Source organism: Pseudomonadota bacterium (assembly GCA_008501635.1).
Taxonomy (GTDB): domain Bacteria; phylum Pseudomonadota; class Gammaproteobacteria; order QQUJ01; family QQUJ01; genus QQUJ01.
The window spans coordinates 114,831-213,862 of record QQUJ01000019.1 but is presented as its reverse complement, the minus strand read 5'-3'; the positions used below and the strand labels follow the sequence as shown (position 1 = coordinate 213,862).

The 99,032-nt window shown below is 59.5% G+C and carries 103 protein-coding genes (1 of these 103 only partly in view); 34 read left to right on the top strand and 69 right to left on the bottom strand.

The genetic code is table 11. The features are described from left to right. Positions 1-448: 448 nt before the first annotated feature. Complete coding sequence (locus tag DWQ09_13735) at positions 449-1,243, bottom strand: DUF2520 domain-containing protein (GenBank protein ID KAA3627371.1); 795 nt, start codon at positions 1,241-1,243, stop codon at positions 449-451. A 25-nt stretch (positions 1,244-1,268) separates the two neighbouring features. Next, positions 1,269-1,520, bottom strand: coding sequence for a hypothetical protein (locus DWQ09_13730; protein ID KAA3627370.1), 252 nt, complete (start codon positions 1,518-1,520; stop codon positions 1,269-1,271). Positions 1,521-1,781: 261 nt separating this feature from the next. Between DWQ09_13730 and DWQ09_13725 the strand changes: the two genes are divergently transcribed. After that, positions 1,782-2,639, top strand: coding sequence for an MBL fold metallo-hydrolase (locus DWQ09_13725; protein ID KAA3627369.1), 858 nt, complete (start codon positions 1,782-1,784; stop codon positions 2,637-2,639). 45 nt (positions 2,640-2,684) lie between these two features. On the opposite strand, the gene DWQ09_13720 is transcribed toward DWQ09_13725, so the two are convergent. From DWQ09_13720 to DWQ09_13705, 4 genes are all read right to left on the bottom strand, one after another. Beyond that, a complete protein-coding gene (locus DWQ09_13720; GenBank protein KAA3627368.1) occupies positions 2,685-2,957 on the bottom strand; it encodes a hypothetical protein in 273 nt (90 codons plus the stop codon). 3 nt (positions 2,958-2,960) lie between these two features. After that, the gene (locus DWQ09_13715; GenBank protein KAA3627367.1) at positions 2,961-3,653 is read right to left on the bottom strand and encodes a succinate dehydrogenase iron-sulfur subunit; all 693 of its coding nucleotides are present in this window, start codon (positions 3,651-3,653) and stop codon (positions 2,961-2,963) included. Positions 3,654-3,658: 5 nt separating this feature from the next. Then, a complete protein-coding gene (locus tag DWQ09_13710) occupies positions 3,659-3,844 on the bottom strand; it encodes a DUF3330 domain-containing protein (protein ID KAA3627366.1) in 186 nt (61 codons plus the stop codon). Between the two features lie 102 nt (positions 3,845-3,946). Next, positions 3,947-4,453: a hypothetical protein gene (locus DWQ09_13705; GenBank protein KAA3627365.1), complete on the bottom strand. Its 507-nt coding sequence runs from the start codon at positions 4,451-4,453 to the stop codon at positions 3,947-3,949. Positions 4,454-4,573: 120 nt separating this feature from the next. Between DWQ09_13705 and DWQ09_13700 the strand changes: the two genes are divergently transcribed. Further along, positions 4,574-5,434 (top strand): LysR family transcriptional regulator, encoded by an 861-nt coding sequence (locus tag DWQ09_13700; protein ID KAA3627364.1) that lies wholly within the window; start codon positions 4,574-4,576, stop codon positions 5,432-5,434. Between the two features lie 61 nt (positions 5,435-5,495). On the opposite strand, the gene DWQ09_13695 is transcribed toward DWQ09_13700, so the two are convergent. Continuing rightward, a complete protein-coding gene (locus tag DWQ09_13695) occupies positions 5,496-5,816 on the bottom strand; it encodes a hypothetical protein (GenBank protein KAA3627363.1) in 321 nt (106 codons plus the stop codon). Further along, on the bottom strand, positions 5,792-6,043 hold the full coding sequence (locus DWQ09_13690) for a MoaD/ThiS family protein (protein ID KAA3627362.1): 252 nt from the start codon (positions 6,041-6,043) through the stop codon (positions 5,792-5,794). The genes DWQ09_13695 and DWQ09_13690 overlap by 25 nt, the downstream gene beginning before the upstream one ends. A 269-nt stretch (positions 6,044-6,312) precedes the next feature. Here DWQ09_13690 and DWQ09_13685 point away from each other — a divergent pair, with 269 nt between their 5' ends. The 4 genes from DWQ09_13685 to DWQ09_13670 all read left to right on the top strand — a co-directional run bounded on the left by DWQ09_13685 (position 6,313) and on the right by DWQ09_13670 (position 10,633). Next, on the top strand, positions 6,313-6,795 hold the full coding sequence (locus DWQ09_13685; GenBank protein ID KAA3627361.1) for a 4Fe-4S dicluster domain-containing protein: 483 nt from the start codon (positions 6,313-6,315) through the stop codon (positions 6,793-6,795). A gap of 20 nt (positions 6,796-6,815) precedes the next feature. Further along, positions 6,816-8,669: an aldehyde ferredoxin oxidoreductase gene (locus tag DWQ09_13680; GenBank protein KAA3627360.1), complete on the top strand. Its 1,854-nt coding sequence runs from the start codon at positions 6,816-6,818 to the stop codon at positions 8,667-8,669. A gap of 148 nt (positions 8,670-8,817) precedes the next feature. Continuing rightward, a complete protein-coding gene (locus DWQ09_13675; protein ID KAA3627359.1) occupies positions 8,818-10,086 on the top strand; it encodes an NAD(P)/FAD-dependent oxidoreductase in 1,269 nt (422 codons plus the stop codon). A 265-nt stretch (positions 10,087-10,351) separates the two neighbouring features. After that, the gene (locus DWQ09_13670) at positions 10,352-10,633 is read left to right on the top strand and encodes a hypothetical protein (protein ID KAA3627358.1); all 282 of its coding nucleotides are present in this window, start codon (positions 10,352-10,354) and stop codon (positions 10,631-10,633) included. 103 nt (positions 10,634-10,736) lie between these two features. On the opposite strand, the gene DWQ09_13665 is transcribed toward DWQ09_13670, so the two are convergent. Beyond that, positions 10,737-12,758 carry a M1 family peptidase gene (locus tag DWQ09_13665; protein KAA3627357.1) on the bottom strand — a complete coding sequence of 674 codons (2,022 nt, stop codon included), beginning with the start codon at positions 12,756-12,758 and terminating at the stop codon, positions 10,737-10,739. Positions 12,759-12,939: 181 nt separating this feature from the next. On the opposite strand from DWQ09_13665, the gene DWQ09_13660 reads away from it, so the two are divergent. Then, complete coding sequence (locus DWQ09_13660; GenBank protein ID KAA3627356.1) at positions 12,940-14,157, top strand: PDZ domain-containing protein; 1,218 nt, start codon at positions 12,940-12,942, stop codon at positions 14,155-14,157. 114 nt (positions 14,158-14,271) lie between these two features. Then, positions 14,272-14,442, top strand: a complete 171-nt coding sequence (locus tag DWQ09_13655; protein KAA3627355.1) for a rubredoxin — start codon at positions 14,272-14,274, stop codon at positions 14,440-14,442. Between the two features lie 29 nt (positions 14,443-14,471). Here the strand turns inward: DWQ09_13655 and DWQ09_13650 are convergent, their stop codons facing one another. Continuing rightward, on the bottom strand, positions 14,472-14,744 hold the full coding sequence (locus DWQ09_13650) for a hypothetical protein (protein ID KAA3627354.1): 273 nt from the start codon (positions 14,742-14,744) through the stop codon (positions 14,472-14,474). A gap of 383 nt (positions 14,745-15,127) precedes the next feature. Between DWQ09_13650 and DWQ09_13645 the strand changes: the two genes are divergently transcribed. Further along, on the top strand, positions 15,128-17,491 hold the full coding sequence (locus DWQ09_13645; protein KAA3627353.1) for a response regulator: 2,364 nt from the start codon (positions 15,128-15,130) through the stop codon (positions 17,489-17,491). A gap of 37 nt (positions 17,492-17,528) precedes the next feature. Here DWQ09_13645 and DWQ09_13640 read toward each other — a convergent pair whose 3' ends face one another. Further along, on the bottom strand, positions 17,529-20,654 hold the full coding sequence (locus DWQ09_13640) for an AcrB/AcrD/AcrF family protein (protein ID KAA3627352.1): 3,126 nt from the start codon (positions 20,652-20,654) through the stop codon (positions 17,529-17,531). 6 nt (positions 20,655-20,660) lie between these two features. After that, on the bottom strand, positions 20,661-21,992 hold the full coding sequence (locus DWQ09_13635) for an HlyD family efflux transporter periplasmic adaptor subunit (protein KAA3627351.1): 1,332 nt from the start codon (positions 21,990-21,992) through the stop codon (positions 20,661-20,663). A 705-nt stretch (positions 21,993-22,697) separates the two neighbouring features. Here DWQ09_13635 and DWQ09_13630 point away from each other — a divergent pair. Further along, positions 22,698-22,910 (top strand): DUF2892 domain-containing protein, encoded by a 213-nt coding sequence (locus DWQ09_13630; GenBank protein ID KAA3627350.1) that lies wholly within the window; start codon positions 22,698-22,700, stop codon positions 22,908-22,910. A gap of 99 nt (positions 22,911-23,009) precedes the next feature. Here the strand turns inward: DWQ09_13630 and DWQ09_13625 are convergent, their stop codons facing one another. The 6 genes from DWQ09_13625 to acnB all read right to left on the bottom strand — a co-directional run bounded on the left by DWQ09_13625 (position 23,010) and on the right by acnB (position 29,939). Continuing rightward, positions 23,010-23,291, bottom strand: coding sequence for a hypothetical protein (locus DWQ09_13625; protein ID KAA3627349.1), 282 nt, complete (start codon positions 23,289-23,291; stop codon positions 23,010-23,012). A 47-nt stretch (positions 23,292-23,338) separates the two neighbouring features. After that, complete coding sequence (locus tag DWQ09_13620; protein KAA3627348.1) at positions 23,339-23,878, bottom strand: DUF1285 domain-containing protein; 540 nt, start codon at positions 23,876-23,878, stop codon at positions 23,339-23,341. Positions 23,879-23,900: 22 nt separating this feature from the next. Further along, on the bottom strand, positions 23,901-24,842 hold the full coding sequence (locus tag DWQ09_13615) for a patatin-like phospholipase RssA (protein ID KAA3627347.1): 942 nt from the start codon (positions 24,840-24,842) through the stop codon (positions 23,901-23,903). Positions 24,843-24,845: 3 nt separating this feature from the next. Next, positions 24,846-25,973 (bottom strand): mechanosensitive ion channel family protein, encoded by a 1,128-nt coding sequence (locus tag DWQ09_13610; GenBank protein ID KAA3627346.1) that lies wholly within the window; start codon positions 25,971-25,973, stop codon positions 24,846-24,848. Between the two features lie 79 nt (positions 25,974-26,052). After that, positions 26,053-27,102 (bottom strand): beta-N-acetylhexosaminidase, encoded by a 1,050-nt coding sequence (locus DWQ09_13605; GenBank protein ID KAA3627345.1) that lies wholly within the window; start codon positions 27,100-27,102, stop codon positions 26,053-26,055. Positions 27,103-27,353: 251 nt separating this feature from the next. Beyond that, entirely contained in the window at positions 27,354-29,939 is a 2,586-nt protein-coding gene (gene acnB / locus DWQ09_13600) for a bifunctional aconitate hydratase 2/2-methylisocitrate dehydratase (protein ID KAA3627344.1), read from the bottom strand. Positions 29,940-30,154: 215 nt separating this feature from the next. Between acnB and DWQ09_13595 the strand changes: the two genes are divergently transcribed. The 5 genes from DWQ09_13595 (at position 30,155) to DWQ09_13575 (ending at position 36,102) form a co-directional block, all read left to right on the top strand. Then, positions 30,155-31,522, top strand: coding sequence for an adenylosuccinate lyase (locus tag DWQ09_13595; GenBank protein KAA3627343.1), 1,368 nt, complete (start codon positions 30,155-30,157; stop codon positions 31,520-31,522). Between the two features lie 77 nt (positions 31,523-31,599). After that, positions 31,600-32,109, top strand: coding sequence for a hypothetical protein (locus tag DWQ09_13590; protein ID KAA3627342.1), 510 nt, complete (start codon positions 31,600-31,602; stop codon positions 32,107-32,109). Positions 32,110-32,113: 4 nt separating this feature from the next. After that, positions 32,114-32,947: a hypothetical protein gene (locus tag DWQ09_13585; GenBank protein ID KAA3627341.1), complete on the top strand. Its 834-nt coding sequence runs from the start codon at positions 32,114-32,116 to the stop codon at positions 32,945-32,947. A 380-nt stretch (positions 32,948-33,327) separates the two neighbouring features. After that, complete coding sequence (locus DWQ09_13580) at positions 33,328-34,050, top strand: hypothetical protein (protein KAA3627340.1); 723 nt, start codon at positions 33,328-33,330, stop codon at positions 34,048-34,050. Between the two features lie 192 nt (positions 34,051-34,242). Next, entirely contained in the window at positions 34,243-36,102 is a 1,860-nt protein-coding gene (locus DWQ09_13575) for an ATP-dependent helicase (GenBank protein KAA3627339.1), read from the top strand. Between the two features lie 19 nt (positions 36,103-36,121). Here DWQ09_13575 and DWQ09_13570 read toward each other — a convergent pair whose 3' ends face one another. From DWQ09_13570 to DWQ09_13515, 12 genes are all read right to left on the bottom strand, one after another. Beyond that, on the bottom strand, positions 36,122-36,994 hold the full coding sequence (locus DWQ09_13570; protein KAA3627338.1) for a hypothetical protein: 873 nt from the start codon (positions 36,992-36,994) through the stop codon (positions 36,122-36,124). A 38-nt stretch (positions 36,995-37,032) separates the two neighbouring features. Further along, positions 37,033-37,623, bottom strand: a complete 591-nt coding sequence (locus DWQ09_13565) for a carboxymuconolactone decarboxylase family protein (GenBank protein KAA3627337.1) — start codon at positions 37,621-37,623, stop codon at positions 37,033-37,035. A 59-nt stretch (positions 37,624-37,682) separates the two neighbouring features. Then, complete coding sequence (locus DWQ09_13560; GenBank protein KAA3627336.1) at positions 37,683-38,168, bottom strand: acyl dehydratase; 486 nt, start codon at positions 38,166-38,168, stop codon at positions 37,683-37,685. A 3-nt stretch (positions 38,169-38,171) separates the two neighbouring features. Continuing rightward, positions 38,172-38,762: an NUDIX domain-containing protein gene (locus DWQ09_13555; GenBank protein KAA3627399.1), complete on the bottom strand. Its 591-nt coding sequence runs from the start codon at positions 38,760-38,762 to the stop codon at positions 38,172-38,174. Between the two features lie 69 nt (positions 38,763-38,831). Continuing rightward, a complete protein-coding gene (locus tag DWQ09_13550) occupies positions 38,832-39,272 on the bottom strand; it encodes a hypothetical protein (protein KAA3627335.1) in 441 nt (146 codons plus the stop codon). After that, positions 39,253-40,644, bottom strand: coding sequence for an ATP-binding protein (locus tag DWQ09_13545; GenBank protein KAA3627334.1), 1,392 nt, complete (start codon positions 40,642-40,644; stop codon positions 39,253-39,255). Before DWQ09_13545 ends, DWQ09_13550 begins: the two co-directional genes overlap by 20 nt. After that, positions 40,644-41,312 (bottom strand): DNA-binding response regulator, encoded by a 669-nt coding sequence (locus tag DWQ09_13540; GenBank protein KAA3627333.1) that lies wholly within the window; start codon positions 41,310-41,312, stop codon positions 40,644-40,646. The genes DWQ09_13545 and DWQ09_13540 overlap by 1 nt, the downstream gene beginning before the upstream one ends. A 4-nt stretch (positions 41,313-41,316) precedes the next feature. Then, positions 41,317-41,613, bottom strand: a complete 297-nt coding sequence (locus DWQ09_13535) for a peptidase M4 (GenBank protein ID KAA3627332.1) — start codon at positions 41,611-41,613, stop codon at positions 41,317-41,319. Between the two features lie 4 nt (positions 41,614-41,617). After that, entirely contained in the window at positions 41,618-42,184 is a 567-nt protein-coding gene (locus DWQ09_13530) for a cytochrome C (GenBank protein KAA3627331.1), read from the bottom strand. Between the two features lie 76 nt (positions 42,185-42,260). Next, on the bottom strand, positions 42,261-42,623 hold the full coding sequence (locus DWQ09_13525) for a DUF1924 domain-containing protein (protein ID KAA3627398.1): 363 nt from the start codon (positions 42,621-42,623) through the stop codon (positions 42,261-42,263). Positions 42,624-42,703: 80 nt separating this feature from the next. Continuing rightward, positions 42,704-43,273: a cytochrome B gene (locus DWQ09_13520; protein KAA3627330.1), complete on the bottom strand. Its 570-nt coding sequence runs from the start codon at positions 43,271-43,273 to the stop codon at positions 42,704-42,706. Between the two features lie 119 nt (positions 43,274-43,392). Beyond that, on the bottom strand, positions 43,393-43,734 hold the full coding sequence (locus DWQ09_13515; protein KAA3627329.1) for a hypothetical protein: 342 nt from the start codon (positions 43,732-43,734) through the stop codon (positions 43,393-43,395). Between the two features lie 262 nt (positions 43,735-43,996). On the opposite strand from DWQ09_13515, the gene DWQ09_13510 reads away from it, so the two are divergent. Beyond that, the gene (locus tag DWQ09_13510) at positions 43,997-44,644 is read left to right on the top strand and encodes a class II aldolase (GenBank protein ID KAA3627328.1); all 648 of its coding nucleotides are present in this window, start codon (positions 43,997-43,999) and stop codon (positions 44,642-44,644) included. A 7-nt stretch (positions 44,645-44,651) separates the two neighbouring features. On the opposite strand, the gene DWQ09_13505 is transcribed toward DWQ09_13510, so the two are convergent. The 13 genes from DWQ09_13505 to mtnA form a co-directional block, all read right to left on the bottom strand. Continuing rightward, a complete protein-coding gene (locus DWQ09_13505; GenBank protein ID KAA3627327.1) occupies positions 44,652-45,479 on the bottom strand; it encodes a hypothetical protein in 828 nt (275 codons plus the stop codon). Next, entirely contained in the window at positions 45,479-46,492 is a 1,014-nt protein-coding gene (locus tag DWQ09_13500; GenBank protein KAA3627326.1) for an MCE family protein, read from the bottom strand. The genes DWQ09_13505 and DWQ09_13500 overlap by 1 nt, the downstream gene beginning before the upstream one ends. Further along, positions 46,489-47,208, bottom strand: coding sequence for an ATP-binding cassette domain-containing protein (locus tag DWQ09_13495; protein KAA3627325.1), 720 nt, complete (start codon positions 47,206-47,208; stop codon positions 46,489-46,491). The genes DWQ09_13500 and DWQ09_13495 overlap by 4 nt, the downstream gene beginning before the upstream one ends. Then, positions 47,201-48,019: an ABC transporter permease gene (locus tag DWQ09_13490; protein KAA3627324.1), complete on the bottom strand. Its 819-nt coding sequence runs from the start codon at positions 48,017-48,019 to the stop codon at positions 47,201-47,203. The genes DWQ09_13495 and DWQ09_13490 overlap by 8 nt, the downstream gene beginning before the upstream one ends. 150 nt (positions 48,020-48,169) lie before the next feature. After that, complete coding sequence (locus DWQ09_13485; GenBank protein KAA3627323.1) at positions 48,170-48,640, bottom strand: hypothetical protein; 471 nt, start codon at positions 48,638-48,640, stop codon at positions 48,170-48,172. Between the two features lie 95 nt (positions 48,641-48,735). Beyond that, the gene (gene aroA, locus DWQ09_13480) at positions 48,736-50,052 is read right to left on the bottom strand and encodes a 3-phosphoshikimate 1-carboxyvinyltransferase (protein ID KAA3627322.1); all 1,317 of its coding nucleotides are present in this window, start codon (positions 50,050-50,052) and stop codon (positions 48,736-48,738) included. 11 nt (positions 50,053-50,063) lie between these two features. Beyond that, the gene (locus tag DWQ09_13475) at positions 50,064-50,942 is read right to left on the bottom strand and encodes a prephenate dehydrogenase/arogenate dehydrogenase family protein (protein ID KAA3627321.1); all 879 of its coding nucleotides are present in this window, start codon (positions 50,940-50,942) and stop codon (positions 50,064-50,066) included. Continuing rightward, the gene (locus tag DWQ09_13470) at positions 50,939-52,069 is read right to left on the bottom strand and encodes a histidinol-phosphate transaminase (GenBank protein ID KAA3627320.1); all 1,131 of its coding nucleotides are present in this window, start codon (positions 52,067-52,069) and stop codon (positions 50,939-50,941) included. The genes DWQ09_13475 and DWQ09_13470 overlap by 4 nt, the downstream gene beginning before the upstream one ends. A 44-nt stretch (positions 52,070-52,113) precedes the next feature. After that, positions 52,114-53,205 (bottom strand): prephenate dehydratase, encoded by a 1,092-nt coding sequence (locus DWQ09_13465; GenBank protein ID KAA3627319.1) that lies wholly within the window; start codon positions 53,203-53,205, stop codon positions 52,114-52,116. 26 nt (positions 53,206-53,231) lie between these two features. Next, positions 53,232-54,398, bottom strand: a complete 1,167-nt coding sequence (locus tag DWQ09_13460) for a 3-phosphoglycerate dehydrogenase (protein ID KAA3627318.1) — start codon at positions 54,396-54,398, stop codon at positions 53,232-53,234. Positions 54,399-54,463: 65 nt separating this feature from the next. After that, positions 54,464-55,546, bottom strand: a complete 1,083-nt coding sequence (locus DWQ09_13455) for a 3-phosphoserine/phosphohydroxythreonine transaminase (protein ID KAA3627317.1) — start codon at positions 55,544-55,546, stop codon at positions 54,464-54,466. Between the two features lie 71 nt (positions 55,547-55,617). Further along, positions 55,618-58,182 (bottom strand): DNA gyrase subunit A, encoded by a 2,565-nt coding sequence (locus tag DWQ09_13450; GenBank protein ID KAA3627316.1) that lies wholly within the window; start codon positions 58,180-58,182, stop codon positions 55,618-55,620. 211 nt (positions 58,183-58,393) lie between these two features. After that, the gene (gene mtnA / locus DWQ09_13445; GenBank protein ID KAA3627315.1) at positions 58,394-59,452 is read right to left on the bottom strand and encodes an S-methyl-5-thioribose-1-phosphate isomerase; all 1,059 of its coding nucleotides are present in this window, start codon (positions 59,450-59,452) and stop codon (positions 58,394-58,396) included. On the opposite strand from mtnA, the gene DWQ09_13440 reads away from it, so the two are divergent. The 5 genes from DWQ09_13440 to DWQ09_13420 all read left to right on the top strand — a co-directional run bounded on the left by DWQ09_13440 (position 59,451) and on the right by DWQ09_13420 (position 63,777). Then, positions 59,451-59,639 (top strand): hypothetical protein, encoded by a 189-nt coding sequence (locus tag DWQ09_13440; protein ID KAA3627314.1) that lies wholly within the window; start codon positions 59,451-59,453, stop codon positions 59,637-59,639. The genes mtnA and DWQ09_13440 overlap by 2 nt on opposite strands. Positions 59,640-59,759: 120 nt before the next feature. Then, a complete protein-coding gene (locus DWQ09_13435; protein KAA3627313.1) occupies positions 59,760-61,076 on the top strand; it encodes a TRZ/ATZ family hydrolase in 1,317 nt (438 codons plus the stop codon). A gap of 29 nt (positions 61,077-61,105) precedes the next feature. Then, complete coding sequence (locus DWQ09_13430; protein ID KAA3627312.1) at positions 61,106-61,816, top strand: bifunctional 2-polyprenyl-6-hydroxyphenol methylase/3-demethylubiquinol 3-O-methyltransferase UbiG; 711 nt, start codon at positions 61,106-61,108, stop codon at positions 61,814-61,816. 28 nt (positions 61,817-61,844) lie between these two features. Further along, complete coding sequence (gene gph, locus DWQ09_13425; GenBank protein KAA3627311.1) at positions 61,845-62,537, top strand: phosphoglycolate phosphatase; 693 nt, start codon at positions 61,845-61,847, stop codon at positions 62,535-62,537. Beyond that, a complete protein-coding gene (locus DWQ09_13420) occupies positions 62,530-63,777 on the top strand; it encodes a DNA recombination protein RmuC (protein ID KAA3627310.1) in 1,248 nt (415 codons plus the stop codon). The genes gph and DWQ09_13420 overlap by 8 nt, the downstream gene beginning before the upstream one ends. An 11-nt stretch (positions 63,778-63,788) precedes the next feature. Here the strand turns inward: DWQ09_13420 and DWQ09_13415 are convergent, their stop codons facing one another. Further along, positions 63,789-63,986 (bottom strand): hypothetical protein, encoded by a 198-nt coding sequence (locus tag DWQ09_13415; protein ID KAA3627309.1) that lies wholly within the window; start codon positions 63,984-63,986, stop codon positions 63,789-63,791. Positions 63,987-64,203: 217 nt separating this feature from the next. On the opposite strand from DWQ09_13415, the gene DWQ09_13410 reads away from it, so the two are divergent. The 4 genes from DWQ09_13410 (at position 64,204) to DWQ09_13395 (ending at position 67,601) form a co-directional block, all read left to right on the top strand. Next, positions 64,204-64,965 (top strand): YciK family oxidoreductase, encoded by a 762-nt coding sequence (locus DWQ09_13410; GenBank protein ID KAA3627308.1) that lies wholly within the window; start codon positions 64,204-64,206, stop codon positions 64,963-64,965. Between the two features lie 176 nt (positions 64,966-65,141). After that, positions 65,142-66,053: a GGDEF domain-containing protein gene (locus DWQ09_13405; GenBank protein KAA3627307.1), complete on the top strand. Its 912-nt coding sequence runs from the start codon at positions 65,142-65,144 to the stop codon at positions 66,051-66,053. A 183-nt stretch (positions 66,054-66,236) separates the two neighbouring features. Beyond that, the gene (locus DWQ09_13400) at positions 66,237-66,866 is read left to right on the top strand and encodes a MarC family protein (GenBank protein ID KAA3627306.1); all 630 of its coding nucleotides are present in this window, start codon (positions 66,237-66,239) and stop codon (positions 66,864-66,866) included. Positions 66,867-67,127: 261 nt separating this feature from the next. Further along, positions 67,128-67,601, top strand: coding sequence for a hypothetical protein (locus DWQ09_13395; GenBank protein ID KAA3627305.1), 474 nt, complete (start codon positions 67,128-67,130; stop codon positions 67,599-67,601). A gap of 62 nt (positions 67,602-67,663) precedes the next feature. Here the strand turns inward: DWQ09_13395 and DWQ09_13390 are convergent, their stop codons facing one another. The 9 genes from DWQ09_13390 to DWQ09_13350 form a co-directional block, all read right to left on the bottom strand. Next, positions 67,664-68,221, bottom strand: a complete 558-nt coding sequence (locus DWQ09_13390; GenBank protein KAA3627397.1) for an endonuclease — start codon at positions 68,219-68,221, stop codon at positions 67,664-67,666. Positions 68,222-68,325: 104 nt separating this feature from the next. After that, on the bottom strand, positions 68,326-69,222 hold the full coding sequence (locus DWQ09_13385; protein KAA3627304.1) for a 23S rRNA pseudouridine(2605) synthase RluB: 897 nt from the start codon (positions 69,220-69,222) through the stop codon (positions 68,326-68,328). Positions 69,223-69,293: 71 nt separating this feature from the next. Then, complete coding sequence (gene scpB / locus DWQ09_13380) at positions 69,294-69,989, bottom strand: SMC-Scp complex subunit ScpB (protein ID KAA3627303.1); 696 nt, start codon at positions 69,987-69,989, stop codon at positions 69,294-69,296. Between the two features lie 13 nt (positions 69,990-70,002). Continuing rightward, entirely contained in the window at positions 70,003-70,854 is an 852-nt protein-coding gene (locus tag DWQ09_13375) for a segregation/condensation protein A (protein KAA3627302.1), read from the bottom strand. A 34-nt stretch (positions 70,855-70,888) separates the two neighbouring features. Beyond that, positions 70,889-72,106, bottom strand: coding sequence for a tryptophan--tRNA ligase (locus DWQ09_13370; GenBank protein KAA3627301.1), 1,218 nt, complete (start codon positions 72,104-72,106; stop codon positions 70,889-70,891). 42 nt (positions 72,107-72,148) lie between these two features. Then, positions 72,149-72,802 (bottom strand): site-2 protease family protein, encoded by a 654-nt coding sequence (locus DWQ09_13365; GenBank protein ID KAA3627300.1) that lies wholly within the window; start codon positions 72,800-72,802, stop codon positions 72,149-72,151. A gap of 42 nt (positions 72,803-72,844) precedes the next feature. Further along, a complete protein-coding gene (locus DWQ09_13360) occupies positions 72,845-73,468 on the bottom strand; it encodes a threonylcarbamoyl-AMP synthase (GenBank protein KAA3627299.1) in 624 nt (207 codons plus the stop codon). 44 nt (positions 73,469-73,512) lie between these two features. Continuing rightward, a complete protein-coding gene (locus DWQ09_13355) occupies positions 73,513-74,124 on the bottom strand; it encodes a hypothetical protein (GenBank protein KAA3627298.1) in 612 nt (203 codons plus the stop codon). A 93-nt stretch (positions 74,125-74,217) separates the two neighbouring features. Beyond that, positions 74,218-75,093, bottom strand: coding sequence for a PHP domain-containing protein (locus DWQ09_13350; protein ID KAA3627297.1), 876 nt, complete (start codon positions 75,091-75,093; stop codon positions 74,218-74,220). A 74-nt stretch (positions 75,094-75,167) separates the two neighbouring features. Here DWQ09_13350 and DWQ09_13345 point away from each other — a divergent pair, with 74 nt between their 5' ends. The 6 genes from DWQ09_13345 (at position 75,168) to DWQ09_13320 (ending at position 79,932) form a co-directional block, all read left to right on the top strand. Beyond that, complete coding sequence (locus DWQ09_13345; protein KAA3627296.1) at positions 75,168-75,719, top strand: septation protein A; 552 nt, start codon at positions 75,168-75,170, stop codon at positions 75,717-75,719. Then, positions 75,720-76,022, top strand: a complete 303-nt coding sequence (locus DWQ09_13340) for a YciI family protein (GenBank protein ID KAA3627295.1) — start codon at positions 75,720-75,722, stop codon at positions 76,020-76,022. Then, positions 76,019-76,285: a BolA family transcriptional regulator gene (locus DWQ09_13335; protein ID KAA3627294.1), complete on the top strand. Its 267-nt coding sequence runs from the start codon at positions 76,019-76,021 to the stop codon at positions 76,283-76,285. The genes DWQ09_13340 and DWQ09_13335 overlap by 4 nt, the downstream gene beginning before the upstream one ends. A 19-nt stretch (positions 76,286-76,304) precedes the next feature. Continuing rightward, complete coding sequence (locus tag DWQ09_13330; GenBank protein KAA3627293.1) at positions 76,305-77,123, top strand: hypothetical protein; 819 nt, start codon at positions 76,305-76,307, stop codon at positions 77,121-77,123. Between the two features lie 387 nt (positions 77,124-77,510). Then, positions 77,511-78,608: a flagellar motor protein MotA gene (locus tag DWQ09_13325; GenBank protein ID KAA3627292.1), complete on the top strand. Its 1,098-nt coding sequence runs from the start codon at positions 77,511-77,513 to the stop codon at positions 78,606-78,608. A gap of 7 nt (positions 78,609-78,615) precedes the next feature. Continuing rightward, positions 78,616-79,932 (top strand): peptidoglycan -binding protein, encoded by a 1,317-nt coding sequence (locus DWQ09_13320; GenBank protein ID KAA3627291.1) that lies wholly within the window; start codon positions 78,616-78,618, stop codon positions 79,930-79,932. A gap of 6 nt (positions 79,933-79,938) precedes the next feature. Here the strand turns inward: DWQ09_13320 and DWQ09_13315 are convergent, their stop codons facing one another. From DWQ09_13315 to smc, 4 genes are all read right to left on the bottom strand, one after another. Beyond that, positions 79,939-81,018 (bottom strand): aminotransferase class V-fold PLP-dependent enzyme, encoded by a 1,080-nt coding sequence (locus tag DWQ09_13315; protein KAA3627396.1) that lies wholly within the window; start codon positions 81,016-81,018, stop codon positions 79,939-79,941. Between the two features lie 83 nt (positions 81,019-81,101). Next, positions 81,102-83,126 (bottom strand): NAD-dependent DNA ligase LigA, encoded by a 2,025-nt coding sequence (locus DWQ09_13310; protein ID KAA3627395.1) that lies wholly within the window; start codon positions 83,124-83,126, stop codon positions 81,102-81,104. A 20-nt stretch (positions 83,127-83,146) separates the two neighbouring features. Continuing rightward, a complete protein-coding gene (gene zipA / locus DWQ09_13305; protein KAA3627290.1) occupies positions 83,147-83,866 on the bottom strand; it encodes a cell division protein ZipA in 720 nt (239 codons plus the stop codon). 27 nt (positions 83,867-83,893) lie between these two features. Beyond that, entirely contained in the window at positions 83,894-87,403 is a 3,510-nt protein-coding gene (gene smc / locus DWQ09_13300) for a chromosome segregation protein SMC (protein KAA3627289.1), read from the bottom strand. A 201-nt stretch (positions 87,404-87,604) separates the two neighbouring features. Between smc and DWQ09_13295 the strand changes: the two genes are divergently transcribed. Together DWQ09_13295 and DWQ09_13290 are read left to right on the top strand one after the other, a co-directional pair. Then, positions 87,605-87,994 (top strand): NADPH-dependent 7-cyano-7-deazaguanine reductase QueF, encoded by a 390-nt coding sequence (locus DWQ09_13295; GenBank protein KAA3627288.1) that lies wholly within the window; start codon positions 87,605-87,607, stop codon positions 87,992-87,994. Positions 87,995-87,997: 3 nt separating this feature from the next. Then, positions 87,998-88,720: a sulfate transporter CysZ gene (locus tag DWQ09_13290; protein KAA3627287.1), complete on the top strand. Its 723-nt coding sequence runs from the start codon at positions 87,998-88,000 to the stop codon at positions 88,718-88,720. Positions 88,721-88,762: 42 nt separating this feature from the next. Here the strand turns inward: DWQ09_13290 and DWQ09_13285 are convergent, their stop codons facing one another. The 7 genes from DWQ09_13285 to DWQ09_13255 all read right to left on the bottom strand — a co-directional run bounded on the left by DWQ09_13285 (position 88,763) and on the right by DWQ09_13255 (position 94,413). After that, positions 88,763-89,131, bottom strand: a complete 369-nt coding sequence (locus tag DWQ09_13285) for a hypothetical protein (protein KAA3627286.1) — start codon at positions 89,129-89,131, stop codon at positions 88,763-88,765. Between the two features lie 6 nt (positions 89,132-89,137). After that, a complete protein-coding gene (locus tag DWQ09_13280) occupies positions 89,138-90,310 on the bottom strand; it encodes a pyridoxal phosphate-dependent aminotransferase (GenBank protein ID KAA3627285.1) in 1,173 nt (390 codons plus the stop codon). A 131-nt stretch (positions 90,311-90,441) separates the two neighbouring features. After that, complete coding sequence (locus DWQ09_13275) at positions 90,442-91,392, bottom strand: RNA polymerase sigma factor RpoS (GenBank protein ID KAA3627394.1); 951 nt, start codon at positions 91,390-91,392, stop codon at positions 90,442-90,444. Positions 91,393-91,668: 276 nt separating this feature from the next. After that, entirely contained in the window at positions 91,669-92,469 is an 801-nt protein-coding gene (locus tag DWQ09_13270) for a LysM peptidoglycan-binding domain-containing protein (protein ID KAA3627284.1), read from the bottom strand. Further along, entirely contained in the window at positions 92,415-92,996 is a 582-nt protein-coding gene (locus DWQ09_13265) for a DedA family protein (protein KAA3627283.1), read from the bottom strand. Before DWQ09_13265 ends, DWQ09_13270 begins: the two co-directional genes overlap by 55 nt. Next, entirely contained in the window at positions 92,996-93,661 is a 666-nt protein-coding gene (locus DWQ09_13260; GenBank protein KAA3627282.1) for a protein-L-isoaspartate(D-aspartate) O-methyltransferase, read from the bottom strand. Before DWQ09_13260 ends, DWQ09_13265 begins: the two co-directional genes overlap by 1 nt. Beyond that, positions 93,658-94,413 carry a 5'/3'-nucleotidase SurE gene (locus DWQ09_13255; GenBank protein ID KAA3627281.1) on the bottom strand — a complete coding sequence of 252 codons (756 nt, stop codon included), beginning with the start codon at positions 94,411-94,413 and terminating at the stop codon, positions 93,658-93,660. Before DWQ09_13255 ends, DWQ09_13260 begins: the two co-directional genes overlap by 4 nt. 163 nt (positions 94,414-94,576) lie before the next feature. On the opposite strand from DWQ09_13255, the gene DWQ09_13250 reads away from it, so the two are divergent. Next, positions 94,577-95,122, top strand: coding sequence for a DNA mismatch repair protein MutS (locus DWQ09_13250; GenBank protein ID KAA3627280.1), 546 nt, complete (start codon positions 94,577-94,579; stop codon positions 95,120-95,122). Positions 95,123-95,154: 32 nt separating this feature from the next. On the opposite strand, the gene DWQ09_13245 is transcribed toward DWQ09_13250, so the two are convergent. The 5 genes from DWQ09_13245 to DWQ09_13225 all read right to left on the bottom strand — a co-directional run. After that, the gene (locus DWQ09_13245) at positions 95,155-96,327 is read right to left on the bottom strand and encodes a ribulose 1,5-bisphosphate carboxylase (protein ID KAA3627279.1); all 1,173 of its coding nucleotides are present in this window, start codon (positions 96,325-96,327) and stop codon (positions 95,155-95,157) included. A 184-nt stretch (positions 96,328-96,511) separates the two neighbouring features. Then, positions 96,512-97,564 (bottom strand): tRNA pseudouridine(13) synthase TruD, encoded by a 1,053-nt coding sequence (locus tag DWQ09_13240; GenBank protein KAA3627278.1) that lies wholly within the window; start codon positions 97,562-97,564, stop codon positions 96,512-96,514. A 2-nt stretch (positions 97,565-97,566) separates the two neighbouring features. Continuing rightward, entirely contained in the window at positions 97,567-98,040 is a 474-nt protein-coding gene (locus DWQ09_13235; protein ID KAA3627393.1) for a 2-C-methyl-D-erythritol 2,4-cyclodiphosphate synthase, read from the bottom strand. A gap of 2 nt (positions 98,041-98,042) precedes the next feature. Further along, a complete protein-coding gene (locus DWQ09_13230) occupies positions 98,043-98,753 on the bottom strand; it encodes a 2-C-methyl-D-erythritol 4-phosphate cytidylyltransferase (GenBank protein ID KAA3627277.1) in 711 nt (236 codons plus the stop codon). Beyond that, positions 98,750-99,032, bottom strand: partial view of a cell division protein FtsB gene (locus DWQ09_13225; GenBank protein KAA3627392.1) — the 3' portion only. 44 nt of this gene lie beyond the right edge of the window; 283 of the gene's 327 nt are visible here — the last part of the coding sequence; its start codon lies beyond the right edge, outside the window; it ends in the stop codon at positions 98,750-98,752. Before DWQ09_13225 ends, DWQ09_13230 begins: the two co-directional genes overlap by 4 nt.

The window sequence follows — 99,032 nt, the reverse complement described above, 5'->3', positions numbered from 1 at the left end:
ACTGAACTCGTTGATCCATCGCACAGGTCTCTTTCCAGGGCATCGGCAAGTCCTCCTTGCCAACGCAATCTACCCTGTAAACCTTGTGCCCGGTCTATTCTGTAAACCATGTTACCGGTCTGTACCCACCCTCGCCCTCTCCCTGAGGAAGAGGGAAACTGGTGTGCACCTCCTCCTCGCGGGAGAAGGTGAGGATGGGGGGGAAAACCGCTCGCAGGTCGGGTTAGCGAAGCGTAACCCGACGAATGCGAGGTGTCGGGTTACGCCGGCTAACCCGACCTACATTGATTGTCGCCAAGGTGGTGGTTTGGGGGTGTTATGTGGGATTAATAGCCCTCTAACTGAGGGAGGGGGAATGTGGTGGATCCCTTCTCCCCGCGGGAGAAGGTGAAGATGAGGGGAATCGGCCCGTAGCTGTCGGGTTACGCGTTGCTAACCCGACCTACATTTACTCGAGAGCTCGCGCTATGGCTTGCGCCTGTGCGCTGGAAAGTCCGAGGTCGGTGGCGCAGCGCAGGATCAGGGGAACGACCGCCTCGTAAGCCTGCGCGGTCAGCGGTGCGCTTTCCCCGAGTGCTGCGCGGTGGGCTGCGACGGTCTGCGCATCGCCGCGCATGATGGGGCCGGTCAAGGCGCGCGGCACGCCGACTTCGCGCACGTTCTCCGCCACCGTTCCCAGCAGAGCACCCAAGGCGTGTTCCGACTGCTGGCGCGTCAAACCGAGTTGTTCCAGCGCGGGGACGGCGGCGTTGACCAACGCCGCGGCGCCATTGGCAACCAGCGAGGCGACGGCGTGATAGGCCGGTCCGTGGATGGGTGCCGTCAACGGGACAGCTCCGATGCTGCGTGCGATGGTCGCTGCGGATCCGACAGCGCCGGCATCGCCGGCGATCACGAACGCTACGCCCTCGAAACTTGGGCCTTTGGGAGCGTCGGAAAAGGATGCGAGCGGATGCATGACGCCGACCGGGAACCCGGCTTTCCGGCAGGCGATGAGTTCGTCCACGCCCCGCGCCCCGGCACAGTGCAGGATCGACGCATCCCGGTTGCCTACGGCGGCGATGTGCTCGGCGCAGGTGGCAATCGCGGCATCCGGCACGGCCAGCACGATCACGTCGGCTTTCGTCACAGCATCCGCGTCGAAGGCATGTCCAGGGATCAACACCGATGGGTGCTCAGTCCCCTGCAGCGCAGATGCAAGCCCCCGGCCCACTCGACCGCGGCCGACGATGACAACGTTCAATGACTCGCCCTTCCCCTGTGTCTGTTCAATTGTACTTTTTTACGGCGGCGTTGTATTTCGACATGATTTCGTCCAGCTGATCTTCCGGTACGAACTGATGCCATTGGTCCCGGGGAATGTTGGCCATGGCCGTGGCATTGAAGCCGCCGCATTGCGGACACGTGAACAGGAAGGTGTGTTTGTTCTGGCAGGTGACGGTATCGATGGCGTAGGTGTCCAGTTCCAGTGGGCACTGGCATTTCTTGCAGATGGGGGAAAAACCGGCTCTTGAATACATGGCGCGATCAGCCTGAAGTCGATGCTTCGTGACAATGTAGCAGATATGCAGCGAACCTATTCCAGCCACGTGATTGCAACCGGCGCAAGTCGCACTTGTCTGCCCTCATTGCTCGGTTTGAGTCACGCCGCTTCCAAAGCGGCAGGAGAGGTGGCGCTGCGCCAGCGCCCCTTTCGAGATCACTACTCTGTTGGCGTTTTGGAGATTCGGGTTGACACGATCTACGCTGTGGTGAGGGGACTGCGCAGCCGGAAGAGAAACATGGAAGAGGATTCGGATCGCCATCCTGGAAATGCACCCGGCGACTGGTATATCGACCGCCGTTGCATCGATTGCGGCGCCTCGCATTCCGTGGCACCCGAACTGATCGAGCACCGCGCGGGTCAGTGCGTGTTCGTCCGTCAGCCGGTTACCGAGACGGAGATCGAGGCGGCGTGGCGGGCTGTGCTGGTCTGCCCCACCGCATCGGTGCGGCGCGAGTCGGGCGGCTCCCCGCCCCCCGATCTGTTCCCGCACGCCATCGCAGCGGGTGTCTACCGCTGCGGCTACAACGCGCGAAGCTCCTACGGTGCACACGCCTACTTTGTCGAACGCCCGAGCGGCAACGTACTCATCGATGCACCGCGCTGGAGTCGGCGGGTGAATGCGTTCATCTCCGCCCATCACGGACTGGATCATATCTTTCTGACGCATCGCGACGATGTGGCGGATGCTGAAAAGTACGCAAAGGCTTTCGGGGCGCAGGTGTGGATCCATGAACGGGACGCGGACGCGGCGCCGTTTGCCAACCATCTGTTGCGCGGCGGGAGCGTCATACAGCCGCTTCCCGGTTGGCAGGCGATTCCGGTGCCCGGACACACGGCGGGCAGCGTGGTCTATCTGCTGGAGGACACCTTCCTGTTCAGCGGTGATTCGTTGGCGTGGAGCTTCGCCAAACAACGCCTCGTCGCCTTCCGGGATGCCTGCTGGCATTCGTGGGCCGAACAGACGCGCTCGCTGGAGCGGCTGCTCGAGTATGAATTCGAGTGGGTTCTTGCCGGTCATGGCGGCAGTGTGAATCTGCCGCGCGTGTCGATGCGGGATCAGTTGCAGGCGCTGGTGCGGTGGACGTCGTCCTGACAAGCGCGAGCCGTTACCTCGATGTGCAGAATCGGGGTGGCAGGGTCAGAACTCGACCCGATACCAGGTGGTTTCGTTCCGTTCCACACGATAGCGTGCCCACTGGTTGAAATCGATGCAGGTGCAGTGCGCTTTCTTGCGCCGGTGATGGCCGACCACCACCTGATAGGTGATGTTGGCCGCGGGTTGCTCGTCACAGGGCGCCTCTATCGCCAGGATGCGTCGCACCTCCCAGTTGCCGCCGAATGAACCGTTGCTGTAGGTGCAGCCGGGACGCAGGGGGCGCTGTGGTGTCGCTGCCGTGTTGCGGTGACCCATGACTTATACGCTCTGGCGGACCATCAACGCGCGGATGTGGCCGATGGCCTGGGCAGGATTGAGCCCCTTGGGGCAAACATCGGTGCAGTGCATGATGGTGCGGCACCGAAAGAGCTTGTACGGCCCTTCCAATTCATCCAGGCGTGCGTCGGTTGCCTGATCACGACTGTCGGTGAGAAAGCGCCAGGTTTGCAGCAACGCGGCCGGCCCGCGGTACTTGTCCGGATTCCACCACCATGAGGGGCAGAACGTAGAGCAGGCCGCGCAGAGGATGCATTCGTAGAGCCCGTCCAGGCGTTCGCGCTCCTGCGGGGATTGGAGCCGTTCCTTCTCGGGTGGTGCAGTAGTGTTGATGAGGTAGGGGCGCGCCATACGGTATTGGTGGAAGAAGGGCTCCATGTCGACCACCAGATCCCTGATCACGGGCAGCAGCGGCAACGGACGGATCTGCACCGGCTCTTTGAGGGACACCACCGGCGTGATGCAGGCCAGCAGGTTGCGGCCATTGATATTCAGCGCATCCGATCCGCAGACGCCCTCGCCGCAGGAGTGGCGGAAACTGAGCGTTTCATCGTCGGCCTTGATCCGGATCAGTGCCTCCCGGACCATCATCTCCGGCCCGACCTCCAGCTCGTAGTCCTGCATGTGGGGAGCGGTATCGGTTTCGGGGTTAAAGCGATAAATGGAAAAGCGCATTGGTTTTAATGGTGATCCTGTGAGTCAGGGTTGCCGGATGCGCGCCACTCCGCGTAGCACGCGTAACCGCAGAAATGCAGCAGGTAATCGACGACTTCCTGGGTGAGCATCTCGGAAGGATTGATTTCTGTCTGGCACGAGTGACAAGTTGGTGAAGGTTGCTCGGTTTGCTTGTTCATGTCGCTTTTCATTCTAGCGAATGCCGGGATCCCAGGAACAGGGACCGCCGGTGCTGCCCCACATCACAGCAGGGCTTGGCGTATGCTCGGCAAACGAGAGGGTGATTGACGAATTTAATGCCTGCCGCGCTCGCTGATCCTATGATCGATGCTGACACGGATCGTTTGCTCGATCGCCCGCCAATCGTCCTCATGCAGCACACCGTTGACCAGCGGGAAGATGGCGCGCTCTTCCAGGACAATCTGCTTGCGAAACTCTGTACTAAAGGCCTCGGCGCGCCGCCTGATTTCATCCGCTGCGACCACATGACCATACTGCGCGGCGAGGGCTATGGTTTCAAGTGCAGCCCCCTTATCGGCGACGGATCGATGCAGATTTTTCAGTACCTCGACAACCAAGCGCGGTGAACCGGTTTGTTCGGCAAGTCGATCACAGATCATCCACTCCTCCGCGCAGTGGCTGCCTGACAGGCCGGGTCTGAGATAGGCCATCAATTCCACGAGTTCGGTGTAGTCGAGGGGTTCCTCAAGCTCGATGTCGCGCACAATGCTATCCAGGAACGTCAACTGTGCGTCATAGTCCTGATGATCCTGCAGGAGATGTTCGAGAAACCGCGCCATAAGACCTTTCCGCCGACTACGCTACGACCTCACACTATCCTCGTACCATCAATTACACAAACGATAAATAATCAACAATAATATTAAATATTGTCATATCAAATGGGTGTAGGTGGACCGATGGACATTGAATTTGCGCGCACCTTTCTCAAGGTGGTCGATACCGGCAGTTTCGTTCGTGCGGCCAAAACCTTGCATATTACGCAAGCGGCCGTGAGCAGAAGAATCAGCTCGTTGGAGAGCTATCTGGGCTGTGAGCTTTTCGTGCGCAACAAAGCGGGGGCGACCATGACCGCCGCGGGGCGACGTTTCCTGCGCTACGCCGCCAATATGGTGCAGACGCTGGAGCGTGCCCGTCACGAAGTGGGCGTAGCTCAAGCCTTCGAGGGATCGCTGGCCGTGGGGGGACGCTTCGGATTGTGGGAGGGTCTGCTGCTCAAGTGGCTGAATGCCCTCAGTGTGGAGATCCCCGATGTGCAAATCAGGGCGCACATCGGCTTTGAAGAGGGACTGATGCAGGAACTCGTCGATGGCAGTCTGGATATCGGCGTCATGTACACACCGCAGAGCCGACCAGCCCTGAAAGTCGAACGCCTGTTCGAAGAGGAACTCATTCTGGTGACGAGCACTGAAGAGGAGTGCCACACGCCCAATCCCGATCGCTATGTCCACGTCGACTGGGGGCCTGAGTTTCTGGCACAGATCAGCGGCGGCCTGCCCCAACTGAGCAGTCCGCGCGTGATTGTGGGGATCGGCTGGCTGGGGCTGCAGCGTATCCTGACGGATGGCGGCTCGGGCTATTTTCCACACCGTCTGGTGCGGGAGCTGATCGAACAGGGGCGGGTGTTTCCTGTATCGCACGCTCCGAGTTTCCAGCAGCCCGTCTACGTGGTGTATCCGAGTTCGTCGAACAATCCCCTGATAGCGCCGGCAGTGGGCAGGTTACACCAGGTGGCAGCGACGGTGATGAGTCACTCCTAGGATCTTGCTCCGGCGCGTGTCATCTGGATGCCGCCGATCAGGCTCTGCTGCGCAACCGGTGTCAACCGCCGCCACGCTGAAAGTAGCGGTCGAAGCGTTCGAGGAATGCTTTGAAACGTGCTGTCTGTTCGCCATGGTACTCAATGCTGGTCGGTGTAGCGGGCAGGCTGAGCAGGGCGATCCGTCGCTGCCGGGTCGGGCCGAGCGTCACGCTGAACTGTTCGCCGGGTTGGAATTCGACGATGGCGGTGCGCCGGCCAACGGTGAAGGGACACTGTCCAGCTGCGGTGGGGAGTATGCGTTGAAAATCCTCCCAGGTGATGGCCATCTCACGTTCGATGACTACCGCCACCGGGTCTACCCGCCGGCGATCGGCGGCCAAATGGCCAATTCATCGCCCTCCTCCAGCAATTTCCGAGTGCGTTCTTCAGGGGGGATGAAGGTGCCGTTGACGAGTACCAGATGCGCGAGTCGAGGTGGCAGATTGAACTGATCGATCATGCGTTGGGTGCTGGTTCCCTCCTGTATGGCCATTTCCACCTGGTTACCGGAGGCGCCCGAAGGCAGGTATTGCGACAGGGTGGCAAAGAGCTTTACTTTAATCTTCATGGCTACCTATGCTTCTGCTAGATATGTCCAACAGGAGGTCTATAGTTATCGGAGTATAGCAATCGCTCATCACAAGCAACGGCTTGTCAAAAACAAAAACAATTAGAAATCATTGGGTTCTTTTAAATAATCAGGAGCTGAACCTAACGGAAATAGTCGGATTTTTACAACCGTCACCACGTCAGTACCCGAACGCCTCGCCGCGCAGCCGACCATGATGCCCAGCTGTGACGGGGAGGACGATTTTCAAAACAATAAGGAGGAGGAGAATGCTTAGGTCCCTTCATATCGAACCGTCCAAGTGCACCAGTTGCCTGCAGTGCGAGATGGCCTGTTCTCTGGAGAACGAGGGGGTTATCAACCCCGCCCGATCGCGTATTCGTGTATTTCAGTTCCACGCCGACGGTAAGTTCGTCCCCTACACCTGCACCCAATGCGCCGAAGCGTGGTGCATGCAGGCATGTCCCGTCGATGCCATCAGCAACAACCTCTCAACGGGCGCCAAGGAGGTCAACGTGGCCCGCTGTGTGGGTTGCAAAGTCTGCACCATCGCCTGTCCGTTTGGCACCATCAACTACCAGGCTCACTCCGGCAAGGTCATCAAGTGCGATCTGTGCGGCGGGGATCCGGCTTGCGTGAAAGCCTGTCCCACCGGTGCGATCACCTATATCGATGCTGACACCACCGGACTCGACCGCATGCGCGCCTGGGCTGCCAAGACCGGTGCCCAACCCGCAGCAGCTCAAGCCTGATCTGAAGGAGGAACGCGAAAATGGCATGGCAGAAAAAAATACTGCGGGTAGACCTCAGCAAAGGCACCTGCACCCCCGAGCCCCTCAATATGGAGTGGGCGCAGCAATACATCGGCCAGCGCGGTCTCGCCACCAAGTATCTGGTGGAGGAGATGGATCCGAAGACCGATCCACTCTCACCGAAGAATAAGCTGATCTTCGCCACCGGTCCCTTGACCGGTACCCTGGCATCGACAGGTGGGCGCTACTCGGTCATCACCAAGGGCGCATTGACCAACGCAATCGCCTGCTCCAACTCGGGTGGTTACTTCGGTCCCGAGCTCAAGTTTGCCGGCTGGGACATGATCATTATCGAGGGTAAGGCGAAATCCCCGGTCTACCTGCACATCGAGAACGACAAGGCCGAGTTGCTGCCCGCTGACGAACTGTGGGGCAAATCGACCTGGGAGACCGAGGAGTGGATCCACGCCCGTCACCAGGATCCGCAGATGCGTATCGCCTCCATCGGCGTGGCCGGGGAGAATCAGGTGCTCTACGCCTGCGTGGTCAACGATCTGCATCGCGCCGCCGGGCGTTCGGGCGTGGGTGCGGTAATGGGTTCGAAAAACCTCAAATGCATCGCCGTGCGCGGCACCCAAGGTGTGGCAGGCATACGCGACATCAAAGGTTTCATGGAGGCGACGTCCGCCGCGAAAAAGATCCTGGTCGACAATCCCGTCACCGGACAGGGTCTGCCCACCTATGGGACCCAGGTGCTGATGAACGTGATCAACGAGGTCGGCGCCCTGCCCACCCGCAACCATCGCGATGTGCAGTTCGAGGGCGCCAGCAAGATCTCCGGGGAGGCGATGCATGAACCCCGGCCCACCGACGGCAAGGCCAACCTGGTGACCAACCAGGCGTGCTTTGGCTGCACCATCGCCTGTGGCCGTATTTCGAAGGTCGACCAGAACCACTTCACGGTGAAAAACAATCCCAGGTACTGGGGTGCCTCGGGCGGGTTGGAGTACGAGAACGCCTGGTCATTGGGCGCCGACACCGGAGTAGACGATCTCGACGCATTGACCTACACCAACTTCATCTGCAACGAGCACGGGATGGATCCCATCTCCTTCGGCGCCACCGTGGCCGCCGCCATGGAGCTCTACGACATCGGTGCCATCGACGACAAGATTACCGGTGGGATGTCGCTGCGCTTCGGCTCGGCGGAGGATCTGGCGAAGGCCGTCGAGATGACCGCCAAGGGTGAGGGTTTCGGCAAGGAACTCGCCCTGGGTTCGCGGCGACTGTGCGAGAAATACGGCCACGGCGAACTCTCCATGTCGGTCAAGAGCCAGGAATTCCCCGCCTACGACTCGCGCGCCATCCAGGGCATCGGACTGGCCTACGCCACCAGCAACCGCGGCGCCTGCCATTTGCGCGCTTACACCATCGCCTCGGAGATACTGGGCATTCCGGTGAAGACCGATCCACATGCCGCCGAGGGCAAGGCGGAACTGGTGAAAGCGTTCCAGGATGCCACGGCAGCCTGGGATTCGACGGGCCTCTGCGTCTTTACCTCCTTCGCCTGGACCCTGGCCGATATCGCCCCCCAGATGGGTACGGCCTGCGAGGGCGATTGGAGTGTGGAGAAACTGGCGGAAGCCGGCGAGCGGATCTGGAACATGGAGCGCCAGTTCAATCTGGCCTCCGGCCTGACCAGCGCCGACGACAATCTGCCGCCGCGGATCCTGAAGGAAGGGGCCAAGACGGGACCCGCCAAGGGAATGGTCAACCGCCTGCCGGAGATGCTGCCGGAGTACTATGCGGTACGTGGCTGGGACAAGGCAGGCAAGCCCAGCAAGGACACATTGGGCCGGTTGGGTCTCAGTTAGCACCGTAAGCCGTTACACAGGGGCGGGATCACTCGCCCCTGTGTTTTATATTAATAATAACAATGAGATAACGATAATAGTTAAAGCTAATTGTCGCGACTGGACGGCGATGTCTGTCGCGTAATCCACAATCGATGAGGAACTCGTCATGCACTACGTAATCGTTGGTGCCGGTCCTGCGGGGGTCGTGGCCGCCGAGGCGCTGCGTAAGGTCGATCCACAAGGTGATATCAGCCTGCTGGATCGCCACGGCGAGCCCCCCTATTCGCGCATGGCCATACCCTACTACCTGGCGGGCAACATCGCGGAGGAAGGTACCCACCTGCGCAAGGAAGAAGGTCATTTCGAAAAGCTGGGGATACAGCTGGTCAATCAAGGGATCAGGAAAGTGAGCCCCGCGGATCGCCACATCACTCTCGACGATGGTTCCCAACTGCAATATGACAAGCTCTTGTTGGCTACCGGATCGCACCCTTTGACTCCCCCGATCCCCGGGGTGGACAACCCGGGTGTGCTCCCCTGCTGGGAACTTGAGCATGCCCGCGAAATCGTCAAGCGGGCAAAGCCTGGCGCGAAGGTCGCGCTGATCGGCGCCGGGTTTATCGGCTGCATCATCCTCGAAGCCCTGGCGCTGCGCAAAGTCGAGTTGGCCGTGATCGAGATGGGTCCGCGTATGGTGCCGCGCATGATGGATGAAAAGGCCGGCGCCATGATCAAGGCCTGGTGCGAAGACAAAGGTGTGGCGGTGTATACGGATACCCAGGTCGAAGCCATCGAAGCTGCACAGGGTGCGCAACCCCTCAATGTGGTTCTGCCGGGAGGTAAGAGGCTGCCTGCCGACCTGGTGATTACCGCCACCGGTGTTGGCGCGAACACGGCGTTCCTGAAGGGCTCCGGAATCAAGGTCGACCAGGGGATTCTGGTCGATGAATTTATGCAAACCAGCGATGCCAACGTCTTTGCCGCGGGTGACTGTGCCCAGGGATGCGATTTCTCCACAGGCGAGCGTAGTGTCCATGCAATTCAACCGACCGCGGTGGATCATGGCCGGATCGCGGCGCTCAACATGGCGGGTCAGAGCGTGCCTTACAAGGGCAGCGTCAATATGAACGTGCTCGACACCATCGGACTGATATCCACCTCGTTCGGATTGTGGATGGGGGCGAAAGGGGGAGACTGTATCGAGCTCCATGATCCCGAGCGCTTCCGGTACCTCAATCTGCAGTTTAAGGATGATGTGCTGGTGGGTGCCACCAGCCTTGGCATGACCGAACACGTCGGGGTGCTGCGCGGTTTGATACAGAGTCAGGTTCCTCTGGGTCCCTGGAAAGATAAACTCCTGGTCGACCCGACGCGGGTAATGGAGGCCTATCTGGCCCGTTGCGGAACGTCGGCACAGGCTGCGGCATCCGCTTAGCGTTGTACAGATTCCCCTTGCCCGGGACGCCGTCCAGGCGCCCTTTTCTGTTCCCTCATCTCAGCCGGTACAGAGCGCTGCACTCCGCTCGAGGAGAGGATGCCCATCAATGGCTCGAGATTGAACGTGCCGACCTGCCAGCCGGGGCGTAAATATTTTTCTGCAGACACGGAACAACGTCATAGCCGGCAGGTCATAGCCTTCGCCCGGATACACGTCAAAGTGACCGGCAATCCCCCAATGTTTCAATACGGAGATTAATGCAATGAAACGGAAGTTAGCGACCAGTCTTACCAAGGGTATGGCGGCGGCGATAGTAATGGCGTTAGGCGCCTCCACCGGCGCTTACGCCGCCGGTGCGATGAAGAGCACGATGGGATTCGGTGAGTTGGACAAGGATGGCAACGGTCTCATATCGCAGGAGGAAGCCGAACACGACAAGATGCTGAGCGCCAAGTTTATGGATACCGATCAGGACGGCGATGGTCAGGTCAACGAGGCCGAGTTCAGCGCCTTTGAGGTGATGGAGGAAAAAGCCAAGGAATAGTTGAATTGTTCGGCTGATTCACGAGCGGCTGTCGACTACTTAATTTCAATTTTTCGGTAGCGATCAGATACGGAACGGCCCGTCTCAACGACGGGCCTTTTTTTTATTCGATGAGCGGCGCCTCGGCGGGGAGCTTCCCTCTTTCGTGCTTCTCGTCTGTGAGCTGTAACGTGAGCGGCGATGCATGTACCGGCCACTGACCTTTCGTCACGTTCACCGCGTCATCACCGGCAAAGGCGAGATAGCTGTATTTGCCGTAATGCGGCAGTTTGCGCGCCAGTCCCGGCACCGCAGCCACACTCCCCACCTGCAGATAGGCCAAGGTCGAGACAGCGGAACGGCGCAGAGTCAGTACCAGGCTGAGATCTTTTTCGGTTAACACCTCCTCTCCCAGCTTGAGCTTGGGACCCAGTTCGACGGGAAACTGCGCGCTGATCCGCTTCAGCTGTGACGCGGCGTGACGATTGGTTTTGCCCAGCACCCAGATCCCGCCATTCTCCGGTAAGGGCAGGATATCCTCTTGTGTTCGAATGCCCGGAAACTGCCGCCGCCACTGCGCGACCAACAGCAGGTAGGCGTCACGCTCTTCCGCACTCGCCCCGGAGGGCACCACCACCGTGAGGTTGGCCGCCCCGAAAACCTGTCCCAGCGAAGGCGGCAGTTCCTCGGGTGCAAGACGTCGGAAGAGGTCGAACCGCGGGTCGATGTCGATTCGCAAGGGACGCGATGGCAGCGTGATGGCGAACCGGGTACTCGCGGAATCCAGCTCGACGATCGACCACACCGCTGTATCGCTGTCCGCGACGGTCACCGCTACAGGAACCCTCAGACGATAGGGTGTGTCGGCGTGGCTTTGACGCAACTCACCTTCCAAACGAAATCCCTTCTGCTGCAAATCGCGGACCTGGGGCTCTCCGAGTACGATAGCCGGTGCACCAACCCGCTCTACCCATTGGTGGAACATCGCAGCGAGTGGGCGACCGCTGACCGCCTCAAAAACCCGGCGTATCTCTTCGAAGCCGGCACTCCGGTACCGGTAATCGCGGTAGAGGCGCCTTAGCCCGGTGCGAAATGCGGTATCGCCGAGGTTTCGACGTAGCATGTGAAAGAACATCAGCGTCTTGCCGTAACCCACAGCCTGGCTGGCGCCATCATGGCGGGCGCGGAATTCACGCAATGGGAAATCGCTTTCGGACGCCACATAATCAGCATATTTCTGGAGTATCGATCGCCGGTAGTCCGCGCTTCTCCCTTGCTGTTCCTGAATAAGATGATCCGCCAGATAACTGGTCAGACCCTCGCTCCAATTGCCTGAGGCGTAGTCCGGGTAGACACCATTGCCCCACCAGTTATGCAGGATCTCATGCGGGTAGGAGCTGGTGAGTATGAAGGGCAGGCGCATGACCCGCGACCCCAGCAGCGTAAACGAAGGCATGCCATAGCCGGTCTCCCAGCGGTTCTCGACAACGGCAAATTTCGGATAGGGATAGGGGCCGATCAGACGGCTGTAGAGATCCAGATAGCGATCGGTGATATCGAGAAAGCGTTGTGCGAGGGGATCGTCGGATGTTCGCAGGAATACCTGCGCTTCGGCGTGCGGTCCCGGTTTCGAATAAAAGCGATACGGCGCGGCGAGCAGATAGATCTCTTCCTGGGGTTCTTCGCTGCGCCAACGGGTGGTAGTGGTGGTGCCCTCGAGCCGCGCGCCCTGACTGATACTCTGCCAGCCGGGCGGATGATGGACGGTCAACTCCGCCGTGACGGGATGCTCTCCCGTGAGCGGATACCACGCGCCGGCACCGTCCAGATAGACGCTCGCGCTGTCCAGCACCACACCAGGCATGGCCTGCGGTGCTGAACGGCGGGGTGCCTGTGGAGTTCCTTCATAGCTGATGGAGAGGGTGTCCGCCAGGGGATCGAGTGTAAATCGGTAGCGTCTGCGATTGCCCTCCGCAATTCCGTACGGTGACACCGCCTTTGCGTTGGTGGCTACGATCTGCAAGCCCGCATTGAGCACGACCTCCAGATACCTTGCCCGCGCCCCGTCGGGCAAGCTGATTCGATCGGCAACGAACAAGCGTCCCTCGTCAGGCTTGAGAGTGATATCCAGCTGGTGGTGCAGCACCGCGGGGCTTTCCGTCCATGCCGGCGTGGCAAGCAACATCAGGAGCAGCGGGGGAACCCAGCGCTGGATTCGAGGTCGGTTAGTAAGGATCATTGGCCTAATTTAGCTATGAATCGGGCTTTCGCTAGCCCCCCGTGGGAGTATTTGAACACGCGCCCCTGACCGTCATGGTTTAGCATGGATGGGACGCGGAGAGGTAAAAATGGTGCAAAAAATTGTGAGCACATGGGGCGGCTACCTGTTGGTCGCCCTTTTTGTAGCGGGTTGCCACTCTGTTCCTCGGGCGGGCGACAGCGATCATGCGCAGAGTATCGTCGTCAACGACAGGACGCTCGAGGATGCGCTGGCCACTATCGACGGGCTTTCGTTGCGGGTCGTATCCGGCGGTATCGAGGGACCGCTCGACGCTGCTCTTCCAACGCTCGGTGAATCTCGCGTGGTTTTCGTCGGCGAGACGCACACTCATTACGAGCACCATCTGGTTCAACTCGCCCTGCTGCGAGCCTTGCATGAGCAAAATCCAAGACTGGCGGTTGGTGTCGAGTGGTTTCAGCAGGACCTGCAACAGCCGCTGGATGACTATATGGTCGGCCGTATCGGCGAAGCCGAAATGCTGCAGAAGACCGAGTACTATGAACGTTGGCGTTACGACTATCGCCTCTATCGTCCGATCGTCGAATACGCCAAACGTCACCAGCTTCCCCTGATCGCGCTCAATGCACCCGCCGACATCACCCGGAAAATCAGCAGCGGCGGCCTCTCGAGCCTGGCACCGGAGGTGCGTGCCCGGTTGCCGTCACAGATGGACGGGTCAGACCCCACCTATCGCCAGCGGGTGCGCGCCGCTTACGACCTTCATCCAGACAGCGAGCAACCCTTTGAGAACTTCCTGAGTGTGCAGCTGGTATGGGATGAATCGATGGCGGAAAACGCGGCAAAGTTCCTCAGGGCCAATCCACAACATCGCATGATCGTGCTGGCGGGCACCGGGCACGCGGGATTTCGCACCGGTATACCGGATCGGCTGCTGCGCCGCCTGCCCGTCTCGACGGTGACGGTAACGACCGTGAATGAAAAACCCGGAACGGCTCACGAACCGGGCAGCGCGGATGTTCTTGTGGTCTCACCGTCGCTCAGCCTGCCCCCGAGCGGCAAGCTTGGTGTCATGGTCAATACCCGCGACCAGCGGGTAACGGTCAGCGGCGTTCTGCAGGAGAGCGGAGCCTACCGTGCAGGCATACGCAAGAGTGACCAGATCCTGAAACTGGAGGATCAGGATGTACAGTCGTTTTCCGACCTGAAGCTTGCCCTGATGGACAAGCGTCCCGGCGATACGGTGGTCGTGGTGGTTCAGGCGCAGACCAGCCCCCCGCGACAGCTCGACGTGGTGCTTCACTAGAACGGCGCGTTTTCGATTTGATTGACGCCGCAACGGGCGCTATCCTTTATTCCTACTTTTTTAGTCAATTAAAGCAATACGACTTCAGGTTGCGTACCGGATCGGAGATGCCGAATGAAGAAATGGCAATGCATTATCTGCGGCTTCGTCTACGACGAAAAAGAGGGGATGCCTGAGGAGGGCGTAGAGCCTGGCACGCGTTGGGAGGATATACCGGAGGACTGGGAATGCCCCGAATGCGGGGTAGGCAAAGCCGATTTCGAAATGACCCCGGTGGCGGCCTGACCCGAGTGAGCGCGGACCTGAACTCGCGCTCAGCACACAGGTGTACCGTAGGAGCGGCTGAACGGCACCGGTCCCGAAAGCGCCAGCACATCACCCTGTTTCAGTTCATGATGGGCTTCGATGGCCCCGCCCAGTGCGGTGGATATGTTGTGACCGTTCAACCATGAAACGTAGACCTTGTGCGCGGGGACGCGCAGACGCTCGAGCACTTCACCGACCGTGGTACTGCTCGGAACCTGCATAGGGCCGCTGCGACCGTAGCGACCGAGGCTGTTGAAAAGGCGCAACTCGATTTCGATCATCCCCCTTCCCCACCATTCGCACTGACAGACCGCGCCTATCCTAGTTAAACCGTTTTCTTTGCTCAACCCCGTTTCATAAATGGCTGGCGCCCGACCTCTTGCCGTGTCGGTGAACGGGCATATTTTCGTCTTTCTCAACCCGGACCCACCCCTTTGGGGGGTGTTTGCAGGCTGTGCACAACGCCAATGATCGAGTTAGACTACCCAAACTTGTCAGCCGGTCAATGACTTAGCCATTAACGGATCATTGATCTGCGGATATCGGGGGGAAACCACGCTGGAGCTCCAGCGATCAACATAACGGCTCGATTGCCGTCCAGGGTTTGACCGGCAGCTTTGTCTGTCTTGTGTGCGCCGTAGCGCGCCAATAGCGAGATCTGCGCTTGATTGGCAATCTGAAAATACGTGGACACCTGATACTGCTGGCCCTGCTGCCCATTGCAGCTCTGGTTTATTTCGCGCTAACCGACGTTATTACCAAGCATCGTGTCTATCGCGACGCCAGCGAGTTGCACCGCGCCGTCATGATAGCCGCACTTACCAGTGCCTTGATCCATGAGGTTCAGCGCGAAAGAGGCTTGGCCGCAGTCGTCATCGGATCGCAGGGCAACCGCTTTGTCGACCAGTTCAGGGACCAGTACAAGATCACCGATGACCAACTAGAGAAGCTGCGCGAACAGACGGTTATTATCGACGGCGACACCTACACACGGGCGCTGCGCGGCAAACTTCACAGGGCTTTGAAGATCCTGGATGAGCACGCCGACAAACGGCGCCAAACCGAATTGCTCCAGCTCTCGATCGATGACGTCCTGAATCACTACGCCGATATCGTCGCGCGTCTGCTGGAAGTCGTTTCAGACCTTCCCCTGCTCAGCTCCGACGTGCGGATTGCCACGAACGGCGCTGCCGCTGTTCAACTCCTTAAAGCAAAAGAGAAGTCCGGTATAGAACGCGCCGTTCTGGCCAACGCGTTTGCGGCGGGTAGTTTCTCCCCGGGTATGCTTGGTGTCGTGGTCGCGCTGATTTCGTCACAGGATGCCTACCTGGACACCTTCCACCAGTTGGCGACCAATGAACAGCGCGCCTTCTTCAGAGAGCGCATGGAGGGTTCATTCAGCGATGCGGTTGACCGGATGCGCGAAATAGCCGTAGCCGGGGCTTCGGGCAATCTACGGGCTGACGCGGCGCGCTGGTTCGATGCAATGAGCACGCGGATCGACAGATTGCAGGAGATCGAGAATCATCTGCTCATGGACTTGCGCGACACCGCGCAGACGCTGGCAGCGAACACGCGCAACTCACTGACCACCAGCGCGTTCATCGCCCTGGTAGTGGTACTGACAACCATACTGCTCACCTATGTGCTGATACGCAATATACTCGGGCAGATAAATATCCTGCACGGCACCATCGAGTCGGTGCGTCGCGGTGCCGACTTGACCAAGCGCGCCAAAGTCACCAGTCGCGACGAAATCGGGACTGCACTGAATGCCTTCAACGAGATGCTCGATGAGCTCTCCCATGCCGACGTCGGTTCGCGGCATCGGTTGGAGAACCAGCTCCGTGAACAGGCCGAGCAGATCGCCGAAGCCGACCGACGTAAAGACCAGTTTCTGGCCATGCTTGCCCACGAACTCCGCAACCCGCTGGCCCCCATCGGCAATGTGCTGCAGATATTGGAGAAAGAGCAGGAGACGTTGAGTCCCCGATCGCGACAGGGGCTGGAGATGATGGATCGTCAACTCAAACAGATGTGCACGCTGGTCGACGATCTCCTCGATGTCGCTCGTATAACGCATGACAGGCTCGAACTGCGCACCGTGCCGATGCCGTTGACCACAGTGCTCTCGCATGCCGCGGATATCGTCAAATCACAGATTGAGGAGAAAGGGCAGCATCTGCACCTCGATATCCATGGTGCAGCGACCTGCGCCAACATCGATCCTGTGCGCATGACGCAGATTGTTACCAATCTGCTCTGCAATGCCACCAAGTACACACCGGCAGGGGGTGATATCTGGCTCTCCCTGGAGTGTCAAGAGGACGAGGCGGTAATCAACGTTCGCGACAGCGGTGTAGGCATCGATGCCGCCCTGCTCCCGCATGTGTTCGATGTGTTCACCCAGGCGGAGCGCCATCTGGATCGATCGGAAGGCGGACTCGGTATCGGCCTGAGCCTGGTGCAGGATCTGACCGAACTCCACGGTGGGCGCGTTGCAGCGTTCAGCGATGGTGCGGGAAAAGGCAGCCGTTTCGAGGTGCGCATACCTGCATTGGCCGAAAAACCCGCGATCAGCGAAACCCCGAGTGACGCGCCGCTGGTTGGCGAGGATTCATCCGTTGCGCGCCGCATCCTCATCGTCGAAGACAACATTGACGCTGCCACGTCGCTGGCCTCGCTACTGAGCGCCATGGGACATAACGTCCACGCCGCCCACGATGGCCTGGCCGCTGTCGATGTCATCCCGATGCTGCGCCCGGAGATTGTGATACTTGATATTGGACTGCCGGAGATGGACGGTTACCAGGTGGCTCGACACCTGCGTGACACTTTCGGCAACAGAAACCTGAAACTGGTGGCACTGACGGGTTACGGCAGTGAGGAGGCACGACAGAAATCGAAAGAGGCCGGATTTGACCACCATCTGGTCAAACCGGTGGATCCTCGCGTACTGCAGAGGATACTCCGTATGACAGAGGCCGATCCCGCGGATACCCTGGATCCCCAATTGGTCTGTCGCTAGAACCTGTCTCAGAATCCCCTCAATCACATTCTTTGACCTAAGAGCCCTGTTCAGCGGTCACTCGCGGCGCTGCGGTCAGCCGGCGCCGGATATCCTCTACCACCGTCAACAGTGCCGGCATGACCAGCAGCACCAGCAAGGTCGCAAAAGCCAGACCGAAGGTGATCGATACCGCCATCGGAATCAAAAACTGCGCCTGAACCGAGGTCTCGAACAACAGCGGCAATAATCCTGCGATGGTGGTGAGGGAGGTCAGCAACACCGCTCGCAGGCGCTGACATCCGGCTTCGACCACCGCTTTCTGCACGCTCATTCCCTCCTCGCGCAGGCGCTGGTAGAAGGTCACCAGAATAATCGAATCGTTGACCACGATGCCGGAGAGTCCAAAGAAACCAAACAGCGACAGGATGGTGAGTTCCATCCCCAATACCCAGTGACCGAACACCGCACCCACAAGCCCGAAGGGGATGATGAACATCACCGCGAGAGGTCGTGTATAGCTGCCGAAGACCCAGGCGAGGACGAGATAGATCATCACCAGCGCGAACACCATGCCGCGTTTCATGTCACCGAGGGTTTCCGCCTGATCAGCCGCGCGTCCTTCCAGTGAGTAGCGTATTCCGTGGCGTGAGGCCAACGAGGGGAGGAACTCCTGCTCAAGCGTGGCCAGGATTCGATTGGCATTATTGGCGGCACGATCCACCTCGCCCGATACCTGAACGGCCAGCTGGCCTTCGGCGTGGCGCAGCACCTCAAAACCGCGGCGACTGTCCAGTTGGAGCACGGTGGTGAGTGGAACGGTTCCGCCGCCGGGAAGAAACAGCATCATGCGCTCAAGGCTGCCAAGGCGGTTGCGTTCGGCGTCGGGCAGCATGACCCGCACCTCGACCTCGTGGCCCCCCTGTTGGAATATCTGCACGGTCAGGCCATCGTAGGCTGCACGCAGCTGGCGACCCGCTTCCTCGATCGTCAGACCCAGGGCCCTGCCTTCAGGTAGCAGACTGTAGATGATCTGCTCCTGACCCCAGGGCATATCGTCTTCGATGGCACCGACGCCTGGAAACCTTTGCAATTCGTCACTCAGTTCAAGCGCGGCCTGTTTCAAAGTTGCCGGGTCACCGCCCACCAGGCGGATATCGAGATCGCGTCCCGGCGGGCCCATAAAGCGTTCCGCCACCACGAACGCGGTCAATCCCGGCGGTTGTTGGATGCGCTCCTTCCAGACATCCACGAACTGACGGTTGCGAATGTCGCGCACATCGGGCTCGACCAGTTCGACGATGAGGGAGCCTATGTGTTCGCCCGCCGCAGCGTCTGTACCGCCGAAGATACCGTGGCCGCTGCGCAACGTGACGCTCTGGATCAAGTTGCCGCCCAAGGCTTCTTCGGTCGCGCGCAGCGATCCATCCAGCTGCTGAAGAAAACTGTCTACCTGACGGGCAGCGGTGCCCGGAGTGAAGGTAGCGCTGGCGTAGACGATGGTTCCCTCGACTCCCGGAAACAGCGTGAAGCCCAGGCGTCCGCCGATTATCAAACCCAGCGCCAGAATCATCGTGCTGACCGACGCGCTCAATGTGATCCAGCGGTTGCGAACCGACCAGGTCATGAGCGGACGAAAGTACCGATCGCGCAGGTGGGCGAAGGCGGCATCCAGGCGTAAACGGGTGGGACCGGATTGGACGTGACGGAAGCGGCGAAAACTGTGGTGCAGATGTCCGGGGAGCACCAAAAAGCATTCTGTCAACGATGCCAGAATCACGCAAATGACGATCAGCGGAATGCCAAACAGGATATTGCCGATCGGCCCTCCAATCAGCATGAGCGGCAAAAAGGCAGCAATCGTGGTGAGCGATGATGACATCACCGGCGCCAGCATGCGCCGCGCGGCACCTTCCGCCGCCGCCAGGGAGTGTTCGCCTCCACTGTAGCGAGTCATTGCGTCTTCGCCCACGACAATGGCATCGTCAACGATGATGCCGAGGGTCATGATCAGCGCGAACAAAGTGATCATGTTGATGCTGCCGCCGACCAGGTAGAGCGCCATCAACGCTGCCATGAAGGAAACCGGGATCGCCAACGCCACCCAGAAGGCGACGCGCCCATTCAAGAACAGGAACAGCACCGCAACTACCAGTACCAGACCGCCGGTGCCGTTCTCCAGCAACAGATTGATGCGATCCCTGATGTACTGCCAGGCCTGATCGTAAACAGTCAGTTCGATGTTTGTCGGTAGCGTGGGGCGTGTCTCGGACAACCACTGATGGAGTATCTCCGCCGAGGTCAGCGCGTTGGCGGATTCGACGCGCTGCAGTTCCAGTTCCACGGCCGGTTTGCCCTGGTGGCGAAGGTAGGGCTGGCCGGGTTTGGCGCGGCGTTGAATATCGGCCAGATCGCCAAGCGTAAGCAGCTGTCCGGCGTCGTCTGCGACAATTGGCAGACGCTCGAAGCCAAGCACATCGCGGCGCTGATCGAGACTGCGCAATTGCCGCGCCACGTCGTCCCGGCCCATTGAACCCGCCGGCAGATCGCGGCTGATCGCATCGATGGTGCGGGCGATGTCGGTCAGCCTGAGATTGAGTTCCTGCAGGCGGGCCGCGGGAATCTGAATCGCCACCTCTTCGTCGGGCAACCCGGTAACCTCGATGCGGGCAATGCCGCGTGCCAGCAACTCATCCTCGAACCGACGGGCTAAAGGGCGCAGTTCGTCAAGCTCTGCACCGCTGATCACGAGGCGCGCAATACGATCGTAACGTGTCACCTGGGAGACTTCGGGTTTTTCCGCGCTGTCCGGCAGGTCGCGAACGCGCGCGACGAGCTCGTTCACTTGATCCGAGGCCCGGCCCATATTGGTCCCCTCCTCGAATTCGATGGTTATTGCGGCGGCCCCGGTGGTCGAGCTCGAAGTGAGTTTACGTACACCGTCCAGGTTGCGCAGCTCCTGCTCCAGGGGTGTGGTGATGGCCGATTCAACATCCTCGGCACTGGCGCCACTCCATTCGACGCGCACCGTCATCAGCTCGAGCTCAAGCGTGGGAAAGAACTGCACATTGAGTTTGGCGAGTGCCCAGATGCCGGCGAGCACCATCATCAGCATCAGGAGATTCGCCGCCACATTGTGCTGGGCGAACCTCCCGATCATGTCGCGCTTATGCTGAAAGGTCATACTGGATCAGGGATTGGGAGCGACTACGCGAACACGCAGCCCTTCAATGGCGTTGGGCAACTGCGTGGTGACGATCGCATCGCCGGCATTCAGTTCAGGGCTGGTGATCAGTATCTGTTCTTCACCTGCCGTCGTCATTCGGCTGCCGACGCGTTCAACAGTGATCGGTATGAGGCGATTGTCGCTAACGCGATAGACGCGATCTTTTCCATAGAGCGCCTGCCTTGGCAAGGCGACGACCCGCTCCTGTTCGGGCAACATCAAGCGAAGCGTAATGAAGCGCCCTACCGGCAGCCAATCGCTTGCGGTCAGCAGGCTAAACAGCGCTTCGACGCCGCCGCTGTCTTTGATGACCTCGCCTGCCAGACGGTCAAGTTCCAGTTCGACCGCAAGACCGTCCACCTCGGCAGTACCCTGCAAGCGTCTGCCAGAGTCCAGCGCACGGCGGATCGACGCGATGTGGGAAGCTGGAATCTGAGCGCGGGCTTCGAGTGCCGCCAGGTCGTAGAGCTCCACTATCGTATCTCCGACCCGCACCCGGTCTCCGGCTGCTACAGCTACCTTGGCGATGCGCGCGCGAAAGGGCGCCAGGATGCGGGTACGTTGCCAGTCCAACTCGGCGATGTCGCGTTGCGCCCGGGCGCGCGCAACGCGTGCTTGTACCTGAGCCTGACGATTGGTGTGATCGGCAATGCTTTGCTGCCTGCTTTCCAGCGCGATCTGCTGGCGCACCAGATTTTGCCGCGCCGCATCCACTTGTGCTTCGGAGCCCAAATTACGTCGCAGCAGGTTTTCCGCACGTTTGACCTCGGACTGCGCCAGCGCCAGGAGCGCTTCTTCCTGTTTCAGAGCGGTGCGGTCGTTGGCGTAACGGAGCGCCTCGCTGGCGATGGCTGCTTCCGCATCGCGGACATCGGCGCGGCGCTGCTCCAGCACCGCCAAAGCTTCCCGGTCATCGAGTTGCACCAACTCCTGACCCGCCGCGACCTGTTCGCCCTCCTTCGCCGTGACCGCTTCGACCTCAGCTTCTACCGCGGCGCGCAGGCGACTCCGATGGGGCGTCTCCAGGCGGCCGAAGAGCGTGAGCGTGGGCTGCAGCGTACCAGGTTGAATGGTCTGGGCAGCAACGGACCATACCGTTTCGGTGCGTGGCGCGGCTTCAGAGCGGGGTTTGGTCATCACCAGCAGAGCGAAACCGGCACCAGCCACGGCCAGGATTGCGAGGGGTACAAGCAGACGTCGTGCGATCGCTAAGGGCATCGTTGTTATTCGTGCGCGTGAAAGTCGCTGATTGTGCCTTGTTCGATGATAAGATTCAGCAAAAGTTCGAGATCCCATACTCACTGCAGGCGCGCCTGAGTACTATCCGCACATAGGAATTGCGGTCTGTGCACCGAGACCGACACTCTATTCCCACAGCTCGCTGCTGCGATCAATGTCGCTGGCGAACGCTTCCACCATGAAGCCAAGCGAGTGCGGCTTCCAGCAGGGCAAGTCATCTGCCTGGAGGGCCAAGCCTGCAGCAGTCTGCATTGGTGCTGACAGGCATGGTTCGGGTCTATGGAGGCAGGGGGTTTGGACGTGAACAGACGCGGTATCGCCTCGAAAAGGGGTGGCAGCCGCTTTCTGACCGCGTGCTGTATTCTCAACCGGCTCCACTTCCCCGCCTGCACCATAACCAAAACCGAGGTCGAGGTAATGATCATCCCCGCTCCGACTTTTAACCGTTGGGTTGCGGAACACAGCGTCTGGCTGATTACCTGTTGCACTGAAACGGTGAGACGGTACGCGCGAAAGAGGTGCGGACCACTCAATAAGGCGATAGTTGCTGATCCGGGACGCTCGCGGGAGGTAATCAGTCGATTACCGAGGGATTTCGAGCGCGAAGGACTTGTCGCACCAAGCCGTAGCCTGATACGTTTGCAGGACGACGATTCGTTGCGCCTACCTGCCGGGCGTCTGTGACCTGGTCGCAGACGGATTACCGGCTTCAAGTGGAAACTGCCACAACACCATTCCGTTAGTCGAAGACAGGAGACAACAGTGAAAACGAATATGGGAAGCACTGATCGTGTAATTCGTATTGCCGCCGCCATCGCCGTCGGTGTGCTGTACTACATGGGGCTCATCAGCGGCACAGTCGCCATTGTTCTAGGCGTTATCGCCGCCGTATTTGTGCTCACCAGCCTGATCGGTTTCTGCCCCGTCTACCCGCTGCTGGGCATCAATACCTGCGGGAAAAAAGCCGAGCAATAATCTCGCGTCCGGATCAGGTCCCACTGAACGACTGCGACTCATAGTGCGTTGCCGCGTGTGGTTGGTCGTTATGCCTGGCGGAAGATCGCATCACCCGCGTTAACCGGTGTGGCGTTCTGAAACCAGGCCGTTTTCCTGCAACACCCGATAGATCTTCTTGCTCATCTTCGCCAGTCGATCGATATCTCCGAGTGTCGGTGTTTCGCCCTCCCGCAGGCGTTGCTGCCAATCGTCGAGTTCCAACTCCAAAAGTGTGAGCAGCTTGGGCGTACAGCCTTTGCAGAGATCCGGACACTCCTGTGCCGCAGGATCCGCAAAAGGTATCGCCGTGCGCACCTGGTGAATCAGATTCTGCATTGCCGTTTGGGTGTTGGGCTTCATCCGTCAATGGCGGCTTCGAGGGTCATCGCGTCGCTGACCGTCATTTATTACGGGCGTCGGTGTTCCAGGGCGAAAAACGTGCCACTGCTCCATACGCCCTGCGCGCCTTCGTGCACCTGGATCAGCTCGACCAGGCGATAGAACGTGGGACGATTGATGAGCGCCTCCAGTCCATCCCTTACCATAATATACGGGGACGGTTCGTGGGTGTCCGGATGTTCGCTGACGCGCAGCGGGTGCCGTGCATCGGCCGCCACTTGATCGCCGACATTGGTTTTGAAGACGAGCACTTGCCCGGCACCCCTACCGGCGGTGTCGAAATCGATAGCGACGAAGGGTGCGTCTTCCACTTCGATGCGCAGTTTCTCAACCGGTGTAACCAAGTAGAATTCGCCGTCGGCATCGCGGCGGAGAATTGTGGCAAAGAGATCCACCATACGCTGACGGCGTATCGGTGAACCCTCGTGATACCAACTGCCATTGCGGGCGATGCGAATGTCGATATCCCCGCACAAAGTGGGGTTCCACTGATGTACCGGCGGCAGATTCTTCTTTTCGATCTGTGCGAGCAGTGTTTGCGGATCCATGAATCTGATAGCCGTTGGGTTTTTAGAGCATCTGCTTGAGCTGCTGTATCTCGATGTCCGCTCTCGCCACCGCCTTATGACCTTCCGCGATAGCCTCTTTCGCGCGGTGAAACTCCATCAAGTAAATATGCGAAAGGTGAGGTGCAATGACGAGTTCTGGAGGATCGCCCGCCATGCGACTGCGTGTAATCCGAGTCTGCATGATGTTGATACTGCGCAGCACGATATCGATCAGCGAAGGCGCGTTGGATTGGTTACCGGTCTTGAGGAGATTGCTCTTGAGATTGACGACCTGCTGGCGCAGAAATTCGCGCAGATCGTAGCCCTCCCCGCCTTCGTTATCCTCGTTGTTGGGTGGGTGGTTCTGCGAGTTTTCATCAGGCTTGTCAGCGCGACGATGTCGTTGCAGCAGATCGGCGTTGAGGTCTACCGCGATGACGATCTCAGCACCCATCGCGCGGCACAATGAGACTGGAACAGGATTGACCAAACCGCCATCGAGCAGCCAGCCTTGTTCGCGTTGTACCGGCGTAAATACGCCCGGGAGTGCCAACGAGGCACGTACCGCCTCCAGCACCGATCCCGTCTGCAGCCAGATCTCCTGTCCGGTATCCAGATCGGTGGCCACTGCCCCGAAAGGTACCGTGAGATCGCCGATATCGCGATCCTGATAATGATGGCGGAAGAAATCGAACAACTTCTTTCCGGCAATGAGGCCCCCGCTGAAACTCGGATCGAGATAGCCGACGATCTGCTGCCAGGTGAGTTTCGAGACCCAGCCGGCAAGTTCGTCCAGGTTGCCCGTTGCGTAGCTTGCACCCACCAGGGCGCCAATGGAGGTTCCAGCCACAACCTCTGGTCGTAGACCCTGCTCCTCGAGAGCCTGAATGACGCCGATATGCGCCCAGCCGCGCGCCGAACCGGCACCAAGTGCGAGACCGATTTTGGCCTGCCGTACCGCCATGATTCAGCGACCTACCGGCTCCGCCGGCACCAACCCATCCGCCTGCAGGGAAACCCCCCCTGGAACATGAAGTGTACGGGTTGGGAAGGCGATCTCCGCACCGCGAGCATCGATGATTTCGGCGATTTTCAGCAACACGTCTTGTTTGATTTCGTGAAATTCAGTCCACACGCGCGTGTGAGTGAAACAGTAGATGAAGAAATCAAGCGAGGATGCATTGAAGGCATTGAAGTTGACCATCAGTGTCTGTGAGGTATCGATCGCCGGATGGCTCTGAAGCATTGTTTTGACGTCGCGGGTAATGGACTCCATCTGTGCAACGTCATCGTAGCGTATGCCGATCGTCTCATAGATGCGGCGATGAGTCATGCGCGAGGGGTTCTGTACCGAAATGCTGGTGAAGACGGCATTGGGCACATAGATGGGGCGCTTGTCGAAACTGCGGATGCAGGTCAGCCGCCAACCGATTTTTTCCACTGTGCCTTCGATCTCTTTGTCGGCGGAGCGTATCCAGTCGCCCACTGCAAACGGACGGTCGAGATAAATGATCAGTCCGCCGAAGAAGTTGGCCAGAAGATCCTTGGCGGCGAAACCCACGGCAATACCCCCGATCCCGCCAAACGCCAGCACGCCGGAAATGCTGAATCCCAATGTTTGCAGGGCCACCAGCGTCGCGGTGATGATGACGGAGATTCGCAACAACTTGGAGATCGCATCGATTGTGGTGCGATCGACAGCTTCCTCATCGCCTTCGTGGACTGTCAGGTAGTTGTTCTCGACGCTGTTGATCAATCGCACCAGGAACCAGGTGATGGTGCCGATAACGCCAATGTCACGGATGGGCGAGATCGCCTCAAAGAGCACGGCATCGGTGCTCTTCTGAACAATCTGCGCCGCAAAGGTAATGCCGACTATCCAAACGAGCAACCGCACCGGTTTGCGCAGCGCATCGATCAACGCATCGTCCCATTTGACCGAGGTTTTCTTCAGATAGCGATGCAGGCGATCGAGCAGGCGCGCCAGAACGAAATTCGCCAACATGACGGAGAAAACAACGACGAACACCTGCGCTATCCAACCCGCAGTGGTGTTGGGGTTGCCGATCTGCTGCAGTAACTGTTCGAAATCCATACCGGTTCCTGTGGCCTGGGCTGGTCTGTCAGCTCACTAGTTTAAAAAGTGGTGTACCGTTGTCAAAAGCGGCGTTCTACTACAAGTCGAGATCGAGCATCGGATCGGCGTCGTAGCTGCGCACCATCTCCACCGCCTTGCGCCACTGGGGGCTGTTTTGCAGTTCCTGCAAATTGCGCTGGTGACGACCGTGCAGTCGGGTAAGACGCAATTGACTGGCTGGATTGGGCGCGTAATCCAGATTCTCCAGTACCTCGATGACTGCGGGCCGGTCGTTGCAGATCAGTACCATGTCGCAACCCGCCTCGAGCGAAACGTGTGCCCGCTGGGTAGGAGTCGCACCGGCGACTCGTGCCCCCGCCATACTGAGATCATCGCTGAACACGGCGCCCTGAAAGCCCAGTTCCCGGCGTAGCAGGGTGTGTAACCAATTGTAGGAGAACCCTGCCGGAAGCGGAGCAACCGCGGGATAAACCACATGCGCGGCCATTACCGCAGGCAGTCCGTAGTGGATCATGCGCTCGAAGGGCAGCAGGTCCTCGGCACGCAGATCGGCCAGGGAGCGCTTATCCTCCGGCAGTTCGAGGTGGGAGTCCGCCGCAACCCCGCCATGTCCAGGAAAATGTTTGCCCACCGCGGCCATGCCCGCATGCCGCATGCCCAGCATGTAGGCGTGGGCCAGTTCGGTGAGAACCTCGGGATTGCGATGGAAGGCGCGATCACCGATTACCGAGCTGCGCCGATGATCAAGATCGAGAACCGGGGCAAAGCTCAGATCGACGCCCACGGCCCGCAGTTCCGCGGCCATCAACCAACCGGTGGTTTCGGCCAGGCTCAGCGCGCGCGCGGGGTCCTTGTTGGCGATACGCCCTAATTCGGCTACCGGCGGCAGGCGCGTGAAACCTGAGCGAAACCGTTGGACACGCCCGCCCTCCTGATCCACGGCGATCAGCAGACGCGGTTCACGAACCGCATGGACCGCATCGATAAGCGCTCGAAGCTGATCGGTGTTCTCGTAGTTGCGCGTAAAAAGAATGATGCCCCCCACCAGTGGGTGGCGCAGCATATCGCGTTCCTCAGCCTGCAGGACGGTGCACTGCAGATCGATCATGAGGGGACCGAGGCTCATTGTGGTGACTGGTATTTTTCAGGGACAGGTGGGCCATTATGCGGATGCCGGCGTTCAACGCCAACATTCCCTATCGGGCGCTTGGGTATTATTTGCGCAATCCGGCGCGCACCGCCCGGTAGGTTTATCCCGATTGATTCATGCACAACCTTATCCACAGGAATTGTGGATAACCTCATCCGCGGCCGACTGCGCATCCGAAAAAAGCCCCGCCTGCTCTGCGGGGCTTTCTCATGGTTAGGGTTGCTGCGTTACGCAGCCGCCACTTTATCGGCAATTTCCTGATACTCAGCGATCTTATCGAAGTTGAGGTAACGGTAGATCTCAGGTGCCATGGTGTCGATGTTCCTGGCGTATGCCAGGTACTCGTCCGGAGTCGGCAACTTGCCCAGAATGGCCGCCACCGACGCCAGTTCCGCCGACGCCAGGTAGACGTTGGCACCCGTGCCCAGGCGGTTGGGAAAATTGCGCGTCGAGGTGGAGACGGCAGTGGAATTGGCGGCGATGCGCGCCTGGTTGCCCATGCACAACGAGCAACCGGGCATCTCGGTGCGCGCGCCCGCCTTGGCGTAGGTGAAGTAGTAGCCTTCCTCGCGCAGTTGCGCTTCATCCATGCGGGTGGGTGGCGCCAGCCACAGGCGGGTGGGTATACCCTCGGCCTTTTCCAGCAATTTGCCGGCGGCGCGGAAATGACCGATGTTGGTCATGCACGAGCCGATGAACACCTCGTCGATTTTGGTGCCTGCCACGTCCGACAACAGACGCGCATCGTCGGGATCGTTGGGTGCGCAGAGCACCGGTTCCTTGATCTCGTTCATATCGATCTCGATCACGGCAGCGTACTCGGCGTCCGCATCGGGCTCCAGCAGTTCGGGGTTGGCAATCCACTCCTCCATCGCCTTGATACGGCGACGGATGGTGCGCTCGTCGCCGTAACCTCCGGCGATCATCCATTTCAGCATGGTGATGTTGGAGCGCAGGTACTCGGTGATAGGCTCTTTGTCGAGCCTGATAGTGCAGCCCGCTGCGGAACGTTCGGCGGAGGCGTCGGAGAGTTCGAAGGCCTGTTCGACGGTGAGTTGCGGCAGCCCTTCGATCTCCAGAATGCGGCCGGAGAAGATGTTTTTCTTGCCTTGCTTGGCTACGGTCAGCAGCCCCTCTTTGATGGCATAGTAGGGGATGGCGTGCACCAGATCGCGTAGCGTAACCCCGGGCTGCATAGCGCCCTTGAAGCGCACCAGTACCGATTCGGGCATATCCAGCGGCATCACGCCGGTCGCGGCAGCGAAGGCCACCAGACCGGAACCCGCCGGGAAGCTGATGCCGATCGGGAAGCGGGTATGCGAATCCCCACCGGTACCCACAGTGTCGGGCAAGAGCATGCGATTCAGCCAGGAGTGGATGATCCCGTCGCCAGGGCGCAGTGAGACGCCACCACGGGTCATGATGAAGTCCGGCAGGGTGTGGTGCGTGTTGATATCCACCGGCTTGGGATAGGCGGCTGTATGACAGAAAGACTGCATCACCAGATCGGCTGAGAAGCCGAGACAGGCCAGATCTTTCAGCTCGTCCCGGGTCATGGGACCGGTGGTGTCCTGGGAACCTACCGTGGCCATCTTAGGTTCACAGTAGGTTCCGGGCCGGACACCGGAGACACCGCAGGCCTGACCCACCATTTTCTGCGCCAGGGTGTAGCCTTTTCCGGTATCGGTCGGATCGATCGGCTTGCGGAACAGTTCGGAGGGCTCTCTGCCCAATGCCTGGCGAGCCTTCTCGGTCAGACCGCGGCCAATGATCAGCGGGATACGGCCGCCGGCGCGCACCTCGTCGAGCAGTACCTGGGTCTTGAGCTCAAAGGTTGAAATCACCTCGTCGGTGCCATGCCTGCATACCTTGCCTTCGTAAGGATAGACATCGATGACATCGCCCATCGCCATCTTATCCACGTCCATTTCGATGGGCAGGGCACCGGCGTCCTCCATGGTGTTGAAGAAGATCGGAGCAATCTTGCCGCCGAAACAGTAGCCGCCGGCACGCTTGTTGGGTACGTACGGAATGTCATCGCCCATGTACCACAGCACGGAGTTGGTAGCGGATTTGCGTGACGAGCCGGTACCTACCACATCGCCGACATAGGCCAGCGGAAAACCCTTCTTCTTCAGCTCCTCGATCGTACTGATCGGACCCACGGCACCAGGCTCATCGGGAGTGATACCGTCGCGCGCCATCTTCAGCATCGCTTTGGCGTGCAAGGGGATGTCGGGGCGGCTCCAGGCATCCGGTGCCGGGGAAAGGTCGTCCGTGTTGGTTTCTCCGGACACCTTGAAGACGGTGACGGTGATCTTGTCGGCGAGCACAGGTTTACTGGTAAACCATTCGCCATCGGCCCAACTCTCCAGTACCTGCCGGGCGTGGACGTTACCCGCCGTGGCTTTTTCGGCCACATCATGAAAGGCATCGAACATCAGCAGGGTGTGAGACAGCGCCTTGACGGCAATGGACGACAAACCAGCGTCGTCCAGGCAATCGATCAGCGGGGCGATGTTGTAGCCGCCCAGCATGGTACCCAACAGCTCCACGGCTTTTGCCTTGTCGATGAGAGGAGACTGCGCCCGGCCCTTCACCACATCCGCCAGAAAGGCGGCTTTGACGCGCGCCGCATCATCAACCCCCGGAGGGACACGATTGACCAACAGATCGACCAGAAACGCCTCTTCGCCGGCGGGCGGGCTTTTCAGCAGTTCAACCAGATCGGCGACCTGCTGGGCATTGAGCGGCAGCGGGACGATGCCCTCAGCGGCGCGTTCTGCGACGTGATTACGATAGGCTTCAAGCACGATCCTTATCCTCTTCTCAGACGGTTTCAAAGGCCGGGGAAGAGATCGATCGCTTCCCGCAGATTGCGATAATTGTAAGTTAACCAAGGGTAAAAAGAAATTATACCAAGCATTTATATCGGCCATTCACGGCAGGCATGGCGCCTCCGCGGCGTGTAGTATGATTAGCCCCCTTTTCTGCACTGCCATGCGCAACGTACAAGCTAGGAGCACCCATGGAATTGTCTTCCTTAACCGCCATCTCTCCTATTGACGGTCGCTATGGATCGAAGACCGCCACCTTGCGCCCCATCTTCAGTGAATACGGATTGATCCGTCACCGGGTCTTGGTGGAGGTGCGTTGGTTGCAGATGTTGGCTGGCTGCAGCGAAATCGCCGAGGTGCCAGCGTTCAGCACTCATGCCACGGCGTTGCTGGATCGCATCGTGGATGAGTTCAGCGAAGAGGATGCACGCCGTGTCAAGAACATCGAGACCACCACCAACCATGATGTCAAGGCCGTCGAGTATTTCCTCAAGGAGAAGGTGGCCGGCAATCGGGAACTGGAGGCGGTCAGCGAGTTCATTCATTTCGCTTGCACGTCCGAGGACATCAACAACCTTTCCTACGCTTTGATGCTTCGCGAGGCCCGTGCTCAGGCACTGTTGCCGATGATGGACGAGATGATCGAGGCCGTCAGCCGCCTGGCCCGCGACCATGCTGATATACCGATGTTGGCACGCACCCATGGCCAGCCCGCCTCGCCCACCACGCTGGGGAAGGAGATGGCCAACACGGCGTTTCGGCTCAAACGCCAGCGCGAGCAACTGGTCATGGTGCCGATTCTAGGCAAGATCAACGGTGCGGTCGGCAACTACAACGCGCACCTCGTGACCTACCCCGAGGTGGATTGGCGTGGTCTGGCGCAAACGTTCGTCAACGGTCTCGGACTCGATTGGAACCCCTATACCACCCAAATCGAGCCCCATGACTACATGGCCGAGTACTTCCACGCCTTGTCCCGCTTCAACACCGTAGTGACCGATTTCTGCCGTGATGTGTGGGGCTATATTTCACTGGGTTACTTCAAACAAAAGGTCGTGGCGGGTGAAGTCGGCTCCTCGACCATGCCGCACAAGGTCAACCCCATAGATTTTGAGAACGCCGAGGGTAACCTGGGTATGGCCAATGCCATTCTCGGACACCTGGCGGAAAAGCTTCCCATTTCGCGCTGGCAGCGTGACCTTACCGACTCGACTGTGCAGCGCAACCTGGGCGTCGGGATCGCGCAATCGGTGCTGGCTTACCAGTCGGCCCTCAAGGGCGTCTCCAAACTGGAGGTCAACGGTGCTGCCATGTCCGCCGATCTCGAGGCCAACTGGGAGGTGCTTGCCGAACCGATTCAGACCGTGATGCGTCGTTACGGCATCGAAAAACCCTACGAAAAGCTGAAAGAGCTGACGCGTGGGCAACGCATCGACCAGCAGGCCCTGCGCGCGTTCATCGAGACGCTGGAAATCCCCGATGCGGCCAAGGAGGCGCTGATCGAACTCACTCCAGGTCGCTATACCGGCAACGCCACCCAGCAGGCGCTGGATATTTGAGTCAGGTGAAGGCCGCGCCTACTATGGGGGTTATTCTCTAAACGGGACTGTTTGCTGCGCGAGGTGCCACTGCCGCCATGGAACTGGAACGCTATATCCTGGGTGAAACCGCCGAGACCCTTGCCATCGAAACGCTGGAAGAGTGTGCGGCGGTGTCGCTGGCCTTGGTTGAACAGGCCAAGCGTACGCTGCATGTATTCTCCCGCGATCTCGATGCCCGTCTCTACGATACCGCGCCCTTCCTGGAAGCGGTGCGGCAACTCGCTATCCGCGGGCGATTCACCGATATCCGCATCCTGGTGCAGAGTACCGATCATGCAATCAAGAGCGGGCATCGTTTGATCGAACTTGCCCGGCACCTCAACAGTTACATCCATATGCGTGCCGTGCACCCGGAGTTTCGCGACTACAATCAGGCGTTTCTGGTGGCTGACGAAAATGGATTCCTGCAACGTGGCCTCGCCGATCGGTTCGAGGGGAAGGCCAGTTTCTACGATCCACTGGAGGCGCGGGAACTGGTGCGATTCTTCACCAAGGTCTGGGAAATAAGCGGTCGCGATCCCGGGCTGCAGCGGCTGCATATCTGAGGTCATGGTGCGCTATCTCTGCCACTTAGTGATCGGACTGCTGTTGCTGATGCCGGTAAGGGTGGGCCTGGCTCAATCACTGGAAATCATCGATCTCAGGCATCGCCCTGCCGAGGAAGTGTTGCCGCTGGTGCAGCCCTTTTTGGCCCCGGGCGGTACACTGACCGGTCAGCGCGGACAACTGTTCATCCGGACCACACCGGCTAATTTGTCTGAAATCAAGGCCTTGCTGGCAACGCTCGACAGATCCCCGCGCCAGTTACAGATCACGGTGTTGCAGGGTGAAGCCGCTGATCTGGCCGACGATGAGTCGCGCCTGAACGCCTCCATAGGACTCGGCGGACGGGGGCGTCTCGCGGTGGGTGAAGGGACCGGGTCCGATACGGCTGAATTGCGTGTCCGCCGTTCGCGATCACGGACTCGCGGTGATGAGATACAGAGAGTACGGGTGTTGGAAGGCCGCGCTGCAACGATCTACCTGGGCCAGTCGATCCCGGTAGGCAGTCGCTCAAGCACGATCATCCCGGGCGGAGTTCAAAATACCGATTCCATTGAATACCGCCAGGTTGAAAGGGGTTTTTCGGTCTTGCCAAGGATCAGCGGCGAACGCGTGATGTTGGAAATTGGTGCCCAGCGGGACCAGCTTTCGCGCTCCGGTGGAGGGCGTATCGAGGTTCAGGGGATCAGCACCACGGTATCGGGCACACTGGGAGAGTGGATCGAGTTGGGTGGTGTGGTGAATGCCGGGATCCAGCGCCAAAGTGGAGTCATCCATCGTTCGACCGAGCATCTCGAAGACAAACGACGGATCCTGGTCAAGGTGGAACAGCTTCCCTGAGCCGGTATCCACGATGCGCAGGTCCGCACACCACTTTTTTAGCAGATTCTCAAGAAATTCAGTTGACTTTGGCGTATCATAGCGCCCCTTACCAGCCCGCCGGTTGCATCGCCTGGAAGGTGATGGACGTGCGCGGGGGTAACTGTTGTCTCTTCCGCAATTGGGATTCGCGACCGGTCGGCGCCAAGCGTCCGCCCACCCCGAGTGCTGAGTGTTGAAACGACATTCGTACCCTCGCCGCGTAGCCAGTGTTTCGCCGAGGCGCAAAGGATCGAGCGCCGCTAACCAACCAGTGAAGGTCACCGCGAGACGCATAATCGGCAAGGGTTGCGAACGAATTCGATATGCCTAATTTAGAGAGAAATGCGCAGGAGAACCCGATGGATCAAGCGAAGTTAGAGTTGCAGCTGAAAGTTTGGAAAGATCTCGCCATCAAGAAGCAGATGTTGATGGGTGCCGCCACCGAAGCATTGGGGTTGGCGCCGGAGTGCACGATGGAGGAGCTTAAAGTCGCTCTGGAGGCCAGTATTCAGCGCGCTCAGGCGGCGGATGCCAAGGTATCCGCTGCACAGGAACAAGCGAAAGCGGCTGTCGAGGAGATTGAGAAAACCCTCGCCGATGTGCGCAAGGCGCTTGCGGAATCAGAATCCGGCAGAAATGCAACGTTTGAAGCTTTGAAAAATTTCGAGCAGCAAATAGCCGTGGAACGCGAAGCCAATACCAAAGAACAGAAGAAACTCAAAGCCTTGATCGCCGACAAGGAGAAGGCTCTGAAGGCGATCAATATCGCTCTCGCCGATACCCCGGAAAATGTCGTCAAAAAGCTCAAAGCGCTTAAGAAGGAGAAGAACGAGGAGTCTGCCGCACGCAGGAACGTCGAAGCCGAGTTACGAACGATGCAGAAACAAAAGCAGGAGTTGGAGAGGCGCATTGCCGGTTTGTTGGAGAACAGCTCCAAGTTGGCCGATCAGTACCGTGCGCTGCATCAACTCGGCAGCGAACAGAATCTGGAGTCGCTGCCCGAACTCGACACCGAGCTGCTTGAGAGCATCGAGCAATCAGAGGCCGCTCCCAATAGCAAGAAGCTCGCCTCCGCCGCATGAGGTAAATCTCACCGGCGAGTTGGGGGATCCGCGGACTCGCCGATGGGTGGATCATCGCTCATCTGAAAATCTGCGCTGATGTAACTTATCGGCATCTCACCAGGGTTTGGCGTATCATAACGCCACGAATATCGAATCACCGGATGCATCGCGCCTGACCAGGGCGATGGTCACACACTCAAGGTTACCGTCATGTCCTCCGTATTTGCCGGCTTCGATCAGCTGGCGCTTCCGGCCCCCCTGCTGAAAGTGCTGGGTGAGATCGGTTATGAAACCCCCTCGCCTATTCAGGCAGCCAGCATTCCGCCGCTCCTGGAGGGTCGGGATCTGCTTGGCCAGGCACAGACCGGGACCGGCAAGACAGCGGCGTTTGCCCTGCCGTTGCTGAGCCGTATCAATCTAAAGGTACGTAGTCCGCAGGTCCTGGTGTTGACACCGACGCGCGAGCTTGCCATCCAGGTCGCGGAGGCCTTCCAGACGTATGCACGTCACCTGCCGGGTTTTCACGTCCTGCCCATTTACGGCGGACAAGGTATGGATACGCAGTTGCGCCAGTTGCGTCGCGGTGCCCACGTAGTGGTCGGCACACCGGGCCGCGTCATGGACCACCTGCGCCGCAAGACGCTGCAACTCGAGAATCTGCAGGCTTTGGTGCTCGATGAGGCTGATGAAATGCTGCGCATGGGCTTCATCGAGGATGTGGAGTGGATTCTGCAACACACTCCCGGTGAGCGCCAGATCGCGCTCTTCTCGGCCACGATGCCGCCGGTGATTCACAAGGTTGCGCAGCGCTATCTGCGCGATGCCGCAGAGGTGCGCATCCAGTCCAAGACCACTACCGTCGAGGCGACCGAGCAGTTTTACTGGCAGGTGGGCGGTCTGCACAAACTCGATGCGCTGACGCGCATTCTGGAAGTCGAAGAGGTCGATGCCACGCTCATATTCGTGCGCACCAAAACCGCAACGGTTGAACTCGCCGAGAAACTCGAGGCCCGGGGTTATGCCTGTGCCGCGCTCAATGGGGATATCACCCAGTCGATGCGTGAGCGTACGGTCGATCAGCTGAAAAGCGGGCGATTGGATGTTGTCGTGGCAACGGACGTGGCCGCGCGTGGATTGGATGTCGGACGCATCACTCACGTCATAAACTACGACATTCCCTACGATGTCGAAGCCTATGTGCATCGCATCGGTCGCACCGGACGCGCAGGCCGCACAGGCCGTGCAATCCTGTTTGTCGCACCGCGTGAAATGCGCATGTTACGCACAATCGAACAGGCTACGCGAAGCAAACTCAAACCGCTGCACCTCCCCACCAGCGAAGTGGTTACCAGCAAACGCGTTGCGCGTTTCAAGCAGCAGGTGCAGGAGATACTCTCTTCTGAGGATCTTGGTTTTTTTGACGGTGTGATCGCCGAACTGCAACGCGAGCAGGAGACCAGTGTCGAACGCATCGCGTCGGCACTGGCGCTGATGGCGCAGCGCGACCGTCCCTTGCAGCTACAGGATGCAAAACCCAAGCGCGCACGCGAAACATTCTCGCGTCCAGCTTCCAGATCCGACCACAAAACAAGCTCTTCCACCCCCCCGCCGAAACCGCGCGAGAAGCGCGACAGATCGAAGCGTGAATCCACCAACGAAGATATCGCCTGGGTGCGCTACCGCATCGAAGTAGGACTCAATCAAGGAATCAGCGCCAAGGATGTGTTCGGCGCTATCGCCAATGAGGCGGGACTCGACGGAGAACACATTGGCGCGATCCGTTTGGCGGATGACTACAGCACCGTGGAATTACCCGATGGGATGCCCCGTGAGGTGTTCAAACATCTGCAGAAAGTCCGCCTGCGGCAACATCCCATGCGCCTCAGCGTGGAGGGAGAATCCGCTATGCCTCAGAGTCGACCGTCGCGCCCCGGGTCGGGCGGTAAACCAACCGCGAGACCGAGCCCGAAAAAGCCGCATCGTAAAGGGGTGAAACAGCCTGACCGTGTTGCCAGGAAGGATTCCGCGCCGGCGCGGTCCGAAAAGCGTAAACCTCGGGAGCGCACCTGATTTCCATCGGGCGATCGGGCTATTCCCAGACCGTGGGTTGGGGATCGTACTCGATGGAGCGCAGACGACCACGCCAATAGGTGAAATCCTCATCGGACAGATTCCACTGTGCGGCAAACTGCAATGGGATGTGCATATCGCCACAATCTGCGTAGCCTTTGTAGTAAGCCGTCCAGCGGGTTGGGACAAATCGTCCATCCAGTTCTCGAAACCTCTCATCAGCGACGACCCGTTCCACCTCGTTGCGGGCATTGAAATGAAACACCAAAGAGACACTCAAACCGGAATCGGTGAGCGTGGCACGCGCGCTATCGTCATCTATGGCCTGCCATTCAAGCCTGGCACAGGGTAACAAAATCGTCGGACACCAGACAGCCTCAGCCAGATAGCGGACCAATGCGGACTGGGCCAACTCGGGTCGGCCTTCATCCTCGAACAGCGGTAGCGATGACATCAGTTTGACGCGCAGTGCGGCACGGCCATGAAGGTAGTTATCGACTACGCGCGCATCGGCAATCGGCATCATATCGACGCGGGCATCCCATACATAGGCGGGACTTCCGACTCGAAAATACCCCCGCGCACTGAACCATTTCCATGATTTGTAACCATACATCAGCCGCATCTCCCCATCCTGCGATAGGCGTACTCTTTGCGGTGCGCGGCTGCCCGGATTCAGGGCCAGCCGCAGATATCGAGCCACCGGTGGAGGGAGCGACGAGAACTGGTCGAAGGAGATGTAATGTACTGGAGCGCTTCGTTCAGGGGCGATAACGCTGTGGATGGCGCGCTTGGTGCGCTTTTCAAGACGCGCTGAACTGAATGCCACGTAGGCGGCGGAAAAGACGAACGCGTAAATGACCAATGCGGTGGGAAGTGTATCCCAGATCATTTTACGCGCCACGTCACGAGGCAGGTGATTCCAGTTCGCTAAGCGCCGTGTTTACCCGCTTCCCAACCCACCGCGCCAATGGTCCTTTCGGCAACTTTGGCGGGAAACGCCTCAAGTTCGGTGGACATGGTGTCATTCCAGCGATTGAGATAACCAAACAGAGCGATCGCAGCCACGATTTCAACGATCTCATCATCCGTAAAGTATTTCCTCAGATCCGCAAAGTCTTCCGCCGTCACCTCATTGGGGATCAATGCGGCATGATAGGCAAGGCGCAGCGCAACACGCTCGGCGTCGCTGAAAAGCGGGCTGGTTTCAAATTCCCAAACCGCCCGGATCTTCTCGTCGGAGTTTTGATAGACACTGGAGAGGTTGGCCATGTGAGCCTGGCAGTAGCGACAACCAGCTGCCTGCGAGGTGATAAGGCTGATCAGCATCTTGAGCGTTTCAGGAACTGAACCTTCGTAAAGCACCGCTTGATTGAGCTTCATAAAGGCTTCAGCAATCTTGGGCCGCCGCCCCATGGTCAGTATCGAGTTGGGGAGGAAGCCGCGAATACGATCATAGCGCTCAAACAGCTCGGCAAACTGCGGCAGGGCCTCTCGGTGCAGGGGTTCGACGTGCGCCATTGTTTTCACTCCTTGTATCTATTCCCGTCAATCGAAAGTGTAGCTTTAGGAACCTCTGATTAAATCTGTTGCGCATTTCGGCACAATAAAAAATTGACCGCTCGCATACTCATCACCGTTTCATCCTTCTGGTTGATGACCTCAATGAATGAACGCACGATTCCCCGGTCCGGTTTGGATTGGGACTGTTTGGTCTCCTCGATGGTGACCCGCACGGACAGGACATCTCCCGGACGAACCGGCTTGATCCAGCGCAATTCGTCGACACCCGGCGACCCCAGACTGGCGACCTTCGACAGGTAGTGATCGGCGTACATACGCATCATGAGACTGCCGGTCAACCAGCCACTGGCGATCAACCCTCCATACATGCCCTCACGAGCGGCTTCGGGGTCCGTGTGTATGAACTGAGGATCGTACTTGTTCGCAAACTCGATGATCTCGGCCTCGGAGACCTCGGTCGATCCAAACTCATGGATCGCGCCAGCGCTGTAATCTTCGAAAAACCGGGCTTCGATGGGTACGGCAAAATAGTTCTTCGTCATGATCTAGCGCCAGCGTTGCTGAATGGAGTCTTGATTCATGGCCAGCCATTGTAGGGCCATGATCGTGTAGGAGGAATCAACCTGGCCGCTCTGAATGGCTGTCAACGCCTCCTCGAGCGTCAAGACGTGTACCTTGATGTCCTCGCCTTCGTGGTCCAAGCCATGGATGCCGCCGGCGCCAGACGCGTCGGTACGTGCCAGATAGAGGGTGATACGTTCCGAACTTCCGCCGGGCGCGGGATAGAAGTCGTAGAGCCGGATCAGCTCACCCGCAGTACAACCGGCCTCCTCCACCGCTTCACGGCGTACCACGTCTTCGAAGGTTTCATCCACCTCGACAATGCCGGCAATGGTTTCCAGCATCCATGCGCCGGCGTCTCGTTCCAAGGCGCCAATGCGGAATTGCTCGATGAGGACCACGCTATCGAGTTGCGGGTCATAAAGCAGCGCCGCGACAGCATGATCACGGCGAAACAGCTCACGATGCAGGGATGGGCTCATGCCCCCGGCAAAGAGCTCGTGACGCAAGGTAAAGCGTTCGAGCTGAAAGAACCCGTCGTGGCACAGCTTCCTCTCGAGTATCTCCACCCGCATCTTCACGGCTTCGCCCTGATCTGTAGAAAAGTGGGTTTGATTGTATCAAGGCGGCGGGAATTGCCAACTTTAGGTCGCCTGATCGTGCCGGTGCGCCGACGCGATATAGAACTCTTCAAGCGCGAACAGGTCTTCGATATTCAGCTGCGCGCGCGGGCGGCCGGCGTCGAAGTGCCGCCCGCGCAACGGATAACCCTGCCGGGCCTTATTCTCGATGCGTTTATTGCGCATCTCGGTGTACTCCATTTGCGTGACATAGCGATCACCATCAAGATCATAGCCTCCGAATGGGAGCGGCCCGCGTTCCGTTATCTCCGCCTGCGCCACCACATCGCTGCACCATGGGGTGCTCGCACCCTGAAGTGCGATCAGAAAGATGCTGGGGTTTTCATCGCAGGATCCCCCTTCTTGCCCCGGTTCGAGATACTTGCGAGAGCGATCTCGGTATCTGTATAGAGCAGCGCAAGGCCTGTTCTTACCCGCGAGGCTGTCACCTGGCGGATGGCGCATTGGGGATGGATCGCGACATCCGCTGCTCGTCATTTGGCGCAGCAGATCCGCTGGAAAAACAGAAGGAAACCCGCATTCCTCCCAGCGCCGGTGATCGGTCGAGCTTCAATCTGGCTACGTAGAGCTCCGCGATCTCCTGGGCGATAGCCAGCCCCAATCCATGTCCCGCCACCTCCTCGTCAATGCGTGTGCCGCGTCGGGTCAACTGCTCAATCTGCTCGGGCGTGCAGCCGGGTCCGTCGTCTTCGACGACCAGGCATCCAGAGGACGGCGACTGCACGGTGAGACGCACGCGATGGCGCGCCCATTTGCAGGCATTGTCGAGCAGGTTGCCGATCAATTCGAGCGCATCATCACGATCGAGCGGCAGGGTGAGTTCCGCCGGGCAATCGACTTCGATATCCGGGGCACGTTCCGCATAGATGCGTGTCAGGACCTCGATCAGCGGGGGAAGATCATCGTACGGCCGGAATGCCTTGGCAGTGCCCGCCCGCCCCGCCAATCGCGCACGTTTGAGTTCCTTTTCGATGACCTGATTGATCTGTCCGACGCGACTGTCCAACTCTGCGGAGATCTGCGGGTGGGCACGAAGTTCTTCGGTACGGGCCAGTTGGCCCAACAGAGCAAGTTGTGCCTTCAGCGCATGCGCCAGATTGCCAGCGGCATTGCGCGAACGCTGCAGGCGCCGATCCAGCAGTATCAGCAGCCGGTTGACTTCCTTCACCAGCGGCCGGACTTCGTCGGGTACGTTTTCGCTGAGTTGGCCGATATCGCCGTTGGCCAGGCGCTCGACATCGCCGGCGGTGCGTTGCAGCGGCGCGAAACCGCGCCGCAGTATCATCCGTTGCAACCCCAGCACCGCGATCAACACCGCAAGGCCGATGCCGAGGAGCGACCAACGCAGCACGATCAGGTGTGCGTGCAGCGCGCTCAACTCTTCGGCAACGGCAATCGTAAGATTACTGCCTTGTTTACGATACCCGCCTGCCCACACCAGCAGCTGTTGACCATCGGGACCGGCCGCATGCCAGCGATGCGATTCGCCCGGCGGCAGTGGCGGGATGGCTAGCGGGTGGTCCCAGAGAGAACGCGATCTCAGCTGCGATGTGGCATCCAGCAGCGCAACAACGTAATAGTGCCCGGCATAGGGACGTTCGTAGATCGCACCGAGGCGCGATGCATCCACCTCGAGAGCGCTTTCCGTATTGGCTTGCAGTGCGGCCAGGAGGCTCTCGGCGTCGTGGCGAAGTCGCGATGCGACCAGATCCTCACCGACATAGCGCACCGCTTCGCTGGCCAGCACAGCGAGCACCAGAATGATGACCGCCATGGCCAGACCGAGGCCCGCCTGAAGCTGCTTGCGCAGCGACATCAAGTGGCCTCGCCGTGAAAGAGGTAACCCTGTCCGCGGCGCGTTTCGATGATCTCGTTCCCGAGCTTCTGGCGCAGGCGTTTCACGTAGACCTCGACGACATTGCTGTCGGGTTCGGTATCACCCTCGTAGACATGTTCGGTGAGACGTGTCTTTGACAGCACCCTGCCGGGATGCAGCATGAAGTAACGCAGCAGTCGAAACTCGATGCCGGTCAGTGCCACAGGCTCGGCGTCGCCGATGACCGCGGCCTGGCGTTCCTCGTCGAGCGTCAGCCCTGCGACTGCCAATAGCGGTTCGGCGCGTCCGTGACGGCGGCGCAGTACCGCCTGGAGACGCGCCAGCAACTCTTCGTTATGAAACGGCTTGCCAAGATAGTCGTCGGCACCGGCCTTGAGGCCGTCGACCCGCTCGTGCCAGGCGTCCCGTGCGGTCAGCACGACCACCGGCAGATCGTTGCCTCGCTCGCGCCAGTGGCGCAGCACCTCGAGTCCGGGGCGCTGCGGCAGGCCGAGGTCCAGAATCACGCCGTCGAAAGACTCCTCATCGCCAAGGAATTCGGCATCGATGCCATTGTCGGCCACATCGACGGCAAATCCGGCACGCTCCAGCTCCGGTTTCAGGCGGGCAACCAGTTCCACATCGTCTTCCGCCAGCAGCAGGCGCATGGGATCAGTCGTCCTTTTCTTCTTTGATCAGCATACCGCTGACGGCATCGTACTTCAGTTCCCATACCACGCCTTCGGGATCGACGATCTCGATCTCATAGATCAGGCGCTGATCCTTCTCCTCCAGTTCCACCTCCAGCAGGCGTCCGGCGTGGCGGCTGCGGACCTGTTCGAGGATCTGCTCGAAGGGTACGATGCGGCCCTGTTCCAACAGGCGTCGCACGCGTTCATGATCATCATCGGCTACCACGGATCCGGTGCCGGCTGCGAACAGCATGAGGGCGATTAGCGGGCGATTCATGATCTCAGTCCTCCCACCGGCCGAGACCGGGAATGTGTACCTGATGTTCGTCGTACGAACCTTTGTCGGCTTCGGTATGGCAGATATCGCATTGGAACAATTTCAATGGCCGCTCCCCCTGCTCAAGTACCCATTGCGGAATCTCGTCGTGCTTGTGCAAAAAATAACGCGTAGCGGTAATGCGTAGGGTGGGTTCGGCGGTGGCGGCCGCAGCGGCGAACCGCTTCGAACGCTTGTAGTCTACACGGTCCGCCGCATTGGCCGTCAGGTAACGCGTGATCTCGGCCGAGCTCCGAACGTCAAGTTCTGCACTTTCTCCAAAGTGATCATCGAGTCGCTTCATGATCTCCTCCCATGAACGGACCGGCAGCAGGCCCGGTTGATAGGCGAAATGGCAACTGCCGCACTCTGCCCGATAAAGGACGTCATTCGCCGGTGCGACGTCAAGACGTGCCTCACGCCACAGTCGCGTCAGCCACGTTGTGTGTCCCTCCCCGTCGTCACCGAACACCCAGGTGCTGGTCGCGATGAGTCCGAACATCCCCAGAATAATCCAAAGTTTACGCTTCATACCCTTTACCTCAACGGTGATCGATCGCCGGACGTGCCAGCGGGCAGTGGTTTCGCGCAACCCGATGACCGCACCCTCATTGCCGGCGCAGGTAGCTCAGGATGTCGCCCTTTTCCTGCGCGGAGCACTCGCGACCGAAAGTCCATTTACAGTTACGCAGAAACCATTTCTCGATCTCACGCCGCTCAGTGAGGCGTTTAGGATTGATTGATGGCGCCATGGGCTTGATGGTTTCATCGGTGCGCACGTGACGTCCGGGCCGGGTGGGATCGGCACCGTGACAACTGACACAGCTTCGCGTGGTGCGATCGGCGGTGCTCTGCTCGGTATTCCAGAGACGGCGGCCCGCGTCACCGTCAAAAGTGCCCGCGCCCTGAGCGCGATAGTCAGCCAGTGCCTGATCCGTGGTGTCCGCCAGCGTCGCAACGGGAACCAGCATCACGACACCGATCAAGATCCAGTTTCGACAGGCATCGCGCATACATTCATCCCTCCATTTCGTTGGCCGGGACAGGCGGCCTATTCCATGACACGCTTACGGCCGTCGAACATCGCGCGCACCAGATTTTCGCGATGTTGCAGGCTCGCCAGGATCACGCCCGCCACGTGTACGATGACCAGCAACAGGGTGAAGTTCGCGAAGAACTCGTGCATCTCCTCGAAGGCATCGCCAACGATACGGCCCGATCCGGCCATGGCGCCTGCCAAGGGACCGGCCATCTCTTCCGCGCCGTAAGTCACCAATCCTGTCACCGTCGCCAGCGCCAGGCTGATCATTAACATCACCACCATCCAGCCTCCGGCCGGGTTGTGGCCGAGATACCGCCTGGGCTGGAAGGCAAGAATGTCCTTGAGATACTCCCCGACGACGCGCGGGCGATGCACAAAACTGCTGAAACGGGCGTGGTGGGGACCGATCATTCCCCACACCAGCCGAAACAGCAGCAATCCCCCGATGAGGTAGCCGCTCAGTACGTGCAGATCGAGCAGATCATCCTCGCTGATGTAAGAGACCGTGAATGACATCACCAGCGACCAGTGGAACAGCCGCACCATCGGATCCCACACCTTGATGTTGTCATTGGACATAGCAAGTTACCCCTGAACTGACTGCCTTGTGTCTACAATAAGGCGCTTGGCTGAAACCAGACTGAAAGCGGCCGAGCCACGCCGGCCCGGCCGCCATCGATCACTCAAACCCTTCCAGGTCAGCGCTTTTCACCGCGTACCAGCGGCTCGATGGTGATCGCGTCGTAGACCAGTTTGTGAACCCTGCCCCCGGCATCGACGACCTCGATCTCGTAGCGCAGCCTGCCGTCATCGCGTTCCAGTTCGACTTCGACTATCGTCCCGGGTTGATCGTTGCGCACCCTGGCGACGACACTTTCCAGAGGCACGATCTGCTTGCCCTCCACGCTCTGCACCAGCGCACTGTCGCTGCGTCCCATCAGTCGGTTGGCAATGTTGTCGGCATCCTTCGCGGCCCAGGCAACGGTGGTGGCGGTAGCTGTCATCAGCCCGGCAATCAAAACAAGTGATTTGGTATTCATGGCATCTCTCCTGCGGTTGAGTGGGTAGTGTGATCTCGTTGACCACGGTGGGCAGAGTACTGGGCGGCACTGAAACCACACTGAAAAAATGCTGAAACGAGACTGAATACCGAACACTCCGGGCCGGCCTACCGGGTTGCAGGTCACTCTATGATGCAGGGGTCAAAGCCGTGTCACTGGACAGTCGCGGCGGGTGACGGTATGAATACCCTGCAGGGTGGTAACGGATGATGGGTACTCGTTGGGCGGGGATGAAAGTGATATGAAAAAAACCCGGGAACTGCGTCAGGAGTTAATCGCAACCATGCGCGCCATGAACGCGCAGGGCATCAATCAGGGTAAATCAGGCAACGGCAGCGTGCGCCAGGGCGAAGGGTTTCTGATCACACCCGCCGCCATCGCCTACGACGCGCTCACCGCAGACGATATCGTCGCCATGGATTTCGACGGCGAGTGGCAAGGCAGCCCCGGTGCCCGGCCCTCCAGCGAATGGCGTTTCCATCGCGATATCCTGGCAGGGCGTACCGAGATCAACGCTGTTCTCCATACCCACGGTCGCGCGGTCACGACCCTGGCCTGTATGAAACGTTCGATACCCGCCTTTCACTACATGGTTGCCATTGCCGGGGGCAACGACATCCGCTGCTCCGGCTACGCCACGTTTGGGACGCAGGAGCTGTCTGATCTTGCGCAGCAGGCATTGACAGGTCGTAAGGCATGCCTGATGGCTCACCATGGACTTATCACTTTGGGGACAACGCTGTGTGAGGCGTTCGCTATCGCAATGGAAGTGGAACATCTGGCCGATGTCTACTGGCGCACGCTACAACTGGGCGAACCCGAAATACTGGCGGACGCCGAAATGGAGTTGGTGCTGGAACGGTTCCGCACCGGGTATCAACATCCGTGAGGTCGGTTTATCGGGACAGGGCATCCCTGCGCTGACGCAGGCGGAGGATGGCCGTGGGCGATCCCAGTTGCTCGTAGAGCGAAAGCGACTGCGTGAAATAGAGGTGTGCCTCTTCTTCTTCGCCGCTCAGCCGACTCAACTCCCCCAGCACTTCCAGATCGCTGGCAATCCCAGGAACATAACCGCTGGCCCGATCGAGTTCGAGCGCGCGGCGTGCAGCCTTTTCGGCGCCGGCCAATTCGCCACGACGCAGCTCCAGCGTGGCGCGGTTGAGTAGCGTGGCGGGGGTTTCTCCCAGCGCCTCGGCGCGGGCCAGATAACGCGCGGCGGCATCCGTGTCGTTGCCGTCCAGCAGGCACAGCGCCAGGCCGTTCAGGGCCATGATCTGCAGCTCACTGTCACCGCGCGCCGCGGGGTGATCGATCAACTGTTGATAGAGCTCTTTGGCAACATCACGATTGCCCTGCCCATAGTTGATTTCCGCAAGGCCGGCAATGGCCCGCAACTCCATATCTGCGCGCTGTTCCATTGCCGCCAGGCGTAAAGCCCGTTCGTAGGCCAACAAGCCAGCGTCGTGGTTACCCAACTGGTGTTCGACGGCTCCCAGATTCACAAGATTGGTCACAAGTGCGACCCGATTGTCGGCCAGTTCGGCCAACTGCGCCGCCTGGCGAAAATTCTGCGCCGCGTTGACGAGGTCACCGCTTTCGAAGCGCCCGAGCGCCCGCTGCTCAACCACCTGTCGCTGTTCGATCAGGGTAGAGAGTGTGGGTTCCGAAGCACAGCCGCCTAACAGACTGAACGTCAGACCGAGAACGGATAGCCGCCACCCCATCAGCGTCGCGTTCCCGTGGCATCGGCACCCAGCCCGGGGTCCCGCAGGGGGCGGATCAGCAATTCACCGCTGGTTTTAGGAAGATTGGGTGCGATCAGAAAGTTTTTCTGCGAAGCGCGAAGCGTGCGATCGGCCTCGTAGAGCACATTGCGCCCCTCCTGGACCACGTCGGTCAGTTGCGGCGTGGCTGTGCGCAACTGGCTGGAAACCTCTTTCAGGTCGCGGAGAATCTGCGCGAAATCGATGGCGTGCTCCGGAAACTGAGCAGTGCTCGTTTCCAGCCGTTCCAGGGTCACAGCGACACTGCCCAGAATCCGGTTCAACTCACCCTGGGTAGCCACCACCCTTTTAACCACCTCGGCGCTGTTGCTGGTGATCTGCTCCAGGTTGGCCAGGCTGCGATGAAATTCGTCCTCGGTGCGCGAAAGCGAACGAGCGAGTTGCGAAAATTGGGTCAGGCTTTCGTTGAAACCCGCCAATCCTTCCTGCAGGTCGCCCTGCGGATCGAGCAAGCGGGCCGAGAGGCTCACATGATTGGCGAGTATCTTGTCAAACTGTTCCAGACGTTGCGGCAGTGTCGCCATAAGATCCGGAAGACCGCTGGTCTGGGTGAGCGCAAGTTCTCCCCCTTCGGCAACGGCGGTCTTTTCGGAAGTGCCGATCGCGATATCGATGTACGGATTTCCGAAGGTGGGATTGATCAATGTGGCGCGCGAATCCTCACGGATTTTACTGAAATACTTGTCTTCGATGGACATCACCACCCGAATCTGGTTGTCGGGAGTGATCTCGAGGGCATTGACGCTGCCGACGGAGATTCCCGCGAGCGTTACCGGTGTTCCCACGCGGATGGTGTCGGCGCGACTGACAATTGAATGCACCACGTAGCGGTTCGCAAAAGGAATCGCCTGTTCGCGCAATAGATAGATCAGATAGAACAATGCCATAACCGTCGCAAGGATCAGCAATCCCACCAGACGTTTCTGATTGACCTGGGTACTGGTTTCGGTCATTGCACGGCAACCTGGTTTGCAACTTCGCCGGCACGAAGTCGGTCGGCAGCGATGCAGAAACGATCAATTTCGAGCTGAGCGATACGCGGCGGGTGAAACGGAAAATGGCGCGCCCAGGATGAGGGTGCGCAGGCAATCAGCGTGCGGCCTGATTCGGTCAAGCGCGCCAGAACGGCCTCGGTATCGGAATCTTCGGCATTCAGGTAGAGGGGCAACTCATCCATCAACACCAACTCCGGTTGCAGCAACAGGATACGCAGCAAGGCTATCCGCCGTCGCTGCCGACCGGTCAGATGCGACACGCGCTGAGAAAGAAGCGTCCTGGCTTCCCCCATTGCCGTCAACTCGGTCTCGATGCGCTGGGCAAGCAACCCCGGGTCGTCGATCGTACCGCGATAACGCAGAGGAAGTAGCAGATTCTCTCCCACCGTCCAGGAGGCGATCAGACCGTCACGTTCGAAAATCACGCCGATCTTTTCTCTCAGGTGCAACAGTTTGCGTTGTGCAAGACGATGAAGATCGGATCCGAAAATCGACACTCTACCGGCGGCCGGCCTTATCAGACCGGCGAGTAACTTGATCAAAGTGCTCTTTCCCGATCCTACGCTGCCATCGATGAGCCAAACATCCCCGCGGCGCACCTGCCAATCGATGACCGGTGAGCTGCCGGCGACCGGCAGGCGTACTCGATCGAGGTGACAGATGGGCTCACGCATAGAGTACTGCCGATACCAGTACCGTCATCAGCACGCACAAAGCGGATGAGATCACAAAGGACTGTGGCAACCGCCGCGGGATATCCAACGAGGAGCGGGCGTGAAAGCCAAAACTGGCGTGCACCAAAGTGATGATGATGCCGAACAGGATGACCAGGCTGAGTCCCGCCAACAGATCGATCGAGCGCAACCCTTCCACGGTTGTCAGCGCGAACACGGCAAAGGGAATCTCATGATAAATCATTGAGAATACGCCGGCCCCGATGACAGCTGCTGCGTTCGCCCAGAAAGTGAGCAGCAGCAACGATAACGTGATACCGAACAGACGCGGCAAAACGAGAAACTGATGGGGCTCGATACCCTGGGTAATCAACGTCTCGATGGTCTGATTGACCTGCAGCTCGCCCAGTTCGGCCGTGATCGCCGTGCCCGAGCGCCCGATCACCACCAGCGCGATGACCAGTGGCGTCACCTGATGAAACAGAACCACATTCATTACCCGCGCGAGCAGATCGAGTTCACTGACACGAAACGCGTACAGTGGCAACATCGTCAGGATACCCAGTGCAGCACCAACGAAAGCGACCATCAAAACGCTTTGCACCGCCGTGAAATAGATCTGCTGCAGAGTCAGCTGGCGCAGATAAAACCAGGCACCGCGCCGGAAGGTAAAGATCCCGGCAATGGCGTTGGCCAGCAGGTAAAAAAGATCCGCGGTGCGCCGGGCGGCCAATATGCCCCATTCCCCAAGCGCTTCGAGCTGCTTGAGCGAGGTGGCTGGACTGGTCTGCGATGTAGCTGTCTCGCTCATATAGATGGGATGGGTTGCCGTAATGAATCAGCCTTGCAGATACCTTGCCCGGGAGGGCGTTCGGGGAACGCGAACCGGTTCGCACTTCCCTGATTGGCCGCCCGAAAGGCGACGACCTGGCTGTCGCCTCCCCTGGTTAGGTTGACGGCGCTAGACGTGATAACTGAAGTGGGCGCGTTGCGTGGCGCTCATTAACCGGCGGAACTGTGGCCCGCTCAAGTGAATCAACTGCTCATGATCGCCGGCCTCCAGGTAGATGTGGCCGGCCTCCATCAGACTCTCCTCACAAACCGTCTCCAGGCCGTAGGCGGGACCAAGCGCTGGAACGGCACCCAGGGCGCAGTCCTTGAAGATCTCGCCCACCTCGCGCTCACTGGCGAGGGCGAGATTGCGCTGGGTCTGGTTATAGAGCATGCCCAGCTCCAATTTGTGGGTGGCTGGAATTACCGCCACCACATACCCCAGTTCGTCCTCCAGCAGCACGGCCTTGGCAACTATGTCGCCCGGTACATGGGCCGCATGCGCGGTATCCATACTGGAGCCGGTGCGGGCATGATGCACGGTTTCGTAGGCGACACCTTGGGAGTCGAGGAAATTTTCAAGAGTGATTGCTATGGCCATGATGCACCTCCACAGCGAAAGGCCCGTTTCCGGGCCGGCATCAAGAGTATAGCCAAACGGCCGGGGAGCAACCGCGGCAGGGGGTGAAAGCGGGTCTAACCGAGCGTTTCCAGTGCCAGGCCCGCGGTGGTGGCAAGACGGACGAAATCGGGAAACGACGTGGCAACGTTGGCGCAGTCGGTGATCACGACGGGTGCCTGGGAACGCAGTGCGGCCATTGCGAATGCCATGGCGATGCGGTGATCTCCATGACTGTGAACGCGACCACCCTGCAGCTTGCCGCCCGTTATGATGATCCCATCGCGTGTCGGTCGGGCTTCGATGCCCAGTAGTTGGAGCCCATCGGCCATAACCTGGATGCGGTCACTCTCCTTGACGCGCAGCTCTTCTGCGCCCCGCAGTACGGTTTTTCCCTCGGCGCAGGCGGCAGCGATGAACAGCGCGGGGAATTCGTCGATGGCGAGGGGAACCAAATGCTCGGGGATCTCGACGCCACGTAACCCCGTACTACGTACTCGCAGATCAGCGACCGGTTCGCCCCCCATCTCGCGTTCGTTCGAAACCTCGATCTGCGCTCCCATGAGACGCAGGATGTCGATAACCCCGGTACGAGTGGGATTGATACCTACCTGTTCCAGCAGCAGATTCGATCCGCCGGCAATGGCGGCACCTACCAGAAAAAAGGCTGCGGAGGAGATATCGGCCGGTATACGGACAGGTGTGGCCGTGAGGCGTCCTCCGCCCTCGAGGCAGACGGTCATTCCGTTGCGTTCCACCGGATAGCCAAAGCCGGCCAGCATCCGCTCCGTGTGATCCCGGGTAGCCGCCGGTTCGGTAACGCAGGTGCGACCCTTGGCATAGAGTCCGGCCAGCAAGAGTGCGGATTTGACCTGGGCACTCGCCATGGGCATGGCATAGTGAGTGCCATGCAGCGGCTGACCCCCATGGATATGCAGAGGTGCGGTCCCCGGGGTGGTTGTATCGATCGCTGCGCCCATGGCGGTAAGCGGCACCGTGACGCGTTGCATGGGTCGCGACGAGAGCGAGGCGTCGCCGGTGAGTACCGTATCGAAGGACTGTCCCGCCAGAAGGCCCGCCAGCAATCGCATGGAGGTGCCCGAATTACCCAGATCGAGCGCTCCAACCGGACGCCTCAGACCATCGATACCGACCCCCTGAATTCGCACCCTGCCCGCTTCCGGGCCGTCAATATTGACCCCCATGGCGCGAAAGGCACGTAGCGTTGCGAGGCTGTCTTCGCCTTCGAGAAAACCTTCGATCTCGGTGACACCATCGGCCAGGGCGCCGAATATGATGGAACGGTGGGAAACCGATTTATCGCCCGCCACACGCAGGCTGCCGCTCAATCGGCCGCCAGGCTGTACGTGGAATGTCGTCGACGGATCGGACATGGTCGCTGAGCCTACTCGGGGCTTCCGGAGGCGTTTTGGCAGTAGCGGTCACGAGCGTTCTTGGCACGCTTGAAGATCGCCATCACACTCGCACTGTCTCCCGCCTCGATAGCGGTATACAGATGCTGCAGATTCGCACCGAACCGATCAAGCATCCTGAGCAGCTGCACACGGTTGGTAAGACAGATATCGTGCCACATCTGTGGATCGCTGGAGGCAATACGCGTGAAATCGCGAAACCCCCCTGCGGCGAAGCGGAAGATCTCCTTGTGCTCTTCCATGCGCGCCAGGGCATCGACCAGAGAATAGGCCAGCATGTGGGGGAGATGGCTGGTGGCAGCCAACACCTCGTCGTGATGTTCTATATCCATCTCCTCGACCTGCGCACCGGCCTGCTCCCACATCCAGCGGATGCGTGCGGTTGCCTCGGGCGCGGTTTCGGCGACGGGTGTGAGTATGACGCGACAGCCACGATAGAGCTCCGGAAATGCGGCCTCGACGCCGCTCTTTTCGGTACCTGCAATGGGATGTCCCGGCACCAGTCTGGGTGGAACGAAACCGAAAGCGGATTTTGCGACAGCGACCACATGTCCTTTGGTACTGCCAGCGTCGGTCAGAATGGTCTCGGGTGCAAGCACCGGAGCAATGCGCTGAAACACTCCCTCCATGGCCATCATGGGCACCGCCACCAGAACGACGTCGGCCTCGGCGACGGCGCGCGCCGGATCGGTTTCGCCGCAATCGATAATGCCCAGCGCCCGCGCCTTCTCCAGCGAGGCCGGGTTGCGATTGCAGCCCGTCACATGACCGACCGCACCGGCTGCGCGCAACGCGGCTGCCAGCGAGCCGCCGATCAGTCCGACGCCGATGATGCAGAGGCGCTCAATCATTCCGTTTGGCCGGCCAGTACCTTGCGCAGTGCGTTGACCACGCGCACATTCTGTTCGCCACTGCCAACCGTAATGCGCAGATGATTGGGCATTCCGTAGTTGGCGACCGGACGGACGATGACACCTTCGCGCAGCAAGCCCTCGTAGATGGGTCCGGCCGGACGACCGAAATCGACGCTGACGAAGTTACCCACCGACGGGATGTGGTTCAAACCGAGTTCCGCAAACGCGGCGGCCAGCACCGCCATTCCGCGGCGATTCTCGTCGACGGCACGCTTGATGTGCTCCTGGTCACCCAGCGCCGCACAGGCCGCGGCCATGGCGGGCGCGTTGACATTGAAGGGTTGCCGCACCCGATTGAGCAGATCGGCCACCTCAGGACCGGAAAGCGCGTACCCAACGCGCAGACCGGCGAGACCATAGGCCTTGGAGAAGGTACGGCATACCACCAGATTGGGGTATTTTTTCAGCCACTGGGCGCTGTCAGGAAATTCGGGCTCGTCGACATACTCGATGTACGCCTCGTCGATCACCACCACAACTCTTGGAGGCACTGCACTGATAAAGGCCTCCAGCTCATCGCGTTTCAGCCAGGTGCCGGTCGGATTGTTGGGATTGGCGATGTAGATCACCGCCGTTTTGTCGTTGATCAGCGCACGCATTGCCTCGAGATCGTGCCCGAAGGCCGGGCCCCGTGAACCATCGTGCGCCGCGGCCACCCGACCGGTGGCGCCGCACGCCAGCGTGGTCAGGTGATAGACGACAAAAGCATGTGCCGAGTAAATCGACTCGCGATCCGGTGTCAGAAAGACCCGACCGATCAAATCGAGGACATCGTTGGAACCATTGCCCAGGGTGATTTGTACCGGATCGATGTCATGCCAGCGGCTCAGCGCCGCGCGCAGTTCGAAGCCGCCGCCATCGGGATAGAACTCTACCTCTTTAAGCGCATTGCCAGCGGCTTCGATGGCCAGCGGACTGGCGCCCATCGGATTCTCGTTGGAGGCAAGTTTGACGGCATTCTTGATGCCGTACTCGCGTTCCAGTTCGGTTATCGGTTTGCCCGGTTGGTACGGCCGCAAACCCTTTACGCCTTCGGCGGCGAGATCAATAAAGGAAACTGTCATGGTCCGCTCCTGAGTGTCGTGGCAACGTTCGAGTTGTGGTTGTCTCAGAGTACTGCTTTGGGGTATGAACCCAGTACCTTGAACAGGGAGGCGCCCTCCTCAAGTTCCGTCAGAGCCGCTTTCACATTGTGCTCCTCGGCGTGACCTTCGATATCGATAAAGAAAACATAGTCCCAGGTACCGCGCCGCGACGGACGCGATTCAATGCGCGACATGCTGATGCCGTGGGTATTGAGGGGATTGAGCAGCCGGTAGAGCGCACCGGGTTTGTTGGAGGTCGAGAGAAGCAGCGTCGTCTTGTCGTTCCCGCTGACCGGCACCGGATTGCGCCCAACGATCAGGAACCGCGTAGTGTTCTCCGGTTCGTCCTCAATATTGGAAACCAGTATTTTCAGCCCGTAGATCTCCGCTGTCATGATGCCGGCGATAGCCGCGGTCCCCGCCTCTGCGGCAGCGCGACGTGCGGCTTCCGCATTGCTGCTTACGGGTTCGCGTTCGACGTGCGGAAAATTGAGGTCCAGCCACTCGCGGCACTGGGCCAGCGATTGCTGGTGTGAATAAACACGTTTGATCGCCTTGAGATCCTGCTCATTACCGAGCAGGTGATGGTGGATACGCAGTTCCACCTCGCCACAGATCTTGAGCGGGGAAAGCACGAAGGTGTCCAGCGTATGGTTGATCACCCCTTCGGTGGAGTTCTCCACCGGCACCACACCGTAGTGCGCCGCACCCGATTCCACCTCACGAAACACCTCGTCGATAGCCGCCAGCGGGGTGGTGTTGATCGACTTGCCAAAGTGCTTGTGTGCGGCGGCCTGAGTGAAGGTTCCTTCGGGGCCTAGAAACGCGATGTTCATCGGTTTTTCCAGAGCCAGGCAGGCCGACATGATCTCGCGGAACAGTCGCGCCATCTCCTCGCTGCTGAGCGGCCCCTGATTGCGTTCAACGACACCACGCAGCACCTTGGCTTCACGCTCGGGTCGATAGTAAAAGGCGGGCTCCGCCCCCTCCGAGCGCTTGACCCGCCCCACTTCGGCCGCGCATTCGGCACGTTTGGATATCAACGCCTGGATCTGTTCGTCCAGCGCGTCGATCTCCTGACGGATCCTGGCTAATCGCTGTTCGGTATCACTCATGATGGCGCGTTCGCTGCGGACTGGCCTCAGAGGGTACGTACGCCGAGCACCCCTTTGATGGCACCGATTTCGGCCACCGTTGTGGCAGGGATCGCACTTTCCACATCGACCACGGTGTAGGCCAGATCGCCGCGTGACCTATTGAGCATATCGATGATGTTGAGGCCGGCTTTCGCCAGGTCGGTGGAGATCTGTCCCAGCATATTCGGTACGTTGGCATTGACTACGGTCAGACGATAACCGCCCTGGGCCTTTGGCATGACCACTTCGGGGAAGTTGACGGAATTGGTGATATTGCCGTTCTCCAGATAGTCGCGAACCTGATTGGCCACCATGATGGCGCAGTTATCCTCCGCTTCGACGGTCGAAGCACCCAAATGCGGCAGCGTTATGACGCGCGGGTGCTTTTTCAGCAGGTTCGACGGAAAGTCACAGACATAACTGTAGACTTTGCCTTCATCGATGGCGTTCACCACCGCTTGATCGTCAAGGATGCCGTCACGCGAGAAATTGAGCAGCACGACGCCCTTTTTCATCAGACGCAGGCGATCGGCGTTGATCATGCCTCGAGTGGCATCCATGAGGGGCACATGGAAGGTAACAAAGTCACAGCGCGCGAGCAGATCGTCGACGCTGGTCGCCTGCTGCACCTGTGACGAGAGTTGCCAGGCACGCTGTACGGTGATGTCCGGATCGTAGCCAATGACGTTCATCCCCAGCGAAAGTGCGGCATTGGCGACCTTGACACCGATGGCGCCGAGCCCGATCACGCCCAGGGCGCGCCCCGGCAGCTCGAACCCGACGAAATTCTTCTTGCCCGCTTCGGTGGCTTTACCGATGGCGGCATCATCCCCCTCCAACTCGCGCGCGAAATGCCAGGCCTGCGCAATATTTCGGCACCCGAGCAGCATTCCGGCAATCACCAGTTCCTTTACCGCGTTGGCGTTGGCCCCAGGGGCATTGAAAACGGGAATACCTTTGCCGCTCATCTTGTCGACCGGGATGTTGTTGACACCGGCACCGGCACGGCCAACGGCTTTTACCGTCCCCGGAATCTCCATATCGTGCATCTTGAACGAGCGCAGCAGGATCGCGTCGGGATGCAGAATTTCAGAGGCAACCTCATAGGATTCACGCGGCAAACGCTCCAGTCCGGCGATGGAAATATTATTTAAAGTCAGTATTTTATACATCTTATTTAAACCTTTCTGTGACCTTTTGTTCTACCACCCACCCGCTGGCAGCCCTGGTGTTGCGTTCAGGCATGGGCGCGCTCGAACTCGCCCATGAATTCGATCAGCTTGCCGACGCCCGCCTCGGGCATCGCGTTGTAGATACTGGCACGCATGCCACCGACCGAGCGATGACCTTTGAGCGTCACCAGACCCTGAGCCTTGGCTTGAGCAAGAAAATCGGCGTCCAGGTCGGCATTGGCCAGGGTGAAGGGTACGTTCATCCACGAACGGCACGCGGGTTCGACCGGATTGGCGTAGAAGCCCGACGCGTCGATGGCGCTATAGAGGCGCTCCGCCTTGAGACGATTGCGTTCACCCATCGCCGCCAGACCGCCGGTGCGCTTGATCCATTGAAAGACCAGGCCGGCGAGGTACCAGGCGTAGGTGGGCGGGGTATTGGACATGGAATCGTTATCGGCATGATTTTTATAGTCGAAGATCGATGGCGTGCCGGGCAGGATTTCACCCATCAAATCGTCACGCACGATCACCACCGTCAATCCGGCGGGGCCGATATTTTTTTGTGCGCCGGCATAGATGACGCCATAGCGCGAGACATCGATGGGACGCGAGAGAAGGGTGGATGAGAAGTCCGCCACCAATGGCACGGCTCCGGTTTCCGGCACATAGGGAAACTCCACACCACCGATCGTCTCATTCGGTGTGTAATGAACATAGGCCGCATTCGGATCCAGTTTGAGCTCCTCCTGCGCCGGCGCTGTGGTGAAATTCGTTGCCTCGCTGCTGGCCGCCACGTTTACCTTGCAGTAGGTACCCGCTTCCTTGATGGCCTTCTTCGACCATGCGCCGGTATTGATGTAGTCGGCAGCGTTCTTACCCCGCAGCAGATTCATGGGCACCATCGCGAACTGGCTGGTCGCACCACCCTGCAGGAACAGCACCTTGTAATTGGCGGGGATCGCCAGCAACTCGCGCAGATCCGCTTCGGCACGCTCGGCTATGGAGACAAACTCCTTGCCGCGGTGGCTCATCTCCATCACCGACATACCGGAGCCATTCCAGTCCAGCATCTCTTCGCGAGCCTGCTCCAGGACTTCGACCGGCAGCATTGCGGGACCCGCGCTGAAATTGAATACCCGTGACATCACATACCTCTCTCATTTAGTGGATGTAAGCGTGAAAATCGATTTCTGCTCGCGCAGCGACACCGAACGCACTATTCACCGGCATCATCATCCTCAATTTCCGCGTCTTCCTCGCCGTTTTCGACGATGCGGTCTATGCCAGCCAGTTTCTCGCCCTCAGCCAGGTTGATAAGACGCACGCCCTGGGTGTTGCGTCCCATCAGGGAGACTTCGGCAGCGCGGGTGCGCACGGCGGTGCCCATATTGCTGATCAGCATCACCTCATCGTCTTCTCCGACCAGGTCGGCCCCCACCACCGGCCCGTTGCGCTTCGTGGTCTGAATCGAAACGACACCCTGCCCGCCGCGTTTGTGGGCAGGGTAATCATCGATGGCTGTGCGCTTGCCGTAGCCGTTTTCGGTAGCCGTCAAGATACTCCCCTCACCCACTATGATCAGTGCGTTCACCAGGACATTGGCGCCCAGACGAATACCTCGCACGCCGGTGGCGACCCGTCCCATGGGACGCACATCGTTTTCATGGAAGCGGATTACCTTTCCGGCATCGGTAAACAGCATGACTTCATTGTCTCCAGTGGTGATGGCGACGTCGACCAGGTGATCACCATCGCGCAGATCCACTGCGATGATGCCGTTGGCGCGGGGGCGTGAGTAGGCCTCCAATGCGGTCTTTTTCACCGTACCCTTGGCGGTGGCCATGAAAATGAAGCTTGCGGAATCGAATTCGCGTATCGGCAGCACGGCATTGATACGCTCACCGGCTTCCAACGGCAGGAGATTGACGATGGGTTTACCGCGCGCAGTGGGGCCCGCCTGCGGCAGTTCGTAAACCTTGAGCCAGTAGACCTTGCCGGCGCTCGAGAAACAGAGCAGCGTATCGTGAGTGCTGGCGATGAAGAGCTTGTCGACGAAATCCTCTTCCTTCATCTTGGTGGCGGTGCGCCCTTTGCCGCCGCGCTTCTGTGCCCGATACAGCGACAGCGGCTGAATCTTGGCATACCCGGTGTGGGAGATGGTGACCACCACGTCCTCCTCGGTGATCAGGTCTTCCAGCGTCAGATCCATATGGCTGCGGCGGATCTCGGTGCGACGCTCATCGCCGTAGCGGTCGCGAATCTCGATCATCTCGTCGCGTATCACCCGCATCAGGCGGTCGGGATCTTCGAGGATTTCGATCAGTCCGTGGATGGTTTCAATCAGGTCTTTGTACTCGCCGACGATCTTGTCCTGTTCCAGGCCGGTGAGGCGATGCAGGCGCAGGTCCAGTATGGCCTGAACCTGAGCTTCCGAGAGGCGGTATTCGCCTTCTCGCAGTCCATATTCAGCGGCGAGATCCGTGGGGCGGGTGCTCTCGGCACCGGCGCGGGCCAACAGATCGGATACCACGCCGGGGTTCCAGGTACGGTCCATCAACCGACTTTTCGCCTCGGCGGGACTCGGCGACGTTTTGATCAGCTCGATCACCTCGTCGATGTTCGTCAGGGCCACCGCAAGACCTTCCAATACGTGGGCCCGCTCACGTGCCTTGCGCAGATCGAAAATGGTTCGGCGCGTCACCACTTCGCGCCGGTGAGCAACAAATGCATTAAGAATCTGCTTCAGGTTGAGCAATCGCGGCTGGCCGTCGATGAGCGCGACCATATTGATGCCGAAGACGTTCTGCAGTTGCGTGTGCTGGAAGAGATTGTTGAGCGTCACCTCGGCCACTTCGCCGCGGCGCAGTTCGATCACCATGCGCATACCGTCCTTGTCGGACTCATCGCGCAGTTCGGTAATGCCCTCGATCTTCTTCTCCTTCACCAGCTCGGCTATCTTTTCCAGCAACCGTGCCTTGTTCACCTGGTAGGGCAGTTCGGTGACGATAATTGCCTGTTTACCGTTGCTGTAATCTTCGATTTCGGTGCGCGCACGCACGTAGATTCGACCGCGGCCGGTGTGATAAGCCTCGTGGATACCGGCGGCGCCGTTGATGATGCCTGCCGTCGGAAAATCCGGGCCGGGGATGTGCCCCATCAAGCCATCGATGGTGATATCGGGGTCGTCGATAAGCGCAATACAGCCGTTGATCACTTCATTGATCTGGTGCGGCGGGATGTTGGTGGCCATGCCCACGGCGATACCGGCAGAGCCATTGACCAGCAGATTGGGAACGCGGGCAGGCATGACGCTCGGTTCGTGTTCCGACTCGTCGTAATTGGGGGTGAAGCCGACGGTCTCCTTGTCGAGATCGGCCAACATCTCGTGGGCGATGCGCGACATGCGGACTTCGGTGTAGCGCATGGCAGCCGGGGAATCACCATCCACGGAACCGAAGTTGCCCTGCCCATCCACCATCATGTAGCGCAACGAGAAGGGCTGCGCCATGCGCACGATGGTGTCGTAGACCGCAGTATCGCCGTGCGGGTGGTACTTACCGATGACGTCACCCACCACACGCGCTGATTTCTTGTACGGTTTGTTCCAATCGTTCCCCAGTTCGCTCATCGCGTAGAGGACGCGGCGGTGTACGGGCTTCAGACCGTCACGCACATCGGGAAGCGCCCGCCCTATGATCACGCTCATGGCGTAATCGAGGTAGGACTGCTTCATCTCATCTTCTAGGTAAACCGGGAGAACTTCTTTCGCAAATTCAGCCATTTAGTTCTTATTTCCTGAGCAGATCGGGGACCGTGCAGGGCGCCATGCCGGCGCTGGGATAATGACCGCGCATGATACCATAGGGCCGTTGACCAGCGCAGCCTGGAAAACATCTGCGAGAGCGCTTCTCCGTCGCTCTCAGCGTTCAAAAAGCAAGTTCAAAAGAGGTTTTGGAAAGTAGGCCGGGTTTCGAAGGTTTTCGTCAGCCGCCTCAGGGCTCGTCTGAGGCAATCGAACCCATCATCGCTTCCATGCGCAGGGTATCCGGGCGCTCCACCACTCCGCGCTCGGTAACGATGGCATCGATCAGGCTGGCCGGGGTAACGTCGAAAACGGGGTTCCAGGCGCCTGCACCCGCAGCAGCCACGCGTTGACCACCCGCCATCAGCAGCTCGTTCTCATCGCGCATTTCGATCGGGATGCGACTGCCATCGGGGGTGTTCATGTCCACGGTGGAACTTGGTGCAACCACCATAAAACGTACGCCGTGATGGCGCGCGGCAATCGCGGTGGCGTAGGTACCTATCTTGTTGGCCACATCTCCATTGGCCGCGATGCGATCAGCTCCCACGATAACCCACTGCACATCGCCGGTGCGCAGCAGGGCGGCAGCCGCACCGTCGGCCAGCAGGCGTACGGGGATTCCGTCGCGCACCAATTCCCAGGCGGTGAGCCGCGCGCCCTGCAACCACGGTCGGGTCTCGTCTGCATACACACTACTGATCTTTCCTGCGGTAAAGGCGGTACGGATCACTCCCAGCGCCGTGCCGAATCCACCGGTCGCCAAAGAGCCGGTGTTACAGTGCGTCAACACCCCGCTCGGTGCAGCGATCAACCCGGCTCCGAGTTCCCCCATCAGGCGGTTGGCGGCAATGTCCTCTTCGTGGATACGCCGCGCCAACGCCTCGATTTCCTCCACCGACGCCTGTTCGGCAATAGCGGCACGCATCCGATTCAGCGCCCAGAACAGGTTGACAGCCGTAGGGCGTGAGGCCGCCAGCAATGCCAGATCACCTTCGATCGCGGCGCCCCACTCCCGGCCATGCGTCGCGAATCGGTCCTGAATCGCCAGCACCACCCCGTACGCGGCCGTGATGCCGATAGCCGGAGCACCGCGCACCACCATATCGGTGATCGCCCGCGCGGTCTCCGCTGCGGTGCGCAGCTCCAGATAAACCTCATCCTGGGGAAGTACGCGCTGATCAAGCAGACGCAGCGTATTGCCGTTCCATTGTATGGCGCGAATCGAATCGTGAAGGTCGCTGTTCATGGCGGGCAACGATACCCGCAGCCCCGAGGCTACTCAAGCCCGGCCTGCCGAAGGCGTTTTTCTGGATGATGCCGAATTTGTGCGGGTTGCGGCCTGGCGATGGCACCACCGGATCAGGGTTGGGGAACGCAACCTGGCTGTGGCCAACGGCGCGCCGATCTGGAAGCCGTCAGGGCGGGAATCGTGACCAACGATCGAAACCGGGTCAGTGCAGCGTCTGTTTATCGCCTCCCTGCAAACGTCGTGCGGTTGCGGGCCGAATCGACCACCATGTATCTTCTCAGCTTCCGATGTCTTTGAGCCCACAATGGAATCCGTCGACACACAGATCAATCCCCGCTGGATCATTCCCGTCGAACCCCACGGCGTGGTTTGGGAAGGCTATTCGATGGCGGTGACGCGAGGCCGTATCGTTGCCATAGCCCCACGCAAAGAGATCGACGACCGATATCGGCCGATGAGCGTGATCGAACTGCCGGATCACGCACTGATCCCGGGCCTGATCAATGCGCATACGCATGCCGCAATGACACTGCTGCGCGGTTACGCTGATGATCTGCCGCTAATGGAGTGGCTGAGCCAGCATATTTGGCCGGCCGAGCAGTGTTGGGTAAACGCAGAGTTTGTCCACGCGGGAACCCAGCACGCGGTAGCGGAGATGCTGCGCGGAGGTACCACCTGCTTCAACGACATGTATTTCTTTCCCGAGATCACCGCTCGAGTTGCTGCCAGTGCCGGTATTCGGGCTACGGTGGGCTTGATACTGATCGATTTCCCCTCAGCTTACGCAGGTGGTATCGACGAGTACCTGGACAAGGGGCTTGAACTCCACGATGAGTACCGCAACGATCCGCTGGTGCGCACGGCCTTTGCTCCGCATGCCCCGTACACGGTCTCCAACGAACCGCTGGAACGGGTCCGCGTTCTGGCCGACGAACTGGAGATCCCGATCCATATGCACATCCATGAGACGCGCGATGAGGTGGAGCGCAGTGTCCAGGAGCACGGCGTACGCCCGCTGGCCCGACTGCAGCGTCTGGGGCTGGTCTCCCCTGCGCTGCTCGGCGTACACATGACCCAGTTGCAGGACGACGAGATCGACCTGCTGAGCAATGCCAACGCCCATATCATTCACTGCCCTGAATCCAACCTCAAATTGGCCAGCGGTTTTTGCCCGGTCCAACGCCTTGTCGACGCGGGGGTCAACGTGGCGTTGGGCACCGACGGGGTCGCCAGCAATGACGATCTGGACATGCTCGGTGAGATGCGTAGCGCGGCGTTGCTCGCCAAAGCGGTCGCCAACGATGCCAGTGCGTTGCCGGCCGCCACCGCACTGCGTATGGCAACCCTCAACGCCGCAAAGGCACTCGGAATCGACCTGGAGACCGGTTCGCTGGAATGCGGGAAGTCGGCGGATCTGACCGCGGTGAGGCTCGATGCGGTCGAGACCCAACCGCTTTACAATCCGATCTCTCAACTGATCTATGCAGCCAATCGCAACTGCGTGACAGATGTCTGGGTTGCCGGACGGCATGTCCTCAAAGAGCGTCAGCTCACCACCTTGGATGAAGAGGCCATACTGGCGCAAAGCCGCCACTGGGCCGATCGTATCCGTGGCGACTGAATCATTCACCTGCCCCATTCCTGATACCGATGAAGACCGCCCACAACCTCGATCCTGAAGAGCTGCGCAAGTTCGATGCCCTGGCGGCGCGCTGGTGGGATCCCGACGGTGAGTTTCGTCCCCTGCACGCCATGAACCCCGCTCGCCTCGCGTTTATCGGGCACAATACCCCGCTGGCAGGGAGAAAGGTCGCCGATATCGGCTGCGGCGGCGGTATCCTTGCAGAGGGGATGGCAAAATCCGGTGCAGTGGTGACCGGTATCGACATGGCCGAAGGGGGGCTCGCCGCCGCGCGCTATCACGCCGAAGAGCATGGTTTGGCAATCGATTACCAACTGAGTGCTGCGGAGGAGTTCGCGGCAGATCACCCTGGCGCGTTCGATATCGTGACCTGTATGGAGCTGCTCGAACACGTCCCTGACCCGGGATCGCTGGTACAGGCCTGCCGTGATCTGGTACGGCCTGGGGGTTGGGTTTTCTTTTCGACACTGAATCGCAATCCCAAGGCGTATCTGTTTGCCATCGTAGGGGCCGAGTATCTGTGCCGCATGCTGCCACCGGGCACTCATCACTACGATCGCTTCATCCGCCCGGCCGAGTTGGATGCCTGGGCGCGTCGCGCCGGACTCGAAACCAGAGCGATTGCGGGGATACGTTTCAATCCCCTGATCGCAGGATTCGAGTTGGGAGGAAAACCCGATATCAACTACATCGTGGCGTGTCAGTGCGTTGATGAGTGAGAAACCCTCCACTGACCCGGCAGCCGGGATGCCTGTGAAAGACGTTGATCCGGCACAGCAGCCGATCACAACGGTACTGTTTGATCTTGACGGCACCCTGGTCGATACCGCTCCGGATATGGGGTATGCGCTCAACCAGGTGCTGCGCGAGCTCGGCCATCCGCCGCGGCCGCTGGAGGAGTTGCGACCTTTCACCTCCCACGGCAGTCTCGGGCTGATTCGTCACGCGCTCGGGTTCGGCGCCAAACACGACCGCTTTGCGGAAATTCGCCAGCGCTTTCTCGACATCTACAAAGAGAACCTGTTGAACGACACGCGCCTGTTTCCCGGGACTGAAGCGCTGCTGCGGGGCTTGGAAAACGCCGGGCTACGCTGGGGTGTGGTCACCAACAAGCCGGCCTGGCTCACCGATCCGCTCCTCAATCTGCTTGAACTGAGCAATCGCGCAGCCTGCGTGGTCAGCGGTGATACCGCCGCTCGACCCAAGCCGGACCCCGACCCGCTGCACCATGCCTGCGAACTGCTTGCCTGCAGTACCGCTGAGTGTATCTATGTGGGTGATGCCGAGCGCGATATCATCGCCGGTAATCGTGCCGGGATGATTACCCTGATAGCCCTGTTCGGCTATCTTCATGACGACGACCACCCTGAAACCTGGGGCGCCTCCGGAATGATCGACTCCCCGCTCGGGGTGCTCAGCTGGCTGGGAATCGATGTCTGAGACTGAAACCATTGCCCTTATCGCAGTTGCCGTAGGATTTCTCGCGGGTTTTCTCATCGCCCAACTGGAGGCGCGACAGTTGCGCCGCCGCAATTCGGAGCTGGAAACGCGTTTGACGTTCGAGCAGGAGAAATCCGATGAGCGACTGCAAACTCTGGAACTCGCTCGCCAGCAGTTGAGCGACAGCTTCAGCGCCCTGTCGGCACAGGCGCTGCGTGCCAACAACGAGCAGTTTCTCAAACTGGCACATGAGAATCTGCGTCAATACCAGGTCCAGGCCCAGGCCGACCTGTCCGAAAAGGAAAAAGCCATCGAAGGGCTGGTACGTCCTATTCGCGAAACCCTGGAAAAGACCGAGCAGCAGATCCGTCTTATGGAGAAAGAACGCAAAGAGGCGCACGGCTCGCTGACAAACTTTTTACAGGGAATGACTCAGACCCAACAGCAATTGGAGGCCGAAACCCGCAAACTGGTGCAAGCGCTGCGGCGTCCCGAAGTGCGAGGCCAATGGGGTGAGCTGACGCTGCGTCGCCTGGTTGAATTGGCCGGTATGGTCGAGCACTGCGACTTCTTCGAACAGGAGACGCAAGGCAGCGGCGAAGGCGCCTCCCGGCCCGACATGATTATCCGCATGCCCGATAAGCGCGAGATCGTGGTTGACGTAAAGACGCCCCTGGATGCCTATCTTTCGGCTGTTGAAGCAGTCGAAGACGTCGATCGGCGCCGCGCACTGGAGCGCCATGCGCGCAAGGTGCGCGAGCGGGTGCGCGAACTGGCCACCAAAGCCTACTGGGATCAATTCAAAAACGCGCCGGATTTTGTAGTCCTGTTCATTCCCGGCGAACAGTTTCTAAGTGCGGCCCTGGAGTTTGACCCCGCCCTGCTCGAGGATGCACTGCGCCAGAAGGTGATACTGGCCACACCCACCAGTTTCATCGCCCTGTTGCGCGCCGTGGCTTACGGATGGCGACAACTGGCACTGGCCGAAAATGCGGAGCGCATTCGCGAAACCGGTGAAGAACTGTATAAGCGCCTTGCCACCTTCACCGAACACCTTGCCAGAGTCGGTCGTAGCCTGGGCGGCAGTGTCGATGCCTACAACAAGGCTGTCGGATCACTGGAACGGTCCGTACTGCCCGGTGCGCGGCGTTTTACCGAGATGGGCATCAGCAGCGGTAAGAAAGAGATCGAGTCTCTGGAGCCGATGGAGCAAGGGGTGCGAACGATCGAGGGTGATTAGGCGGCGGCTGGCTACTCCTTGATAATACGTTTGGTTTCTTCGTAGATCTCTTTGGCCTTGTTGGCGGCCGCTTTTGCTTTCTCAGTCATGGGATCCTCTGCAAAAGGATTGCTGAGCAGTGGTCGTTCCTTGCCAATGTTGATACCCAGTCCGATGCCGACAAGCATACCGATTACCAGGCCCAACACGGTGTACTTAATGGCTTTCATTGTTTCCCCTCCTCCGTTCCACCCATTGTTGCGCCAATAGGCTGGCGCAGACCCGCAGGGGCCCAGTGTAGCGTATTTGACCCGGCTTTCAGTGTTCCGCGCCCGCCGTAACCATCGAGATCGTGCGGGCAGAGGGTTGACGACAGGTCATTCGTTCACGCGGTCGGGCTAGGCTACAATGCGCGCTTTCCCCTGCCGCTCGAAACAAGGAATACCCATGCGTTGTGATCCCCACTACCGACCTGCTGCGGACTTGCTCAAGGATCGCGTCATTCTCATCACCGGGGCGGCCGACGGCTTGGGCCGCGCAACGGCCAAGGCGTGCGCCCGCCATGGCGCCACTTTGATTCTGCTGGGACGCACCATACGCAAGCTGGAGAAGATATACGACGAAATCTGCGCAGCAGGCGGTCCGGATCCGGCCATTTATCCCATGAATTTGGAGGGCGCAGCGCCCAAGGATTACGCAGATCTGGCCGCTACGCTCGAATCCGAATTCGGTCGACTCGACGGCCTGGTGCACAATGCGGCAGAGCTCGGCACCCCCAGTCCACTGGACGCCTCCAATATCGAGACTTGGTACAAGGTGCTTCAGGTCAACCTCCACGCACCCTTCCTGCTCACCCATGCCTGTCTGCCGTTGTTGCGCAAATCCGCCGACGCTTCGGTGGTGTTTATCGGTGACGCCGTGGGCCGCAAGGCCAAGGCCTATTCGGGGGCCTACGCGGTCAGCAAGTTTGGACTGGAGGGTTTGATGCAGGTCCTGGCCGATGAAACCGAGAACAGCGGCATCCTGCGCAGCAACAGTTTCGATCCCGGTATTCTCAATACTGCGTTGCGGCGCCGCGGATATCCCGCCGAGAACTATGCGGCCAATCCCGCACCGGATTCAGCCGTACCGGGCTTGCTGTATCTATTGGGACCCGACAGTCGGGGTGTGACGGGTCAATCCTGGGTGTGGAGCCCGGCTGTCGATTAATTGGCGGAACGGCAATTCCAATCCCTCTCATTGGCGACGGTTTACCGTCTTTGCCTCAAGCAATTATTCACTATTAACTCGTATTCCATTGTTATTAATAACATTTCTACCTTCTCATCGAACTGGCATGGTTCTCGCATTCTGTGCAAGGTAGTACACAAAAGCGGAACAATCCCATGTCACTAGAGTTGAGCAACAACAACTTTTCAGCCAACACCGGCACCGCTGGCGGCCAACGTATCGCCTCCACAGTCCCGTCACCCGCGCTGACCCGTGCTCTGGAGATCACTAGTGCGCTGCAGACGACACTCGACCCGCAAAAGTTGATCGAGGTCTTTGCCCGCGAGGTGCGGACCACTCTGCAGTTTTCAGGGTTGCGTTACCGGCACGAACCGATGAAGCTGCTGCTTCAGGTCGATCAACTTGCGACCAACACCTGCAGCTATAAGCTGACCATCGAAAATGAATTCCTTGGGGAGATCATTTTCGGCCGTCGCCGCCGCTTCTCCCCGGATGAGCTGGCCTCGCTGGAGCACCTGCTGTGCAGCCTGCTCTACCCGCTGCGTAATGCGTTGCAGTATCAGCGTATGGTGCAGTGCGCCCGCCTGGATCCGTTAACCGGGCTGCAGAATCGTGTCTCGCTGGATAGTGAGCTGGAGCGCCATGTTCAATTGGCGCATCGTCACAACTCCCCGCTTTCGATGGTAGTGCTGGATATGGATCGCTTCAAATCGATCAACGACACCTATGGTCACGCTTTCGGAGATCAGGTACTGCGGGTACTGGCCGAGCGCGTTTCCGAGTGCATGCGAACTTCGGACCGTGTTTTCCGTTTCGGCGGAGAAGAGTTCGTGCTGATATTGCCCAACACCGATCTGGATGGTGCCTATCTGCTCGCGGAGCGTGTTCGTGAAACACTCGAGGGGACCCCGGTTATGCACGGCGATGAGCAGGTAAATGTGACGTTGTCGTTGGGAGTAGCCACCCTCAATCCGCGGGAGCTTGGTGATCAGCTGTTTGAACGCGCCGATTCCGCACTCTACCGCGCCAAGGCTGAAGGTCGTAACCGTGTAGCTGTCGCCGACTGATACCGGTGAGTTGTGTCTCATCCTCCCGGTGCACTGTGCAGTAGCGGTTGAGATCCATTCACCATTGATTCCCATGGTGATTCGCAGGGGCACTCAATCCTGTGCCGAATCCAGTTCGGACCATGATGCGAAGTGCGGCCGCTCTTCTATAATGTGCGCTTTACCTGAACGGCATCCCCGGAAGTGCTCGAAACCGCCATCTTAGCTTTCACCACGCTGTTCGCCACTATTGGACCCATCGATGTGGCTGCCATGTTCGCCGCTTTGACAGCCCATCATACGCCGCAAATGCGACGATCCATGGCGTTGCGCGCGGTTGCCATCGCGAGCGGGATCCTGTTGCTCTTCGCGTTAACGGGAGGAACTTTGCTTGCTCATCTGGGAATCTCACTGGCGGCACTGCGGACGGCGGGTGGCATCCTGCTGCTGCTCATTGGCATCGATATGGTCTTCGCACGCAGCTCAGGTGGTGTATCCACAACGGCTGACGAAGCCCAAGAGGCTACTACCAAGCAAGACATTTCGGTCTTTCCACTCGCCACCCCGCTGCTCGCGGGTCCCGGCGCCATGGGCGCCATTATTCTCTTGATGGCCAACGCGGAGGGCGATTTCGCCCGTCAAACCGTTGTGATTGCCATGCTTTTTCTGGCCATGCTCATCAGCTTCTTGGCGCTCATGGGCGCGGCACAGTTGCAGCGGGTACTCGGAGTCACCGGCATGCATGTCGTGAGCCGCATCTTCGGCGTCCTGCTGTCAGCCCTCGCCGTTCAATTCCTCTTTGACGGCATCGCCGCCAGTGGCCTACTGACCTAGTCGATCCAAAGACCGTGCAGGTTTTCTGAGACGAATTGGCCGTCGGTTTTGCCGCCCAACCCGTCCGTAACCAACGGAAGAATCTCGAAAAAGGGATGCCACCACCGGAAAAAGACGGTTTTTATTCGCTGCGAACGCCCTGGCAGGGATGACAGATCTTATTGACAATCACATTAGAAAAGGACTACAACCTACGGATAATATTAGAATAAGCGCACAAGTAATTCGGGGAGCGGGTCATGAATGGAGTGGTGAACCGCTGTGATCACGCAAATCTTCTTACAGTTGGATGACGTTTCGGGGATACAGCTAAAAGTCCTCAACGAGCTCAAGAAACACGGCCTGAAAACAGTCAAGCACGTCATTAAAGACGCTCCTAACGGGGGTAAGCTGTTGGCGATGGAGATCGAAAGCGCCGACGCCATCGACCAGGATGCCGTCCGGAGCATTGTCACATCCATCAACGGGGTCAAAGCCGTGCTCAAGGTGGCGGCGCGTGAGGTCGAAACCGGCCCCGATGTACTCCAACACGCCAGGGAACTGATGATGAACTCGCTGCAGGCATTTTCCCATCCGGTTAGAAGTGCCGGGCTGATAAAGGACGTCGACGCCGCCAAATCGGCCGAGGAGCTCAAGGCATTGATCGATCGCTGGTACGGCACCATCTCCGACAGCCCCGATGGCGCACAGCGTGTCGACGAGTTGCGCGCCGATCTGCTGAACCTGTTGCGCTAGGCCGGATCTGCCTGACCACCACTACCCGCAATGTGCGGATCGGGATTCATCGGTCCCGCGCATCAACTCCCTGATAGAGGACAGACCGGGTTCAGCACACAAGTCGAGCATCTGGGTTTGGTACGACAAACCTGCTTGGCGTGGCGCACGATCAATGCGTGATACTGATTGAAGATTCGCGCATCATCGCCCAGGGCCCGTGCAAAGGTTTGGCTTAGCTGGTCGTAACGGGCTTTGGCGTCCACCAAACCCAATCGTGAGAAGACACGTCGTGTATAAGCGTCGATCACAAAGACGGGGCGGTCAAATGCGTAGAGAAGGATATCGTCGGCGGTCTCCGGGCCGATTCCTTTGATGGCTAGCAATCTGTCACGCAGAGTTTCAGTCGTCCAACGACGTAAGACACGCTTTCCCCCCTGCTCCAACATCCAGCCGCAAAAATTCAACAGGCGTTGCGCCTTGACGTTGAAATAGCCCGACGGTCGCAGCAATTCTGCGAGATCGGCTTGCGGGATGTTGACAATGGCCTGCGGTGACAACGGTCCGGCACGTTTCAGATTGCCGATGGCACGCTCAACGTTGACCCACGCTGTGTTCTGCGTGAGGATGGCTCCTATCATGATTTCGAAAGGCGTGTCGCCCGGCCACCAGTGCTGAGGCCCGTATTCGGTATTCAGCACTCTGTAGACTTGATGAAACGGCGAGCGATCGCGCGCCGCTTTACTCACTTGTCGCGACCCTTCCAGGGGCCCTTGCGCGCAGTTGGGCGTCCGTTCCGCAGTGCCGGTTTGCGCGCGGCCGTTCGGGATCTCACGGCTGGGTTGGTATTTTTCGGATTGACAGGACCTTCTGGCGCAAGAACGCGGGGTTTCAGCGCCGCAAGTCCGGCAGTCTCGCGCAGCTGATTGATCTCTCCCGGCGTGAGGTCGCGCCATTGCCCCTTACGCAGATTGGACGGTAGTTGATAGGGGCCAAAACGCACCCGGATCAAGCGGCTTACCTGCATCCCCTGGCTCTCCCACAGTCTACGAACTTCCCGCTTGCGGCCTTCCACGAGGAGCGCGTAGTACCAGTGATTTGAGCCGCTGCCGCCCGCGTCGGTAATCTCCTCGAAACGCGCCGGCCCGTCTTCGAGTTGCACGCCGCGTGTCATATTGATCAACGCCTGCTCGGACACTCTGCCGTGAACGCGCACAGCGTATTCGCGCTCCACACTACGCGAGGGATGCATCATGGCATTGGCCAACTCGCCGTCGGTGGTAAAGAGCAACAACCCCGAGGTATTGAGATCAAGCCGGCCTATGGCTATCCAGCGTCCTTTCTGCAAGCGTGGCAGATGTGCAAAAACCGTCTCGCGTTGTTGGGGATCGTCGCGCGTTACCAACTCGCCTTCCGGTTTGTGGTAGGCAATCACGCGGGTCGGGACATCCTCGATTCTCTTCGCAGCGATCCGGCGCCCGTCCACTTCGATGCGCTCAGCGCCCGTTACGCGGTCACCCAATGTGGCGGTTCGCCCGTTGACGGTGATCTTACCCTCACGGATCCATCCCTCTATCTCGCGACGAGATCCAAGCCCGGCGCGAGCCAGAACCTTATGGAGTTTTTCGGTATCGGAGAGCATGGGTATCGAAGGCACTTTCACCGGCGCACGATATCAGCCAGGCAATTTTGTCCAACGGGCGTGTTCGGCAATCAAACAGGCAGGTCCCGATCGGTCAGGTGTACGGGCGGGCCCACGGCTTCCTCCTCGTCGGCAAGTTCATCGTCACCCCCGAACTCGTCGCTGAGCGTAGCGTTCAAATCACCCAGTTCGGCATCTGATCCCTTGGGCTCTTCGAACAGAAGTTCGGCGTTGATGCTATCGATATCGCGGATTTCGGCGAGCGTGGGCAGTTCGTTGAGATTCTTGAGATTGAAGTAGTCGAGGAACTTGCGGGTGGTGCCGTACATCGCAGGTTTTCCGGGAACATCGCGATGGCCAAGAACACGCACCCACTCTCTCTCCAGCAGAGTTTTCATGATATTGGTACTGACACTGACGCCGCGCACCTCTTCTATTTCGCCACGCGTGATGGGCTGGCGGTAAGCAATCAGTGCCAGAGTCTCCAGCAGCGCGCGCGAATACCGGGGGGGACGCTCCTCCCATAACCGGGATACCCACTCGCTCAATTCGCTGCGTGTCTGGACCCTGAAGCCGCTGCCGGTTTCCTTGATCTCGATTCCTCGCCCTTCATATTCCTCCGACAATACTTTCAGCGCGGCGCGAACCTCTTCGCGTGGTGGCTGCTCATGTTCGGGGAAGAGATTGATCAACGTTTCGACATTCAGCGGTTCACCCGCCGCAAGCAGGGCCGCTTCGATGATGTTCTTGAGAGTTTGTGAATCCATGAGTCGCTACCGTTCAGGACGCTGCTTCTTCGGTTTCATGCGCGTGGGATGAACTGCGCACCTTGACGTGAATCGGCCCGTAGGCTTCGGTCTGGATCAGCTCGATCATCGCGCCTTTGATCAGCTCCAGGATCGCCAGAAAGGTCACCACAACACCCAATCTGCCCTCTTCGGGCTTGAACAACCGGGAGAATTCCGTGAAGTTATCGGTGGTGAGTGTGGCGAGCAAATTGGACATACGTTCGCGCACCGACAGGGTGTCGCGTTGAATATGATGATGGCTGAACATGTCCGCCCGCTGCAGGACATCTTTCAGCGCGATCAGCACCTCTTTGAGCGTGACATCGGGCAGGGTCTGGTTCACGCGCCTCTCCACCACGTCGGCGCTGCCTACATAGATATCGCGTCCTACCTGCGGCAGGGCATCGATGTCCTCCCCAGCCTGCTTGTAGCGCTCGTACTCCTGCAGCCGGCGAATCAACTCGGCACGCGGATCTTCCTCTTCCTCGCCATCGCCGGGGGGGCGCGGCAACAGCATGCGCGATTTGATCTCGGCCAGCATGGCCGCCATCACCAGATACTCCCCCGCCAGTTCGAGTTTCATCTCCTGCATCAGGTCGATGTACTCCATGTACTGACGCGTGATTTCGGCGATGGGTATGTTGAGGATGTCGAGGTTCTGCCGCCTGATCATGTAGAGCAGCAGATCGAGCGGCCCCTCAAAGGCCTCCAGGAACACGCGCAGCGCGTCGGGAGGAATGTAGAGATCCCGCGGCAACTCGGTGACCCGCTCGCCCAGCACGAGCGCGATGGGCATCTCAGCCTGCTGCGGCGTCTGGGTTTCCTGCAGTTCCTCTTCGTTCATCACGATCCCGTGCGCTTGGTGAATAGGCCGATATCTAGCGGTAGTTCAGGCCCATCGCCTTGCGTACCTCCTCCATGGTTTCGCGGGCGACATCCCGCGCCTCTTCACACCCCTCGGCGATGATATTGCGCACCAGCGACGGTTGCTCTTCGAATTCGCGTGCTCGTTCGCGGATGGGATGCAGTTCCTCCTGGATGGCATCGATGACGTGTGCCTTGCAGTCGAGGCATCCGATGCCAGCGCTGGTGCACCCCTCGCGCACCCATTGCTTGCGCTCATCGTCCGAATAGACCAGATGCAACTGCCACACCGGACAGAGATCGGGATTGCCGGGGTCGTCACGGCGCACACGTGCCGGGTCGGTGGGCATGGTGCGCAATTTCTGCTCCACCACGTCCGGCGCTTCGCGCAGGCTGATGGTGTTGTTGTAGCTCTTGGACATCTTCTGCCCATCGAGTCCCGGCATCTTGGAGGCCGGAGTCAGCAGTGCCTGCGGTTCGGGGAGGATGATCTTGCCGCCACCCTCGAGGTAACCCTGCAGACGCTCATAGTCGGAGATGCTGATATTCTGCTGGCTCTCCAGCAGTGCGCGGGCCACCTCCAGAGCCTCCTGATCACCCTGTTCCTGATAGCGTTTGCGCAGGTCGGCGTAGAGTTTGGCGTTCTTTTTCCCCATTTTCTTGGCGGCTGCCTCGGCTTTCTCCTCGAAACCCTGCTCGCGACCGTAGATGTGGTTGAAGCGCCGCGCCACTTCACGCGTCAACTCAACATGGGCCACCTGATCCTCGCCCACCGGTACCATGCCGGCGCGGTAGATAAGAATATCGGCCGATTGCAGCAGCGGATAGCCCAGAAAACCGTAGGTGGCGAGATCGCGCTCCTTGAGTTTGTCCTGCTGATCCTTGTAGCTTGGAACACGCTCCAGCCACCCCAGTGGCGTGACCATGGCCAGCAGCACATCCAGTTCGGCATGCTCCATGATGCGGGACTGGATAAAGAGTCTTGCGGAGTTGGGGTCGATGCCTGCGGCCAGCCAGTCGATCACCATGTCCCACACGTTGTTGGCGAGGATCTCCGGCTCTTCGTAGTGCGTGGTCAGGGCATGCCAGTCGGCGACGAAGAAAAAACACTCGTACTCGTGCTGAAGCCGGAGCCAGTTCTTCAGCACGCCATGGTAGTGACCCAGGTGCAGTTTGCCGGTGGGGCGCATACCCGAGAGTACGCGCTGGTATTGAGTGGGGATGATATCCACTTGACTCCTCTTAACGTCGTTTGTTGATGCGTTATTGGTAATCTACAGGCCGACCAGATTGAACAGGGCGCTTTGCAGCAGCGCGACCGGTTTGCCCAGGATACGCCCCAACAGACCCGTCGCCAGCAATGCGATCAGAATAATGAAACCGTAGGGCTCGATACGACTGAAACGCCACGCCAATGGTCCGGGCAGCAGCCCCGCAACCACGCGGCCACCGTCCAGAGGCGGCAACGGCAGCAGATTCAGCACCATCAGTACGATATTGATCGTGATACCCGCACCGCCCATGTAGATCAGGGGTACCGCGATCCAATCGAGCGTGCCGGCAGTGGCGATACCAAATTTCATCACCACCGCCCATATCAGCGCCATGAGCAGGTTGGCGAGGGGACCGGCAACGGCAACGAGCGCCATATCGCGCTTGGGGTGACGCAGATTCTCCCAGGTCACCGGGACCGGTTTCGCCCAACCGAAGACGAACCCGCCTATCAAAAGCAGGAAACCGGGAATCAGCAGCGTCCCAACAGGATCGATATGTTTGATCGGATTGAGGGTGAGGCGCCCCATCATCATGGCAGTGGGATCTCCCAGCCGTTTCGCCACCCAGCCATGAGCCACTTCGTGCACCGTGATGGCAAACAGGATAGGGATCGCCCATACAGCAATGCGTTGCAGCATATTGAGTTCTAGCATCGGGGGATTATACCGGGTCGCGCTGCCCTGCGCCGCCACACATCAGGTTTGAAAGAGAGAAACATCGCCCTTCCCCGCGCGGACCACTTCCGGGACAGGCCCGGTGAGATCGAGTACGGTGGTGGGCTCGAAACCGCAGTGGCCGCCATCGATGACCAGATCCACCGCGTGCCCAAGAATATCGCGCATCTCGTGAGGCTCGGTCAGCGGCATCTCCCCGCCGGGCAATTGCAGGGTCGAACTCATCAGCGGTTCACCCAACTCCGCCAGCAGCGCCTGGGAGATGAGGTTATCGGGAACGCGCAGGCCGATGGTCCTGCGTTTGGGGTTTTGCAGACGTCGCGGCACTTCGCGTGTCGCCATCAGCAGAAAGGTATAGGGGCCCGGCGTAAGGCTTTTCAGCAGGCGGTAGGCGACATTGTCCACCTTGGCGTAGGTGGAGATATCGGTCAGATCACGGCACACCAGTGTGAAGTTATGACTCTCGTCCACGCGGCGAATTGCGCGGATGCGCTCCTGCGCCTCCTTGTTGCCGATGCAGCACCCCAGCGCGTAGCTCGAGTCCGTCGGATAGATGATCAACCCCCCATCGCGCAAGATCTCGCCGGCACGGCGGACCAACCGGACCTGTGGGTTATCGGGGTGGATCTGGAAAAACTGGGACATGGACCCGGGATATCCATTGTTGCAAAGGGCGCCATTATAGAGAGTTATCCCGGTAGCGTTGAGCTTAAGTTTGTATTGGCGATCAACATCAGCGGCACCGGCGAAACAGCCACGGCGATCAACGCCAGGTAGCGGGGAAAGGGAAAGAGTCCGCTCATTCCCGTCACCACCCCGATTCCCCCGCCCCCGCCAATCAGCGCGTTGCCTGGCCTATTGAGTGCGATCGCCAGCGCAAGGTAGCGATGACGGAGAAAGAACGGCAGCCAGCGGCTGGGGATCTGGCGGGTGAGGTAGACCATGCGCTGGGACGGCGTCATCTCCTCCATCTCATGGACCAGCGCCTCGGCGCGACGCGATCCCAACCAGGCGAGAACACCGCCCAGCACCGGTACCGGCATCAGGCGTCCCAGACCGTAACTCAGCGACAACGCCAGCAGCGTTGCAGTGTAGACCGGCGCGATCCCTTCCAGCCCGCCCACCAGCATCACGACCAACCCCACTTCGATGCCCGGTACGAACGGCAGGGCCATGAAGAGCACGTAGAGCACCATCGCCAGGAGCAGGAAGAACGCATGCCGGCCCTTGAGCGGCGCGAGCCAATCGCGGACCTGGTGTGTCAGGTCATCGCCCAGGAAGTAGACGCCGGCGAGCAGCATTGCCAACAACAGGATCTTCGCCGCGAAGCCGGCGCGGTTGACGGTTGGATTCGCAGCGAAGATGTGGCAGGCATGGGCCGGGGCGCGGGGTCACTACCCGCTTGAAACGGCTTTGAGAGTGGTGGCGTCGAACGCGCTGGCCAGGATGTCACCAATCGGCCGGCACTCCGCAGGGATCGGTGCAAAACGCCCCGGCGCCAACCAGGTCTGCTCCGGGCTGTGGAAATCCGACCCACCCGAGGCGCAGAGATCGTGCTGTCGAGCCAGTTCCACCAGTAAACCGGTACGATCCAGCGCCTGACTTCCCGAGACCACCTCCATCGCCTCACCTCCGGCCGCCGCGAACTCCGCTACCAGATAGCGTAGCCTGCGATTGTGTATCGGGTAGCGCAGAGGATGGGCCAGTACCGCCGCCCCGCCCGCCGTCCTGATCCAGGCGATAGCAGTGGCGATATCCACCCAGTCACTGGGGACATGGCCCGCTTTGCCACGAGCCAAAAACCGCTTGTGCGCCGAGGCGGCATCCACGGCGTGCCCTGCGGCGACCAGCCAGCGGGCGAAATGGGTGCGGGTGACCGCCGCCGGTCCGGCCAGGGCGCCGGCACCTGCAAGAGCGCCCACGATGCGCCGCTTTTCCAAGCGCCGGGCGATCTCCACAGCCCGTTTGGCGCGACGTTGACTGAGGAGCGCTAGCCCGTCCTGCAACATTGCGCTGCCGGGATCGACACCCAGGCCCACCACGTGGACGTTGACCCCTTCCCACGTGGTGGAGATCTCGACGCCCGGCACAAAAGCGATTCCGCGGGCTGCCGCAGCCTGTGAGGCCTCCGCCAGACCGGCCGTTGTGTCGTGATCGGTCAGCGCCAGGCGGGACACCCCGTGGGATTGGGCGTAATCGACGAGTTGCGTCGGCGAGAGCGTCCCGTCGGAGGCCGTCGAATGAAGATGAAAATCGCTATCGTGTGGCATGAGTCTATTGTACGCGGCAATCCGCTGCGGGTTTTATGCGACAATAGGCGTCCCGTTTACTCAGTGTGCCCACCATGAAGTTCCTGTTCGATTTCTTTCCCATCCTGCTGTTTTTCATCGCCTTCAAGACATGGGATATCTTTATTGCCACCGGCGTGGCGATCGTCGCGACCTTCGTACAGGTCGGGCTCTTCTGGGCCAAGCACCGCCGGTTCGAACGCATGCACATCATCACCTTGGTGCTGATCGTGGTTTTTGGCGGACTTACCATCGCCTTGCGCGACGAAACGTTCATCAAGTGGAAGCCGACCATCCTCAACTGGCTCTTTGGGGCGGCGTTTCTGGGGAGTCAGTTCATCGGTAAAAAACCGCTGGTGCAACGCATGCTCGAGACCAACTTCTCCCTGCCGGACGGCATCTGGGGTCGTCTCAATCTGATATGGATCGTCTTTTTTGTGATCATGGGGGTCGTCAACCTCTATGTCGCCTACTCGTTTGACACGGATACCTGGGTAAACTTCAAGCTGTTCGGCATGATGGGGCTGACCATCGCCTTTGTGATCGCCCAGGCCTTCTACCTCGCCCGTTATCTGCCGGAACAACCCGAATCCAACGAGGAGTCCTGAATGCTCTACGCCATAATCGCAGAGGATAATCCCAACTCAGCGGAGCGGCGCGCGGGTGCCCGCCCCGATCATGTCAAACGCCTCCAGCAGCTGCAGGACGAGGGACGGATGGTGCTGGCAGGGCCCCATCCAGCCATCGACAGTGAAGATCCGGGAGACGCCGGATTCAGCGGCAGCCTGATCGTTGCGGAGTTTGCCAGCCTGGAGCAGGCCCGGTCCTGGGCCGATGCCGATCCTTACGTGGCAGCAGGCGTCTATCGCGTGGTGCAGGTAAAGCCCTTTCGCAGGGTGTTCCCCAAATGAGCGCCCGCGTCGATTCGATACGCGCGCGGCTAACGGCGTCCTTTTCCCCCGAGCACCTGGAAATCGTCGACGAGAGCCACAAGCATGCCGGGCACGCGGGAGCACGCGATGGTCGCGGCCATTTTGCGATTACCATCGTCTCCTCCGCCTTCACCGGCATGCCGCCGATCAAACGCCATCGTGCCATCTATCAGGCTCTGGGCGAATTGATGCAATCCGACATCCATGCCCTGAGCATCCAGGCTGGTTCGCCGGACGAATGAACGCTGCAAGGATGGATTGATGCGGAGAGTAGTGACCTTGCTGTTTGCCCTGATGGCCTCCCTGCTGGTGGCGACGGGTAGCGCCGGGGCGGCCGATCCAGCGCTCAAAGAGAGGGTGCTGGCCACGGTCAATGGCAAGCCCTTGACCGCGGAGATGCTCGCCTTTTATACGCAACGCCGCCTCGCCGATGGCAGTGCGAAGGGCGACGATGCGGGCCGGGCACCGAATCTGATCAACGATCTCGTCGCGCTCGAAATCATGGCCCAGCAGGCGGAGAAACAGGGTCTTCAGAACGACGGCGACCTGCAGCTGATGATCGATCTGACACGCAAGAACCTTCTGGCGCAGAACCTCATGCAGGGTTATCTGCGCGATAACCCGGTCACCGATACCGAACTGCATGAAGCTTACGAACTGATCAAATCACGGCTCTACGGCACGCAGTATCATGTCTTCCATATCCAGGTCGCCGAAGAAGCCAGGGCACGCGAACTCATCGCCCAACTCAAGAGCGGCGCCCGGTTCGACGAACTCGCACGGACCCATTCGCAGGATCCCACAGGACGGAGTGGCGGTGACCTCGGCTGGTTCGGCAAGGATCAACTGCCCGCCGAGTTTTCGTCGGCAATAGGGAGTGCCAGATCAGGCGCTGTGGTAGAGGAACCTGTAAAGAGCAGCCACGGTTGGCATGTGATCCAACTGGCGGCAACCCGCGAACAAACTCCCCCTGGGTTCGCGGAGTCACGCGACAGCCTCGAGGGCTTGGTGCGCAACCAGCGCCTGCAGGCCTTCGTAGCCAAGCTGCGTTCTCAGGCGAAGATCGAACAACCCCAATAGCACACTCGTACTTGAGATACGGCGATGAGGCCGGTAAATAGAGTAAATATTTCGTTAAATTAAATTTAATTACAATAAGTTACAAGTTATATTTAAAGTTGTTTCAGCTAGTTGCCCGGTCGCTTCGATTCGCTTGCAATCGGTAGCGACGCGCCCATCTCCGACCACAGTGGCGTTTGACGCCTGACCTGTAGGGGGGGATTATCCATACCGGCACAGGATGGCAACCCAGTTCGTTTTCCTGACGATCACAATGCGCGATCCCGGTCCACCCTATTGAGATAGCGTTTTCGCGCCAAGGCAATGGCATCATAGTCCTGCACTATGCTTGCAACCATGCACAACAACAAAGAGATACCGATTATGCGGGGGAGAATCGTAGTCTGGATGGCCGTTTTCCTGGCGCTGGTGGCGGGCGTGACCGCCTTGCTCTACCCGGCGCTGAAAGACGCGTTCCTGGCCAATCCTGTGTTCAACGGCACGATCATCGGTGTCTTGCTGATCGGCATCGCGGTGAACTTCCGCCAGGTTATCGCGCTGAATCCCGAGTTGGCCTGGCTGGCGAATCGCCGCCGCGGCGCCGCGGGCGACAAACCGGTCAAACTCCTCATGCTGGCACCCTTGACGCGCATGTTTGCCGATCGCGAGGGCGCTCCCCGCCTCTCGGCCATGGCCGCCCGTTCGGTGCTCGATGGCTTGCGCATGCGCCTTGACGAGCATCGCGATGTCTCGCGCTACCTGGTGGGTCTGCTGATCTTCCTCGGCCTGTTAGGCACCTTCTGGGGGCTGCTCGACACGGTCTCCTCCGCTGGGGAAGTGATCGCGGGGCTGCAGGTAGGGGGCGCCGAACTCGGTGAGGTGTTCGAGCGTTTGAAGCAGAATCTGCAGGGGCCCCTGGCTGGCATGGGTACCGCCTTCAGTTCGTCGCTGTTTGGTTTGGGCGGCGCCCTGGTGCTGGGTTTTTTCGACCTGCAGGCCGGACACGCCGAAAATCGGTTCTTCAAAGAGGTGGAGGACTGGCTGGCCGAGCTGACGCATCTCTCGAGTCCCGCTTTCGCCGACGGGGAGACCTCGGCTCCCGCCTACATCGAGGCGCTGCTGGAAAAGACAGCCGACAGTCTCGAAGCGCTGGAGCGCGTCATCAGCCGCAGCGAGGAGGACCGCTACGGCATGCGCGAACAACTCCTGCAGCTCACGACCCGTCTCTCGGAAGTAAGCGATCAGATCCGTGCTGAACAACAACTCACCAAGGGTCTGGCACGTCAGCATCAGGATCTTCAACCGCTGATCGGCCGTCTGGCCGAATCCATAGAACGGGGCGCCGATAGCCAGGACGGGCTGCACGAGCACCTGCGCAAGCAGGAAACCGTGCTGCGCGGCGTAATGCAGGCCAGCGCCACAGCGCAGCGCGAACTGCTCGACGAGTTGCGTCAGGAGTTGAGGCTGATGACCCGCGCCCTGAGCGGGCGCTCCGATAGCGGCTGAACGAGCGATGTTCGCCATCGCCCGTCGCTCACGCACCATCAATATCTGGCCCGGGTTCGTCGACGCCCTGGCTTCGGTATTGCTGGTCTTCATCTTCATGCTGCTCGTCTTCGTCATCGCACAGTTCTATCTCACCGGCGTATTGGCAGGGCGCGAGGCAGCCCTTGAACGGTTGACGCAAAACATCAACGAATTGGCGGCCACGCTGTCGCTGGAACAGGAGAAAAGTTCCGGACTGGAACGGCAACTCGCCGAACTGGATGCACGTCTGCGGGCAACGCTTGCCGAACGGGATGAGCTGGGTAGCCGGTTATTGCTCACCACACAGCGTGCGCAGGTGCTGGAAAGTGAACTCGAAGCGGCGCGCCAGACCGTTGCTGCGGACGAGGAGACGCTACGCCTCAGGCTGCTCGAGATTGCCAGCCTGCAGCAGGACATCGCGGCGCTGCGGGAGTTGCGTACGAAGCTCGAGGCCCAGGTGGCGACGGTCGCTGGCCAGCTGGAGACGCGCACGTTAGAGCTGGGCGCAGAGCGCGACCGCCGCAGACAACTGGAGGCGGACCTTGCCGAAGCGCAGGAAAGAACACTGCTCGCGCAGACGGAACTCGAACAGCGCGACCTCCGCATCGCTGATTTGGCGGCGCGGATTGCCGATCAGGACCGGGCACTGGCCAGCGAGCAGCAACTCTCCCAAAGTCGCCAACAGCAGATCGCACTGCTCAATCAGCAGATCGCCGCATTGCGCGATCAGATTGCAAATCTCTCGGCCGTACTCGCGCTGGAGGAGAAACGCGTCAAGGATCAGCAGGTCGAGATTGCAACACTCGGCCAACGGCTCAACCTGGCATTGGCACAGAAGGTTCAAGAGCTGAATCGCTACCGCTCGGAGTTTTTTGGCCGGCTGCGCGAGGTGCTGGGAGATCGCAAGGATATCCGTATCGTCGGCGATCGCTTTGTGTTTCAGTCGGAAGTGCTTTTCGCGACTGCAGAGGCGCAGCTCGGTGAAGGGGGTAAGCGTCAGATCGAAGTGTTGGCGAAGTCGCTGAAAGAAGTGGCAGCGCGCATCCCGAAAGATATCGACTGGGTGCTGCGCATCGATGGTCACACCGATCGCCGCTCCATCAATACCGCGGAGTTTCCGTCCAATTGGGAGCTCTCCAGCGCGCGCGCCCTATCGATCGTTCGCTTCCTGATCAGCCAGGGCATTGCTCCGGAACGGCTCATAGCCGCCGGATTTGGCGAACACCGTCCGCTGAGCGCGGAAAACACACCGGAGGCCTGGCAGCGCAATCGGCGCATCGAGATCAAACTCACACTTCCGTAAGCGATGCTAAGCGCCGCGGATTCCGCAAGCTGCCAGCGCCACAAACAACCGCTCCACATCTGCCTCGTTGTTATAGAGATGCGGTGTCACCCGCAGTGCATCGCCGCGCTGACTGATATAGACTTGATGCGCGCTCAGTCGTTGAGGCAGGTCCCCCGGCAGATTCCCCGAATAACGCAGCCCCAGATAGTGGCCGGCTCGAAGCGGATCGCTTAGTGCGGTGAAGCCATGGCTTTGCGCACGCGCGACAATGGCAGCCGTTTTGTGTGCGAGTGTCTGTGCAATGGCAGCCACCCCCCACGCGTGCAGCTGCTCAAGCCCCGCTTCGGCTACTGGCATCAGTTGAAAATGAGAGCGCTCGCCCATGTCAAAGCGTCGCGCACCGGGTTGAAAGCTATCGCGGTAATCCACGAGACGGGCGAAGTCTTCGCTCCCCTCACGTGTAATCCAGTTGTACTCGAGTGGCTGTCCGCACTGCCACCGCGGTGCGACATAGCAAAAACCGAGCGTATACGGCCCGAGCAACCACTTATAGGCGGCGGCAACGGCAAAATCCGGCTGTACTGCCTTTACATCTATCGGTAACGCGCCTGCGGATTGCGTGAGATCCAACACCAGTGCTGCTCCCATCTCGCGACACCGCGCACCGACAGCGATCAGATCAACTAGCGCGCCATCGACCCAATGGCAATGTGGCAAAGCGACCACTGCCACGCTTCGGTCAATGTGCTCCAGTATCGAACGGGTCCAATCGTTGTCCTGCGGACGCGCCAGAGTCACCACCTCGGCTTCCCGCTCGCGCGCCAGTTCACGCCAGGGATAGACATTCGAGGGAAACTGATCGGCCAGCAACAAGATCCGCTGCCCCTTCGCTAGCGGCAGGTTGCGTGCTGCCACGCCCATGGCGTAGCTCACCGCGGGCACAATGAAAATGTCGTCGGCGGTTGCACCGATCAGCTGAGCAAAAAGCGTGCGCGTCCTTTCCGTGCGGGCAAAGAAATCGGTGGTGGAAATGTTCCACGGTTGACCTTTGCTGCGTATCCCCGCTTCGCCGGCTCGGATCCCGGTCTTGAGCAGTGGCGACATGTAGGCACAGTTGAGATAGCTCACCTCTTCGGGGATCTCGAAAAGATGACGTTGTGAGGGAATCAATGGTTTCTCTCCGTGGCTCAAACCACACCTCCTTCCCGCAGCATACGCAGCAACTCCGTTTCACTGATGACCTGGATACCGAGATCTTTCGCCCTGGTGAGTTTTGAACCGGCATCACTACCCGCCACGACGCAGTCGGTTCTCTTGGAGACGCTGCCGCTCACCTTTGCACCCAAGGTTTGAAGATGAGCTTTCGCCTCATCGCGGGTGAGCTCCTCCAGCGTACCCGTAAGCACGAATGTCTTGCCTGCCAGGGGCTGCTCAGTGAGGCCACGCGCCTCGATAGCAGGCCAGTGAATACCGGCCGCACGTAGCGTGGCGATGACTTCCTGATTGTGCGGTTGATGAAAGAAATCCACCACATGGGTGGCAACGATGGGCCCGACATCGGGAACCTGCTGCAGCCTATCGACATCCGCCTGCATCAACGCATCGAGATCGCCAAAATGGTTGGCCAATGCCAGTGCGGTCGCCTCCCCGACTTCGCGCATACCCAAGGCGTAAAGAAACCGCGGCAGCGTGGTCGATCGACTATGGGCGATGGCGGCAACAAGATTCTCTGCCGATTTATCCCCCATGCGCTCCAGATTTGCCAACTGCTCGTTTTTCAGCGCGTAGAGGTCCGCAACGGTGCCGATCAATCCGGATTCGACCAGCTGCTCGACGAGTTTGTCGCCCAGTCCTTCGATATCCATGGCGCGGCGCGATGCAAAATGTTTAATCGATTCCTTACGCTGCGCCGCACAGAATAGACCGCCACTGCAGCGTGCAATGGCTTCGCCTTCGACGCGGGTGATATCGGAGCCGCAGACCGGACAGTGTGCGGGCATTTGAAACACACGCGCATCGTCTGGACGGCGATCGAGCACCACACTCACCACTTCGGGAATCACATCGCCTGCACGCCGCACGATGACCGTGTCACCGATGCGCACGTCTTTGCGTCGTACTTCGTCCTCGTTGTGCAGCGTAGCGTTGGTGACGGTTACTCCTCCGACGAAGACCGGTTCCAGGCGCGCCACCGGTGTCAACGCACCCGTGCGACCGACCTGCACCTCGATGTCGACGACGCGAGTCAGTTCCTCCTGGGCCGGGAATTTATGTGCCAGGGCCCAGCGCGGCGCACGTGAAACGGAGCCGAGCGCCTGCTGTTGGTCGATGCGATCGACTTTATAGACCACGCCGTCGATCTCATAGGGCAACGCATTCCTGCGTTTGGCCATTTCGGCATAATAAGCCCGGCATCCCGCGATCCCGATAACGCATTGCTGCTCGCGAGAAACCGGTAGTCCCCACTCTCTCAGACTGGTGAGTATCGCACTGTGGCGGTCCGGCATAGCGATGCCCTCCACCAATCCCACGCCATAACTGAAGAAGGCAAGCGGTCGCTGCGCCGTTACGCGCGGGTCGAGTTGGCGCAGGCTTCCCGCGGCAGCATTGCGGGGATTTACGAACACCTTCTCGCCCTTCTCCCGCGCCGCTGCGTTCATCGCCTCAAACCCGGTTTTCGTCATAAAGACCTCACCACGCACTTCCATGATTGCCGGTACATCACCACCGCGCAGACGTAACGGGATCGAGGCAATGGTACGAACATTCTGCGTCACCTCCTCACCACGCTCCCCATCTCCACGCGTCGCGGCCTGCACCAGTCGCCCATTCTCAAATCGCAAACTGATGGCCAGTCCGTCGAGTTTCGGTTCACAAGAGTACTCGATATCGCCCTCGATCTTGAGACGTTCGTGCACGCGACGATCAAAATCGGCCACTTCCTGGTCGCTGAAAGCATTCTCGAGTGAGAGCATGGGTGCGGCATGGACCGCTTCGGCAAAGGCCCGCAGCGGTGCGGCACCGACGCGTTGGGTAGGTGAATCGGCGCTAATCAGCGCTGGATGCGTTGTTTCCAGATCCTGCAATTCCCGCAGCAACCGGTCGTATTCGGCGTCGGGGATTTCGGGATCGTCAAGAACGTAGTAACGATAGTTGTGGTATTCGATCTGCCGGCGCAACTCGGCAATGCGAGCTTTTTCGGTTGCACTCACCAACGGGGGCTCCGGCCCATCTAGTCCAACGGCTTGCCGGCCCGCGCAATCCGCGATCGGCGCTCGAACTCGCGTACTCTTTCACGCAGGTGTTCGATGCCCTGTGTACGCAGTGGGTTGCGGTCAGCATCGAGCAAACGCCCTTCCAGGTGCCGCGACAGCGTCTGAGCGGTGGCTATCAGCTCTTCCAGGGCCGCTGCCGGTCGTTGCGGTCCCGGCAAAGCCAGGAACAGGGAAACACCGGGCGTAGAGAAGTCAGCCAGATCCGACCGCTCGAAATAGCCGGGTTCGACACTGTTGACAAGACTGAACAGACGATCGCCGCCATCGTTCATGCGGTGATAGATACGCATGGCGCCATATTCCATCCCGCACTCCTTGAGCCCGTCCTGCAGGTCAATCCCTTCGAATTGATGTCCATCCGCAGCAAAGACATTGACGATGATGACATCGGCCGGCATACCCGGTTCGGGGGGACGGAAGATCTCATCGAAGAGTGTGGGGACGCTATCATCATCCCCCTCTGCCACGGCCTGCTGAGGAGCGACAAAGGAGGGTTCGGCATGGTGTGTCACCGGAGAGTTGGCCGTGGATGTTGGGCCGAATCCACCAATGGCCGGCTCAATACGCTCGGCAGGCGTGGCCTCCTGATCCGGTCGGAAACGACTCCAGATGTAAACCCCCGCTACCACGCCGATTCCGAGTAGCAACAGGATAAATCGTAGTCCGTCGAACTCCATATCTACACCTTGCCGTTCGTTCTTCTTTTACCCGGTCGCCATCTGTACGGCGTCGTCCACATCCACGGCTACCAGCCGCGACACCCCGGGCTCGTGCATCGTTACGCCGATGAGTTGATTGGCCATCTCCATGGTGGTTTTGTTGTGCGTGATGAAGATGAACTGCACCCGTTCCGACATCTCGCGCACCAGGTCACAAAAGCGTCCCACGTTGGCCTCGTCGAGCGGCGCATCGACCTCGTCGAGCATGCAGAACGGCGCGGGATTGAGTTGAAAAATGGCAAAGACCAGCGCCACAGCGGTCAACGCCTTTTCCCCACCCGAAAGGAGATGAATAGTACTGATGCGCTTACCCGGAGGGCGTGCCATGACGGTGATGCCAGTGTCCAACAGATCGTTGCCGGTCATTTCCAGATAGGCATGTCCGCCGCCGTAGAGTCTTGGGAACATCTCTTTTAGACCACTGTTGACCTTGTCGTAGGTCTCCTTGAATCGCGTACGGGTCTCACGGTCGATCTTGCGTATCGCGTTCTCCAGGGTGTTCAGTGATTCCGTCAAATCCGCATACTGCGAATCCAGATAGGCCATGCGTTCACTTTGTTCCTTGAACTCGTCTATCGCCGCCAGGTTGATCGGACCGAGACGCTGAATACGCTGCGCAATATTCTCCACCTTCTCGTGCCACTCGTCGGTGGTCGCGCTTTCGGGCATCTCCTCGAACAAGGCCTGCAATGCGAAACCTGTCTCGATGATCTGTTCTTCAACGGTCTGGCGACGCACGTGGACTCCCTGCCACTCCATGCGCTGGCGATCCAATGCCTCGCGCACCTCCTGCACCTTCTGCTCGGCAGCGCTGCGGCCCTGTTCCAGACCACGCAGGCGCTCATCGATCTCTTCGACCTTGCGCCGCGCCCTGCCCAGCTCTTCCTCGACGGCGATACGCCGTTTCAGCAGCGCCTCCAACTCGGTGGCCAGCGCGCGACTGGGGGCCGCCGCCTGGCGCAAACCTTCCTGCAGTTCCTCACGCCGTGTAGCGAGGTGCGCGATCTGTCCCCGCATGCGCTCCAGGCTTTGCTGTGTGGATGCAAGCCCGGTACGCGTGGACTCCACGCGCAATGCCACCTGATGGACTTGATCGCGATCGTTCCGGGCCAGTGCGCGGCGCTGCTCGAGTAGCGTCTCATGTTCGCGTCGCTTTTCCACCAGGGTCTCGCGGCGGCGCTGGAATTCGTCCATGCGCGTGACCGCTCCGTCGAGACAACCCCGCGCCTCGCGCACATGCGACTCGTCGCGATCGATCTGTTCCTCCGCCTCGCGCAACTCCCGCGTGAGTCTTTCGCTGCGGTTCCTGGCTTGCTCGAGACGTCCGCGCTTCCCCGCCACCTGAGCCTGGATATCCGCTTTGGCGCTATTGAGCCGGTTGAGCTGCGACTGCAACTCATCGCGCCGTCGTTCCTCTTCGCGCAGTTCCTCGCGAGTGTTCTCCAACTCGAGCTCCAGTCCGGAAACACGGCGCTCGAGCACATCGATCTGCACGCTCAGTTCGCGGCGTTCTTTCTCGCGCTCGAGAACACCCGCTTTGGCATCGCTTTCGCGCACCACCCGCAGCCAATGGCGGCCAACCCATAGACCATCGCGCGTCACCACTGAACCGGTGGCGGGGAGGTGCTCGCGCAATCTCAAAGCCGCGTTCAAATCATCGGCTGCGTAGATATCCTGCAACAAACCGCCCAGCGACCAGTCGGCGCTCACCTTGCTGGCCAACGGCGTCGCATCAGCAATGCTGCTGGAGGCGCCGCTGTTGTTGCGTTCCAGCAACGTGAGCGTTCCGCCCGCAATGCTACTCAATACGTCGGCATAGGCGTCGAGACCCTCGACGCAGACGGCTTCCACGCTGGCCCCCAAAACGGTTTCGACGGCGCGCTCCCACCCATTTTCGACCTGCAATTCCTTGGCAAGTCGTGGTGCATCCTTGAGCCCCTGTCGTTCCAGCCATCCGGCTATCACACCTTTGCCTTCACCTAGCGCAGCCTGCTGCAGTGCTTCGATCGAAGCGTCGCGACCCCGCGCATTCTGCAGTTCGATACGAGCCTGATGGATCTCTTGCCCGTAACGCGTGTTGTGCTCGCGCAATTCGCCGATGCGTTCGCTAAGACCACCCAATTGGGCTTCCAGATCGCTGCCCTGAGTCGTGTGCTCCGCCATTTGCGTCTCGAGTTCGCCGATCTCGCGTTCCAACCCCTCCCAGGAAAGACTCTGAAGCTCTTGTTCGTTGCGTTTGATCGCATCGCGCAAACGCATCAATTGCTGGTCCAGATGCTGGATACGTGTACGCTCGACCTCGGCGGTTTGGGCGGGTTCGGCGGCAAGGCGGTTGAATTCGTCCCACTCGGCCTGCCAGGTGCGCATCCCCTCTTCGGCGGACGCCAACAGCGCTGCTGATTCGGCGGCTCGCTTCTCTGCACTGCCCAACTGGGGTTCGTGTTCGCGTAGTTGAGCGGTCAATTCGCCCAGGCGGTGCTGATCATTGTGTATGTGGGATTGGGCCTCCTGCCAGGCCTTCTCCACCTGCTGCAGGTCGTGTTGCTGACGATGTTCGGTCTCTTTACCGTGCTGAATCGCCTGTTCGACCCGCGCAATCTCCGCACCCACACCGTAATAGCGCCCCTGAACCTCGTTGAAGCCGTCGTTGGTCTCGATCTGCTGTGCGCGACCTTCCTCGAGTTGGCGTTCCAACCCGCGCTGTTCGGCGAGCGCCGCTTCGCGACGTGTCTCCAGTTCGCGAATCTTTTGCTCCAGCGCCTTGTCCTCGTGATCCAAGCCGCGCCAGCGCAGCGCCAGGTACTCAGCCTTTAAACGCCGTTCCTCCTCCTTTAACACCTTAAAACGCTCTGCCGTTTTGGCCTGGCGTTGCAAGTGCTGCAACTGTTTTGCCACTTCGTCGCGCAGATCCTGCAGACGCTCGAGGTTCTCACGGGTGTGGCGCATGCGCGTCTCGGTTTCACGACGGCGCTCCTTGTACTTGGAAATTCCTGCCGCCTCCTCCAAATAGATTCGCAGCTCCTCCGGTTTCGCCTCGATGAGCCGTGAGATCATCCCCTGTTCAATAATCGAATAGCTACGTGGACCCAGGCCGGTTCCCAGAAATACATCGGTGATGTCGCGGCGTCGGCAACGTGCGCTGTTGAGGAAATAGTTCGACTGCCCATCACGCGCCACGACGCGCTTGATCGAGATCTCGGCGTAGTTGGCATACTGCCCGCCCAAGGAGCCGTCGCTGTTATCGAAGACCAGTTCGATAAAGGCTTGTCCCACCGGTTTGCGGGAGTTGGAGCCGTTGAAGATGACATCGGCCATGGAGTCGCCACGCAGGTTCTTGGCGGAGCTTTCCCCCATCACCCAGCGTACGGCGTCGATAACATTGGACTTGCCGCAACCGTTGGGACCTACGATGCCGGTCAGGTTGCTGTGCAACGGAATAGTCGTGGGATCGACAAACGATTTGAACCCAGCGAGTTTGATCTTCTTCAGGCGCATAGCGGGCTACAATACCGAAAAACCTTCCCCGGTTACAATGTGGGGAATAGCGTGAGAAATATCGTCTAAGTTTATGGTTTTAATAAACTTAACGGACTCTTCCCTGAGCTTCCGGGAGATTTTGGTGCTGGCCGTGGTCCAATGATTTCCAATTCCCCAGGAGCTTGTCATTAGCGGGTGTGCCGGGTATCTTTGCGCCGCATGACGACACAACCCAGCAAGGCACTGGAAACATTCGCCAATCCTCAGGTGGGGCGGGATTATACCATCCGCATCCGCATTCCGGAGTTCACATGTCTCTGCCCCAAGACGGGCCAGCCCGATTTTGCCACGCTGACGCTGGAGTATGTGCCCGACCGGCTCTGCGTGGAGCTCAAATCTCTGAAGCTCTATGTCTGGTCGTTTCGCGATGAAGGGGCTTTCCACGAGGCGGTGACCAATCGGGTATTGGATGATCTGGTCAATAGCTGCAGCCCCCGTTTCATGAGATTGAGCGCAGAGTTCAACGTTCGGGGCGGTATCTATACGACTGTAGTTGCCGAGCACCGCGCCAGCGGCTGGCAACCCGCTGCTGCCGTGACGCTCCCCTAAGCCATGGTGTTCGATTTCTTCCGGGGCATGGGTTACCTCGGACGTGGAATGCGGATCATACGCCAGCCGGGCGTGCGGCGCTATGCGATCACCCCGGTCGGTATCAGTATGACGCTCTTTAGCGCGCTGATCCTTGCCGTCTACTACGGTTTCGACGGACTAATGGAGCGCTTTCTGCCGCAAGGCTATGAGTGGCTGCAATGGCTGATATGGCCGTTAATCGCCATCTCGGTGCTTTTGGTTCTGGTCTATGGGTTCACCCTGGTTGCCAATCTCGCAGGTGCCCCGTTTAACAGCGCGCTCTCCGCAGCCGTGGAACGTCACGAACTGGGCACGATGGAGTTGACCGGCAGCCCAGGCTTACTCAAAGACGTGGTGGCCTCTATCGGGACCGAGTTACAGCGTATCGTCTATTTTTTGATTCGCGCGTTACCCCTGTTGTTGCTGTTCCTGATTCCGGTACTGAATCTGGTTGCCCCGGCGCTGTGGATTCTGTTCAGTGCATGGGTGCTGAGCCTGGAGTATGCTTCGCATCCTTTTGAGAATCACGGCCTATCCTTCAAATCGCAACGACAGGCATTACGCCGTCGCCCGCTGCTCGCGCTGGGATTCGGAGGGACGGTGCTGCTTGCCAGCATGGTGCCGATACTCAACTTTTTTGTTATGCCCGCAGCCGTAGCGGGTGCCACTTTGATGTTTCTCGATCACTTTCACAATAAGAGCTGACCTGTCAGATCGCTCCCACAGGGACCACGTTCGGAAACCGTCCTAGGCAATCTCATAATTGTCTACGAGGTAACGTACAACCTCTGCAGCGCGCTGCGCAGTGAGTAAATCGAGCGCTACATGCGCATCGAGGTAGGCGATAAGGAAATTGACGGCGTAGCGATCAACCCGCTCTGGCTCCTGCTGAATTGCTGCAAGGCGGCGACCGAAACAGTAGTGGGCGATCTTGCGCATCTGTTCTTTGTCCCTGATACCACGATTGCGCGCACAGAAAAGCGGCGCGAACTTATAGAGGTGCTGCTTCGCATCGAGCGTCAGATCATTCTGCTCGGCGGCTGCGAGCCGCCACGCAACCGTCAACGCATCGAACGCCTCCGCAGCCCACTGTTTGGTTTTGCGCGGTGTTTTCATCGCGACTTATGCCGCGAGATGGCGCTTTAGCCTGGCGACACCTTCGCGCAGCTGGGCGAGCGAAGTGGTGTAGGCAAAGCGCACATGCCGTTCAGGCCGATAGTGTCCGAAATCGACACCAGGTGTGATCGCCACTCCCGTCGCCTCGAGAAGTTGTAATGCGAATCGATAACTGTCATCGGTAAAGCGGCTGCAATCAGCGTAGATATAAAATGCCCCCGGCGGGATCAACGGAATCTCGAATCCAAGTTCACGCAATGCTGGCAGGAGAAAATCACGGCGTTCGCGAAAGGCAGCCTTGCGCTGTTCCAGAATTGCAATGGTTTCTGGATCGAAAGCCGCAAGCGCGGCATATTGCGCGGGAGTCGAGGCGGAAATGAAAATGTTCTGTGCGAGTTTTTCGATCTCGCGTACGTATTCAAGCGGGGCGACCAGCCAACCGATCCGCCAACCGGTCATGCCAAAGTACTTGGAGAAGCTATTGACCACGAAAGCCTGATCCGTTAGCGCCAGCACGCTGGTGGTTCCTCCCTCATAGATCAGGCCATGGTAAATTTCATCGACGATCAACCGTCCATCGCGTTCGCTGACGACGTTCAGAATCGCCTGCAGTTCCTCCTGACCGATGACGGTGCCGGTCGGATTCGAGGGCGATGCCAGCAAAGCGGCAACAGTCGCCTCCTGCCAATGACGTGTAACCAGCTCAGCGGTCAACTGATAGCTTGTCTCGGGGCCTACGGGAACTGAAGTGGCCGATCCTTCCATGAGCCGCACGAAATGGCGATTGCAGGGGTATCCGGGATCAGCCATCAACAGCTGCTGTCCGGGATCGATAAGTACTCCGCATATCAGCTGCAGCGCACCCGATGAACCGGGTGTGATGATGATCCGTTCCGGCGCCACATCGATTCCATAACTGTTACGATAGTGATTGGAAATGGCTTGCCGCAGTTCCGTAATACCCATCGCAGGGGTGTAGTGGGTTTTGCCCTCTTCCAAAGCCTGCTGCCCCGCCCGCACTACAGTCTCGGCGGTGACGAAATCGGGTTCCCCAATCTCCATATGCACGATGGAACGACCTGCCGCCTCCAATTGTCGCGCGCGTGCCAATATATCCATGACGTGGAAGGGTTGGATATCGGTCATGCGGCGGGCAATGTGAACGGACTTTTTGTGCATAGCAAGCGCGGGACTGGGGGGCGGCTTCAATTGTAGTGTTTATGCAGGAACTCGTCTTGCGAAATGTACCAGCAAAAAACGCCGCCTGGGCGGCAGCGTTTTAAAGGTGCACCAGTTCATCGCATGGGTTTTTAAAGGATGTCTTCTGTGATCCCTTGCTTGCGCATGATCTCGCGCAGTCTGCGCAGTGCATCCATTTGAATCTGCCGCACCCGCTCGCGTGTCACACCAATCTCGTTACCCACCTCTTCCAGTGTCGCCTTCTCGTACCCACGCAGACCAAAACGTCGTTCGACAACCTCCCGCTGTTTATCGTTGAGTTGATCAAGCCACAGCTCCAGGTTGTTATAAAGGTCTTCATCGATCAACAGATCGGAAGGGTCCTGATTGTGTTCGTCAGGAATCGAGTCGAGTAGTGATTTGTCTTCGTCTTTGCCGATGGGAGTGTCAACGGATGCGATGCGCTCATTGAGCCCCAGCATGCGTTTCACTTCACTGATCGGTTTGTCGAGCAACGTTGCGACTTCTTCGGCGCTGGGTTCATGATCCAGCTTCTGTGCCAGTTGGCGTGCCGCGCGCAAATAAACATTTATCTCTTTGACGACATGAATCGGCAGGCGGATGGTGCGTGTCTGATTCATGATTGCCCGTTCGATGGTTTGCCGTATCCACCATGTGGCGTAGGTCGAGAACCGGAACCCGAGTTCCGGATCGAATTTATCGACCGCACGAATCAAACCGAGATTCCCCTCCTCGATCAAATCGAGCAAAGGCATCCCACGATTGAGGTAACGTCGCGCTATTTTTACGACCAGACGCAGATTGCTTTCGATCATGCGCTTACGCGCTGAATCGTCGCCGCGTTGCGCGAGCCGGGCAAAGTGAACCTCTTCCTCAGCCGTGAGCAGCGGCGAAAAACCGATCTCGTTGAGGTAAAGCCGGGTGGCATCCATCTCCGCATCAGTGTCGGAGGAGAATCGGCGCGATGTGACTTTGGATCTAAGCCGCGCCTTCTCTACTTCTGGATCGTCATCGTCATTATCATCATCGGCGTCCAGATTCTCACCCTCGCTATCGTCCAGCTCCTTAGGGTCGACAGCATCATCTTCGACATCGAAACCGATAGAATCTTCTTCGGACATCTGTCCATTCTCCGCAATGTCCATCTTCTTGCGGGATTTGATGGAACCCTGCGATGACTTACTGCGTTTCGGCATCCCCTGTTCTCCCAGGTGGCATGGCGTCCAGAACAGTGAAGGATAAAAACCCAGACAATATCACCGAAGACATTGCTGGGAATTACACTACGACCCGGAATTCGTGGTTGGGTTCCCTGCCTGGTTGCCCTTTATCGCGGATCAGCGTTTCGGTAACAGACTTTGCGGATCGACGGGCTCTCCATTGCGACGTATTTCAAAGTGGAGCATGGGTTGTGTGGCTTCACTGTCACCCATCTCCGCGATCAACTGACCGGCACGCAGCGTCTCACCCTCTTTTACCAATAGCCGCTGGTTGTGCCCGTATGCGCTGAGGTAGACGCTGTTGTGCTTGACGATAATAAGCTGTCCGTAACCGCGAAGTCCACTCCCACTGTAGACCACGCGACCGGGCGCCGCAGCGCGCACCGGTTGGCCGCGGCGACCGCCGACATCCAGCCCTTTTCTTCCGGGTTCGCCATGGGAAAACGTCTTGAGAATTGTACCTTCGGTAGGCCATTGCCAAGCCAATGCAGCGCCAGCTGTTGAGGGTGTACGGGTGCGCTGCGGGCGTTGAGCCGCCGCCGATGAGCGGTTAGGTGACGATGGTGAACTTGTTTGCGGTGTCCGAGCCGTCCTGCGAGCAGTCACTGCCGGGGGCGTCAACCGCAAGCGTTGATCTGGAAAGATACGATACGGCCAACGGATTCCGTTCCAACGCGCTATCTCCTGATAGTCACGGCCCACCTGAAAGGCGATGGAATAGAGCGTATCGCCCTTACTGACGATGTAATAACTTGTGCCGCCCTCTTCCACCGTCACACCGCTGGCACGCCCGGCGTCCCAACTAATCAAACTACCGCATCCGCTCTGAACCAAAGCCAGCAGCACAACCAGCAGTTTCGCGTTTAAGTGGTTTCGACCACCACGTAAACAATAACGGCAAAAAGCAGTAATACCCATCCGACTCGGTCAATGTAGTCGCGCAACAGATTGCGCATGCGCTCGCCGCCCCAACGCATCAACATGGCGACCAGAAAAAAACGTGCCCCACGACCGATTATCGATGCGACGACAAACGGCGCAAAGCTCATCGAGATGGCACCCGCCGTGATAGTGAAAATTTTGTACGGTATAGGAGAGAATCCGGCCAGCAGGATAGCCCAGAAACCCCATTCCGCAAACCACGATTGCGCCAGTTCGTACTTCTGCCAATACCCCAGTTCGCGCACCCATGGCGCGATCGCATCGAACGCGAGAATCCCGATCAGATAGCCGACGATGCCGCCTGCCACGGACGCCAACGTCGTCAGCAATGCATAGCTCAGCGCACGGTCGGGCTTGGCCAGCGCCATGGGCGCGAGCATTACGTCCGGAGGAATGGGGAAAAACGATGATTCGGCAAAACTGAGGCCGCCGAGATACCAGGGTGCGTAAGGGTGCTCCGACCAGCGCATCACGCGTTCGTAGAGTATCGAGAAGATCCGCATCAACTGCGCCCGCCGAGCAGCGGTACGAAATTGACCTCTCCAAGCGTCTCCCGTTCATAGCCATCTGCCGTGCGCGTTACTCGTATCAGGTTCTGATCCGCCCCGCAACCGACGGGGATGACGAGGCGTCCGCCCAAAGCCAACTGCGCGAGCAACGCACCAGGGATCTCGTCCGGCGCCGCCGCCACCAGAATTGCATCATAGGGGGCGTGCTGTGGCCAACCCAAAAAGCCATCGGCATGGCGCAACTGAATATTGTAGAGACCCAGGTCCCGCAATCGTTCCCGGGCTTTACCAGCGAGAGCGCCGAGGCGTTCCACCGCAAAAACGTGCTTCACCAGTTGTGCCAATATCGCCGTTTGATAGCCGGAACCGGCACCGATCTCCAGCACCCTCTCCGGTGTGCCATGTTCGAGCAGCGCTTCGGTCATACGAGCAACCACGTAGGGCTGCGACAGCGTCTGCCCGTTGCCGATGGGTAACGCTGTATCTTCGTATGCGCGACTGGCTAACGCCTCGTCGACAAAGATATGGCGGGGAGTATTGCGAATGATCTCGAGTACCAGCGAGTTCTTGACCCCGGCGTCGCGCAGCCGTTGGATGAGTCGCTCACGGGTGCGCTGCGACGTCATACCGATGCCACGATGGGTTACATCGTACTTCATGGATGGAGGGCGTTGCCCAGCCACCCTGCCAGAGGTTCAAGCGTATCGTAGCGAGTCAGATCAATCTGCAATGGAGTAACAGAGACATATCCGTTGCGTATCGCGTAGAAATCGGTCCCGGGGCCCGCATCTTGTTCGAGGCCGGCGGGCCCGACCCAGTAGATGGTCCGCCCGCGTGGATCTCGATCTTTGATCACCGGTTCCGCTTTGTGCCGGTAGCCAAGGCGGGTAGCCTGATAACCCTTGAGCTCACTCCAGGGTAAATCGGGAACATTCACGTTCAGGATCGTATCAGGTGGCAGCGGATCTCTGACCAGGCGCTCCAGCAAATCGAGCACGACCTTTCCGGCGGTCTCAAAGTGACTGGGTTCGTGCTCTGTCATCGAAACGGCGATGGCTGGCAGACCCAGAAATCGCCCCTCCATGGCGGCAGCCACGGTCCCCGAATAGAGGATATCGTCACCCAGATTCGCGCCGGCATTGATTCCCGAGATCACCATGTCGGGTTCCTCCTCGAGCAGGCCGGTGATGGCCAGATGGACACAATCGGTCGGAGTGCCATCGACGCGAACAAAGCCGTTTTCCATAGACTGGGCACGAAGTGGCAGCACCAGCGTCAGCGAGTTACTGGACCCGCTGCAGTCACGCTCCGGCGCCACCACCGTCAGTTCGGCCACCTCATTCAACATGCGGGCCAAACAGATCAGGCCCGGGGCCTGATAACCATCGTCGTTACTTAAAAGAATCTTCATTGGGTGGCAACATCTTCATCAGGATTCGCGGCGCGCTAACTATACCGAAATCCCGATGTCTCTCCCACTGCCACGATGGTGGGAACGCACCTGATGAACCCTGGTCTGACAGGAGGTAAAATCGCTAGACTCCGGATCTTGGGACTTCCACAGCTACCCGCAGATGACCAAGCGCTACGACATCGACGACGACGAACGCGAACTGTTTCGCAGTAAGCTGCGTGATGCGCGGCCGTTGCGGCACAACAAGGTCATGCTGCGTCCCCCTCCACCGACCGCGGAGCCGCGCCAGACACTGCTCGATGAGGCGGCGGTGGTGGAAGATCTGCGCCGCGCACCTCTGGATCTGGTCGAACATCGCACGGGTGAGGAGAGCGTCTACGCCTGCACCGGAATCGACCGCATGACACTGCGCCGTCTGCGCCGCGGTCAGTTCAGTATCGAGGCACACCTTGATCTGCACGGCATGTCCAAACAGCAGGCGTCGTCCGAATTGGCACACTTTCTCAATCAAAACCAGCAGTTAGGCCGACGCTGCGTGCGGGTGGTTCACGGAAAGGGCAATCGGTCGCCAGGCCGGGAGCCAGTGCTGCGGGGGATGGTTGTGCGCCGCCTCCTGAAGCACGGCGAGGTACTGGCTTTTTGCTCTGCCCCGCCCCATGACGGCGGGACGGGGGCGGTCTATATCCTGTTGCGCAAACGGCGCTGAATCCATCTTCTACGAGCGCGAAGCGAGCTTCATCAGGTCCCACCGCCAGATCCCGTTCGACATGGCCTCACCCCCGTAACGGGCGCAAAACTTTCGTGGATACGTGCCATGAACCGTCGAGTCGCCACGACGAGGTCGATGTCTTCACGCAGCAGTGCCGATCCAATCAAATAGACCGCATCGCTACCGTACGCTGCCGCCATCTCGGGAATACGGTCCAGCGTCATGCCGCCGGCAGGTGCAGGAAATGCTGGCCTGAGTTCGCCCAGCGGTTGCTGCAGTGCGGCGTTGATGCCGTGGCACTCTTCCGGAGTGAACGCGAAACGGCCGCCGAAGTTGGGGTAAATCGAGATATCGCACCCAATCAGGCGAAACAGTGTTCCCAGCAGGACCCCCGGGGTCATGCCATGACGGCGGTCGTGGAAGTGTGTACCCGAAAACGCCGGGTGGCCGGCAAAAACCAGGTCGTAACGCGAAGCCAGATACCGCACGGTATCCAATCCGAGTAGAAAGGGCGCTACCAATACACCCTTTACTCCCAGCTCGACGGCAAGCTGCAGATGCTCCTCCAAGGTCTCGAGCGGGGCGCTGATGTTGGGAAAATAGAGCGTGGTGTGGCCGGTGCTCTGATTGGCACGGGCGACCGCTTCCTGGCAACGCTCGACGCGTTCAGCAAAGCCGCAGAACGGATGGTCGGCAAGCCCATGATCGTCCTTGACGATATCGCCTTCGCCCTGCGCGAAAGCGCCCGCCATGAGAGCGAGGTCGGCCGCCGGCATGCCCATGGGTTTTAGCGCCGTCATCGCCAAGGCGCGATCCCTGACGCCGGTCAGTCGCCGTATCCCTTCAATGCCGTAATTGGGTCCGGGCCAATGTGCGAGCAGTGAGCCGGGCATTTCGATAGCGGTGATGCGGATGTTGTTCTTGATCGAGATATTGCCGTAGAGCAGATTCAACAGCTGCGGCAACGCATAGGCCGTGGTCTCCGGTCGATAGGCGATCACCGCGCGGTAGCTGCCGGATAGGTCGGGCAGTGGCTCCAGCTCGAGGGTCTCGCCGATGATCTGTTCGCGTATCTCGTCGCTGCGCACCAGATCCTCGGCCATCTCCACCGTCTGTTCCAAAGCGATGCCGCGACACAATCCCTCGATGCTCTGCCCTGCCACAGGGGTCAACTGATAAGTGATGTGGAGCCTGTCCGGCATATTGAGATCCAGCAATTGGCACAAGCGACCAGGGCCTGCTAACAGGCGCCAGTATAACGCACCCGGTCTGACCTCTTCCCAGCGCGACAGGGGTGCTCCGCATACTGCCCGTGATCGTTGTGCGCAACGGGCGACGCGCACCCGGCCCCGGAGTGCGGCAGTTCCGCCGGTGCGCCGATGTTGCTCAATCGAGGTGCGGCGCACTCCGGTAGTCGGTGAGTTCCCGGAGCACCGCTGTCGCGAAACTGCCGGCCTGGAGGCCGAATGACAGTTCGATTCCGTGCGTACCGAGTGCCCATTTCAGGTTTCGAACGCGGAGACGCAGGGCGCGGCGCTCCTGTTTCATCCCTGCCCGGATCAGGCCGTCGGCCAGCGTCTCGTGCTCGCTGGCAACCCGTTTCTCAAGGTCAGCCGGTGCGCCGACCGTCATTGGCTCGCCCTGACCCCACAGCGGACCGGTGGGATGAATATCATGCTCCTCAACCCGCCGGAGCAGGGTGTCATCCAGACGCTCGGCAAGAAACACAGCACGTCTCCCGTCGAGCGCCATGACATCGCCCGGCAGGGCTCTATTCCAGCATTTGGTCGTAACCCGCTCCGCAAGCACCGCATTGAAGAGCCACGAGCGCGCCGCCGAGAGATAGATGCCGCGCAGTTTGCGATCGCGTACGCGAATCTCGTCCGCAAAGAGCGCCAGGGCCTGATTGACGTTGTCGCCATCCCTGCCAAAACGCTGTTCACCAAAGTAGTTGGGGACACCAGCGGCGGCTACGCAATCCAGACGCTCGCCGAGCGCTTCGCGGCTACCCTTCAGTTCACGGATGTGAATCGAAAAACGATTCTCGACCACCGCGCCGGGGCGCAACTTGCGATTGTGGCGAACGACCTCGAGGATCTCCAGGGAGTCCGAGACGCAGGCGCCCCAATCGGGCTCGAGCTTCCCGGCCAGGCCGACAGTGAACCATTGCGTGGTCACTGCGTGTCGATCCTTCAGTCCCGCGTACCCCACATCGCGGGATGGCACCCCCGCCACGCGCGCCAGCTGGCGGGTCACCCACAGCGTGTTCTCGCCCCGTTTGCGCACCTTTATCAGGGCATGTTCGCCTGACCCGCTGGGCTCGAAGGAGAGCAACTCCTCGACCTGGAAATCCTCTGGCTGCTGGCGCAACTTACCGGCAACCGGTGGACCTTCAAACGCGCAGGGGAGTGAGCGCGTTGTGAGCGTCGCCTGGGGCACCGCTAGATCGAACTCAAGAGCACCACCGCGTGGGCTGCTATGCCCTCGCCCCGACCGGCGAAACCCATTCCTTCGGTCGTCGTTGCCTTGATGTTGACCGCGCTGGGATCGACACCAAGATCCTGCGCCAAATTGCCGCACATGCGTACTATGTGGGGGGCCAAACGGGGGGCCTGGGCTATCACAGTGGCATCCAGGTTCACGATGCCATAGCCCTGCCCGGCCACCAGCTGCACGACCCGAATCAACAGTGTCCGGCTATCGATCCCCCGATAGGCAGGATCACTGTCCGGAAAATGGCGACCGATATCACCAAGGGCCGCCGCCCCAAGCAGCGCGTCACAAACTGCGTGGATCAGTACATCGCCGTCCGAGTGGGCGATCAACGCCTGGTCGTGGGGAATGGCAACCCCCCCCAGGACCACCCGATCACCGGTCCCGAATCGATGCGCGTCGTAACCATGACCGATACGCAGCTTCATTCCCCCTCCTGCTGTCGAAGATAGAAGGCCGCCAAGTCCAGGTCCTCGGGCCGTGTCACCTTGATGTTATCGGCGCGCCCTTCAACCATCAACGGCCGGTGGCCGGCGTGCTCCATGGCAGCCGCCTCGTCGGTCACGCTGACACCCGTCTGAATCGCGCCTTCGAGCGCCTCCAGCAGCATCTGAAATCGGAATACCTGTGGCGTAAGCGCGTGCCACAGCCGGTCGCGATCAACCGTTTCCATGACATGAGAATCGGCGCCAGCGCGTTTCATGGTGTCGCGTACCGGCATGCCCAGCAGGCCTCCGGCCGGCTCATCCCGGATTGCGGCGAAGAGCCGGTCGAGATCGCTATGGCTCACGCAGGGCCGGGCTGCATCGTGAACCATGATCCAATCATGCTCCGCCGCGCGTGCAGCCAGGGCGTGAAGACCGTTGAGCACAGAATGACACCGTTCAACACCACCGGTGACCACTTCGAGTCGCGATTCCTTGAATGCATCCGCGACGTCATTCACCCACTGGTCTCCCGGGGCCACGACCACTACGACTCCACTGAGCCCGGGGTAATCAAGCACGCGCGATAAAGTATGTTGCAGCAGTGTTTGCCCGTTCAGCTGCAGATACTGTTTAGGGAGGTCCGCCTCCATACGGCGTCCCGCCCCTGCGGCCGGCACGATCGCCCATACGGAAGGGAACTTCGTCATTGGCCGGTTGGCTTTTCGGACGACTGCTGCGCCGTACCCGACGGAGGTACTTTAGGTTCGACGATCTGGTAGAAGGTTTCGTTCTTGCGGATCATACCCAGCTCGCTGCGCGCGCGTTCCTCGATTGCCTTGACGCCTTTTTTCAGATCCTGCACCTCCGCCTCGAGAACCCGATTGCGTTCCAGCAGCCTGAGGTTTTCGGCCTCCTGAACGGCAATCTCGCGGCGCAGCTGCCACACTTCTGCCAGGCTGCCATCGCCCACCCACAAGCGGTACTGC

What these genes read in the sequence shown, in the direction of transcription:
- DWQ09_13730 (KAA3627370.1), bottom strand. Translation starts at nt 1,520, where the DNA reads ATGTATTCAAGAGCCGGTTTTTCCCCCATCTGCAAGAAATGCCAGTGC.
- DWQ09_13725 (KAA3627369.1), top strand. Translation starts at nt 1,782, where the DNA reads ATGGAAGAGGATTCGGATCGCCATCCTGGAAATGCACCCGGCGACTGG.
- DWQ09_13720 (KAA3627368.1), bottom strand. Translation starts at nt 2,957, where the DNA reads ATGGGTCACCGCAACACGGCAGCGACACCACAGCGCCCCCTGCGTCCC.
- DWQ09_13715 (KAA3627367.1), bottom strand. Translation starts at nt 3,653, where the DNA reads ATGCGCTTTTCCATTTATCGCTTTAACCCCGAAACCGATACCGCTCCC.
- DWQ09_13710 (KAA3627366.1), bottom strand. Translation starts at nt 3,844, where the DNA reads ATGAAAAGCGACATGAACAAGCAAACCGAGCAACCTTCACCAACTTGT.
- DWQ09_13705 (KAA3627365.1), bottom strand. Translation starts at nt 4,453, where the DNA reads ATGGCGCGGTTTCTCGAACATCTCCTGCAGGATCATCAGGACTATGAC.
- DWQ09_13700 (KAA3627364.1), top strand. Translation starts at nt 4,574, where the DNA reads ATGGACATTGAATTTGCGCGCACCTTTCTCAAGGTGGTCGATACCGGC.
- DWQ09_13690 (KAA3627362.1), bottom strand. Translation starts at nt 6,043, where the DNA reads ATGAAGATTAAAGTAAAGCTCTTTGCCACCCTGTCGCAATACCTGCCT.
- DWQ09_13685 (KAA3627361.1), top strand. Translation starts at nt 6,313, where the DNA reads ATGCTTAGGTCCCTTCATATCGAACCGTCCAAGTGCACCAGTTGCCTG.
- DWQ09_13680 (KAA3627360.1), top strand. Translation starts at nt 6,816, where the DNA reads ATGGCATGGCAGAAAAAAATACTGCGGGTAGACCTCAGCAAAGGCACC.
- DWQ09_13675 (KAA3627359.1), top strand. Translation starts at nt 8,818, where the DNA reads ATGCACTACGTAATCGTTGGTGCCGGTCCTGCGGGGGTCGTGGCCGCC.
- DWQ09_13670 (KAA3627358.1), top strand. Translation starts at nt 10,352, where the DNA reads ATGAAACGGAAGTTAGCGACCAGTCTTACCAAGGGTATGGCGGCGGCG.
- DWQ09_13660 (KAA3627356.1), top strand. Translation starts at nt 12,940, where the DNA reads ATGGGACGCGGAGAGGTAAAAATGGTGCAAAAAATTGTGAGCACATGG.
- DWQ09_13655 (KAA3627355.1), top strand. Translation starts at nt 14,272, where the DNA reads ATGAAGAAATGGCAATGCATTATCTGCGGCTTCGTCTACGACGAAAAA.
- DWQ09_13650 (KAA3627354.1), bottom strand. Translation starts at nt 14,744, where the DNA reads ATGATCGAAATCGAGTTGCGCCTTTTCAACAGCCTCGGTCGCTACGGT.
- DWQ09_13640 (KAA3627352.1), bottom strand. Translation starts at nt 20,654, where the DNA reads ATGACCTTTCAGCATAAGCGCGACATGATCGGGAGGTTCGCCCAGCAC.
- DWQ09_13635 (KAA3627351.1), bottom strand. Translation starts at nt 21,992, where the DNA reads ATGGGATCTCGAACTTTTGCTGAATCTTATCATCGAACAAGGCACAAT.
- DWQ09_13625 (KAA3627349.1), bottom strand. Translation starts at nt 23,291, where the DNA reads ATGAAGCCCAACACCCAAACGGCAATGCAGAATCTGATTCACCAGGTG.
- DWQ09_13620 (KAA3627348.1), bottom strand. Translation starts at nt 23,878, where the DNA reads ATGGATCCGCAAACACTGCTCGCACAGATCGAAAAGAAGAATCTGCCG.
- DWQ09_13615 (KAA3627347.1), bottom strand. Translation starts at nt 24,842, where the DNA reads ATGGCGGTACGGCAGGCCAAAATCGGTCTCGCACTTGGTGCCGGTTCG.
- DWQ09_13610 (KAA3627346.1), bottom strand. Translation starts at nt 25,973, where the DNA reads ATGGATTTCGAACAGTTACTGCAGCAGATCGGCAACCCCAACACCACT.
- DWQ09_13605 (KAA3627345.1), bottom strand. Translation starts at nt 27,102, where the DNA reads ATGAGCCTCGGTCCCCTCATGATCGATCTGCAGTGCACCGTCCTGCAG.
- DWQ09_13595 (KAA3627343.1), top strand. Translation starts at nt 30,155, where the DNA reads ATGGAATTGTCTTCCTTAACCGCCATCTCTCCTATTGACGGTCGCTAT.
- DWQ09_13590 (KAA3627342.1), top strand. Translation starts at nt 31,600, where the DNA reads ATGGAACTGGAACGCTATATCCTGGGTGAAACCGCCGAGACCCTTGCC.
- DWQ09_13585 (KAA3627341.1), top strand. Translation starts at nt 32,114, where the DNA reads ATGGTGCGCTATCTCTGCCACTTAGTGATCGGACTGCTGTTGCTGATG.
- DWQ09_13580 (KAA3627340.1), top strand. Translation starts at nt 33,328, where the DNA reads ATGGATCAAGCGAAGTTAGAGTTGCAGCTGAAAGTTTGGAAAGATCTC.
- DWQ09_13575 (KAA3627339.1), top strand. Translation starts at nt 34,243, where the DNA reads ATGTCCTCCGTATTTGCCGGCTTCGATCAGCTGGCGCTTCCGGCCCCC.
- DWQ09_13570 (KAA3627338.1), bottom strand. Translation starts at nt 36,994, where the DNA reads ATGATCTGGGATACACTTCCCACCGCATTGGTCATTTACGCGTTCGTC.
- DWQ09_13565 (KAA3627337.1), bottom strand. Translation starts at nt 37,623, where the DNA reads ATGGCGCACGTCGAACCCCTGCACCGAGAGGCCCTGCCGCAGTTTGCC.
- DWQ09_13560 (KAA3627336.1), bottom strand. Translation starts at nt 38,168, where the DNA reads ATGACGAAGAACTATTTTGCCGTACCCATCGAAGCCCGGTTTTTCGAA.
- DWQ09_13555 (KAA3627399.1), bottom strand. Translation starts at nt 38,762, where the DNA reads ATGCGGGTGGAGATACTCGAGAGGAAGCTGTGCCACGACGGGTTCTTT.
- DWQ09_13550 (KAA3627335.1), bottom strand. Translation starts at nt 39,272, where the DNA reads ATGCGCCATCCGCCAGGTGACAGCCTCGCGGGTAAGAACAGGCCTTGC.
- DWQ09_13545 (KAA3627334.1), bottom strand. Translation starts at nt 40,644, where the DNA reads ATGTCGCTGCGCAAGCAGCTTCAGGCGGGCCTCGGTCTGGCCATGGCG.
- DWQ09_13540 (KAA3627333.1), bottom strand. Translation starts at nt 41,312, where the DNA reads ATGCGCCTGCTGCTGGCGGAAGACGATGTGGAACTGGTTGCCCGCCTG.
- DWQ09_13535 (KAA3627332.1), bottom strand. Translation starts at nt 41,613, where the DNA reads ATGAATCGCCCGCTAATCGCCCTCATGCTGTTCGCAGCCGGCACCGGA.
- DWQ09_13530 (KAA3627331.1), bottom strand. Translation starts at nt 42,184, where the DNA reads ATGAAGCGTAAACTTTGGATTATTCTGGGGATGTTCGGACTCATCGCG.
- DWQ09_13525 (KAA3627398.1), bottom strand. Translation starts at nt 42,623, where the DNA reads ATGCTGGTTCCCGTTGCGACGCTGGCGGACACCACGGATCAGGCACTG.
- DWQ09_13520 (KAA3627330.1), bottom strand. Translation starts at nt 43,273, where the DNA reads ATGTCCAATGACAACATCAAGGTGTGGGATCCGATGGTGCGGCTGTTC.
- DWQ09_13515 (KAA3627329.1), bottom strand. Translation starts at nt 43,734, where the DNA reads ATGAATACCAAATCACTTGTTTTGATTGCCGGGCTGATGACAGCTACC.
- DWQ09_13510 (KAA3627328.1), top strand. Translation starts at nt 43,997, where the DNA reads ATGAAAAAAACCCGGGAACTGCGTCAGGAGTTAATCGCAACCATGCGC.
- DWQ09_13505 (KAA3627327.1), bottom strand. Translation starts at nt 45,479, where the DNA reads ATGGGGTGGCGGCTATCCGTTCTCGGTCTGACGTTCAGTCTGTTAGGC.
- DWQ09_13500 (KAA3627326.1), bottom strand. Translation starts at nt 46,492, where the DNA reads ATGACCGAAACCAGTACCCAGGTCAATCAGAAACGTCTGGTGGGATTG.
- DWQ09_13495 (KAA3627325.1), bottom strand. Translation starts at nt 47,208, where the DNA reads ATGCGTGAGCCCATCTGTCACCTCGATCGAGTACGCCTGCCGGTCGCC.
- DWQ09_13490 (KAA3627324.1), bottom strand. Translation starts at nt 48,019, where the DNA reads ATGAGCGAGACAGCTACATCGCAGACCAGTCCAGCCACCTCGCTCAAG.
- DWQ09_13485 (KAA3627323.1), bottom strand. Translation starts at nt 48,640, where the DNA reads ATGGCCATAGCAATCACTCTTGAAAATTTCCTCGACTCCCAAGGTGTC.
- aroA (KAA3627322.1), bottom strand. Translation starts at nt 50,052, where the DNA reads ATGTCCGATCCGTCGACGACATTCCACGTACAGCCTGGCGGCCGATTG.
- DWQ09_13475 (KAA3627321.1), bottom strand. Translation starts at nt 50,942, where the DNA reads ATGATTGAGCGCCTCTGCATCATCGGCGTCGGACTGATCGGCGGCTCG.
- DWQ09_13470 (KAA3627320.1), bottom strand. Translation starts at nt 52,069, where the DNA reads ATGACAGTTTCCTTTATTGATCTCGCCGCCGAAGGCGTAAAGGGTTTG.
- DWQ09_13465 (KAA3627319.1), bottom strand. Translation starts at nt 53,205, where the DNA reads ATGAGTGATACCGAACAGCGATTAGCCAGGATCCGTCAGGAGATCGAC.
- DWQ09_13460 (KAA3627318.1), bottom strand. Translation starts at nt 54,398, where the DNA reads ATGTATAAAATACTGACTTTAAATAATATTTCCATCGCCGGACTGGAG.
- DWQ09_13455 (KAA3627317.1), bottom strand. Translation starts at nt 55,546, where the DNA reads ATGTCACGGGTATTCAATTTCAGCGCGGGTCCCGCAATGCTGCCGGTC.
- DWQ09_13450 (KAA3627316.1), bottom strand. Translation starts at nt 58,182, where the DNA reads ATGGCTGAATTTGCGAAAGAAGTTCTCCCGGTTTACCTAGAAGATGAG.
- DWQ09_13440 (KAA3627314.1), top strand. Translation starts at nt 59,451, where the DNA reads ATGGCGGGCAACGATACCCGCAGCCCCGAGGCTACTCAAGCCCGGCCT.
- mtnA (KAA3627315.1), bottom strand. Translation starts at nt 59,452, where the DNA reads ATGAACAGCGACCTTCACGATTCGATTCGCGCCATACAATGGAACGGC.
- DWQ09_13435 (KAA3627313.1), top strand. Translation starts at nt 59,760, where the DNA reads ATGGAATCCGTCGACACACAGATCAATCCCCGCTGGATCATTCCCGTC.
- DWQ09_13430 (KAA3627312.1), top strand. Translation starts at nt 61,106, where the DNA reads ATGAAGACCGCCCACAACCTCGATCCTGAAGAGCTGCGCAAGTTCGAT.
- gph (KAA3627311.1), top strand. Translation starts at nt 61,845, where the DNA reads ATGCCTGTGAAAGACGTTGATCCGGCACAGCAGCCGATCACAACGGTA.
- DWQ09_13420 (KAA3627310.1), top strand. Translation starts at nt 62,530, where the DNA reads ATGTCTGAGACTGAAACCATTGCCCTTATCGCAGTTGCCGTAGGATTT.
- DWQ09_13415 (KAA3627309.1), bottom strand. Translation starts at nt 63,986, where the DNA reads ATGAAAGCCATTAAGTACACCGTGTTGGGCCTGGTAATCGGTATGCTT.
- DWQ09_13410 (KAA3627308.1), top strand. Translation starts at nt 64,204, where the DNA reads ATGCGTTGTGATCCCCACTACCGACCTGCTGCGGACTTGCTCAAGGAT.
- DWQ09_13405 (KAA3627307.1), top strand. Translation starts at nt 65,142, where the DNA reads ATGTCACTAGAGTTGAGCAACAACAACTTTTCAGCCAACACCGGCACC.
- DWQ09_13390 (KAA3627397.1), bottom strand. Translation starts at nt 68,221, where the DNA reads ATGATAGGAGCCATCCTCACGCAGAACACAGCGTGGGTCAACGTTGAG.
- DWQ09_13385 (KAA3627304.1), bottom strand. Translation starts at nt 69,222, where the DNA reads ATGCTCTCCGATACCGAAAAACTCCATAAGGTTCTGGCTCGCGCCGGG.
- scpB (KAA3627303.1), bottom strand. Translation starts at nt 69,989, where the DNA reads ATGGATTCACAAACTCTCAAGAACATCATCGAAGCGGCCCTGCTTGCG.
- DWQ09_13375 (KAA3627302.1), bottom strand. Translation starts at nt 70,854, where the DNA reads ATGAACGAAGAGGAACTGCAGGAAACCCAGACGCCGCAGCAGGCTGAG.
- DWQ09_13365 (KAA3627300.1), bottom strand. Translation starts at nt 72,802, where the DNA reads ATGCTAGAACTCAATATGCTGCAACGCATTGCTGTATGGGCGATCCCT.
- DWQ09_13360 (KAA3627299.1), bottom strand. Translation starts at nt 73,468, where the DNA reads ATGTCCCAGTTTTTCCAGATCCACCCCGATAACCCACAGGTCCGGTTG.
- DWQ09_13355 (KAA3627298.1), bottom strand. Translation starts at nt 74,124, where the DNA reads ATGCTGCTCGCCGGCGTCTACTTCCTGGGCGATGACCTGACACACCAG.
- DWQ09_13350 (KAA3627297.1), bottom strand. Translation starts at nt 75,093, where the DNA reads ATGCCACACGATAGCGATTTTCATCTTCATTCGACGGCCTCCGACGGG.
- DWQ09_13345 (KAA3627296.1), top strand. Translation starts at nt 75,168, where the DNA reads ATGAAGTTCCTGTTCGATTTCTTTCCCATCCTGCTGTTTTTCATCGCC.
- DWQ09_13340 (KAA3627295.1), top strand. Translation starts at nt 75,720, where the DNA reads ATGCTCTACGCCATAATCGCAGAGGATAATCCCAACTCAGCGGAGCGG.
- DWQ09_13335 (KAA3627294.1), top strand. Translation starts at nt 76,019, where the DNA reads ATGAGCGCCCGCGTCGATTCGATACGCGCGCGGCTAACGGCGTCCTTT.
- DWQ09_13330 (KAA3627293.1), top strand. Translation starts at nt 76,305, where the DNA reads ATGCGGAGAGTAGTGACCTTGCTGTTTGCCCTGATGGCCTCCCTGCTG.
- DWQ09_13325 (KAA3627292.1), top strand. Translation starts at nt 77,511, where the DNA reads ATGGCCGTTTTCCTGGCGCTGGTGGCGGGCGTGACCGCCTTGCTCTAC.
- DWQ09_13320 (KAA3627291.1), top strand. Translation starts at nt 78,616, where the DNA reads ATGTTCGCCATCGCCCGTCGCTCACGCACCATCAATATCTGGCCCGGG.
- DWQ09_13315 (KAA3627396.1), bottom strand. Translation starts at nt 81,018, where the DNA reads ATGTCGCCACTGCTCAAGACCGGGATCCGAGCCGGCGAAGCGGGGATA.
- zipA (KAA3627290.1), bottom strand. Translation starts at nt 83,866, where the DNA reads ATGGAGTTCGACGGACTACGATTTATCCTGTTGCTACTCGGAATCGGC.
- smc (KAA3627289.1), bottom strand. Translation starts at nt 87,403, where the DNA reads ATGCGCCTGAAGAAGATCAAACTCGCTGGGTTCAAATCGTTTGTCGAT.
- DWQ09_13295 (KAA3627288.1), top strand. Translation starts at nt 87,605, where the DNA reads ATGACGACACAACCCAGCAAGGCACTGGAAACATTCGCCAATCCTCAG.
- DWQ09_13290 (KAA3627287.1), top strand. Translation starts at nt 87,998, where the DNA reads ATGGTGTTCGATTTCTTCCGGGGCATGGGTTACCTCGGACGTGGAATG.
- DWQ09_13285 (KAA3627286.1), bottom strand. Translation starts at nt 89,131, where the DNA reads ATGAAAACACCGCGCAAAACCAAACAGTGGGCTGCGGAGGCGTTCGAT.
- DWQ09_13280 (KAA3627285.1), bottom strand. Translation starts at nt 90,310, where the DNA reads ATGCACAAAAAGTCCGTTCACATTGCCCGCCGCATGACCGATATCCAA.
- DWQ09_13270 (KAA3627284.1), bottom strand. Translation starts at nt 92,469, where the DNA reads ATGGGTATTACTGCTTTTTGCCGTTATTGTTTACGTGGTGGTCGAAAC.
- DWQ09_13265 (KAA3627283.1), bottom strand. Translation starts at nt 92,996, where the DNA reads ATGCGGATCTTCTCGATACTCTACGAACGCGTGATGCGCTGGTCGGAG.
- DWQ09_13260 (KAA3627282.1), bottom strand. Translation starts at nt 93,661, where the DNA reads ATGAAGTACGATGTAACCCATCGTGGCATCGGTATGACGTCGCAGCGC.
- DWQ09_13255 (KAA3627281.1), bottom strand. Translation starts at nt 94,413, where the DNA reads ATGAAGATTCTTTTAAGTAACGACGATGGTTATCAGGCCCCGGGCCTG.
- DWQ09_13250 (KAA3627280.1), top strand. Translation starts at nt 94,577, where the DNA reads ATGACCAAGCGCTACGACATCGACGACGACGAACGCGAACTGTTTCGC.
- DWQ09_13245 (KAA3627279.1), bottom strand. Translation starts at nt 96,327, where the DNA reads ATGCCGGACAGGCTCCACATCACTTATCAGTTGACCCCTGTGGCAGGG.
- DWQ09_13230 (KAA3627277.1), bottom strand. Translation starts at nt 98,753, where the DNA reads ATGACGAAGTTCCCTTCCGTATGGGCGATCGTGCCGGCCGCAGGGGCG.